The sequence below is a fragment of the Methanocorpusculum sp. GPch4 genome (assembly GCF_012062385.1).
GTDB lineage: Archaea > Halobacteriota > Methanomicrobia > Methanomicrobiales > Methanocorpusculaceae > Methanocorpusculum > Methanocorpusculum parvum.
Window position 1 is genome coordinate 1 of the sequence record NZ_SIJA01000028.1, and the last position, 115343, is coordinate 115343.

Genomic DNA, 115343 nt, shown 5'->3' on the forward strand with positions numbered 1-115343 from the left:
TGAACGTCGGTCACCAGGGAGAATACGCAGCCATCGCAGCATCCGCCCACTTCGGCCGCGGCGATGCATGGACCCTCTCCCCGCTGATCAAGATCTGTTTCGCAGACCCGGCCCTGAAGTTCGACTTCGCTCACCCGCGTGCAGAATTCGCCAAAGGAGCGATCCGCGAATTCATGCCCGCCGGCGAGAGATCTCTCATCATCCCGGCACAGTAAGTGGTTAAGTAACCACTCACTTTTTCTTTTTTAACCATTCACTAAAGGAAAACCTGCTCGGAGTGGAGCAGAAAAAAATGATCAGCATCTCAATCTTCTGCAGTATTGAGACGTTCTGTTCAAAAAGATTAGATGTTCACGAATGTGTCCAGTTCACCAATGAGTTCACCCATCCGCTTCAGGAGATGAGCGGCCGTATCATACGCCCCATCGGTCAATATGGAAAGCGACATCGTATTTTCCCAGGTAACGACCACAATAACGAACGGATTTCCTGTGGTGATATTTGGATAACTGAGAGCATCTTTCACCGAAACGCCGTTCCCGAAATCCACTACATCTTTTGGCAGGACTCCTGCATTCGATATGAACGGTGTCGAATAATACTCAGGCTCAAGATAGGGTCCCGCGGCTTTTGAATCAGGCTCTTCGATAGCAAACAGCTCCCCGATCCCCGGAGCAGTCATGCGGTTCCTTTCAGATAATGCGGTAACTTCATGAAGGATCGAAACAAGATCGCCCGATCCCGGGATAGGTACTCGTGACCAGTAAGACACTGAGTAGTTTTTGATCTCGTTTCGAAGATAGGGGGGGAGATATTTTCTGAGATCCGCCGCGCCGCGAATCGGCACGATCGACATCGAGGTATTGAACGTTTTCTGCACATACTCCTGTAATGCAGCCGCATACACCGTAAGCAGGACATCATTCAATGTTGCATGATGCAGATGTGCGAACGCCTTCATGTTTTTCAGCATCAGCGGTTCTATCTTATGGGTAAATAGCTTAGGCATTCCCCGTCTATCCTGCGGGACGACAAACAATTTTTTGTACTGTTGGACAGGGATCCGTTTTTCCGCTTCAGCACGGCATATTTCCGCGCAGGTCTCCAGAGAATAGGACGCAAGAAGCGGTCTCATCGACCGGTCGTCAGATTCTCGTAAGGGGACGGGTGAATAATCCGGATCCCAGCCAAGATTTCTATAACATGCCGAGATCATACCGACAATATCCCATAATCCGTGTGCGTCGGTCACCGTGTGATCTATCGAGAATACCAGCGTACATAATGACCCTTTCTGGTCAACGACAACGTGCAGAGGGGAATGTTCGGCCGGCAGGTTCTCCAGAATGGCCGTTACATTCGTAGGATCGGCACGGGTCTCCCTTACCCATTCTGGCTCCTCAGTCAGCATCACCCATCCGCTATCCTCTGACTCAGGACTGCCGTTATAATAACATCTGAGAATTCTGACAGCATCAGCAGTTTGTTTGACAGCCGTTTCCAGCCGGCCAACATCGATAGTGCCGCTCAGATCCAGCTGGAGGGAGATGAAATAAAATCTGTTATTATTAAAATTGCGTTGAAAGCGATCGAGTTTTGCGGAATGGATTATGATATCGGCCATAAGAATATATCCAGATGAGTATGTGTCGTCAGCCTATTTCTATCTCTCCAGAAAAAATCAGAGCCCGGTCGGGATCACACCCACGAAAGAAATAGAATTATTATCATCATGAAAGTACAACCAGTCTGGATACTTGAGTAGAGGTTCGGTAACAGAAGTATGGCAGTCTCCGCAAAAACACTCACATTTCGTCTCTCAAAAGACGCGGTAGGACAAATCAGTTCACTGACAGCGGAGGCGCTCAAAGAAGGAGACCTCGAGGTGTACGACGTCGAGCGTCTCCATCTTGCTGTCGAACAGGTCCTTTTGAAATGGCTCGACGTCCTCGGCGAAGGGACAGAAGGTACGTATCGGAGCGGAAAACGTCTGGGTCGTCAGTATATCAACCTCTCAGTATCGGGACCCAGAGTGAATCCCTTCGGAGAAGACGGGGGAGATTGTGTTTTAAACGGCGGCAACTCGGTCCAGACCTTGCTTGCAAATATCGGGCTCACTCCTTCCTACCATTACGTAAACGGTGAAAATCAGATCGCCCTCATGCCGAAGCGGAAAAAGATCAATCCGCTTATCTACCTGATCTGCTCGATTGTTGCCGGAGTATGCGCCGGCCTTCTCTGTCGGGAACTTCCGTATGATATCAGACATACCTTCTCTGAGGTCATCGTAACTCCTCTGTTCGACACCTTCATCGGACTATTGATCGCAACAGCGCTTCCCATGATGTTTTTATCCCTTATCTGGGGTATCTACAGTATTGGTGATACGGCCACTCTTGGAAACGTTGGAAAACGCGTCATTGGCCGATACCTCGGCAGGATCTACTTCACGCTGGTCATCTGCGCACTGGTCTGTATCCCGTTTTTTGAGTATGCAGCCAGCGGCAGTGCGGTAAGCGGGGGAGAGTTCACCGCGATATTTTCCATGATCCTGAATATCGTCCCCTCCAACCTCATCTCGCCGTTCGTCGAGGGAAACTCGCTCCAGATCATCTTTCTCGCAGTGGCATTCGGTCTTGCCATGCTGATCCTCAACAAAAAGATCCCGGTGATCGTACAGTTCGTCGGGCAGGCAAACAACATCATCCAGCTGATCATGGAATGGATCACCTCGCTTCTCCCGATCATCATCTTCATCAGCATTCTTCAGCTGATGCTCACAGATATGCTCTCCGACATGTCGGGTCTCGTAAAACTGTTTGTGATCATCCTCCTCTGTGTGAGCGCAAACCTTGTACTGATGATCATGAGTGTTTCGATCCGGAGAAAGATCTCCCCGATCCTGCTGATAAAAAAACTGCTGCCTACCTTTCTGGTCGCTCTTACGACCGCATCGTCTGCGGCGACCTTCTCGACAAACATGGAGTGCTGCGAGAAAAAGTTAGGCATCCATCATAAACTCGTGAACTTCGGCGTCCCTCTCGGGACCGCGTTCTCCCGGCCGGGACATGCGGCGATCTTCTTCTGTGTCTGTCTGTTTATGGCCGACACATATGGCGTGCCGATCACTATCTCATGGATATTTGCCGCGATACTGACTTCAGGACTCCTGGCTCTGGCAGTTCCGCCGGTTCCCGGAGGGGGTATCGCCTGCTACTCGATCTTGTTCCTGCAGCTTGGGATACCCGTCGAAGCGCTTGGTATCGCCGTTGTACTGGAGATCGTTTTGGACTTCGTAAGTACATCCCTGAACATGGTCGCCGTTCCCGTGGATATGGTCCACGTAGCAGGCGGACTGGATATGGTCGATGAAAAAGTGATGAGAGGATGACGGTCAGAATAGGAGTAGCGCGGTTTCATCCTCAATCCAATTCTGGAAGGAGTTTGTTAGGTGTGGAAGCATGAGAAAAAACCGCGAATCGACGCAAATCCGCCCTTCGGGCGAAGCGAATCGGATTTGCTTATCCTCACTTGAACACGGCGGGCCTTATCGTCCCGCCGGTTCATCCCTCATCGGGATCGTTCGGGCAAATCCTGTCGGCGCCCCGGCGCCTCCCAACTGGTCTATGTCTTCCTCATTATGGACCACACCGAGTAAGCCGTATTCAAAAATCACAAATAAAAAATTGAAGTGGAGAGATCAACTCTCATCATGTAATCCCTCTGCTCTTACTCTATCGGAAAGGGAACATCGGTTCATTACCGGATCCCAGAGTTCACAGGCATCTTTAAAACAGATTCCGGGAACCCGATCTAATGATGCACAGTAACCGAGGGTGAAAGGACACATTTTATGATTATTATCGGCTGAAACCATCCCATTTGAGATATGGTCATACAGCTGAAGCCTGCCGTGTTCATCAGTCCATGTACGCATATTTCACTCCTGTTTCTTCCCGCAACTTGGGCAGAAGACATCTCCGTTTGGCACATTCGCCGAACAGTATTTACATTGTGTACTTCCTTCAGGAGCGACATTCACCACAACCGGCGCCCCCATCCCCCCGGAAACAACAGTTGTCCCGGGATTTTGAGCAGTAGATCGGGCGGTCGCCGTATTTCCCATAGCATTCAGTGCAGAATTCATTACCTCCTTCATCTGCTCGGCATTCTCCTTATATTGACTCTGCATCATCATGTTGAAGGCCTGCTGATCCTTGATCCTAAGTTCGTTCAGCTGCTCAACTGATTCAAGTTTGGCACGAGATGCCAATGCTTCGGCGGCTGCCTTTGGATCTTTTGCATTCATTGCAAGGATCTGTTCCGGCGTGAGGCTGTTTGCTCTCTTCGCCAGTTCAAGCTGGACAAGGGCGCCGACCTTCTGATCATCGACCAGAGAAATAAGAACTTCGACCGATGCCTCGGAAAGATTTGCGATATGCTGCCTCTCATCCTCGCGTTTGATCGCCTTGTTCTGTTTTTTGAACTCCAGAAGCTGCTCGATCTCCTTGCGGTCTTTTTCCAGTTCGTGATCATGTTTTTTAGAATCCCTGGCTAGTTCATGACCTAAGTTAGCATCAACTCTCTGGTTCCCCAGTTCCTGATCAAGGGATTTTATGGTATGGTTTGCATTGATCTGACCAACGGCATCTTCCGTTCCTGCTTCACGCAGGTAAGCTTTCTTTTCGTACTCTGCTTTCGCTTTGCCTATTTCGATCTGCAGATCCTCACGCGCCCAAAGAACCTCTTTCCAGGCCCCTTCATCAAAGCCCACACAGTTCAGATGAGAGATCTCTATACCTTTGTTTCCAAAGTTCGCATTCAGATTATTCCTGAACTCGGAACTTAGTGCCTGGCTGAGAGCTGCATTTCCATACAGCTCTTCAACAGTATATTGGGATATTTTATTCTGGACAATATTTTTCAGCTCAGAGTGGATGCTTCTTTCAATGTCTGCAATACTCACGTGCTGTCCACGTTTCAAATAGTTTTCAAGGAAGGCAGCCGGGTCTTTGATCTGTGCAGTAACTTTTCCTGAAGCTCCGACAGATATGGCATTCTTTGAACGTAACTCCCCTTTTGGGATCATAAATGTAAGAGGGATTTCCCCGGCATCAACTAGAATGACAGTTGTCCGTTCATCAAGTCTCAACTGACCGATGGTATCAAAAATATTTCCAAGATTGTACACTCCTGCAGGAAGTGCTCCTTTGTAGATCCCTCCTTGAAGAAGAATGGCTTTTGTTCCCTGTTCTACAGTGAGTCGTTTTGCAAAGACACCGCGGAGATCCTGAATATCAAATCTCTGCGCGAAGTCGCCCGGCATTCTCATCCACTGACGATTTTTGCCTAATTCTTTGGAGGTGTCGGCAGTTTTGATCGTTTGCGGAGAATCCAGGAGTTTTGCTCCGCATTTCCCACAAAATGCAGCTCCCGGATCAAGTTTTGCACCACACGCGGGACATACGCCATTTGCCTGGCCTCCGAGTCTTTTACCGCACGATCCGCAAAACTGACTTCCTGCCGGGTTTTCATGACCGCAGGAACAGGTAATTTTTTTATTAAACAGCATTATAACTCCAATTGAATAAGTAATCTGTTATTATCTCCAGGACACTTAAATTATATGCCCCAGAATGAGCTTTTCCACCTCAATTCTAACAGAGGCAATACTTTCATCATCTACGCTGAGTGCTTTCATAAGACCCAGGATTTGCGCATAGTCACCAGATGATCCATCTTTTGTTGAGGCGAGAATTTCAGTGACCCGCATTTTTTCGATTTCTGCCGAAATCTCCGTATTCTCACGCTCTTCCAAAAGCTGATGTATATCGACCTGATCGAATATGTTGTGTTTCTGATGTGCCAGGTCTTTCTTTTCCTCTTTTATCCGCAGAAGGTTTGCGACTGCCAGCTGTTTGTTTTCGGTCGCAAGAATCTGTTGGAGGAGTTCTTTTTTTATGAGCATTTGATTCGCAACTTGCCGGGCTGCAAACTGCGTTTCGATTTCAGAAACTGCATCTTTTCCGGCATAGAGGTTTGCCTCAATTTTTTCGTCAGCTTCTTTCATCTGTTTCATAAGGATGGAATATTGGTATTCCAACCCGGCAGCCGTTCTCTGCAGATCACCTGAGGTGATCTTGTCAAGACCGGTTTTTCGTCCAAAGATCCCGCGGGCCATTTTCAGAACTCACTTTTTTCTAAGGATTTTTCGATGTCTTTTTCTATGGAGAGCATGCTTTCGGCTTCGGAAATATTCAGACTGCCTGCCTCGACACTATTCCAGATGTCAAACATCTGCTTTTCTGCTTCGTCAACATCGGAGTCAGAATCCGTGATGTCAAGTGCAAAGATGCGGTTGAGATCGTCGAGAATATTCTCGAAACCTTTTCCAGACAGGTTGACTTTGATGAGGGCCGACTCGAAGTTTTCAGGAGAGAGACTCTGGATTTTGTTCCAGACCTGGGTGGTTTCCAGATCCCGCTGATACTTTTTGATGATGATGAGGTTGGATACAAACATGTACTGTTTGTGTAAGGTCAGGAAGTTCTTGATTTTGAGTTTGCCGCTCATATCAAGCTGTTTCAACTCCTGAGCGATCATCTTTTTCTTGATCAGGTCAGCACCGATACCCTCATTAAAAAGGCACTTTTTGTCTTTTTCAATTGTATCGATCTCTTTTCTGAGACGGTTGATCCTGCTTTTGAGTCTGAGTTCTTCTTCCTGAAGTTCTGTGATCCTGAGTTTGTCGATCGCATTACTTTTTTTGAACAGATTTTTCAGTTCCATTTTTCTCACAAGGATTCCATTGGTTTTTTATCGATATAAATATTTCTCCAAAACGGAGAATAAATATAATTACCATAAAATACAATATCCAATGTGGTGATAGAAATATATAGTCTTAAAACATACTCCATATCTGAAATGGACTATCTTATAGTAGTGGATTATCAGTCCGATGCGGAGCGTAAACGGATAGATTACGCTATTGAACGCTGGAAGGATAAGGGGAAAATACATAAACCAAAGGGAACAGTGATCCATTATGCCGGAGATGATGTGGATGAATTTCTTGATGATCTGTATTCCCGTCTGAGTGTCGGAGCCGGATCAGTGCATATTTTCGCAGGAGATACCTATTCTCCTGATATCAATGAGCAGACAACACAGCTGAAATATACTACGACTATGGACTCTGCAGCAGTTGAGAATTTCCTGAAATATATTATGAATAAACTCGGGGCTTCGTTTGAAGGAACAAAACAGGGAATCAAATCATATACGGCATACACGAAGAAAGGACAGGCGGGGATCGATGTTGCTTTAACGGCGGGAGATAATACGGCTGTTTTGGTTATTGTGCGGGGATATGGGGAGGTTGTGTCATTTATTGCCGGAAGAATCGATAAAGAACTGAAGGTTTTCTTAGGAGATGATGAGTGATGAGTACCCACCATCATCGCGCAGCCCATACATCTGGTATCAATTACGAACAACTTGGCTGGAAATGCAAGCACCAGGGAAACTATGAAGCAGCGATCGATGCTTTCGATAAAGCAATTGTACGAAAGCAAAGAACCTACTTTGCTTTGCATGGAAAAGGTGAGTGCCTTCTTCATTTAGGTAAATATTCTGATGCCCTCAACTGTTTTGAGCATGCAATAAAAATCGATCGGCGTCATGCATGGGCATATCATGGGGCGGGACGTGTTTATCATTATCTGGAAAAATATGATCTGGCTATTGCGTATTATAACAAAAGTATTGAGATCACCAGACAGTCTGTTGTCGCCTGGCATTGGAAAGGGCGAACACTTATCGAAATGGGGGAATATGCACTCGCAGAAGAAGCTCTCAACATAGCTCTGCGAAACGCAATCGGGAGCAAACACGGCAGAGATTCGATTCCTCAGATCGAGGCGGATTTAGAACTGGCAAAGACACATAAAATGGATCCGAGTCCTCTGAGTAACGTAACACCCAACCCGAATATCATTATTTATGGTGATAATAATGCACCGGTCAATGTTGGCGGAATTCAGGCAACTGATGACGCAATACTGAATCGTTCCATAATTACGGGTGAACACGGCTCCGGGTGGAAAGACCCTGTCGAGCCGGCCATAGCTAAATCTGCAGAACAAAACCCCGGGAATACAAAACACTCAAGCATTTTTTCGCGCATTTTTCAGAAAAACACCTGCCCGGATTGCGGGACCACGATCCAAAACAATCAGAAGTATTGTAACAACTGCGGGAGGAAACTGGAATGAAAATCGATCTAAGCGGCCCTCTTTACGATGCACTGAAAAAAACAACTGCAGAGTATCATCAGCTCAAGAGTAAAAACGACATCCAAGGTTCCAGGGAAAAAGCTGGAGAGATCGCCATACTCAATCAGGAGCTTGCAAAGATCAATGTGTCCCGGAGAAAAGAACTCGAAGAACAGGCAAGAAGATGGGATGCCATTTCCAAGGGAAAGACACAGAAAACATCTGCCAAAAACACAATCACTCCCGGGATGACCAAAAACAATGGTGAGATCGAAGAAGAGCGTGATGACCTTCTGCAAAAAGCGAACTCCCTCATCACCTCTTCAAAAGTAACCTGGTCAGATATCGGCGGGCTTGATTCTGTAAAAAAACTGATGATGGAAACGGTGGTGATCGCCGGTCTGCAAAAACCCGAATCCATCAAACCCTGGAAAGGCATTCTTCTCTTTGGACCTCCTGGGACCGGGAAAACTCTTCTAGCGGCTGCGTCGGCAGGAAGTCTGGATGCAACATTCTATGATGTGAAATCGGAGAGTGTGCTCTCAAAATATTTCGGTGAATCTTCAAAACTCATCTCCGCTCTTTACACCTCGGCACGGAAATACGCACCCTCGATCGTTTTCATTGATGAGTTCGATGCTCTCAGTCAGTCCAGGGACGGGGAAACAAGTGAGGCGACGCGCAAAGTCCTCTCCAGTCTTCTTAGTGAGTTGGACGGTCTTTCCGACAAGAAAAGCGATCAGCTTCTCCTGACTCTTGCAGCGACAAATACCCCGTGGGATCTGGATACAGCAGTTTTGTCCCGTTTCCCACGGCGGATCTATGTCCCTCTTCCTGATCAGAAAGCGTGTAAGGAGATCATCAGGATCCAGACAAAGGGTATGGACATCTCAGAGGTTTCTCTGGACAGCATTTCCGCAAAGTGTGTGGAGATGCTCTATTCGGGACGTGATCTTTCCAACTTCTGTCAGCAGGCGATATGGACGATGATCCATACGGTGAATCCGGATCTCTATAAAATGGCTGAGTTGTCATTTGATGAACTGAAAAGAAGAAGTTTGGCAACGAGACCTCTTGCTGATGATGATTTTCGTGAGGCTTTTATGAAGATCCGCTCACCAATGACAAAAATTATGCTTGAGCGATACGAACAATGGAACAATCAGTGTGGTGAAGTGTAAAGATGGCATTTAGCTTTTTTAATAAGGAAAAAGAGGCAGTGGAGCGATACACGAAAGCAGCAGAGAAGGGAGATGCTACGGCACAATTCAATCTTGGAGCGAGTTATGAAGATGGAGAGGGGGTGGAGAAAGATCTGGATAAGGCGGCATATTGGTACACAAAAGCAGCAGAACAGGGAAACGCAGAAGCGCAAAACAATCTTGGGGTGTGTTATGAAAATGGAAAGGGAGTGGAGAAAGATCTGAACAAGGCGATATATTGGTACAAAAAAGCAACAGAGCAGGGAAACGCAGAAGCGCAAAACAATCTTGGGGTGTGTTATGAAAATGGAAAGGGAGTGGAGAAAGATCTGAACAAGGCGATATATTGGTACAAAAAAGCAACAGAGCAGGGAAACGCAACGGCACAATTCAATCTTGGGTTGTGTTATTCCAAAGGGGAGGGAGTGGAGAAAGATCTGAAAAAGGCAGTATATTGGTCCACAAAAGCAGCAGAACAGGGATATGCAGATGCACAAAACAATCTTGGTGTATGCTATTTCAATGGATTTGGAGTGGAAAAAGACCTGAAAAAAGCAGTGGAATGGTACACAAAGGCAGCAGAACAAGGGAATACACCTGCGCAATTCAATTTTGGTGTATGCTATGTCAAAGGGGAGGGAGTGGAAAAAGACCTGAAGAAAGCAGTTGAGTGGTTCACCAAAGCAGCCGAACAGGGTCATGCAGGTGCACAATTCGATCTTGGTGTATGCTATGCCAAAGGCCGAGGAGTGGAGAAAGACCTAAAGAAAGCAGTGGCGTGGTATCAAAAAGCTGCCGAACAGGGTCATTCTGATGCACAATTCGATTTTGGTGTATGCTATGCCACAGGTGGAGGAGTGGAAAAAGACCTGAAGAAAGCAGTTGAGTGGTATCAAAAAGCTGCTGAACAGGGTAATGCAGAGGCGCAATTCAATCTTGGTGTATACTATGAACAGGGTGATGGAATGGAAAAAAACCTGAAGAAAGCAGTTGAGTGGTATCAAAAAGCTGCCGAACAGGGCAATACAGATGCGCAATTCAATCTTGGTGTATGCTATCATATAGGTGCGGGAGTGGAAAAAGACCTGAAAAAAGCAATGGAATGGTACACCAAAGCTGCTGAACAGGGTGATGCAAAGGCGCAACACAATCTTAGTGTGTGCTATAAAAATGCCGAGGAAGTGGAGAGAGAATGTGCGGAAGTAGTAGAGTGTTACACAAAGGCAGCAGAACAGGGATCTGCAGAGGCGCAATTTAATCTTGGTATATACTATGTCAAAGGTGAAGGGGTGGAAAAAGACCTGATGAAGGCAGCGATGTGGTTTACCAACGCTGCCAACCAGGGTCATGCAAGAGCGCAATACAATCTTGGTCTGTTTTATTATAGGGGAGAGGGAGTGGAAAAAGATCAGAAAAAAGCAGTGGAATGGTTTATCAGAGCTGCTGAACAGGGTAATGCAGGTGCACAATACAATCTTGGTCTGTTTTATTATGGGGGAGAGGGAGTAGAAAAAAATCAGAAAAAAGCAGTGGAATGGTTTACTAGAGCTTCCAAACAGGGTAATGCAGAGGCGCAATTTAATCTTGGTGCATGCTATATCAATGGTTTTGGAGTGGAAAAAGACCTGAAGAAAGCACTGGAATGGTTTATCAGAGCTGCCGAACAGGGTGAGGCAGAGGCGCAAAACAATCTTGGTCTGTTTTATTATAGGGGAGAGGGAGTGGATAAAAATCTGAAAAAAGCACTGGAATGGTTTATCAGAGCTGCCGAACAGGGTGAGGCAGAGGCGCAAAACAATCTTGGTCTGTTTTATTATAGGGGAGAGGGAGTGGAAAAAGATTTGAAAAAAGCAGTTGAGTGGTATCGAAAAGCTGCTGAACAGGGTCATGCAGGTGCACAAAACAGCCTTGGTGTATGTTATGAACATGGGGATGGAGTAGAAAAAGACATGAAAAAAGCGGTTACGTGGTACACCAAAGCTGCTGAACAGGGTGATGTACTTGCACAAAACAATCTTGGTGTATGTTATTATAAGGGTGAGGAAATAGAAAAAGATCTGAAAAAAGCAGCGACTTGGTTCACCAAAGCTGCTGAACAGGGTGATGCAGAGGCGCAATCCAATCTTGGTGTATGCTATAAACAGGGTGGAGGAGTGGAAAAAGATTGGAAAAAAGCGGTTATGTGGTACACCAAAGCTGCTGAACAGGGTCATGCAGGTGCACAATTGAATCTTGCTTCATGCTATTATAAAGGAGAGGGAGTGGATAAAGACGTGGAAAAAGCAATGGAGTGGTATACAAAAGCAACAAAATGAATGGTCTCCGACAAATGAATGAGCCTGGCAAAACGTTAACGTGATTCTTGAAAACAGGATATCTCCACCGCGGGCCGCTCCGCGCCGGAGTCGCGTCCCCGCACCCCGAAATAAGAAAAGGGATTGACCCTCCTTTTTTACATATATTGGGAGATATTGAACATAAGAAAAACCCGCATGCAAGTGAGCGAAGCGAAACGGAGAGCAAACTGAAAGTTTGAGAACAAGCGAGGGCTGCAAGCCCGAACCGGAGAGCAAACTGAAAGTTTGCGAACGGGTTTTTCCTCAGCATTTGTCCAAGAGCCAAAGGCTCTTGAGACGTCTCACGAGCTTTTAGCTCGTGGACTTTTCCAGAGAGGGTGCGATTCCTGCGCAGGCGAAGCCCAAATGGGCAAAGCCAATTTGAGGCGGCACGCAAATCTTCGATTTGCACGCATCAGCCTGAGAGAGCACGACGGCGCAAGAAAAATGCGATTCAAGCGTGGGCCGAAAGCCCGAAGCGGAGAGCAAATCTTTGATTTGCGAACGAGTTAATTCGCGGAGGCGTGCAAGCCGAAGGCTTGCGTGCCGCCTCAAATGAGCAAAGCTCATTTGGGCTTATTCGCGATTTACTATTTCATGTTTCCACACCCAGCCAACTCCTTTTCAATACTATTCACGATGAAATAGCCTGCAGTCGCAAATCAAAGATTTGCTCAGCTAAGGGCGTCGACTTCGTCGCCACCCCGCGTTTGAAGGAGGGATAAGAACAGATACGACCCCCCTTGACCTTTTGGACTATTCAAAGTATTGAGCAGACCGGATTCCCGGTGTTGAACTCATCCGTCATCAATCATCAATCATCAATCATCCATCATCCTTCACTCCTGATTCCCTAAAAAAGAACTGCCTGGAAAAAATTGAGCCGCACTCTCCATGGAGAGATTTGCTGCCGATATACTCTTGTGTTATTTCTTTCTTTCTAAAAGTATATATAGTTAATTCATGGTCTCGAAAAAGTTAAAGGAAAAAAATCTCCGGGTCTTCCTCCTCCCTAAATAATATCTGAAGGATGATGGATGATTGATGATTGATGATTGATAGGAGGATAAGCGGCAACTGTCAAATTCTCTATTTCCCATTTTTCAATGGGTGAGGAGCGGGAGCGCTAATGGGGGTGGAATTGCCAACTGTCAAAGTTAGGTTATTATGTGATAAATATTAATAAATTGATTTTAATGTCATTAGCTAGATGTATTAGACGATATTGCCTAAAGAATTCTCCAAATAATATATGTGTAAAACATCACGCGATTATTGTTGCAATATCAACACGCAAATTGAGTCATAAAATTATTAGATATTTTCCATATTCGGGAGGAGCTAAGATTTTGGTGAAATGGTTCATAAATAAAAAAATCCCATTTAAAGTATATGAATGTTTAAACAAATCGGACTTAGAAAAAATAATTATTGATGATAATGCTACCGTATTGTGGATTTTTGGCCATGGACAAAAGAACGGTGTAAATCTTCAAAAAGAATTCTTTAAATATTCTTATTTTGACATAGATGTATATCGCAAACACCGTAAAAAAGAAATTAATCAATTTCATTGCAACAAAGACGAAGGAAAATCATTAACTGAAATATTAGCAGATGGAAACGGGATTGATTGGGGATATAAATACTGTTTTGGGATCTGTCCTAAACGAGATAAAAAAGGTGAGAGATATTCTGAATTAAATGAAAATGACATTAACGAATTGCTTGAGAAATATGATTATTCGATATTATAATAAGACTTCTGCAACGTAATCTCAACAGAGAGAGCACGAAGGCGCAAGAAAAATGCGATTCAAGCGTGGGCCGAAAGCCCGAAGCGGAGAGCAAATCTTTGATTTGCGAACGAGTTAATTCGCGGGGGCGTGCAAGCCTAAGGCTTGCGTGCCGCCTCAAATGGGCTTTGCCCATTTGGGCTTATTCGCGGTTAAATAAAATCTTGTTTTCCACCCAGCCTTACACTTTCCGAATCTCACCCCGATGAACTACGTTCAAACGTATAGGAACCAAAGCAAACAGGATATCCCCACCGCGGGCCCTCAGCGCCGAATCGCAAGTCCCTTTCGCTTCGCTCCGGGACTTGCTCCGCTGAGGGTGAGCCTGATGGCTCACCCCGCAGTCACCTCCCCGCACCCCAAATAAGAATCGGCGCACATCCCACAATTACTTCTGTTTTCCCGCTTGGGTTTACATCGCCGCGTATGTCCTGTCAGAAATCAAAAACACTCATCTGCTTTTGTTTCCCTTTTTCCTCAAAACGGCCCATATAATCAAACAGGGTATTGACATCAGATTCTATATCATGCTCCCGGCAGTATGTCTGAAACAGAGACTGAAGAGCAGGAGCTTGAAAACTATTCACCACATACGAACTGCCGTACGCTGAAATATACCTCTCCTTCATGCCCGGAAAATGTTCATCCAGTTTTGCATAAAAATAGTCTCTATTGCCTTCCCGCAACGTAACTCCCATCCCGAAGTTCACGATTCCCGCAACGCCCGCCTCATAACACAGGTCCAGGACGCCAAGCAGATTCTCTTCCGTATCATTGATGAACGGCAGGATGGGGCCGAGCCAGACGATCGCTGGAATATCATTGTCCCGCAGTTTTTTCAGGGCATCCGCCCGTTTGCTCGTTTCGGACACATGAGGTTCGAGGATCCTGCAGAGTTTGTCATCATAGGTCGTGAGAGTCATCTGAACGACACATTTTGTTTGAGAATGGATCTTGGTAAAAAGATCCAGATCACGCAGAACATTCGCAGATTTTGTCAGCACTCCGCACCCAAACCCATATTTCCCGATCAGCTCGAGTGCTCTTCTCGTATACTGAAGCTCCATTTCTAGGGGCAGATACGGATCTGACATCGATCCCATACCGATCATACACTTTTTGTGTTTTCTTTTCAGGGTGTTTTCCAAGAGAATGAGTGCATTTTCCTTCACTTCAACATCCTGAAAATCATGATCCATATGATAGCAGGAACTTCTTGAATCACAGTAAATACAGCCGTGAGTACAGCCCCGATACAGATTCATCCGGTTCTCTGCCGATAAAATACCTTTGGCCAAAACATAATGCATACTGTTATCCTCGCTTAGTCACTGAATTGAACACCATTCTGCCAGCGGATTAAGACTGCTCGCAAAACGCAAATGCCAGGTCAGCAGATATCTGCTGCGTCAAAGTACATATGCGTATATCCTCCAAGAACCGATCCGGCCACGATCCCGTCTTTTCCATCAATGATCCCGTCCCCGCGGGTCAGAGTAAATGCATATCTGACATCCGGATCAGGGGTCGTTTTCGAATAATGGAACTCATGACCCCGAAAGTTCATCCCCGGCGGAAAGAGAGAGGAGTCAGTTACTTTGCCGACAACATAATTCAAAGCCACGAACCGTTTTTCCATATGACAGTCCGCATCTAAAAGCCCGGTCATGGCATAGCTTTTTTCGTCCTGGGTAGTGATCGAACGGTTCAGCCACATCAGACCGCCGCACTCGCCAAACACCGGCTTGCCTGAATCGGCAGCCCGTTTCAGTTCTGTTTTACATCGGGAATTCGCCAAAGCCTCTGCATACAGTTCAGGGTATCCGCCCCCGAAGTAATATCCGTCCGCCTCCGGAAGGGGATCGTGGATCGGCGAGAAAAACACCAGTTCCGCTCCTTTTGTTCTGAGATGATCGAAGTTGTCCTGATAATAAAAACAGAATGCCTCATCGAGAGCGACCCCGACCCTGGTCTTCACCTCTGCGGGAGATGATCTCCTTTCTGCTGAGATCACTGAGGTACCTGCGGCGGCTGCCAGAAGAGAATCGAGTGAACAGTTTTCTTCGATGAATGCGCCGACATCCTTCATCCGTGCATCCTCATCCGCCATCATCAGACCCAGATGTCTGCTTTTGACCGAAAGTGAATCACTGCGCGGGATCCAGCCGAGAAGAGGAACGCAAAGATCGGTCGTCGTCATAGCTTTATGCTTTTCACTGCCCCCCTTCGTCATGATGACGCCGGCAAATCTGAGACGGGGATCGTACTCTGTATATCCTTTAACGAGAGCGGCGACACTTCTGCTCATCCCTTTGATATCCGTGACAAGGACGACCGGAGCGTCGAGAATGCGGGCGACATGCGCCGTGCTTGCACATTCTCCCCCGTCGACACCGTCATACAACCCCATCACCCCCTCGATAACGGCGATGTCTGCCCCCTCGCATGCAGAAACAAACGAACGGCGAACGGACTCCTCACCCATCATAAACGGATCGAGATTGCGCGAACTCCGGCCGCAGACAGCCGAATGATGGGAAGGATCAATGAAATCCGGGCCTACCTTAAACGGCTGGACCACCAGACCCCTTGCGCGAAGGGCCGCCATGATGCCTGATGAAGTGGTCGTTTTTCCGCATCCGCTGTGTGTTCCGGCGATCACGATACGGGGGATCCTGGTACTTGCTCTAATCATAATCGTTTACCTTATATCAGTTTAAGTTTAATTTTATAGAATTATATCTTATCATAGATAATTGGTGTTTCTTTCTTATGCATATTATGGAAGGGTTTCTGCCAGGCCCGTGGTGGCAGTTTTGGACGGTACTCGCTGCGGTCTGTGTTTTGGCAGGCATGTTCGCACTTGTCAGACTCGTCAGAAACAAACCTGCGTCGCTTCCTCTCTTAGGACTTGCCGGAGCTTTTGTCTTCATCCTTTCCTCCCTGAAACTCCCATCGATAGGCTCCTCGTCACATCCCACCGGAACAGGGTTCGGCTCGATACTCTTCGGACCTGCGGTCTGTTCAGTGTTTTGCACTATAGTACTGATATTTCAGGCACTTCTTCTCGGACACGGCGGGATCACCACGCTTGGCGCAAACATAATCTCCATGGGGGTCGCCGGTCCGCTCGCCGCGTGTATCATTTTTAAAATCGGCCATCTGATCCGGCATGAGTTTGGTATTCGGAGTTTTGCGGTGACCGTCTTTTTTGCCGCCGCTGCCGCCGATCTAAGTACCTATGTGATGACCTCGCTCCAGCTCGCTCTTGCGTATCCCGCACTCGAAGGCGGGATCCCTGCCGCCTTTCTTGTCTATCTGGGGATATTCAGCATAACCCAGGTTCCTCTCGCAGTAATCGAAGGGATCTTCATCGTTCTCGTGATGAGATTTGTGATCAGTATCCGGCCGGAGATCTTTATTTCGCTTGGCCTTCTTTCGAAAAAGGAGACGGAAATACTTATTTCAGTTTCTGAACCGGGTCACTCACCCGTATCAGGAAAGAAATGGATGACCATAGGCGTCATCATCGTTCTGCTTACGGCAGCTCTGGCGTTTTCGTTTGCGGTTTTCGGACCTCAGCCGGGCTCGGATGATCTGATCGCCGAAACACTGATCGATCTCGGGAACCTGCCGTTTTTCGATCCGCTCGGTCTTATCTCTGAAGAGATGCACGGCTGGTTCTTTGCCCTGCAGGCAGGGATCGGAGCGGCGGTCCTTGTCTTCTGCTTATATCTGCTGAAGACCAGGGCAGGGACCGGAGGTTCGGCAAAAAAACCTCACACGATATTTGATGAACATATCCTCGATGACGCTGCGATCAGCAGCCCGCTCCGGCATGTATCCGCATGGCTCAAATTAATTTTCTGTCTCTCTGCTATCGTGATCGGCGTGATCTCGCCTCTCCCGTATCTCCCGCTGTTTATCGCAGGGGTCATGATATGTGCGGCCCTCTTCATCGCAAAAGTCAGCCCCCGTCTCTATGCCTCGCTTCTGACGATCCCCCTTGTATTTGCGGGGACCGGAGCATTGGTGATCCTGTTCATCACCGGAGGGGGAGAGACGCTTGTGGACTTTTTCCGGATCGGAACATTGCATGTTCAGATCACGTCCGATTCCCTCGAACTTGCGGTCCTGGTCCTCTCGAGGACCTTTGCCGGTATGTGTTCTCTCTACTTCCTTACGCTTACGACACCGATGACCTCACTGTTCACGGTCCTGAAAAAACTCAGAGTGCCGCAGGCGTTCATCGATCTGTCCATGCTGATCTACCGGTACATCTTCGTTTTCATCGGCGAGGCGATCGCTATCCACAATGCCCAGATCATGCGGGGAGGATACGGAACATGGAAAAATTATCTCACCTCGTTTTCCATGCTGGCGTCGATGCTTTTTATCCGGACATGGGAGAAAGGAGAGGCGATATTTTTATCCATGGACGCCCGCTGTTATGACGGATGTATGGCTTTGCCTGATGAAGAGGGGAATATTACGCCGCTTTCTGTTACGTCAGTTGTTGTGTTTATAGCTTTGATTCTCGGTCTCCTGTTTGTGGAGATGACACTTATATGAATGAAAATGTACTTACCTTTGAAGATGTCCGGTTCTCATATCCGGGCCGCCCCGCATCGCTGAAAGGAATATCCTTTTCCATTAAAAAGGGCAAAAAAGTTGCCGTGGTGGGACCGAACGGAGCGGGAAAAACCACCCTTCTTCTGATGTGCAATGGGACGCTGGTGCCGGAAAATGGGAAGATCTTCGTGAACGGCGAGGAGATCGCCTATGACAGAGCGTCCCTGAGGGATGTTCGTACCAGGGTCGGTCTCGTGTTTCAGAACTCAGATTCGCAGCTGTTTGCCCCGAGTGTGTTTGCCGATGTGGCATTTGGGCCGATGAATCTGCATCTCCCGGAGGAGGAGATCCGGGAGCGGGTTTCTGATTCGCTGTTTGCGGTAGGTCTTGCGGGTTATGAAAAACGCCCCCCCCATCATCTGTCGGGAGGGGAGAAAAAGCGTGTCGCTATCGCAGGTATTCTTGCTATGCGGCCTGATATCCTGGTCGCCGATGAGCCGACAGCATCCCTCGATCCAGCGACCGCTGCCGAGATCATGGATCTTTTGGACGAACTCCATGAAGACGGGACGACGATCCTTCTCTCGACCCATGATGTTGAACTTGCCTACCGCTGGGCGGATGAGGTGATCCTTCTTGCAGACGGGAAGGTCCTGCATCAGGGTCAACCTGCCGAGGTCTTCACCGACTATGATCTGATGAAGACGGCGAGGATGACGCCGCCGATCCTGCTTGATCTGTATTTGGAACTGGTCAGAAGAAGTATTCTGGTGCCGGGCATTCCACCCAAAGGAATTCCGGAGATGACCCGGCTCGTTGAAGGATCGTGCCCTGTCATGACCGGGACGATCTATCTCGCAGATACGGATGATCTTACCCCGGAGTCGGCGAAAATGATCCTCGCAAAACATCCGCACCGGCATACAGGAGCGATGGGGACCCGGGCAAAAAAGTTCTGTTATCTCTCGGAGATCCCGCTCGAATACACACACGGCGTTGTGGACAAGTGTCTTCTTTCCGTCATGAGCGGGGAGGACACCATGATCCTCACCTGCGGAGGTATGCTTGACCGGGTCGAGCTTCGGGCTGCAGCGTTTGCAAAAGAAAGCGGGATCGATGTGAAGGTCATACGGGTCTGATCTGACATTCCACAGATGATATGCAAACTTTCATCCTGAAGGGGGTCATCTATGCAATATGCCGTCATACAAATATATTTCAGGCAAAAAATACATCATTAATTCATGATAGAGTGGATCATCAGGATAAATAGCTCCTTGATACCACGGAGCATGATTCTATGAGAAATGCAATGATCAATGCATGGATCAATCTTACGGCGTTCCTCGCCGCTTTGGCCTCGATCGTGACCGGGTATGTTCTCTGGATCTATTTCCCTCTGGGATCTAATAGGGGATCGATGGATTTTCTCAATATCAGTTACCAATCCTGGTATGACCTTCACTTCTATACGAGTACGCTGTTTGTGATCCTCGTTGCCATCCATCTTATTCTCCATTACCGCTGGATTCGGAATATGCGTTCAATGCTCATGAGCAAAAAATAGACCAGGAATCTTTTCCTCACTTTTTGTGTACAAAACGAGTGGGATGGTATAATATATAGAGATCATCACGACAGGGGTATTCTCATCCAAACCAGTTATTCTATATCTCCTTACAGCAAATACTTCACCAATACATTTTCATTACTGAAAATAGTTTTACTTAGGAGACCACAGAATGGATTTACCCGGAGGACCTACCCAGCCGGAAGTCATGGCCGTTTCTCTTGCAAAACTGGGCATCCGTTTGGGTGACACGGTCGTGGATATCGGCTGCGGGACCGGTACGGTCACGCTCGAGATGGCAAAACTCACCGGACCCGGCGGACAGGTTTACGCAGTTGACCGAAGGCAGGAGGCAATAGCCTGCACGCGGGAGACGTGTAAAGACAGGGAAGTTGAGATCTTCGCAGGCGAAGCACTTGATTTTCTTGCCTTACCGCATAAACCGATCGACTGCGCATTTCTTGGAGGAAGCCGAAACATGCATGAGATACTTGGCCGTCTTCAAAAGGAGGGGACCCGAAGCATCGTCGTGAATGCCGTACTGCTGGAGACCGCTGTCGAGACCATTCATGCTATGAAAGAGCTGGATATCTTCATCGAAGCCGTCCATCTGCAGGTCTCCAGATCCCATGATCTCGTGGAGCGTATCATGTTTCAACCAATCAATCCCGTTTATATCATACACGGGGGTAGAAAATGCTGACCGCAGTGGGCTTAGGCCCGGGCGACGCCGAACTTCTGACCCTCAAAGCGGTTCGCATATTAAAAGAAGCTGACACGGTTTTTGTGCCCGGCGGCATTGCTCTTGAATTAGTCAGACCCTATGCAAAAACCATCGTCACGCTGGAATTTCCAATGACCAGAAATGAAAAGGAAATCACGGCATGTATGATGAGAAATGCCGAAAAGATCCTGCCTGCCGCAAAAAGCGGCAACGCTGTGTTCGGACTGATCGGAGACCCGAATTATTACTCCACCTTCTCACGCCTTGCGGAGATGGTGAAAGCGCTGGTCCCTGACCTGATCGTCGAAACGATCCCGGGGATCAGCTCGATCACCGCCGTGGCATCCCATGCGAAAATCCCCGTCAACGGTGCATTTATGGTGACGGACGGACCCGTCATCCCCTCGACAAAGATCCTGATGAAGGTCACACGGCCGAGAACCGCGGCTGAACAGCTGAAAACTGCCGGCTACAATGATTTCATCGTTGTTGAACGGATGTATATGGAAGGAGAGAAGGTCTATCGGGGCGTTCTTCCCGAAAAAACCAACTACTTCAGCATCATGATCGCGAGGAAGGTATGAAGTATTATATCGTCGGTGCCGGATGCGGGGACCCGGGGCTCATCACTGTCAAAGGCATGGACCTTTTGAAACGTGCCGAGATCCTCATCTACGCAGGCTCGCTCGTAAATCCCGAGCTTGTCGCCGCATCGCCTGCAGAGGTAAAGCTTGATTCATGGGGAATGAAGCTCGAAGAGATCACCCGCGTGATCGAAGACGGGGTGCGGGCCGGCCGGTTCGTCGTCCGTCTCCACTCAGGCGACCCGGCGATCTACGGCTCGATCGTTGAACAGATCGCCCCTCTCGAGGCAAAAGGGATCCATGCCGAGATCATCCCGGGCGTTTCGTCGATGTTCGGCGCCGCAGCCGCACTGCAGGCCGAATACACGCTTCGCGGGGTTTCTGAATCCGTGATCGTGACCCGATCAGCGGGAGAGACGCTCGACGCAGATCAGATCGCCGAGCTCTCCGCTCACGGAACAACGATGGTCATCTTTTTATCGACCGGGCACATCGATTCTGTGATGAAAAAACTGCAGCGTCCCCCGGAAACACCGGTCGCCGTGGTCTATCATGCTTCGTGGCCGGATCAGATGATCATAAAAGGAACTATCGGGACAATCGCCGCAAAGGTGCACGATGCGGAGATAACCCGCTCGGCACTGATCATCGTCGGCGACATTGTTGCCGGGATCCACGCAGCATATACCAACTCCCACCTCTACGGATGAAGATCGTCGTTGTCACTCTGCCAAGATTCCGGGAAGCCGGAATGCGCATCGCAGCTTTTCTGGAAGCGGAGCTTGTCCCCTACGCGCCGGACATCTTCGCTGAACTGTATGGAAAATGCGATGTGATCGTCGGCGTGATGTCGGCAGGGATCGCGGTTCGCGGCTGTGCTCCGCTCCTGACCGATAAATGGCATGACCCGGCGGTCATCGTGGTCACCCCGGATCTGCGGTATGCCATCCCAGTTCTCGGCGGCCATCACGGCGGAAACGAAGTTGCAAAGCGGCTCGCTGAACTTGGGATCGAACCGGTTATTTCGACCGCGACAGAGGTGATGGGCAGACCCTCTGTCGAAGAGACTGCAAAAACCGGCGGGTTCACGATCGTCAACCGATCTTCGACGAGAGAGGTGAACGGCGCGATATTGGACGGCGATGTGCCGATCATTCGCGTGCAGGCTCCAAAGATCGTCGTCGCGGATCCGGGAGTTTCGGTTCTTGTGACCGATTCACCGTATGTGATCGGGATCGGGTGCCGGCTTGGAACGACAGCTGATGAGATCCGCTCAGCGATTTCTGCAGCATGCAAAGATGCGGATATCCCGGAGAATTCAGTAACATTATTCGCGACGACCCTGAAAAAGTTCCATGAAAAGGGACTTCACGAGGGGATCGCGGCACTCGCCGGAAACCTCATCTTTCTGGATGATGACACTATCAACAAACAGATACCGGCAACTCCATCCCGTGCGGAGATGCTCGGACTCTGCGGAGTTGCGGAGCCCTGTGCTCTCGCTCTCTCGAAAACCGGCTCCCTCATACTGAAAAAAACCGTATACGGGCGTGTAACTATTGCAATAGGAAGATAACATGAGTATTTTATGGATCGTAAGTTCAGGCCCGGGAAGCACACAGCAGCTTACCCCCGCCGCAATGAAGGCAATTGCCTTGGCTGATGTGATCATCGGCAATGCATTCTATCTGGATATGCTTGAACCGCTGTTGAAAAACAAACAGGTCATCCGAAGTGCGATGGGAAAAGAGGTCGACCGTGCCCGCGAGGCGTGCCGCCTTGCAAAAGACCACACTGTGGCAATGGTCTCGGGAGGAGATGCCGGCGTCTATGGTATGGCGAGCATCGTTCTTGAGATGGTCGAACGCGAGTTCCCGTCCCAGGAAGTCATCATGCTGCCCGGCGTTACTGCGGCCACCGCGGCGGCGAGCCGGCTCGGATCCCCGATCTCAGGGGACCATGTGACCCTGAGTCTCTCTGACCTCCTGACGCCCTGGGAGATCATCGAAAAACGCCTAGGTCTTGCCGCACAGATGGGCACGCCGATCGCTCTTTATAATCCGAAGAGCCGCGGACGCCCGCTGAACCTTGCCAAAGCTCTCAAGATCATTCTGACCTGCCGCGACCCGGAAACGCCGGTCGGCATTGTTAAGAATGTGTTCCGGGAAGGCGAAGAGACCCATATAACAACGCTTCGGGAGCTCGCCGAAAATGATGATATTGTGGATATGCACTCGATTTTGATCATCGGCGGCGAAGAAAGCAGAATCTGGAAGGAGGATGAAGATGTCAAAGGAATCATTACACCCCGTGGTTACCACAGAAAATACGTATACTGATATCGGCGCAGACACACCGGAAGGATTTTCCATCTCTTCACGGAGCCGGAGCCTTGCCCGGGAAGCTGTCGGGAATGAAACGCCTGAAGACCGTATCAGGCAGAGATGTTCGATCGCGGTTGGAGACTGGGCAATGGCAGACCTTCTCCGGTTTTCCCACGACCCGGTAACTGCCGGACTTCGAGCCCTCGAAGCCGGCGCCCCGATCTTCACCGATATCCGCATGGTCCTGACCGGGATCCAGAAGAAAGGCCATTCCTCAACGGTCGAGTGCGCCTTGGATTATGGCGCTGACATTTCGAAAGATTTGGGGATCACCCGCAGTTCCGCCGGGTTCATTGCCCTGAAAGAGCGGCTCGACGGCTCGATCATCGTGATCGGGAACGCCCCGAGTGCTCTTCTGACGGTCTGTTCATTTGTGGATGAGGGCATCCGTCCGGCTCTCGTGATCGGAACCCCGGTCGGGTTTGTCAATGCGGCTGAGTCGAAGGAAGTTCTTCGCACGAAGCCCGTTGCATCGGTTTCGAACGTCGGGACCCGGGGCGGGACGCCGATCGCGGTGGCTTCGCTGAATGAGATCATTACGATGTTTACTGAACTGAGAAAATGATCGATCCGGTCACTGGTTTTGCATATCCTGAGTCGTGGACGGAAAAATGCCGTGATGAAAAAGCATTGGCAGCCGCAAAAAGCGGTTTTGGCGTGCTGACCTCGACCGGCGCTGTTCTCCGACGGGGGTTCACCACCGGTTCAACGGCGGCGGCGGCGTGTTACGCTGCGGTCGCCTCGCTTGCTTTCCCCGTTGATTCTGCCCCGATCCTTCTCCCCTGCGGGATCCTCGCCGAGATCCCTGCTGTCGGAAAAGACGGGGAAGGCTCTGCCAGAAAATTTTCAGGAGACTATCCTAACGATATCACGGCAGGGATCCTTATCTGTGCGAAGGCTTCTCCTGCAGGTGAGATATCTCTCGAGACCGGTGAAGGGGTCGGCAGGTTCGTTCGGGAAACGCCCCGTTACCAAAAAGGCGCTGCCGCCGTAAGCCCGCCTGCGAAAAAAGAGATACTAGATGCGATCTCTTCAGCATGCCGTGCGGCAGGACTTCCCGGAGCCTCGGTCATACTCACGATCCCCGACGGCCGAAGGATCGGGGCACTGACCCTGAACCCGAAGGTCGGTATCGAAGGGGGCATTTCCGTTGTCGGAACGACCGGGTTTGTTGAACCCTGGGACGATCATCTCTCGGAAACGGTGAGTGAGCGGATCGCTGAAGCGAAAAATGTGGTCATCACCACCGGAAGGATCGGGCTTCGTTACTCAAGACTTCTTTTCCCTGATCACGAAGTGGTCCTTGCCGGATCGAAGCTCGCTGAAAGTGTGAAGGCAGCGGGAAACTGCGAAAAGGCTGTCATCTGCGGTCTGCCCGGCCTTATTCTGCGGTTTTTCCATCCTGAAGTCGCGACCTCCCGGGGTTTTCCGACCGTCGAAGAGCTGATCGCCGGACCTGACGGTATATCCGTTCTCGCAGAAGAGCTGGACGCAGCAAAGCAGAAATACCCCTGGCTTCGTATCGTTATTATGGATAGGAACGGTCAGGTCATCGGAGATACACAATGAAAATCGTAGGTGTCGGATGCGGCGAAGGAATGCTCACGAAGGAGGCAGAGACCGCGTTACGTGAAGCAAAAAGCGTGTACGGATCAAAACGTGCGATCGAACTGGTCAGAGCATCCATCCCAAAAGATGCGGATGTCGTCGAGATAACGGACTACAAAGCGCTTCGAACGCTTCCCGATGACGCGGTCGTTTTATCGACAGGAGACCCCCTGATGGCAGGGCTCGGGTATCTGCCGGGGGAGGTGATCCCGGGGATCTCGTCGATGCAGACAGCGTTTGCGAGGCTGCATGTCCCGTGGACAGATGTCGCGGTCGTCAATGCTCATGGAAAAGATCACAAAGCTGCCGTTTCACGCACGGTCCAGGATATCGCCGCCGGCCATACGGTTTTTCTTATAGCAGATCCGGATCTTTCGATCGATGAGCTGGCACGTTCGCTTTCTCCTTCGGTGAAGATCGCGGTCTGTGAGGATCTTGGATATCCAAACGAACGGATCACACAAGGAACTGCCGGCAATCCTCCAAAAGTTCTGAGCCGGTTGTTTTGTATAATCTGCGGGTATTAAAAATCCATTCCTGAAAAAAGACTGCTGGAAAAATATGTGATGGGAGGAGCCTCTCTCACTCCTCTTCCTGTTTTCCCCGTTTTGCTTTTGCCGAGGCATTCCAGTAGCCGAAGAAGTAGCCGATGATGATCGCCCCTATCGCAGCCTGGAGACAAAAGAAGAGAGACTCGATCTCGCCGCTCGGGGGTGCCCAGATGGACTCGAACCAGGGAGTATAGCCTGTTTCATCGATCATCTCGGCGGCGCCTCCGTCAGCACCTCCCCATCCTTCCTCTTCTCCGCTGCCGGACTGAACGAAGGCCAGGGTTGCGACCACAAGAAGTACAATGACGAGTATCCCGACAAGGATCTCGAGATGGGCTTTTTTCATGCTGCCTCTCCCTGGATTTTTGCGATCTCTTCATCCTGAATGATACCGAGCTTCTTTAAGATCTCAGGCTTCACACGGACGATATACTTTGCAACAAGCCCGCAGATGATTCCTTCTATCACTGCGAGCGGGATCTGAGTGACGGCAAAGATCCCGGCAAATGCGATAAAAGCCGTAAGGATGCTGCCCTCGACCGGAAACACTAATGCAAGCTGCAGTGAGGTCACGGTATAGGTAACCAGATTTGCGGCCGCCGCGGTGATGAAGACCGCAGTTCCAAGACCGACCTTTCCGGTTTTTCGAAGGCCGACAAAGATGAGCCAGGCAACAAACGGTCCCGCGATCGCCATGGAAAATACGTTTGCTCCTAGCGTTGTCAGTCCGCCGTGGGCAAGCAGCAGCGCCTGGAACAAGAGAACGATCGTTCCAAGAACCGAGGTGATGAACGGTCCGAAAAACGCAGCGGAAAGCCCGGTTCCGGTCGGGTGAGAACAGCTTCCCGTTACTGACGGGATCTTGAGTGCGGAAAGTACGAAGACAAAGGCGCCGGAAACCGCCATCAGCGGGAGAACGCGCCGGTCCTCCTGAATCATTTTGGTCATTTTCCAAATACCGTAGATGACAAACGGAGCTGAAAGAACAGCCCAGAATATACACCAGCCGATGGGTAAATACCCCTCCATAATGTGCATAATAAAAATTGTTTTAACTAATATTTAATTGTTTAGTACTCGCATTGATTTGCTCTAAAACCACTAATTATTGGAAGCAGGATCCGTCAAAAAAATAGGTGTGTGAAATCAGAGGTGGGCAGATATCGCAGCTCTCGCGTTATTGAGCATCATATCTGCAAGAAGAGGGTCTTTGCCTATCGGATCAGCATACACGAGAGGGATCTCTTTCCCGTTCTCAAGAGTGAAACTGCCGCGGCGTTCCCCGGTTTTCAAACCAAGAAGTTCCGGGATGTCATGCAGAACATGCACGCCTTTTGCAAGGAAAAGCGGAACGACAACAAGAAGATCGAGATCCTCTTTTTTCATAAAATCGAGCCCTTCAACAACATTCGGGCTGCTGTTTTCCATAAAACAGGACCGAAGAAGATACTCGTCGGTTTTTTCACCGATGAGTTCCGCTGTGGCGGTGACAAGTTCTTTATTGTAGTTGAGTCTGCTTCCATGACCTATCAGAAGTAAACCTTGTTTGCTCATAATTAATTTATGACACACACACTATAAAATAAATTGGATTTATATCCAGATAGTCTGACCTGAGACGCGCCTGGAATCAGCATGAGGAAAAACGTTCATGTCTCTGTCCCGCAGGGATATTTTTCTTCGAGAGACTTTGTTGAACAGGGCTTGATATCGATGACCGGCGTATTATCCAGAGCATCCAGACCGCGTACGGTGAGGATATTTTCCTGTATCTCCTCGAGGGTGACTGGAGTCAGAGACACCGGGTTTGGACGGTCCGGCGACCGGGTGTTGAACACCCCAGTGAGAGGATTTTTCCTGTCACCGCGCGGGTGGACACGCAGAACACTGCGGTCGGACCGGTCAAACCAGCAAAGAACAAACATCTCTTTTCCGGCAGAAAGTCCTTCAAGACCCTGAATATACGTTGGATCTATGATAATTTTGCTGATAAGGTCCGTGTCTCTTTCCGTAAACGGAGGGGAACTTCGCTCCTTGAACGATGAGACCACCGTGCCGATAGGTCTGCACACATACTCTTGCGTCATTGAATCTCCTGTTTGTCTGCAGAGATGATCATCTTTATTCACATGGCACCACAATAGGCAGTTCGTTATGCAGGATGACTTCGACTTTTATCCCGTACACATCCTCGATTATCTGCGGGGTCACGCCGTATTTATCGCATGACGCATAGATTTCTCCGTTTTTCATGAAAACGAACCGGTCTGCAAACCGCAAAGCAAGGTTGAGATCATGCATGGTCATGATCGTAGCACAGTTGTGACGGTCGACCACATGACGAATAAGCTTTAGGATCTCCATCTGCCGGGAAAGATCGAGAGCGCTGGTCGGTTCATCGAGCAGAAGAACGGAGGGTTCCTGAACGATAGCACGGCAGAGACAGACCCTCTGCAGTTCGCCGCCTGAGAGCTCATCGATATATCTGAGCTGCATCTCAGAAAGCCCGAACTTTTCAAGTGCATCATACACAAGTTCGTAATCATGTTCGGTTATCTTCCAACCGATGTGGGGTTTTCTTCCCAGAAGAACGGAATCAAAAACGGTCATACGGGCCGCCTCATTTCTCTGGGCAACGTATCCTGCTTTTTTGGCGATCTCGGAGCCTGACATTTTTGCCAGATCATGTTCATCGATCATGATCGTGCCGGTCTTTGGTCTAAGAATCATATTCATGCATTTGAGCAGTGTGGATTTTCCAACACCGTTTGGACCGAGGATAGCGAGGATCTCTCCCTGAGCCACACCGACATCAATTTTTTCCAGAACTTTCGAGGTGCGGTACTCAAAATCAACACCGTTTACGGTCAGGATCGCGGTCCCGTTGCCGCCATTGTGATGTTCGTGAGCATGTTCATGGGAGTGAGGGTGGGTATGGATCACACCATCCCCATGTCTGTGGGGATGGTTGTGAAGCTCTTCGTCTAAATGATCCCCGGTCACATCCGCCTCCCCCTGATAATAAGATAGATGAATACAGGAGCGCCTAAAAATGAAGTCAAGACCGCAACCGGGAGGACATGCGGAGCGATCATCGTCCGGGCAACCGTGTCTGAGACCAGAAGGAGAAGAGAACCGCAGACGATACTTGCCGGGATCAGAAACCGGTGATCATCTCCGACGATCCTGCGCATCATGTGCGGACAGACCAGGCCGACAAATCCGATAATGCCGAGAAAGGACACAATGACCGCACTGATCAGGGATGCGGCGATCATGCCGATCAGTCTGGTGCGTCCTACATTAACGCCCAATCCTTTGGCCGTTTCTTCTCCTGCATCGATCGCATTGTAATCCCAGCGTTTGTAAAAGATATACACCGCACAGATCAGAGCGATCAGAGAAATCAGGCCGAGTTCAAACCAGCTGGCACGCGATACATCCCCAAACTGCCAGAAAACGATGGAGGCAAGGCGCGTATCATCAACAAAATACTGTATCGCCATCAGGCCTGCAGTGAACAGAGAACTGATCGCCACGCCCGCAAGAACCATCGTCTCAGGGGTCGCCCCGCGGATCTTGGCGATGAAGAGGATGATCACGGTGGTCAGAATGGAAAAAACAAACGCCGATAATGTTGTCAGATACGGGTTGTTTATAACGACCGCGTCGGCGATGCTGCTTCCGGTCGTTCCGGCTCCGAAGAGAAGGATGCCGACCGCCGCACCGAATGCGGCCGCATTGGAAAGGCCGAGCGTGAAGGGGGATGCGAGCGGATTACGCAAAACAGACTGCATAGTTACGCCAGCGATCGCCAAACCCGCTCCCGCTATGATCGCAGTCAGCGCCTGGGGGATCCGGATGTTCCAGATGATCCGTTCATAAAGGCTTGTTCCCGCTCCGCCGAATATGGTCACGATGATATCCGGGATCGGGATACTGACAGCGCCGACCGACACCGAGATCAGAAACATGACTGCGGTCATAACGACCCCGATAAGAACGATGAAGACTTTTTTTCCAATATATTTCTGATAGTTTTCAGCAGATCTGACGATTTTTTCACTCATTATAATCACAGCCTATGAATGAGGATCACTGCGCCAATCTTTGATACGAGAGACCGTTCATATTCGCCTTCAGCTGCTCATAGACAGGAGCGCCGTCGATGAAGGTGTAGATCTCATCTGCCTTTGCTGCAGGATCGATATCCGCAAATCGACCGGGATAGAGGATCGTTCCTATGTAGTAGGCATTTGCCATACTCGTTTCGTGGTTCGTACCCATTGAGGTGTGAGGATTGACCGCATAGACTTCCCCTGTCCTGACCGCTGTCAGTTCCTGATAGGACGGATCGTTCTGCAGTTCAGAGATCCCGCCGCCGCCGGCAGCCGACATCGTGTTCAGATCGACAAAGATGATGGCCGGATCCCAGGCAAGGATCTGTTCCTTAGATACTGCCGCATATCCGGTGCTCGTTGCCGTGTTGACGCCGGAGGCGGCATTCTTTGCATGAAGAACGGTGAACGGATAATAGGTTGGGTCAGTCCCGTCGATCCCGTGGGCTCCGCTGTAGGAGATGCCGCCGACATACACGATCGGTTTATCAGCATCCGAGACGCCGGCAGTCCGGCTTTCGAGATCCGCACGGGTATCGTCGAAGTATTTGATCACTGCTTCGGCCCGGGGTTCTGCATGGAGGATCTTTCCGATCATTCGCAACGATTGAGCTACTTTATCACCGTTCGTAACATAATCTCCCGAGTAGAACAAAACGACCGGGATACCGGTCTTTTCCTGGATCTCATTTGCGGACTGGATAACGGTGTCGCTGTATCCTGCCATAAACAAAACATCAGGATCAGCAGATAAAAGCCGCTCGGCATCAACAACGCCTTTGGCGGTCCCAAGAACCGGGAGCTCTTTGATTGTCGGATTGGCGATCATGTAAGGACGGGATTCCCCGGTAGAAGCAAGAAAATTGCTGTCCTGATAATCTATTGCGATCATCCGGTCAGTCACATTAAGATAAGCAAAGTAGCGGGATGAACCCGAGCCGCTGACAGCGATCCGCTGCGGATCATCAGGCACGATCACAACACGGCCGGAAGAATCGGTGATGGTGATCGTACCGTCTCCCGATTCCTCCGGAGAGGTTACGCAGCCTGCAGACATACAGGCCAGAGCGATAACAAAGACTAAAAGTAGAGCAGACAGTTTTTTCATAGTATTATCATTTTTCAATTACGTCATACTACATATTATGTATTTCTATTTCATAGGTCTTGTTAGCACAAACACTTCAATTTCGTATGATTTATTATCCCATATAACCTCTATACTATTTATGAAAAGTTTTGATGATGCAGTGGAATTCCACGGACATACCTGCGGGGGACTTGCCCTGGGATACAAAGCCTGCGAACTTGCCGTCGAAAAACTCGGACTCTCCTTCTCCGAAGACGAAGAAGTAGTCTGTATCACGGAAACGGATTCCTGCACGGTCGACGCGATCCAGGTTGTTCTCGGCTGCACTGCAGGAAAAGGCAATCTGTTTATCAACAACTGGGGAAAGAATGCCTTCTCCTTTTATCGGCGCGACAATGACACCTCGATCCGTCTGGTCGCCAACCCTGAATCCAGGAATGAAGATCCAAAGATGACGGAACTTCGTCAAAAGGTATTCTCCGGAAAGGCGACCTATGAAGAAGATGAACAATACCATGCCCTCTCTCATGAATGGATCGACACGATCCTCGCCACGCCGGCGGAGAAATTATTCACCGTAAAAGAGGCGGTCGAACTTCTCCCGGGCCGCGCAAGGATCTATAATAATGTGATCTGTTCCGTCTGCGGCGAACAGGTCGCCGAGGGACTTGCCCCCGTCATCGACGGAAAACCGGTCTGTATCCCCTGTTTGAGAAAGTAAAACACCACCTCATCTTTTTTTGCGGAGTGCAGCCATAGGCCGCCCGTAATCATGATTCGCGCACGCAACTCATAAAATTATTTAGTAGTAAAGCAACATAATTTGTATCAAATCGCCGAAGAGTTAAAAGGAGACAGAAATGGCAAAAAAACTCATGATACAGGGAACCATGTCCAATGTGGGAAAAACCACCCTGACAGCCGGTCTTTGCCGGATCCTCGCTCAGGACGGGCACCGTGTCGCCCCATTCAAACCGCAGAACCTCGCTTCAGCGGCATATGTCACAAAATCCGGGGACAAAATCGGGATCGGCCAGGCGGTCCAGGCTGAAGCGGCAGGGATCGAACCTGACGGACGGATGAACCCTGTCCTCGTCAAACCGTGCGGATCAGGGACCGAGGTCTGTATCAGAGGAAAACCGGTTCCCGGGATCACGGAATACGGCAGCATGACCAAGCTCATGCCTGAAGTGCTTTCCGCATTCCAAAGTCTGGAGAAAGAGTATGATATCATCATCATCGAAGGGGCGGGAGCCGCTGCCGAACTCAACCTCATGGACCGTGACATCGCCAACATGGGTTTTGCGAAAAAAGTCAGCGCTCCGGTCATCATCGTCGGCGACATCGAACGCGGCGGAGTGTTTGCTTCGCTTTACGGGACATTTGGTCTCTTCGACGACGCGGCGAAAAAACTCGTCCGCGGTTTTGTTATCAACCGGCTCAGCGGCGACCCGAAGCATCTTGGGATCGGGCCGTCGCGTCTCACCGATCTGACCGGGGTCCCGGTCCTCGGCGTTGTCCCAAAACTCGACATCCATCTGCAGGAAGAGGATATCCCGGGACCGATACCCCGTGACGACAGCCTGCTTGAAAACAAAGCGTACCGTGAACATCAGCTGGATCTGCTCGCCGATGCTCTCCGCAAAGCGCTCGACATGGATGCGGTGTATAAAATACTGGAGGAAAATACATGAAGTTCGTTATATCATACAGCTGCGGAAAGGACAGCACCCTTTCACTTCACAAAATGATCGCCGCCGGGCATACGCCGGTCGGACTGCTCGTCATGGTGAACAGGGACGAAAAACTCTCCTGGTTCCACGGAGTCGATCTTGGTCTGCTTGAACAGATCTCAGCCTCGCTTGAGATCCCGCTGATCAAATGCGAATCAGGGGGAGAGGAGTACCATCTGGAACTCGAAGAAGGACTCCGCCGTGCAAAACAGCTCGGAGCCGAACTCTGTGTCTTCGGGGACATTGACATCGAAGAACACATGGAATGGGGCATGGCGAGATGCAAGGCCGCAGGACTTATTCCCTATTACCCGCTCTGGCATCGAAACAGAGAGGAAAATACGAAAGAACTCATCGATCTTGGGTATCAGTGCGTGATAAAGTGTGTCCGGAATGCTGATCTTCCAAAAGAGATCCTCGGAAAAGTTCTGGATCATGAGATGGTCGCATTCATGAAGGAGAAGGGGATCGATGTCTGCGGTGAAAACGGCGAGTATCATACCGTCACCGTAGGCGGACCGATCTTTCAGATGCCGGTTCCGTATGAATGCGGCGAGATCTTAGATCTCGGCAACACCTCTGTTATCAGCGTCACGCCAAAATCTCTTTGATCCGGCCGGATCACAATAACCAACTATTATTTTTTTCAGGGGTCCATGTATGCATATGGATACACTTGTTTGGAGTATTGAACTCCCGCCCGAGACCGGCTCATGGTACACTGCGGTCGATTATGTCGTCAACGATCTCGGGATCTTTGCAAAAACCGAAGAGCGGTCGAAAAAGAGCGGGGCGGCTGCCCAGTTATGGGGATTTCGGGCCGGAAAAAACAAAGTGAAAGGGACCGATTATCTCGCCCGGATACAAGGCAGGCAGGCTCTTCTCTGGGAAAAGATCACTGAGGTGATACCGGGTGATCGGCAGATAACCGTTTTTGGAAACAGACAGACGAAGATCGTGCTCTTCTGTTCACCGGAAAATTTTTCGGCTGTCAGGGATATGGTCGAACGGATGACCAAAACCCGCCCGATGGAGAGAGGACCAAGCCGCAAGGCCGCCGGCTGGCTGTGTTGGGAACAGGACGAGGACTGGGAAGCGGGCGAATCTCTGGAGGAGATGGTCGAAGCTGAACGAAACGGGGATCAGCGTTTCATCGAGGACGAGATCCTTGCCGAGACGGTTCTGCGATAGATATGCATATATCCCGCCTCGCGCAATAGGACATGAGTATGGGTGCATTTATCGACAGCCTGAAAACCAGTGCCAAAATCGGCGCTGATGAAGTAAAGAAGTCAATGAGGGTCAGCCAGCTTCAGACGGAGATCAGCCAGCTGGAGAAGAAGCAGACTGAAATCTATGCCAGTATTGGAAAGCTGGCAGTCGAGTCCGAAGGTTTAGAAAAGTTTGGGGATATTGGAACCGAACTTGCAGGACTGGAGGAGGAAACTGCCGCAAAGAGGGCTGAACTCAGCGGGATGAAAACCCCGGCAGACGGATCCGCTGCCTGCGGGGATGGTTTTTGTAAAAACTGCGGTACAAAATACACCGAAGGAACCAAGTTCTGCAGTTCCTGCGGTGCGAAACTTACCTGATCTTTTTTAGACGGATATGGGGATGCAGAAATACGTGCATACCCGCTCCTTTCCGCATATGTTTCTGCCAGGTGAGCGGGTGGTACTGGGGATAGGCAATACCGATGAACAGCAGAAGTATTCCTGCATACTGGATCCAGGAAACCGATTCGCCAAGAATAATGACCGCACAGATGATAGAAGCCGGCAATTCCGATGAACTGAGGATCGTGGTCATTCCGGTCGGGATCCTCGGTGCGGCGATCGCAAACAAAAACATCGGCACAACACATCCGATCGACCCCAGGATGACCCCATACTGCCAGATCCCGGAAGCGAATATTCCTTCCGTGAAATACCGGGGCGTAAAGAGAAATATCATCATGACAAGCGAGGAACTGATGATAAGATAACTTCTGTTCAGGGGATGCATCCCGATCTCGACCCTGCCGAGCAGGAACATATATAATGCGTAGAGAAGGGCGGAGAGAAGCCCGAATATCACACCGGCCGGATCAAGCGGCCCTTCCAGTCCGGCAAAACCTGCAGCCAGAAACGTTCCGATGACGAGAAGGATGACGGATATGACTATCTTCGGCTGAGGGAGTCTCCTCTCGGCGACCGCCTGGATCAGGACACCCATCCAGGTGAACTGGAAGAGGAGAATGACGGAGATGTACGCCGGCACGGTCTGGAGAGAAAGACAGTAGGTCACCGTAACAAGACCGATACAGGCTCCGGCAAGGAACACGCCGGGAATGCGGCGAAAGAGCGGTCTTGGATCACCCGTTTTGGGGAGAGGCTGATTTTTCACGCGGCGAAACAGATAAAAACCGGCTATAATAACGGAAAGGATCAGCCACCCGTAAAAGTACTGGCTCATAACCAGATCCTGCCATGAAAAACCGGCAGCATATGCAAGTTTTATCACGGGCGATGAAGGCCCGTAGCAGCATCCGCCGAGAAAAACAAGGAGGGGGAATATGAGCAAACGAAGGTCCATTTCTGTCCCTTATTATTTGCGTTCCATCTATTTTAAGCCGGCAGAGGAGCAAAAAATCTTATGAAAAACCCCGCTTCAGCATGTTTTTTTCGAGCTGTAAGAGGGATATTTTGATCTCCGGATCAGGGGAGAATCCGCCGGGACTTCCGTCGGCTGCGATGACACGATGACACGGCACGATCAGCGGCGTAGGATTTCGCGCCATAGCGTTTCCAACAACACGGGGATGCGTCCCGACCGCTTTGGCGATCTCGCCGTAACTTCGTGTTTCACCGTAGGGGATCTCTGATACGGCACGGTAGATCTTCGCATAAACGCTGTCGCCTGACACCGCGGATGAGATCAGCGGGGAAAAACCGGTCCCTTTTCCTGCAAGGAACATGGTGAACTGGACCGGGACTTGACCCTCCGGCGCTGTGCGGACGAATCTGACCCGGTGGACCGCCTGACCGTCATAATCGACCGCGACCTTCCAGAGCCCGAAACTACAGCCGCCCTGACGCATCACGCCCCCATTGTGCCAACGTTGTTTTCACCGTATCCACATCACACTCTTTCAGTTCGGCCTGCATCCAGGGAGAAAGACCGCCGAAGATCTCGCCTTCCAGGAATCTCTGGTCCCCGAGGATCAGAACGCCCCGGTCGGTCTCGGTTCGAAGCACCCGCCCGAGAGCCTGCATCGATTTGTTGATCGCGGGAAGCGTGTAGGCGATGAACTCGCCTTCCGCTCCGAACTTGCGCCGGTAATAACTGTTGACCATCCGCCTGACCGGCGTGAACGGAGCGAGCGGGAGCCCGATGACCATTGCCGCGGTCAGTTGATCTCCCCGGTAATCCAGTCCTTCGCTCCATTTTCCGCCGCAGACGGCGAAAAGTACACCGGATTTGTGTTTTCCCGGCAGGGAGATGAACTCTTTGAGCGCTTCGTTCGCCTCATCCGACTCACGCGGCTCGATGAACACCTGTTTATTTCGGATCCTGCTTATGCATGCTTCGGCGAATCTGCTCTGGAGCTGATAGGAGGGGAAGTATATCGCGATGTTTCCCGGAAGTTTGGCAAAGGCAAGGATGTATTCCTGAATAGCCTGCGTGTTTTCAGCGTTCTGCCGTTTGGAAAATGCAGTCGTGATGTCCCTTGTCCCAAGAACCATCCTGTTTTCTTTGGGAAAAGAGTTTGCAAGCGACAGGGTCTTCACCGGCATACTGCCGAAGTAATATTTTTTGTATGAACCGACCGGGGAGAGCGTTCCGCTGATCAAAACGGTCGCTGCATGTTTGGAGACGAGCTCCTGAAGTCTGTCGGCAGGGTCGATGTTTCGGACTTCGAGCGTGATGACCTCGGTGTCTTTGGTGTAGACAGTCAGAAATGCCGGGTCGGTCGAGGAGCGGTAGAGCCGGATCAGAAACTCGCAGAGTTTTTCGATCGCCGACTCGCGGTAGTCGCCCCGCTCGATGCCGCGTTCGCGCATGGCCTCTTTGATGGAAATGATGTCTTCCAGCATCGCCTCGGGTTTTTCGTAAAGGGAACCTTTGATGATGAACCGGTTGAAGATCTGGGGGTCGAACCAGTCTTCGGCCTCGTTCGATCGCTGAAGTCCGTCGATGAATTCGGCGATCCTGGGGAGGATATGGCGGATCGCCTCGGAGCCGCGGACCTTGTCCCGAAGCGAAGCGATCTCGTTTGCCGCGGCTTCGATGTCGGTGTCCCTTATCCTGATGCTCTGGATCGTCTGGATGACGTCGCCTAAGTTGTGGGCTTCATCTAAGAGGAGCATGACGTTGTGCTCCTCGCACTGGAGATTGACGTAGAGCTGTTCCCTGATATCATCGTTGAAGAGGTGATAGTAGTTGCAGATGATAACATCGGCCCCTTTGGCCGCTGAGAGCATGAGGTCGTAAGGGCAGACCTTTCCGGCAAAACTCAGAAGTTCATTCGGGCGGACGATCTGCTTCTGGGCGATCTCGGATTTCCGCCTGAGTTCGGGCGAGGGGATCATCCGGCGGCCGCCTTCTTCGCTTTGGATGAAGACCCGGCTGTTGACGAAGTAGGGGCAGATAAGGGGGTGTTCCCGGTCCTGTTTTCTGATCTGGTCGAGGATCACTTTGTCGGTCGCGGGGTCGAAGGAGCCGCGGTCGGCCCTCTGCTGCATAAGAGATGAGGTGAATGCTTTGACTCCTTCGCATCTCCGGTAGACATCGCCGAATCCCCCGAGGGGACACATGTTTCCTTTGCCGATCAGGTAGACGAATTTCAGGGTCGGCTGCTTTTTTTGTCTGATGAGATCGAGTTCACGGATAAAGATCTGGAGCTGCGAGATAGTCCGGACGGCGATGAGGATCTTTCGTCCGTTGGCTTTCGCGAGAAGGCTTGCAATGACGCTGGATTTTCCGCTACCGGTCGGTGCGTCGACTAAGAGGACGCCGTTTTGTTCGGCGGTTTTTTCAACCTCTTCGAGCATTTCCTTTTGGTTTTTCCGGTAGGTCTGGTAGGGAAAAAAATCAGCGGTGTCTGCCATGAGTAATGTATTATTTGTCTGGACCCATATCTATTAAGTATGCCTCTTTCGACCCAGACCAAAGATCAGATACTTACGCTTCTCAAAAAGGTGGAGACGTGTTCCCGGCAGGGGAGTTTTGCCGGGTCGGAAAAGATCATCGCGCCGGATGCGGTCCTGTTTGCACCGGGTATCGAACAACGCGGACGCGAGCAGTTTTCTCTTAAGCCTCTTGTGTTCGAACGGTCTGAGGTGAAGGGGGAGGGCGTGATCGCCTGGGTGTCGGGCGAGTGTACTTCTGACGGAAAACCCGGCCGGTTCTCGGCGGTCCTGCGGGGAACGGGACATGCCTGGGAGCTTGTTCTTCTGCATATCGCGTGAAAAAGTCCTCAATCCATACTATTAATATTGATATCGCGCTATGCTGGATCATGAGAGAAAGCGGGTTGGACGCGAAACGCGACCGACCTCAGCGGAGGCGGGGTGAGGCGACAGGCTCGCCCTCAGCCGAGCAAGTCGTCAGACTTGCGAGCAAATCTTTGATTAGCAACTGGGGGACGGGCCGTCAGAGAGCCGGATTGATATGTGCAGTGACCGGTACGGTTTTACTGTGGATCCCGATCGGTCTGATGATCGTGACCGCTTTTATCGGAACATTATCAGCCGGGAGGCTGCTGATGGATTATTTTATGCCGGCCGAGCTGTTTTTCCTTGTTCTGGCAGGATGGATCCTGCTCCTTATCGGGTCATTGGTCACGCAGAGGATGAGGATCCTGGTGGCGGCGCTTGGAGGCGCAGCTTTCGTGCTTCTTTTTGCAAGTCAGCTGACCGCGGTTCTGAGCGGGCTTGCTTCCGGCGCCATTCCTGCGGAAGGTTTTATCTGGTATCTTGTACTTGGGATGCTTATCTTGTATGATGTGCTGGTGATCGTTTTGGGCGTTGCCGGGATCCGTCTTTCGCATGCAGTGAAGACGGCGGCATGATCTCAAATGAAAAAACTGAGGTACTTATGATAGGCACTTCGATTTCGTGTACGGAGTTAGTGTGGGTTTATTCGCGGTTGGCTTTCTCATGCTTCCGCACCCAGCAAAATCCTTCCAAAATCTCACTTTCAGCCGACAAATCCTTTCGCCCCCTTTTTTTCGTGAAGCTCGTGTGATACCCGCAATCGCAAACCTTCGGTTTAGTCGCAAGTTTCCTTCGAAAACTTGCTCCGCTAAGGCCGAACCTTGCGGTTCACCCCGCCTCAGCTGAGGGACCTAAAGGTCCCCGCTATCCCTACAGCCCGCATACATCCCTGATCAGCGCCGCCGCTTCCTGGTCCCTTGCTCCCCCGCATTTCCGCACGATCCCCAGATGATACTCAATCAGTTCACGCAGTTTTGGATCATGATCCATCACATACCTTGTGGCATGGACCGTTGCATCGATCACTGAATTGAACCCCCTGTTCACCGGCCGGAGCTGATCACGGCAGTACTCTGACCCCACCGGTTCAAGTTCGACAAACAATGCCTCCTTCGTCTCATTCACCACCTCGGCGGTAAATGCCATCCAGGCATCCGCATCACAGAGAAGCTGCATCACCGTTCCGCCGACAAACACCTTCCGGAGATCCGGTTTTGCCACATCGGAAAATGCATACAGCGGATACAGATAGGAGTCGCTCACAAAGTTTGCGGTCACCCAGCCGTACTTCGCCACGTTCTCCGCGGTCTTTGACCCCTTATACAGGATCATCTTCGGATACTGACCTGCTCTGACGATGATCCCGATCGGCGCCGCATTATCTTTCGTGACCGCGATCACCTCAGTGATCCCTTCGCCTAACAGTCCCATTGCCACCCCTCCAGAAGCGCGGTGAAGATCCCGGCAATACAGATATCCGCAAGGGATCCCGGATTCACACCTCCCCTTATGCACTCCTCATCGAAACTGCTCAGCGAAAGTCCGCCGGCACGAACCGTCTGTGCCCGTTCCATCACTGAAACGGCCCTCGCATACCCGAACTTCTTCGCGATGAACGTATCGGGATGTGCGGCCATCAGACGCAGAAACATATCCTGGATCGAATCGGCCCCGTCCTTTTCCTTTAGGATATCAGCGGCTTTCCGGGTCAGTGAAAACCCGTTCGTCCATTCGCGGGCCACCATATCGGTCCCGCTCGAATACGCCATCACATCATACATCGTCATCTGTTTCTCCCGAAGCATAGCGATAGACGCGGGATCATTCACATCCATTTCATCCTCCTTGTTCATCCGGACCTGGGTCCTGCCGAAAGCCTGATAAAAAAGCACGGCGTCTTCGACCGTTGTCTGTTTCACGGCCTCACACGCCCCGGCGATACCATTGCCTTTGATCAGCGGAAGAAGAAGAATGAACGCCCCAAAATGGGTGTTCCCTCCCGCATGACCGTTCGTGTGAACGACTGCCGCATACATCGCCTCGCCAAGCGTCATCTGCGGAACTCGTTCAAAAACACCGCGGGCGAGCACTGCGGATGCCAGAAAATGCCGGAACTTCGTGTCCTCATAATCATGGAACCGGTCGATATTTCCCGGTTTGATACTGGCGCTCACCTCAAGGAGCATCGAAAGCTCAGCAGTTTCAGCCAGAGAAAGCTTAGACATCTTCAAAGATCTTCTTCACGATCTTCTCTGAAAGCGTGCGTTTCAGAGCCATATACTCATTCATCGGGAGATCGATCGACTTCAGCGTCATATCCCGGAACATACAGGGCGTCGAGGATTTGCAGCAGTAGGCAAGACTGCCAAAACAGGTATGGCTTCCTTGCGAAAGAGGGGTCCCGGCCGTCAGCTCCTTTTTCAGATTCAGATACCCCTCACGGCTCATCCCTAGCGACTCGAGGGAAGGCAGGAGAGGACACTGTTTCACCGGCATGCAGCAGAATGCAAGAGAGCGGAGATCGCCGCCCCGGCATAGCTGTTTTGGCGCATTATACCAGCCGATCTCTTCAGCGACTGCCCGGATATATCTATCCAGGGTCTGCAGGACACTGACGCTCGCGCTTCGGGCGACCGACACGAGATCCGCACCGTGAGCGAAGTAGTCCATCATCTTATCAGGACTCGTGACACTGTTGTTTGCGATGAGGATCAAAGGACAGCTGTTTCGAATCTGCCGGATCTTGGTGTGTCCCGTATCCATCAGATCGACATGCAGGATCGTTGCGCCGGCTTTCCAGAGCTTTTTTGCAAGTTCTCGGTCATCCGCGACACCCGCCCGGGTCTTCACCGAAACGGTCACCCCCTCGGCGGCAAGGGCTGAAACGATCGCACACAGCTTTTCAGGATTGTGAAGAAGATACTCCCCGCATCCCGCATCGATCATCGGCTGCTGACGGCAGTGGGCATCGATCTCGTATATGACCGAAGAGCCGAACCGTTTCGCCGCGGCAACGAATGCTTCCGGCGTCGCCCCCCTCAGGTTGAGACCGAGAATGATATCCGCCCCGTCTAAAATATCGATCTCGGTCGCTATTTCATCGAAACCGGCATCGAACTCCGTCCGGCCTGCCGCCTCCATTTCAGCCGATGCATTTCTGCTGGGTTCATCTGTATTGTATCCGCCGATAAAGGCGACACCGGCATGTTTACTGCGGGCAAGCACATACTCTGAGTCGGTTATCCCTGCCATAGACGCGAGTACGATCGGGGTTTTGACAGGTCTGCCGTTTATTGATATGAATCTTGATGCTGCCGTCATGAATTCTATATTATATGGTTTTCACTCCTAATTACTATAATGGATTGAGGCAGGGCAAACGGTAGCCTCCCGACACGCGTTCAAGCGGGATGCATCTTCGAAAATCTTCGATCGATATCCCGGCGGATGTCTCGAAAAACTCGAGCACCGTCGTCCAAGGCATAAGATATGCCTCGTTCTTTGAACCCTGACCCCGGAACTCGACGGCTAAAAACCCGCGCCTGCCGGTGTACTTCACGAATCCGGAGATGTTGTCGACCTGATGCACGCCGTCCTTATCTTTGTGAAAATTGCTGGTGAAGTAGAGCCGTTTTCCGTTCAGGGATTTGCACTCGATCGCAAGATAATACACAGGATCCAGCGAATCGACGATGATATCCACATACTGGGTGTTGAAGTGAGACTGTTTGAGCCGGTAGGCAAACCCCTTCTTTTTGTTTTCGGTGAAGAACCGGTTCATGCAGACGACCATCTCCCGCTCAAAGTCGTTACTCATCTGATGTATGATTTTGTACTCAAGAGTGATGAATCTGGCGACCGGATAAACGTCATTATTAATGTCTGTCAGAGCAAATGTACAATCACATATCTCAAAGGAACATATTATGGGAAATTACACGATTGTTCAGGCACGAGCCTTATCTGAGGCCGTATTCGAGATGTGGATCCATGCACCTCAGGTCGCACGCCATGCAAAGGCCGGCCAGTTCTGTATCATCCACGCCGATGGAGCCGGGGAACGGGTTCCTTTGACGATCTCCGGAACAAACGGAGACAATATCAGGATCGCTTTCATGGCTGTCGGAACGACGACGAAACTGCTTGCAACCCTGAAAACGGGCGATGAACTTCGCGATGTTGCCGGCCCCCTTGGGATGCCGAGCGATATCGCCGAAGGACCCGAGACCGTGGTCATCGTCGGCGGAGGGGTCGGTGTCGCATGCACCCCGATCCTTGCGCAGGCGGCAAAAGATGCAGGAAACTATGTCATCGGCATAATCGGTGCGAGAAACCGCGATCTTCTCATCTTCGAGGATGACATGCGGGCGATCTGCAATGAACTCTATGTAACGACGGATGACGGCTCGTACGGGATCAAAGGATTTGCGAGCGGACCCTTAAAGGAGTTGTGCGAATCCGGAAGAAAGATCGACAAGGTCTGGATCATCGGTCCCGGCATGATGATGAAGGTCACAAGCGAAGTGACCCGTCCTTTCGGCATCAGGACCTATGTCTCCTTAAACCCGGTGATGGTGGACGGGACAGGAATGTGCGGGAGCTGCAGGGTCACGGTCGGCGGCGAGATGAAATTCGCCTGCGTTGACGGACCCGAGTTCGATGCGCACGAAGTCGACTGGAACGATCTGATGACCAGACAGAGGATGTACCTCTCAGAGGAGAAGCAGTCGATGGAGTATCATGAGGAACATCACGTCTGCCGCTGCAGGAAGGTGGAGTAAATGGACCGAAATCCAAACCTCAGGATCACCGACTTCAATGAAGTGGATCTCGGACTGTCCAGAGAAGAGGTCATTGCCGAGGCAAAACGGTGTATCCAGTGTAAAAAACCCAGATGCATCAGCGGATGTCCGGTCGGGATCGATATCCCGGCATTCATCCAGGCGATCGCTGATGAAAAATTCCAGGACGCAGCGGATATCATAAAGAAAGACAATATGCTCCCGGCCGTCTGCGGACGCGTCTGCCCGCAGGAGACCCAGTGTCAGGGCGAGTGTATCCTCGGCAAGAAGGATCTGCCGATCTCGATTGGCCAGCTCGAGCGGTTCGTCGCCGACTTCGAGCGAAAGAAGGGAGCGAAGTGCCCGAAGTGTGCGCCTGCCACCGGCAAAAAAGTCGCGGTCGTCGGATCGGGACCAGCGGGTCTTGCCTGCGCCGCCGAGCTTGCACGCCGCGGTCATTCGGTCACGGTCTTTGAGTCCCTGCATGAGGCGGGAGGCGTGCTGATGTACGGTATCCCGGCATTCCGTATGCCTAAAGACATCGTCCAGTATGAGATCGATCAGGTGAAACGCCTCGGCGTCGTGATCAAAACGAACCATATCGTGGGACGTTCCGTCTCGGTCGACGAGCTTTTGTCCTATGATGCCGTGTTCCTCGGGACCGGGGCCGGTCTCCCGTACTTTATGGGCATCCCCGGAGAGAATCTTCCGGGCGTCTACTCGGCAAACGAGTTCCTGACCCGCGTGAATCTGATGGGAGCCAACAAGTTCCCTGAAAACGATACGCCGGTAAAGGTCGGCAAAAAGGTCGTGGTCGTCGGCGGCGGAAACGTGGCGATGGATGCGGCGCGGGTCGCCCGGCGGATGGGCGCTGAAGTAACGCTCATGTACCGCAGAGGCGAAGCCGATATGCCGGCACGACTCGATGAGGTCCGGCATGCAAAAGAGGAGGGCATCATCTTCATGACGGCCACCAATCCGATCGCGATCCTTGGCGGGAACAACACCGTCTGCGGTGTTCAGGCCGTCAAAATGGAACTCGGCACGGCCGGAGACGACGGACGGTGTTCCTTCTACCCGATCGAAGGAAGCGAGTTTGCGGTCGAAGCGGATGTCGTGATCGAGGCGATCGGTCAGGGACCAAACCCGCTTCTCCTCCGGATGCTGCCCGAACTTACCAGAAACAGAAACGGCAGTGTCGCCGTGAACTGTCTTGGGGAAACGAGTATTCCAAAGGTCTATGCCGGCGGCGATGTCGCAACAGGGGCTGCCACCGTGATTCTCGCGATGGGAACCGCGAAAGAAGCCGCGGTCGCGATAGACCATATGCTGAAAAAATAACCAAAATACTCCTTTTTTCTGGGCATGGCAGGCGAATACCTTTTGGGTACTTCAGTTCAACAGTAATACTGCAGTCTTGTCAGAAAATACCGCCAAACAAAACGTTGCGCGCCTTTCGATATTCTCAAACGCCTTTCTCACGATAGCGAAGCTGATCACCGGCCTTAGTATCGGCTCGGTCAGTATAATCTCCGAGGCCATCCATTCGGGGATGGACCTGGCCGCCTCCTTTATCGCCTACTTCTCTGTCAGAAGATCCGCAATGCCTCCGGACACCGATCACGCGTTCGGTCACGGAAAATATGAAGACGCATCCGGCCTCATCGAAGCACTGCTCATCGTCCTTGCCGCCGGGATCATCATCTGGGAAGCGGTGAACAAACTGATCCACGGAGGGGATACCTTGTCTGCGGACCTGCTCTTCATCGGTATGATCGTGATGGGGATCTCCGCCTGCATGAACCTCTTCGTGTCGCAAAAACTCATGAAAGTCGCCAAAGAGACGGATTCCATCGCGCTTGAAAGCGATGCCTGGCATCTGCGGACCGATGTGTTCACCTCGGCCGGGGTCCTTGCCGGACTTATCCTGATACAAATAACCGGACTCACCTTCCTTGACTCGGTCATCGCCATCATTGTCGCCCTCCTGATCCTGCGGGAGGCGGCCTCCCTCATCAGACGGTCGTTTGGTGATCTGATGGATGAAAGCCTGGATGAAAAAGAGATGGAAAAAATCTGTGAGATCATCTGCAGGCATCAGAACGCCTATACCAATTATCACAGTCTCAAAACACGAAAGGCCGGACCCGACAAATTTATCGAGTTCCATCTCATGATGCCGCATGCGACCCCGCTTTCACAAGCCCACAAAGTTTTACAGGAGGTCGAGGATGAACTCAAAGCAGAGATACCCCGGATCACCGTGATCGTGCACCTTGACCCCTGCGACGGCCGGTGTAATCAGGAGACATGCACGTTCTTCTGCCGCAGAAAAACGTGAGACCCCGGTTCACCGCAGAAACATATGCAGGAATCTTCCTGCCGCACTTCTTTTCATCTCGATCGCGTGATACTGGCACATCTCATGGCAGCAGTAACACCGTATGCATTTACTATGATCGAAGCCCGCTTTCCGGTCTTTCATCACTGCCGCCCCGACCGGACAGATCCTCACGCACTGGCCGCAGCCGACGCATATATCCTTTTTTACAACAGGCGCCGGAGCATAATACTTCCCCATCGTCTGGAACCGGCGCAGAACGTTTCTTCTAAACCAGGTGTTCCTGGAAGGAGCGGTGTACGTCGACGGCAAAACAAAATCGGTCAGGGGAATCACCAGGTCCCCGGCCGTTACGACGCGGGCCGGATCCACAAGACCGCGGGCGGCGGCCGCGGCGGTCGTCTGGATCCGCAGAGGATCCATAGAGATCAATTTCTGAGCGGTGACATCAAGAGCATACACCGACTTTGAAGCAAGAATATAGCCGACCCCCCTTGGCTCGCCGCCCATCGGCCCATTCCCTTCCATCCCGAAAACCGCGTCCATCACAACAAAATCAGGTTTGATCAGTTCGTTTAAGTCCACCAGCATCTCGGAAAAATCCGCAGGATCGGGAAACCGGGAATGGAACACCGGTTTGTCGAGACCCGGCACCACCCCGAAGGTATTCTTGACCGCACCGGAAAATCTGGTGAAGATATGGGTCTTCAGTTTGCAGACCGAGATTATGACATCCGCCTCGCACGCAGGATCGATGACCGTGAAATGCTTCATCACCTTCCCTTCCGGATAGGAACGATCCTTTGATCCGGTCTCTGGGTCCATCACGACCCCGAGATCGCCGGCCACCTGCGTGATCCCGCATTTCTGATACACGCGTTTCATCACGCGGGGCGTATATAATATTCCTGCCCCGGGACTGTCCGCGATCATAAGGATGCCGCCCGCGTCGATGATCAGTTTTCCGACCGCAAAGACGACCTCAGGATGCGTACTCACCGCTTTTTCGTATCCCGCATCCGAGAGGAGATTAGGTTTGAGCAGGACCTTTTTTCCTGCAAGGTCCGGGAGTCCGCCGGCTGCTTCAACTGCCCTTTCCACTGCCCGGCATACCTCTTCCCGGTCATATGAACTGCATTGTGCAGATCCGGTTATCTGGTTCATGGCTTATCAACTCTATTACACGGCAGCCGGGAAAAGAGTATTCAATGAGGTCAAAGCTCACTGATCTCTTCGAGAGGCACCCTTTTTCCGGTCTGCAGATAATACACCTTCTCCGCCATCCTGCAGGCATGATCCCCGCAGCGTTCCAGATACCGGTTCACCATATGGCAGGCGCTCCCAAACGGGATCGTCATCCGGCCAGATTCCATCGCCGCGACGATCTCTTTATAGAGAGAGGCATACAGCGTATCGATCTCCTCCTCGATCTTCACACATCCGTGAAGAAGTGAAACATCCCCCGACTCGAACGCAGTATACACCGTATTCAAAATCGAGACCGCGGCTTCGCCTTCTCTGTGAAGGGCTGGCGGGATATCTGCCGGCCGGCTCGCAACGACAAGTTCGGTGATGTCCTTTGCATAGCGGCCGATCCGCTCAGAAGAGGTCACGATGTCCATGCAGCTTGAGATCAAACGCAGATCCTTTGCCATCGGCTGGTTCAGCGCTATCAAAAGGATGCCCCGTTCATTCAGGATCTCATACTGATTATTCACATACTCCTTTTGCCGGATGATATCCGCGGCGATCATCAGATCCGTCGACTCAAACGCCATAAGCGAATTTTTCAGCAATGCAAGCGAAAAACGCCCATACCAGTTCACCTCGTTTTTGTAGGCATCGAGTTCGAGGTGGAAGTAGTCGTTCATCCAAACCTCCCGGTGATGTAGCGTTCGGTCAGTTCCTCTTTCGGATTGGAAAAGATCGTTCCGGTCGTTCCGGTCTCGATCAGTTTTCCAAGGTACATGAACCCGGTCGTATCGCTGATCCGGGCAGCCTGCTGCATGTTGTGGGTCACAATTATCACCGTGTACTTCTTTTTGAGGTCCATGATCAGATTCTCGATCTTGGAGGTGGCGATCGGATCGAGAGCCGAACACGGCTCATCCATCAGGATCACGTCAGGATTCACGGCCAGCGTCCGGGCGATGCAGAGTCTCTGCTGCTGACCGCCGGAGAGGCCGAGAGCCGATTCGTGCAGACGGTCCTTCACCTCATCCCAAAGGACCGCTCCTTTGAGACTGTTCTCGACGATATTGTCGAGGGTTTTTGCATCCTTCGTTCCGTGAGCACGCGGACCGTAGGCGATGTTGTCGTAGATGGATTTTGGAAACGGGTTCGGCCGCTGGAAGACCATGCCGATCTTCCGGCGCAGAAGGACCGGATCGCTGTTCATGATCTCCTCGCCGCGGTAGAGTATCTCGCCTGTCACTTTGCAGTCGGCGATCAGATCGTTCATCCGGTTCATACACCGGAGAAGGGTCGACTTTCCGCACCCGGACGGGCCGATCAGCGCGGTAACGGATTTTTCCTCGAACGGCAGATCGATGTCGTAGAGGACCTGTTTCGCTCCGTAGGAGAGGTTCAGGTTTCTGGTTGATAAGATAGGTGTCATGGTCAGGTCAGTTTATTTCGAAAGTGCGTGCGCAGAAGGATCGCGCCGAGATAGATCAGCAGGACCAGGCAGATGAGAACGACCGCCGTTCCATACTGCTGGGTCTGTGCTCCCGGCACGCTGGTCGAGAGAACATACAGATGGAAAGGAAGCGACATCACCGGCTCAAAGAGGTCCGGGCTGATGAACCGTTTGGAGAAGACCACCGCGGTGAACATGATCGGGGCGGTCTCTCCGGCGGCCCTCCCGATCGAAAGGATCGTGCCGGTCAGAATACCGGGCGCAGCGGAAGGAAGGACGACGTTTTTTATCGTCTGCCACCTGGTCGCCCCAAGACCGAACGATGCCTCACGAAGCGAGGGGGAAACGGACCTGAGCGCTTCTTCGGTCGTTTTGATGATCGTCGGCAGAATCATCAGGGCAAGACAGATCATACCGGCAAGGAGACAGACCCCCCATCCAAGGAAGATCACGAGGAAGGCAAACCCGAAGACGCCGAACACGATCGAAGGCGTGCCGGCGAGCAGATCATTTCCTGTCCGCAAAAGCCGGGTCAGGAACGTATCAGCCGAATACTCGTTCAGATAGACCGCGGCCCCTATCCCCACCGGCAGGGCGAGAAGGATCGCGCCGCCGACAAGCTGAAGGGTCCCGACGATCGCCGGGAAGATCCCGCCCTCGCGGCCGAGATCCCGGGGGGCAGTTGTCAGAAACTCCCATGATATCGCCGGAAGGCCGTGTATGAAGATGTCGGCGAGAATAATGATCAGCGTGGCGACAACAAGCGCCGTTCCTGCATAGATCACGCCAAACGCCGCACGTTCCGCAACTTTATGGGACGCGCGGTCCCGCAGAAGGAAATAGCCGGCGAGCAGCGCGGCCGCGAGAAGAGTCGGGCCGATCCCGAAGATCACGATGCCGGCCGTGAAGGCGATCAGCATGCCGCATATTATCAGGATCCGCCGGGCCGCTGCCGGCATCGAAACCAGCGGTCTGCCGGTTTTGATCCGTTTTGTGATCCAGACCGATATCAGGTTCACCCCGAGCGTGATCGCGAGCAGGACCGCGGCGACCCCGAAGAGGGCATAATAATGCATCGACCCGGACGCGACCTCAGCGAGTTCTATACCAAGGGTCGCGGTCAGCGTTCGGACCGGGGAGAGCACGTCCCAGATCGGGGACGGGATAACCGCCGCATTTCCTGCGACCATCATCACGGCCATCGTTTCGCCGATCGCCCGGCCCATACCGAGGATCACCGCCGCCGATATGCCGGACGCCGCCGCCGGAACAAGCACGCGGGAGATGGTCTGCCACCGGGTCGCCCCGAGACCTAAGGACGCCTCGTTATAATCCTTCGGGACCGCAAATAGAGCATCCTCCGAGACCGAAACGATCGTCGGAAGCGCCATGATGCCGAGAAGGATCGAGGCGGCCAGCCAGGAAAAACCGCTCGGCATATCCAGGGTCTGCTGAAGAAAACTGCACAGAACGATCATCCCGAAAAATCCGTACACCACAGACGGGATCCCGGCAAGCAGTTCTATTGCCGGCTTGACGATATCGCGGAGTTTTTGCGGCGCCAGATAAGCAAGAAACACCGCCGCCGTCAGACCAAGCGGGACGGCAAAAAGCATCGCGCCAAAGGTGACAAGCAGGGTGTCGATCAGAAGAGCGGCGATCCCAAACGAAGGAGTGCTCCCGGTCGGGTTCCAGTTGGTGCTGAAGAAAAATCCGGCAAAACCTGTTTCAAAAAAAATCGGGAGTGAGGTCAGGATAAGGTATCCGAGAATGAACACCACCGAAGAGGCGGCGACCAGAGCGGCTGCCAGCCATACTGATCGGATACCTTTCTCTCTCCATCCCGTTGTCAGCTGTGCGGTCATACGGTTACAGGAACAAATCCGTTGTCTGCGATGATCTTCTGACCTTCGGGCGATAGGATGAATGAAAGGAACTTCTTTGCAAGTCCGTCCGGTTCACCGTTCGTGATCATCAGAAGCGGGCGGTTAATCGTATAACTGCCGTTGATCACGTTATCGACCGTTGCCTGCACGCCAGAGATCGAGAAGGCTTTTACCGTCTGATCGACATATTCCAGGGAGACATAGCCGATCGCGCCCGGGGTCTGGGCGACTGCCTTCTGCACAGCGCCGTTGGAGCTGTACTCCTGCATCGTCTTTGCCGCATCCTCCTTTTTCAGCACGAACTCGGTGAAGAACTCGCGGGTGCCCGAAGCACTGTCGCGGCCGATCAGAACGATCGAAAGATCCTTGCCGCCGACCTCTTTCCAGTTGGTGATCTTCCCCTGATAGATGTCTTTGATCTGTGCTGCTGTCAGGTCTGAGACGGTGTTTGACGGGTGGGCGATAACCGCAATACCGTCTCTCCCGATAACATACTCTTTCAGGCTGCTTCCCTCTTTTTCCGAGGACTTCAGATCGCGTGACAGCATGCCGATGTCAGCAGTTCCTTCCTTTGCAGCGGTCACGCCGACGCCTGATCCGCCGCCGCTGATCTGGATGTCGGCCGTCGTGTGCTCATCCATATAGACATCGGCAACGATCTGGGCGACCGGCAGGACGGTCGTGGATCCGGCGATAGTGATGGTCTCCGGTTCTTCTCCCTGGCTCACACAGCCGGAAGCAAATACAAGGAACACAGCAAAAAGAAGGGCTGCGGCTCCAACAATACTCATGGTTTTTCTTTTCATAACCATAATCGGATTGAAGATTGGCAGATATAGTGATATTCGACATAGATTGAGTAAATCATGATGTGACTATATCCCCCCATGATTTCTATCGAACTATGATATCTCTATAGTTTTTCACAGAGATTAAATACCGGGCAGGTAAATATGTAATGAATGGAAATCCGGAAAGTTCAGATGACCGGCGGGTCATCGTATGTGCTGTCTCTCCCGAAAGCGTGGATACGTGAGAGAAATATTCAGAAAAACGACCCCCTCGGCGTGGTGTCCCAGGCCGACGGGACGCTCCTGATCACCCCGAATCTGCACAATGACAGCACTGCCCGGACAAAAGAGTTCGGACTCAAGGATTATCCCGACCCGACAACGCTTCTGCGTTCACTGATCGGCGCATACATCGCCGGATACACAACGATAAAGATAACATCCGCCGGCAGGATCCCGCCTAAAGTCCGGATGGTCGTTCGCAAGTTCACTCAGATGACGATCGGCCAGGAGGTCTCCGAGGAGACGGACAACAGTATCGTTCTCAAAGATATCCTCAATCCGACGGAGATGCCGTTTGAAAACACCATCCGCCGGATGTATGTGATCGTCAAAGGCATGCATGAGGACGCCCTCAACGCCCTCGAGCAGGGAAGACGCGATCTCGCCGAAGACGTCGTCGCCAGAGACACGGATGTCGACCGTCTTCACTGGCTGGTCCACCGGCAGTTTTCCCTGATCGTGGAAAATCCGTCCCTTTCTCTGAAGATGGGGATCACTCCCGCGATCGCCGCGACCTATTACCAGATCTCAAGGATAATCGAACGTGTCGGCGATCACACGGTCCTGATCGCCGAAGCGGCAGAGATCCTCATCGACAAAGGGGTCGACCGTATGCTGGTTGTGAAGCTGACGGAACTCAGCGAGTTTTCACTCGATATCTTCAATAAAAGCATCCAGGCCATCTACTCGGGCAGTATTCCCGGAGCAAATAAGATCATCACCGAAGTCGAGGAGATGGGACCGAAGTATCACGGCCTTGCTGATTCGATCCGCAAGATGCGGGTCCCCGAGGCGGTCGCCGTGACCCAGATAACGCAGAGTCTTCACCGGATCACGGAGTACAGCTCAGATATCGCCGAGATCCTGATCAACCGCATGGTGTCCCAGTAATTATGCTCGTCTCCGGTCTTCGGACCCGGTTTCGGGAAGAGGGGATCACCCCTTCGCTTGTTTTGGATTTTCAGCAGCATGTGATGGAGTTTTATGCGGCGAAGGGCCGGCATGATATGGAGTGGCGGCACACGGATGATCCGTATAAGATCCTGGTCTCCGAGGTCATGCTCCAGCAGACCCAGGTCCCGCGGGTCGCGGTGATCTATCCGAAGTTCATCGAGAAGTTTCCTGATATCTTCGCTCTCGCAAAGGCGGATCATGCGGATCTTCTCACGGTATGGCAGGGGATGGGGTACAACCGCCGGGCTTTGAATCTGCAGAAACTTGCCCGCGTTATCGCTGACGAATACGGCGGGAAGATCCCAAACGATCCGGCGGTCCTGCTGACCCTGCCGGGGATCGGGCCTGCCACTTCCTGTTCGATCGCGGCGTTCGCGTTCGACCGGCCGGTCGTGTTCATCGAGACGAATATCAGAAGAGTGTTCATCCATTATTTTTTCGAAGAGGACCAGGCAGTCGATGACCGCGAGCTTTTGCCCCTTGTCTCGGCCATGCTTCCGGCAAACTCCCGGGAGTGGTACTGGGCGCTGATGGATCTTGGAACAGCGCTGAAATCAGCGGTGAAAAATCCGAATCAGCGGAGCCGTCAGTATACTAAACAGAAGAGTTTCGAGGGGTCCGACCGGCAGATCCGGGGCGGGGTGCTGAAACGGATGCTTGATCAGAAAAGCGGGATGCCGGAGTTGTTTGCAGAAGAGATGGACGAGGATCCGGAGCGTGTCCGCCGGATAATGGATGCTATGGCCGGCGAAGGTTTTTTTGTCAGGGAAGAGGGGGAGATCTACCGGCTGAAGACCGGCCGGTGATCCCTGATCCTGATTTTTTACAGTGCACAAAACGGCGCGAGTTTTCGGATGAGGTTTTCCACCTGGACGGCCGCAAGACCGGCGTAGGTCTCGGGCTGGAGGAGTTTTTTGATCTCATCGGCGGAGACATACGCAGTGACTTCCGGTTTATCCGCAAGAAGGCCGGCGAGCGGTATTTTTGCGGCGAGGGCTTCCATACTTGCTTCGCGGATGATCTCGTGGGCTTCCTGGCGCTTCATTCCGCGTTTGGTGAGTTCGATCATCACGGATTCCGCGAGATTGATTCCGTGGAGGTAGCGAAGATTGCGGCTTACTGCTTCGGTGTTGATCGTCAGGTTTTCCACGACCCCGGTCATGACATGAAGACAGTGGTCGCAGAGGATGCTTGTCTCGGGGAAGGTGATCCGCTCGGCGGATGAGTTGGTGAGATCCCTTTCATCCCAGAGGGTGTTGTTCTGGAGGGCGGGTTCGACCATGCCGCGGACGATGCGGGCAAGACCGCAGACCTGTTCGCTTTTGATGGGGTTTCTTTTGTGGGGCATGGTGGATGAGCCGACCTGTTTTCTGGAGAAGTGTTCTTCGACTTCGCCGATCTCGGTTCTCTGGAGGGATCTGACTTCGATGCCGATCTTGTCCAGGGTGGTCGCGATGTTGGCGAGGAGGAAGATGTACTCGGCGTATCTGTCGCGGGAAATGACCTGGGAGGAGACGTCGACTGAGCCGATCCCAAGATACTTCATCATCTCGGCCTGTACTTCGATGCCGTGTTCGCCCATCGCCGCCATGGTTCCGACAGCGCCGGTCATCTGGCCGACGACGATCCGGGACCGGCTTTCCCGGAGCCGCTGGAGGTGCCGGGAGACTTCGGATGCCCAGATGGCGAACCGCAGTCCGTAGGTGGTAGGAACGCCGTGCTGACCATGGGTCCGGGCTATGCAGATGAGATTTTTGGTTTCCCCTGCGCGTTTCAACAGCACGCTCATCAGGGTGGCAAGTTTCTTTTCGAGCAGGTCAGAGGCTTCTTTGAGCTGGAGGCCGGTCGCGGTGTCGAGGATGTCGTTGGAGGTGGCGCCGTAATGGATCCAGCGTCCGGCATCCCCGCAGACTTCGGCGATGGCCCGGGTGATGGCCATAGTGTCGTGGCTGATCTCTGCTTCTATTTCTTTTGCACGGATGCGTGAGGCGGATCCGGCGTTTTTTTCGATGACCGCGGCATCTTCAGCGGGGATCATGCCTACGATGCTTTGGGCATGGGCAAGGGCGACCTCGGCCCGGACGATGCAGGCAAACCGGTTGTCCTCACTCCATACACGTTTCATTTCGGGAGTTCCGTACCGGAAGTCTATCGGATGTATTGCCATAGTTGATGTAGTATTGGTTTTCTTTGGTTATGAGTTTGTGTGGCGAATCGAGGGCGCAGCCGGCGATCTTAGCTGAGGCGGGGACCTTTAGGCCCCTTAGCGAAGCAAGTCGATAGACTTGCGACCAAATCTTTGATTTGCGAGTTTTCTCGCAGACCAGAGGTGAACGCACCTCTGCCGGCGAATTTTCTTTTCGTTAACACCTCTTTTTGTGAAATCAATATAATATGAAACAACAGAAAAACCCGCATGCTGGTGAGCGAAGCGAAATGGAGAGCAAACTGAAAGTTTGCGACGGGTTTTTCTCATGTGTCCACACCCAACCTTACCCTTCCTGAGTTGGATTAAGGATAAAACCGCGTAACTACTCTAAAAGAAAAAAAAGATTTATTCCATGTGGAGTGCGCTTTCCGGGCACTCATCCACACAGGTTTCACAGTCGACACATTCATCTGCGTTGATGACTGCTTTTTCATCGACAATTTCGATTGCTGCTGACGGGCAGATGTCCACACAGGTCGCGCATCCGGTACATTTTTCTTTATTTACTACTGCTGGCATGTTTGAATTTACCTCGTATAATTACCATATCTCTTATTCGAAGGGGAAATACATTTCGAGTTGCCGGGCATTAGAGCCCGAGGACCTCTTTCATAGTGTATAAACCAGGCGCCGCTGTCGGGGCCCATGCCGCAGCACGGATGGCCCCTCGTGCGAATACTGCCCTGTCATAGGCACGGTGGCTCAGCTCGATCGTCTCATAATTCTGATGGAACTGAACCGTGTGGTCCCCGACCACATCGCCGCCGCGGATCACATGCACGCCGATCTCGTTTTTCCGCTCGGTCATACCCTCGCGTCCGTACATCTCCTCGCGTTTGCCGACCTCCTCCTGGATCACCTTCAGGATCGTCTTCGCCGTTCCGCTTGGAGCGTCCTTCTTGTGCCGGTGGTGCGCCTCGATCACCTCGATATCGTAATCGCCCAGGCGGGAAGCCGCATCGCGGACAAGTTCCCAGAAAATGTTCACGCCGACACTGAAGTTCGTCGTTTTAACGACCGGGACATTCTTTATCGCGTCAAGCAGTTCTGCATCCTGCTCCGGCGTGAAACCCGTCGTGCCGATCACTAACGCCACGCCTTTTTTTGCGGCGATCTTTGCATTGACCATCGTCGCGGCTGCAATGGTGAAATCGATCATCACATCAGGTCTGATCTGATCGATGAATGCGGCAAGATTCTCGGAGGAAACAACCGGCTTTCCAAGCACCGTCCCTTCCCGGATATCCACGCCGCCGACAAACTCCAGATCCGGGTTCTCGATGACCATGTTTGCGATCATGGTCCCCATTCTGCCGAATGCCCCGCAGATGATGACCTTAGTCATACCGGGAAAGCACCTCGCGAAGTACTGCTGAATTTGCCTCGCCAAGTGAATCCAGGGGGAGACGGACGTTGCCTGACTTGATAAGACCGCGGATCTCTGCCGCACGCTTGACCGGTACCGGGTTCACTTCCATGAAAAGAGCCTTCGAAAGATCCATGAGCTCATAATGCTTCTGCATTGCTGACTTCACGTCAGAGCGCTTGAACATCTCATACATCTCGACCATGCGCTTTGGTTCGATGTTGGCCGTGACCGAGATACATCCGTGACCGCCGACCGAAAGCACCGGAAGCGTCAGGGAGTCGTCACCTGAGGTGAGGATGAACGGATAATCGCGTTCAAGATCCTTGGTCCCCTGGATGATCGCCATCATCTGATCAAGATTTCCGCTTGCTTCCTTTACCGCGACGATATTTGGAATGGTCTTGACCATCTCAATGATCAGATCGGCGGGCAGGTTCTGACCCGTCCGTCCGGGGATGTTGTACACAATCACCGGCAGACCGATATCTGCGACCTTTCGATAATGCTTCAGCAGGCCGGATCTGTTCGGCTTGTTGTAATACGGGCTGATAAGAAGTACGCCGTCTGCGCCGGACATCTTGGCAGCGCGGGTCATCAGAAGAGCTTCCTCAGTGTTGTTGGACCCGGTTCCTGCGATGGCAGGAATACGGTTGCCGGCTGCAGAAACGGTTTCCTCAATGACACGGATATGCTCGGCATGTGTCATCGTTGCCGATTCACCGGTCGAACCGCATGCAAGCAGCCCGTGAACACCTCCGCGGATGACATGCTCGATGCAGTTTCTCAAACCGTCAATGTCGAGCGACTGGGACGCATCTTCATTGAACGGTGTGATGAGTGCAGGAATTACACCTTCAAACATAGTACATTACCTTTTGGTTGAACGAGATGATGTATTTTGCGCAGTCCGGACATCCGGATCAGGGAGAAGCCGGCCGATCGCGTATTCGTCTGCACGAAAACATATCTTGTTGAACGGTCAAAGTATCATGAATGGAAGATGTCTATATTGCCCGTGCCGGAGCGCAGTCAAAGAGCAGAAACACCGGGAATAAGATAAAAGCTCTCTGCACGGCCGCCGGCCTTGCAAATATGGTGAACCCGGGAGATCTGACCGCGGTCAAAGTCCACTTCGGTGAAGAGGGAAACGACGCGTTTGTAAACCCGATCCATGTCGCTTCGGTCGTAAAAGAGATCGAAGCGATCGGAGCAGGCCCTTTTCTGACCGATACCAATACCCTGTACCTCGGCGGCAGGAGAAACGCCGTCGATCATGCAAAGACCGCGGCGCTCCACGGATTCTGCTATCCGGTCTTCGACTGCCCGGTCATCATCGCCGACGGACTCCGCGGACAGAGCTTCACGCCCGTAGATGTCTACGGAAAACATTTTGACTCAGTCAAGATCGCCTCCGATATCGTCTCTGCAGACAGTATGGTCGTCGTGTCCCACTTCAAAGGCCATGAGGCCGCGGGATTTGGGGGAGCATTGAAAAATCTCGGGATGGGCTGCGCCTCAAACGAGGGAAAACGCGAGCAGCACACCACACGGCCAATGGTCCTCGAGGACCGGTGCATCCTCTGCGGAGCCTGTATGAATGCCTGCCCGGAATTTTGCATCAGCGTTGCAGGCAGTTCGATTTCCATCGATCTTGAGCACTGTATCGGCTGTCTGATGTGCATGAACACCTGTCCGGAACATGCGATCGACCTCGACTGGCAGGATGACGGGGTCGTATTCGTCGAGCGGATGATCGAGTATGCCTCCGGAGCTGTTGGAAATAAGACCGGCAAGGCGTTTTACATCAACTTCTTAACCAACATCACCCCGCATTGTGACTGTACGCCGTGGAACGACATCCCGTTCGTTCCGGATATAGGGATCCTTGCCTCGATCGATCCGGTCGCTTTGGACAAGGCCTGTTATGACCTCGTGAACGCCGAAGAGGGCGTGTTCGGCAGCCTTCTCCCTGATCATCACCGACCGGGCGAGGAGAAGTTCACCCGGGTCTGGCCGGGAACCAGCCCGGAGCTGCAGATCTCGTATGCCGAAGAGATGGGTCTTGGCCGGGGCGAGTATCATCTGGTCGAGATCTGAGTCATTTTCAAGCGGGTTTTGTCCGGATCGATCCTACACATAATCTTATCAGTTTCAAAAATAAATTATGAAAACATCTATGGAAACACGGATCCGCCGAATCATTTTTGCTCTTGTCGTGACAGCGCTGATGCTCGGATCCCCCTATATTCCGTATTTGGGGGTTGTGGTCCTCGCTTTTGCCGCCGTCCTCTACTTCGCGGACAAAAGCCGGTATTTTGCGATCGGCGTCGGAGTGCTCGCCATCTTGTATCAGACCGGGCTCGTTCCCGTTTCCGCGCTGATCGGACCGCTGATGATGATCGTCTGGGGGGAGTATCTCCTCAAGATCTTCAGACATTTCAGTCATCCGCTGTTTCTTTACACGATCGGTTCTTCCGCGGCTCTTTTAGCGACGATGCTCTATACAAACGAGTTTCAGCCGCTTGTGGGCATCATCGCCGTGATCGTTCTTTTGATGCTTAGGAGCATCTTGAAAGACCGCGAGGACGGGTCGATGATAGGCCTTCTCGGGGTCGCGATGACCATCACGCTGTTTGAGGATCTGGAGTTCTTCGTTGATTACCAGACACTCGCTTTCGCGGTCGTTTTGTGTGCGGCGTTCGGCTACTTTGCCTACCGGGCGAAGACGATCGATATGAGCGGGGTCTTCACTGCGGTTTTGTTCGGCGTGATCCTCATCACCTTCGCCGGCGTGAACTGGTTCTTCGTTGTGATGCTGTTTTTCATTCTCGGGTCCCTGTTCACCAGGTTCCGGTATGCGGAAAAAGAGTTTCTGGGCGTTGCCGAGGGGAAAAAAGGCCGCCGCGGATATATGAACGCATTTGCGAATGCGGGAGTAGGGGTCTGCGGCGCCATACTTTACGGGATCACCGGAGACGTTATTTTTATCGCTCTGTTCCTTGGTTCTATTGCTACGGCCACGGCAGACACGCTTGCAAGCGAGATCGGTGTGACCGGAGGAACTCCGCGGATGATCACGACGCTGCGCCCGGTCCCGCCGGGAACAAACGGGGGGATCACTCTGAAAGGCGAACTTGCCTGCCTGTTCGGGGCGGCCCTCATCAGCATCCTCGCATTCATCCTCGGGGTGGCTCCCTGGTATGTCTGTCTGATCGGCGCGGCGGCAGGATTTATCGGCACGAATCTTGACAGTCTCTACGGTGCTCTGATCGAAAACAAGGGTTTTATCGGGAACTCCGGGACCAATCTCCTCGCCACGCTTTCGGGCGGGATTTTAGCCATGCTTGTCTGCCTGGCTTTGGTCGCGGCAGGTCTCGTCTGAGTTATCTGACGAAAAGATCGCCGCCGTGGGCATCGATCCCGACGACGACCGGAAGATCGGTCAGTTTGATCTCCCAGATTCCTTCTGCCATGCCGAGTTCCGAATAATGACAGCCGGCAAGCTCCATGCACGAAGCGGCAAGGGCGGCGCATCCTCCCGTGAAGGCAAAATAGACTGCTCTTCCCCGGAGTTCTTCACGAACGTTTGCGGACATCCCGCCTTTGCCGATCAGACCGCGGACACCTGCATCCAGCATGTGCTTTGTGAGATCGTTCATCCGTGCGGATGTGGTCGGGCCGGCGGCGACGACTTTATTCTGTGCTTCGTCGATGACCGGACCGCAGTGATAGATGACCGCTCCTTTCGGATCAAAGGGAAAGCCCTCTTCTCTGATTTTGAGGTGGGCTTCATCCCGTGCGGTGTAGATGATCCCGGAAAGGAGGACCCGGTCGCCGGCGCGGAGATCGAGCACCTCGTCGCCAAGGGGGGTCGTAAGCCGGATCATAGTTCCACCTCGACGACGCCGCGTCTTGAACACCAGCACTGGATATTTACGGCGATTGGGAGCGAAGCGGTGTGGCATGCCCCTTCTTTTACCTTGACGGCAAGACAGGTCGTGTCGCCGCCAAGTCCCATAACGCCGATGCCGAGCTGATTGATCGAATCGCATATCTTCTGTTCGAAGGCGGTCATGCTGTTTATCGGCGAGAGGAGCGCCTCTTTTGCAAAGGACGCGGCCGAGTCGAAGGTCCCGCCGATCCCGACCCCCACAACTATCGGAGGACACGGACGTGAGCCCGCATCTCTGACGACGGATCTCACAAACTCCGGGATCTTTTCAACCTCAGAGGGGAGCATCATTCTGATCTGGGACATGTTTTCCGAACCTGCTCCTTTGGGGAATACGGTGACCCGAAGTGTATCTCCCGGAATTATATGTATTGTCGGGATCCCAATCCCGGTATTGTCGCCTGAATTTTTCCGGGTGAGGGGATGGACCGCGTTTGGCCGGAGAGGAACGGATTTTGTTGCGAGACGGATCCCTTCGCTTACGGCATCATAGAGCTTCGTTGAAAGCGGGACCGTTTCGGGAATGGTCAGGTAGATGACGAAGACCCCGGTGTCCTGACAGATGGGGATGTTTTTTTCCCGGGCGATCTGGAGATTGGCGAAGATATTTTCAAACTCGCCGCGTGCGGTCGGGTTGGTTTCTTTATTGTATGCAGTATGCAGCGCTTCCTCCACATCGGGCGGAAGGATCGTCTCGGCCTGGCGGATCGCCTGTTCCACGGCGGATGCAAGACGGTTGTAGAGGGGGTCCATGGTATATCTGTTTAGATGAGATAAGGATTAATGGTTTTCATTAAAAAAAGAGGCAGGACGTCGGATTCGTGTATGGGGTTTTGCGGGGAACACGCGTTTACAAACCATTAGTTTGCTCCGCTGGGTTTGGACGGATCCAACGTCCGGACCGCACTAGAAATTCTTATCCTCTTTTGACAACCATATTTATCCACTCATGCATCCGGCCGTCCAAACACTCAGAAATCACATCCGTGTTGAACATGTGATTTTTGCGACCCTGCTTCTCGCGATCGTTCTTCGATTCGCATTTCTGGATCTCAAACTCTTCCATCACGATGAGGCGATCCATGCCTGGTTCTCATATCAGCTCCTGACCACCGGCAATTATCTGTACGACCCGGTGTATCACGGGCCCTTCTTATACTATATCACCGCATCCATGTTCGCCGTCTTCGGCGACGCCGATTTTGTCGGCAGGATCCTTCCGGCGATCGCCGGATGTGCTCTGATCCCTCTCGTCTACTGGTTATACCGGCTCCGATATCTCACCGGCAAAGTCGCCGCAGCCTCCGCCCTCTTCCTTGCAGTAGCGCCGGAACTGGTGTATTTCTCCCGATTTTTACGAAACGATATCTTCGTAGTTTTCTTCTCCCTCCTGCTGGTCGCTGCCTTCCTTGCCTGGCTTGATAAAAGCAAATGGTATTATTTAGCCCTCGCGGCCGCCGCCGGAGCTCTCGGCATGTGTTCCAAGGAAAATATGCCGCTCATCCTCGTCACCTTCGCCATATTCTTCCTCTATCTTCTCTGGACCAGAAAGATCACCCTTCCGGAAAAATGGATCCGTGATCTGATCATCGCGGCGGTCATCTTCTTCGGGATCATCTTCACGATGTATTCTTCACTCTGGACCCATCCGGAAATGATCCTGCAGGCAGGTCCCCTTGCTATAGAACACTGGCTCGCGATGCACAACGAACAGCGGATCGCCGGGCCGCCGGTCTTTTATCTCCTGATGTTCATCCTCTATGAACTGCCGATCCTTCTCCTCGCTTTGGCAGGCGTCGTCCTCTTCCTTGTGACCGGCAAAAAACGGCCGTCGGCAAAAAACGAGGAACAAGAGCAGGAAATACAGGAACACGATGATCCGGAACAAAAAGAGACAAAGAAGACGTTCTCCTTTGTGTCTTTGTTCCGCCGGCCGGCCGTTCCCGCATCCATCGACAAAAAGACCGAGTTCATGCGGTTTGCCGTCTACTGGACCCTCATCGCATGCCTGACCTACGCTTACATCGGTGAAAAAGTCCCCTGGCTCTCCCTCCATCAGCTGGTTCCGATGATCTTCGTCGCGGCGTTCGCCCTCACTTTCACCGGAAAATACTGGAAGATCCTGCTTGCAGTCTGCGCTGTTCTCCTGTTTGCGATGACCTGCTATGTGGCATACACACCGGCAGATATCGCCGAGCCGATCATTCAGGTCCAGAACTCCGAAGATCTCGTCCCGCTCATGGCCGCGATCGATGCTTCAGAGAGGGTCGCTCTTGCAACCGATCAGGCCTGGCCGTTCATGTGGTATTACCGCGGGGATGCCTGGGATATATTCTCCTATTACGGAGGAAAGAAGGATGCTTCCACCCTTCTGTCCGGAAACTTTGACATCATCATTACCCATGATGATGAAAGTTACGACTCTCTGGCCGGGTACACGAAAGAAACGATCCGGCTGAACTACTGGTTTGATCATTCGGGGACGGGAGAGGATCCAGGCTGGATCCCCTACTACTTCACCCGTGCAGGCAAGATCGGCAGTTACAACTTCGACATCTTCACCAGAAGTCCGGTCTGACCGGACAAATCACGTAACTACTAAGACTCTCCCCGCCAATATAGATACATCTATAGGGAAATGTACATGGAACAGGGCATCGTGGAACTGGAAGAACTGCGCAGCAGATTACTGGATCTGACACTCCGCAACAATCTGCTGAACTATAAACCGTCTCCCGGCAGATCGATCGAGGTCATCGAATGTGATCCGGCAGAGATCTACCGCATCCTTGTTCTCGACGAAAAGGGGATGAAGTTTTATCCGGCAGGCAAGGCGGCAAAAAGCGACCCGGAAGATAAACGCATCTGGAAGTATCCGACATTTTCCAAAACGGCGAAGTATGCCGATCTTATTCTCAATACCCCCTATACCGACATCGAACTCCGTAAAAAACTGTACAGTCTCCAGACCAAAAGCAGAACGGTCTTCGAGGAGCAGGGATATCCGGTGCTTTATCTATCGCTCGGATTCGTTGAGTGGACCGAGCGTGACTGCCCGGCAAAACCGTTCAGGGCCCCGCTGCTTCTGATCCCGGTGGAACTGGAACGCCAGAAGATCAAAGAGAATTATACGCTTCGCTGGACCGGGGAGGATCCTACGCTTTCCTTATCCCTGATCGCAAAACTTGCCGAACAGGGAGTTATCCTGCCGGACATGGGTCATCCGGAAACGATTGAGGAGGTCACTGCCTACTTTACCCTGATCCGTGAGACGGTCGCAGAAAAAAGCTGGGTTTTTATGCCGGGCGTCACGCTGGATCTTTTCAGTTTCCGCAAATTTGTGATGTTCAAGGATCTGGATCCGGCAAGCTGGGCAGGGGTCTCTCCTCTTGAAACGAATCCGCTGATCAAACGGATCTTCCATCCCCAGACGGATGATGATCCTTCCCCGCCGTTTTTGGAGAATGAGATGGATCTGCGTCTTCCAAGTGAACGCAGTTTCAATATTCTGGACGCGGACTCTTCGCAAATCGCGGTGATCGAGGAGGCAAAGGCCGGGAAAAATCTCGTGGTCGAAGGGCCGCCCGGCACCGGTAAAAGTCAGACGATCGCAAACATGATCGCCGAGATGCTGGCTGCCGGAAAAACCGTACTCTTTGTCAGTGAAAAGATGGCGGCACTTGAGGTGGTAAAAAGACGGCTGGATACGGCAGGCCTTTCTCCGTACTGTCTCGAACTTCACAGCCAGAAAGCAAAGAAGTCTGAGTTCATCCGTGAGCTGGAGAAGAGTGTGTGTCATCCTTCGCCGGAAACGTCAGGTTCGGATCCTGGACACAGCCAAATCGATTCGCTGCGGACAGAGCTGAGCGGCTATTGTGATGAGTTGAAGACCCCGATCGGCGCGTGCGGATTCACGCCGTATGATCTGTTCGGGATCCGCGAACAATACCGGTACGAGTTCGAAAACAGCCCTCACCGGAAAAACTACCGGCTCCTAAAGATCCCGGTCGAGGATCCAGTTGAGATGACCCCGGATGAATACAAAAACGCTATCTCTGCTTTGCAGGAGATTGCGGCATATCTTCCGGTGATTCAGCAAGACGGCGGAGCCATTACTGATCATCCGTGGGCAATGACCAGCCCAGGACTGATCCTGCCGAGTGATCAGGATGAGATCCGTGATCTGGTGATTCAGTATCAGGAAAGGATCCAGGATCTTCAGACAGTGATGCGGGCAATCGCCGATCTGACAGACGTTCCAGTTCCCCGCAGTGAGACCGAGGTTCCCCGCCTGATCGAGACCTGCCGGTTTCTCCTGATAGGGTATCCGGTGACGCTGGATGTTTTGAAAAATCCGTTGTGGGGAAATCAGGCTGAGCTGAAACGGCTTATCGCGACCATGCAGGATCTCTATAATCACAGTACCCGGATCCTGACTAATCTGAGTCCGGAGATCTTTTTGCGAAATCCTGCTCGTTTGTACTCCGAGTTTCTCGCATATGACGGGAAGGGGATGATCGGAAAAATGTTCTCCGGGGCGTATAAGAAGCTGAAGTCCGAGATTGCCGGCTATTATGTCGGACCGATGCCGGATGACGCCGGAATACTTGCCGATCTGAAGGATGCCAGGAATTATCTGACGGCACGGGACGAGTGGGAGCAGGAAAAAGCAGTGTATCTTTCGCTTTTTGCACCGGTCTGGAAGGATGAATACACCGATCCTGCATCTCTTCGTGCATATACGGAATGGATCCAGGCGGTTTTGACGATGGTGCAGGAAGGACTGATCACTCCGCATACCATCGATCTGCTTTGTTCCGGGGAGATCGCACGCGATTCACTGACACAGCTGTTTCAAGATCTTGAGGCAACGGTGATTGCGCAAAGCGAGGCGAGGGATCAGCTCTTTGCCCGTCTTTGTGTGACCGACCTCGGAACAGAGCAGACATTTGCGTCGATGCGCAAACTCACCGACATCTGGATCACGGAGATCGACCGGCTGAGTGAGTGGAGCACCCTGCTGACCTATGCGGAGACCTGTGATAAGACGAAGGCATCTGGCGTGCTGCCTTTGCTTTTTACCGACAAGATCTCGGCAGAAGCTCTCATCCCTGCATTTCTTACCGGCTATGCGGACGCTCTTTTGAAAGAGGCATACCGTGTTCGTCCGCTTCTTGCGAGGTTTGCTCAGGCACCTCATGAACAGAAGATCGCGACCTTTGCCGAGTATGACCGGGCTGCGATCTCTGCAAATGCGGCGAGGATCATTCAGAAGCTGGACAAGTCCGTTCCCGAGATGTACACCGGTGCCTCCCGTGACTCGGAGATGGGCGTTCTGACCGGCGAGTTCAACAGAAAACGCGGTCACATGTCGATTCGGACCCTGATGACGAAGGCCGGCGGACTTATCCAGCAGATCAAACCCTGTTTTATGATGAGTCCTCTTTCGGTAGCCCAGTATCTGGATCCTAGGTCCGTTCAGTTCGATATCATCATCTTTGACGAGGCCAGTCAGGTAAGACCGGAGGACGCTCTTGGAGCTTTGATGCGCGGTCGTCAGCTCGTCGTGATGGGGGATTCCCGTCAGCTTCCCCCGACGACGTTCTTTGATCAGATCGCCGGTCAGGATGAGGATGCGGAGGAGTCGGTCGCCGGAGTAAAGGATATGGAGAGTCTTCTGCATGTCTGCAAACAGTCGTATCCAACAAAAAGGCTCCGCTGGCATTACCGTTCGAGGCACGAATCGCTTATCGCAATATCCAATCAGGAATTTTACGACGGGAGTCTGCTGGTTTTCCCCTCACCGCGTCACGAAACGCCGGATCTGGGTCTTTCCTTTGTCCATCTGCCGGATACGATCTACGAACGCGGCAGGTCTGGTGTCAACAAAGGCGAAGCCCAGGAAGTAGCCCGGGCCGTGATTTCGTATTATCAGAAGTTCCCGGAAAAAACTCTCGGTGTTGCAACCTTCTCCACCCGTCAACAGGAGGTTATCCGTCACGAGGTGGATATTCTGCTCCGCGATCATCCGGAGGTCGAGATGCTGATGAGGCCGGCAAACGGGGAGCATTTCTTTGTCAAGAATCTGGAAACGGTCCAGGGTGATGAACGCGACACGATGCTTATCAGCATCGGGTACGGATTCGATGAGAATCACCGGCTTTCCCGGAACTTCGGACCGCTGAATCAGGCGGGAGGCGAAAGACGCCTGAACGTTCTGATTACCCGGGCGCGGGAACGCTGTGTGGTGTTCTCAAATTTCCGCGGGGCCGATCTGCAGATCGATGCCGAGTCTTCATCCGGTATCGCTGCACTTTCCCGATTCCTCACATATGCGGAGGATCACTCATCTCTGACTGGCGGTGCACCGGCTGATGTTTTGGATGATGCCGGCTACTTCCCGGATTCTGTCGCAGTAATGCTTGAGGATTATGGGTATACGGTCACCCGAAATCTCGGGTGTGCCGGGTTCAGGATCGACATTGCCGTTTCCGATCCAAAGGATCCCGGAGTTTATATGGCAGGGATCCTTTGCGACGGGCCGAACTACTTCTCCTCCGAGGTAACGCGTGATCGCGATCGTTTGCGCAGCCAGGTCCTTGAAGGACTCGGCTGGCATCTCATCCGCATCTGGTCTGCAGAGTGGTTCCAGCATCCGGTATCCTGCACCAAAATCCTTCTGGATTTCCTTCTCGAGGTGCAGAAACCGGTGGAGCCTGTTGTTGAAAAAGTGGAGAAGCCGGCAAAGAAGATGAAGACTGCAGCATCTCCGGCTTTGACCGAGGAAAAACCAAAACCATCTGTAGTTAAGGCACCCGTGTATGCGAAGGTGAAAGTCGAGCCGTATGTTTTCTGTACCGAGTGTGATCTGGAGAAGTATCACCAGTTTGCTTCAGTGACTGATCCTGTACTTGCGACCGCGATCGTCCAGATTGTCTCCGTAGAAGGCCCGATCTCTATGAGCGTGCTGCATGCCCGGATCAAGGAGCTTGGCCGCGTCCCGAAGATGACGCCGGCGATCAAGAATAAGATCACGGCTCTTCTGACAGAAGAGGTGCAGGCCGATCGTCTGACGGTGGATGAAGAGGGATTTTATTCCGTCCCTCTCAAAGAGATCGCAGCACGCGAGCGGCCGGCAAAGTGGTCCTGCGATGACGTGCCGCTTTCAGAGATCGGCCGTGCGGCTGAGGTCATTCTTGGGAAACAGTTTGCCACGCCAAAATCGGATCTGATCCGTCAGACAGCTCTCGTCCTCGGATTCAAACTGACTGCGCAGGTAAAATCCAGGGTGGAAAACGGGATCGATGCTGCGATCACCGCGGGGACGATTCTAATCGAGGGAGATAAACTCGTCCAGGCATCTGCAGAATAGTTCCACACCTTTTTTCTGATGGCAGGTTCAATAAAATACGTAACAGTCTTTTAAATTTTTAGATACTATGTTTGAATCGATTTCCGCAGTAACGAACTCCGCAGGGTATCTCCTGGAAGGAGTGGGGGTGACCCTTCTTTTAGTGGGCCTCTCCCTATTTATCGGGTTCATCTGCGGGATCGTTCTGACTCTCGGCCAGGTCTACGGTCCGGCTCTGGTCCGCAGGTTCGTCGGCGTCTATGTCTGGTTTTTCCGCGGGCTGCCAAATATCGTCCTGCTGTTTCTGTTTTACTTCGCGCTCTTCCCGTTCATGGGCTTTGATATGCCGGCATTCGGCGTTGCCGTGACCGTGTTAGGTCTCAGAAGTGCGGCCTATCAGTCGCAGATCTTCCGGGGAGCGATCCAGTCATTATCCGAAGGACAGATGCTTGCCGCACGTTCGCTTGGCATGACCCGCTGGCAGGCGATCCGCTCGATCGTTCTGCCTCAGTCTCTTCGTCTTTCCCTTCCCGGCTGGTCGAACGAGTATCCGGTTCTGCTGACGGACTCTTCGGTTGCCTATGTGATCGGGGTGGCTGAACTTCTTACACGGACGAGTCAGGTGATCTCCCGGACAGGCGAGCCGATGATCCTGTATCTCTCCTGCGCGGTAATATTTATATTGCTGAATTACGGTGGCATGATGATCATTCAATATGTGGAAAAGAAAGTCCGGATCCCGGGATTCGGCAACAATGAGGCTGAGTGTTTATGAGTGACATTCCCATTCTCAAAGTCGAGAACCTCTGTAAATCGTACGGCGATCTTGATGTTCTGAAATCCGTCTCGTTCGAGGTGCACAAAGGAGAAAAAAAGGTTTTCGTCGGCCCGTCGGGAACCGGAAAATCCACGCTTCTCCGGTGCATCAACCAGCTGACCGCTCCGGACAGCGGTTTTGTGTATCTGAACGGCGAGGAGATCGTTCACTCCGGAAAAAAGATCAATGCATACCGGCAGAAGATGGGCATGGTCTTTCAGAACTTCAACCTTTTCGATCATCTGACGGCCGTCAGAAACGTGGAACTTGCCCTCCTGAAAGTGAAAAAGATGGACAGAAAGTCTGCACGCGAGAAGGCGATGTATGAGTTGGAACAGGTCGGTATGGCCGACCGTGCGGACTTTTATCCAGCTCAGCTGTCAGGAGGCCAGGCCCAGCGGGTTTCTATCGCCCGGGCACTTGCCATGGATCCTGAGGTCATGCTTTTTGATGAACCCACCTCGGCTCTTGATCCGGAACTGAAGCGTGAGGTGATGGAGGTCATGCGGACCCTTGCAGCGCAGGGAATGACCTGTATCGTCGTTACGCATGAGATGAAGTTTGCAACCTCGTTTGCGACCGAGATCTACCTGATGGAGAAGGGCGAGATCGTTGAACACGGACCGCCGTCGGAGATCCCGACAAGCCCGAATTTTGTAAAGACGCGTGCGTTTATGGGCAGTTACGCAGACGAGTGATATGGATAATCTGACCAGTACCCCGGTGCCTTCTGACGGGCCGATCGGATTTTTCCAGAGTATGCTGGACTCGATCATCTCCCAGATCCCGTTCTGGCAGGACATTCTGCTCCCTGCTCTCTGGGATGGGTTATGGGTGACGATGCAGCTTGTGATCATGACGGCTCCCCTCGGATTTCTGCTTGGTCTTCTCGTGGCCGTATCCAGAGTCTACGGGCCCGCCCCGGTCAAATGGCTGGCTCAGCTGTATGTGATATTTTTCCGCGGATGTCCGCTTTTGGTTCTGCTGTTCATTCTGTACTTTGGTCTGCCGTCTATAGGAATTGTTTTAGGATCGTTTATGTCGGCCCTTGTCGGATTTATTTTATGTAACTCGGCTTATAACTCCGAGTATCTCCGGGGAGCGCTTCAGTCGATCAAGCGCGGTCAGCTGCTCGCGGCAAGATCTCTTGGCATGACGAAGGCACAGGGTGTTCTGTATGTGGTGGTCCCGCAGGCACTCCGCCGTGCCCTTCCCGGCGTCTCAAATGAGTTCATCTATCTGATTAAATACTCGTCACTTGCGTACGTGGTCGCGGTTATCGAGCTTACCGGTGCGGCAAAAATCATTGCCAGCAAGTATTTTATGTACTTCGAGGCGTTTGCAGCAGTCGGCATCTTCTATCTGGTCCTTGTGACGATCACAACATTCGGGGTCACCTGGCTTGAGAAAAAATATGCGATACCGGGTGTGTCGGGCGCTGCTGTGAAAACTGAAAAAGGGCAGTAAATCCACTTTACAATTATTTAAATACTTTTTATGCCAATTCTCTTTCATGGCATTATCAGTTGATGTTATAGATAAGCTTGCTGCGCTGATCACAGCTGCTTTTGGACTGGTCGCGGCTCTTGCATGGAATACCGCGATTCAGGCAGTTTTTAAGGAAATTTTTGGAGACCAGAGCAGTATCCCGGCAATGCTCGGTTATGCAGGTTTTGTGACGATCATTGCGGTCGTCTTTACGATCTGGATCGGGTATGTCGCGAATAAGACAAAGGATAAGGTCGTGAAAGACAAGAAGGAGTAATTTTACCCAATTCTTTTTTTGTCAGGCATGCGTTACTAGTAGTATGCGTGTTTGTTGTGCTCAGCTGACCCAGGTTTGGGATGATGTGGATGCGGCTTTTTTGAAGGCTGATGCTTTTCTTAGCGGAAAAGCAGGTATAGCGGATATGGCGATGTTTTCCGAGCAGTATGCAACCGGATGGCGGCCCGTGCCCGCTCAGGTCTCAGGTGAGGATGTGAAAAACCGCTGGCTTGCCCTTGCAGAAAAGCATAATGTGTGCGTTGTCGGTTCGTATCAGAAAACCGTGGCGGGAGGTTTGCCGCAAAATACGATGCTCGTGTGCGGACCCTCGGGGGAGATCATTGCCGAGTATTCGAAGATGTATTTATTCGTTCCCGGAAAAGAGGATCGGTGTTTTTCACCCGGTGATGAGCCGGTGACATTTACTTACGGCGGTGTGAAGTTCGGGTGTGCGATCTGTTTTGATCTGCGGTTTCCTGAGTTGTTTCGCGCATATCTGAAGATGGGGTGCGAGTGTGTTCTGGTCCAGGCGGCCTGGCCTGCGGCCCGTGTTTCAGACTGGGAACTTCTGCTTCGGGCGAGGGCGCTCGAGAATCGCGGGTTTGTTGTCGGGGCTGCATGTATGGGGTATGATCCCGTTTCGGGTACGGATTACTGCGGGCGGAGTATGGTGTGTGATTATGAGGGGCGTGTGATCAGTGACGGGGGCGTGTTTGAAGGGGGATGTGGGGGGGACGTGGATGTGGAGGGGGTGAGGGAGATGAGGAGGGTGTGGGGGATGATATGAAGCTACGTATTTTTTGAGCAGGAGGATTGCTGGACAAAGTTATGTGATTGCGGCGTCTTTTTGATGCTTAACAAAAATGTATCCCACATAGCCTGTTATATAGGATATATTTCCCGGGATGAAAATGCGGGTTATTTCCCCGTATATCTACCCTAATTTGACTCAAGTATGAATTGATACAGTTCAGCATATTGTTTTGCTACATTTTCCCAAGACATTGTTTCTTTTGCTGCTCTAAAACTATTTTCAGCACACTGTCTACGTTTATCTGAATTGGAAAGCAAGTCAATTATCGCCTCGGAGATTGCATCCGGGGATTTGAAGGGAATGATATACCCGTTTTTCCAAGTGGTGATTATTTCCGGTGCAATACTGACCGGAGTCGAGATAACAGGAAGGCCACAAGCCATTGCCTCTAACAGAGTTAAGGGAAGACCTTCATAGAGACTTGGAAGTAAAAAGAGATCAGCATTGCGAAGATAAACTGGAACCTCACTGTTTGGGATTAAGCCGGTAAACTCAACTGTTGCTGAGAGCATATTCATCTCTACCAGCTTCTCAAGTTCTGACCGATATTCTCCATCGCCGACGATCATAAGTTTTGCAGTTGGAAACTTAGCATGGACCTTTTTCATACTCTCAATTGCATACTCCAGTCCCTTTTTGTTATCTATTCGGGATAGGGTGAGGATAACTGGTGATACAGATTTTTTCATCTCATTGTTTTCAGCAGGATAAAATCTATCAAGATCAACACCGTTTGGAATAACAACTGGTTTTGTTCCAAGTTCTTTTTCGAATTGGGTTGCCATTTCATTTGTGAGAGTGATAATCTGTGCTGCTTCTTTGATATGCGGGAGTTGGGGCCAGAATCTTTTGAGAGATGCGGGGAGAAATGGACCCATAAGTTCCAGATTTCCATGTATGCAGATTGTATATGGGATGTGGTATTTTTTCCAGGCGATGTATGCAGGGATTGAATTTGTAATATTTTGTGCGTGGATGATATCCGGTTTTATTTCTTTGATTGTTTTCACCGTCTTTTTGAAAAAGGTCAAACCATCAATGAATGCTCGAATGGGATGCTCATCTGGGTAGGTATGAATCGGGTACCTGTGCATATGGATGGGAGTTGTGTTTTTATTGGGGTCGGGAGATGGAGTGATGATATGAACTTCGTTATGCTGTTTGTCAAGTTCCTTCGCCAGATGGTAGGTTGCGAGTTCAAGTCCGCCGACGTGGGGAAGGTAGTGGGTTGCGATGATAACAAGTATCATAGAGGCTATCCTGACATCCAAATTCTTATTCTATCCAATGTTTTTTGCTTTATTAATGGTATCTTTTTGACAATTTGACTCGGGAGATAAAGGAGGAGCTCTAACAGTAATTTTCTTTTAAGAAAATACTTTGACTGAACTATTTTGAGATTTTCTTTAACATATTGCTTATTTCCTGCTATGAGGTTGATGTAAGCCATATTAAGTTCCTCCATCTCCAAATAAAGTTGTAACCCATCTGTATTATTAATTACCTCCTCTTGTTCCGGAAGGGATAAGATATATTTATAAAACGGATGGTGATCTATCGGCATTCTGATATTCGTCATCTTGTTATTGGAAATCCAATGATATTTTGCTCCTTCGGTGGAAGAATAAGCAATGGGTAAACATAGGGCAATTCTACCCCACATTTCTGTATCCTCTCCAATATTAAGACTCGGATTGAAAAGTCCAACTCTATCATAAGTTGATTTTGGAATAGTTACACAACATGGTGAAAAAGGTGGTTGCATGGCTAAGGCTGTTGAACGGAAATAAGAGTCTAAGATTCCGTTCCACGGTTTTTTGGGGATTTCACACAATGGCAACTTTTGGGTTTGATTACCATACGTTGGGATATAAGCCGTTGCATATAAACCTGCAGATGGATAGTCCGCATTTAATTTCAATATTTGCTCAATATATGTTGGCAACCACTCATCATCAGCATCTAGAAAAGCAATAAGATCGGCACCGGCTGCCGCAATTCCTTCATTTCTCCCTGCCGGCAATCCTTTAGAAAGCTGATGAATCAGATGATATCGCGAATCGGATTCGTATTTTTTTATCACATCCAAACTGCCGTCGGTTGATCCTCCGTCCACAATGATCAATTCAAAATTCTGTATTGTCTGTGCAAATATTGAATCAATGGCACGCTGAACTTCGTTGACTTTGTTATACAGCGGGACAATTATGGATATTCGTGGAGGTGTCATACTGTTTTCCTATGGAAATCATCCTCGCATCTGATAATATCATCTTCGGTTAGGATGTCACCATTTTGCACTTCGATTACTTCCAGCGGGCTATCCCCAGGATTAGCAAGCCGATGAATGGTGCCTGAAGGAACAAAGGTACTCTCACCTGTTTTGACAAGGAAGGTATTCTCTCCGTTCGTAACTTCCGCAACTCCGCTAACCACTACCCAGTGTTCACTTCGGTGATTATGATATTGAAGAGAGATGCGGTTATGCGGGTTCAGAATCAGCCTTTTAACAAGATACGTGCCGCATTTTAGAATCGTGGTATAACGTCCCCAAGGCCGATGAACAGTAGTATGTGTAACAACTCGCCCATCATTATTCTGGCGAAGTAATTCTGTGATCGCACCGATCTTCTGGGTTTGATTCGTTGGACAAACAACTAAAACATCAGCTGTATCAATGACTGCGGTATCAGAGATCCCAATGGTTGAAACCAGTCTCTCAGAGATAATAAGATTGTTTTTTCCATCTGGAGTAATATATTCTCCGGACACGGCGTTTCCCACCTTATCTTTCCCGCTTACCGCATATAATGCCTCAAAACTCCCGAGGTCATTCCAAGCTCCTGACAGGGGAACCACGGCAACTTTGGATGTTTTTTCCAGCACACCATAATCTATCGAGATTTTAGGTGTCAGTTCATATGCATTTAATACATCGTGACTGAATGCATAGAAGACCTCTGGAGCATATTTCCTGCACTCTTCGAGAAACATATCTGCTGAAAAACAAAATATACCTGCATTCCAGAGGTATCCGTCTTTCAAATATTTTTCTGCAGTATGCTTGTCGGGTTTTTCGACAAAGGATGATACCTTGTAACCCCCCTCAAGTTCGTCTCCTGGTTTGATATAGCCATATCCTGTATGAGGCATTGTAGGGATGATGCCAAATGTTACTATATAGTCATTCGTAAGTTTTTCGGCTGCTTTGACGGCCGAAATGTATGCATCCCCCACTTCTAGAATCTGATCTGAAGAGAGAACAAGGATCGAAGCAGCTTTATCCTTCTCATAAATTTTTAGAGAAGCGTAGGTGATAGCCGGAAGGGTGTTTTTTCCGCAGGGTTCTTGCAGCACGTTACAGGAGATATTGATTTGACTGAGCTGATCATTTACAAGGAATTTGTGGGTGTCGTTTGTTACAACAAAAATTTCTTCCGGTTTTGAAAATATTGCAGCACGCAAAACTGCCTTTTGGAAAAGTGACAGATCTCCAAAGAGGGGAATAAACTGCTTGGGGTAGTTGCTTCTGCTCAAAGGGAAGAGGCGTGTGCCAAAGCCGCCGGCAAGAATTATTGTGTACATAAAATATTACCTATTTGAATATCTATACTATCCTTGGGTAAGTAGTTGTAAATAGTTTTCTCACTCATATACTATTTATCAAGGTGATTCACATATCAAAAACGGCTTTCATTACCGGCATCACTGGTCAGGACGGCTCCTATCTTGCTGAACTTCTTCTCCATAAAGGATACCAGGTCCACGGCCTTATCCGCCGGGCATCTACGTTTAACACATCACGTCTTGATCACATCTATCAGGATCCACATGATGAACCCAAGTTGATTCTTCATTATGGTGATCTTTCAGATACGGAACAGATCTCTAATATAATTTACAATATCAAACCCTCAGAAGTTTACCACCTCGGCGCCCAGAGCCATGTAAGAGTGAGCTTTGACACGCCTGAATACACTGGAAATGTCACCGGGCTTGGAACTGCAAGATTACTCGAAACCATCCGAAAAAGTGGGCAGGACATCAGATTTTATCAGGCATCCAGTTCCGAGATGTTTGGTGCGACCCCGCCGCCGCAGAATGAAGATACCAAATTCTGGCCGAGAAGTCCGTATGCATGTGCAAAAGTCTATGCATATTATATGTCCAGAAACTACCGTGACGGGTACAATATGTTTGTTTGTAATGGCATTCTTTTCAATCACGAATCTCCCCGTCGCGGCGAAACGTTTGTGACACGAAAAATCACCCGCGGTCTTGCAAACATTGTTGCCGGCAAACAGAAATATCTCTATATGGGCAATCTCGATGCACGCCGTGACTGGGGATTCTCGCCAGAATATGTCGAAGCGATGTGGATGATGCTTCAGCAGGACAAACCGGATGACTATGTCGTAAGCACCGGGCAGACCAACTCGGTAAAAGAATTCCTTGAAGAGGCATTCAGCTACGCGGGTCTGAACTGGGAGGATCACGTCAGGATCGATCCGAAATACTTCCGCCCGACCGAGGTGGAAAATCTGATCGGTGATTCTACAAAGGCAAAGAAGATTCTTGGCTGGAAACCAAAGGTAACCTTTGGTGATCTTACAAGGATCATGGTCGATTCGGATTTCCGAGCAGCAGGACTTAAGCCGATTGGTGAAGGAGATGCGGCACTTGCAAAGCTGTATCCGGATAAATGGTGGGGCGTGGATTAATTGAGTAAGATACATTTTGAAGACAATATCATTTTAGTGACCGGCGGTGCCGGTTTTCTTGGTTCAAACGTGGTAAAACATCTTCTCGCGTCCGGTGCGAAACAGGAAAATATCATCATTCCCCGAAGTCGGGATATCGATCTGCGTGTATGGGAAAACTGCCTTTCCATTACGAAAGGGGTCGATCTGATCATTCATCTTGCAGCAAGTGTTGGAGGGATCGGGTATAATATGCATAATCCGGGTTCGCTTTTTTATGATAATGCGATCATGGGGATCCAGCTGATGGAAGCGGCACGGCAGAATAATGTGGGCAAGTTTGTCGCTGTCGGCACGATCTGCGCATACCCGAAGTTTACACCGATCCCGTTCCGGGAAGAGGAGTTATGGAATGGGTATCCTGAGGAGACGAATGCACCTTATGGTCTTGCGAAGAAGATGATGCTTGTTCAGGCTCAGGCATACCGTCAGCAGTATGGGTTCAATGCGATCTATCTTCTGCCGGTGAATCTGTATGGTCCGGGGGACAATTTTAATCCGGATAGTTCCCACGTAATCCCGGCACTGATCAAGAAGTTTATCGATGCGAAGGAGAGCGGATCAGACAGGGTCGAAGTCTGGGGAACCGGTGCAGCTTCACGGGAGTTTTTGTATGTGGATGATGCGGCACGCGGCATCGTTCGCGCGGCTGAAAGCTATGATAAGCCGGATCCGGTGAATCTTGGTTCCTGCATGGAGATTACTATTAAGGAGCTCGTTGATCTGATTGCTGAACTGACAGGTTTTGAGGGTGAGATCATGTGGGATACGAGTAAGCCGGATGGTCAGCCGAGAAGGATGCTGGATGTGAGCGCGGCAGAAAGGGAGTTTGGGTTTAGGGCTACGGTGGAGTTCAGGGAAGGGCTGAAGAAAACGATTGAGTGGTACGTAACGCAGAAATAACATAGGTATAGCTGATGATAATAAGGAAAATTGCAGTATGGAGTTATAATACCCTCCATTCGCTAGCGGGTTTTATCCCCTATCTGTTAGATTATTTTCGCTTTCAAAGTAATCGGAAGACTCAAGCAGATACGCGGTTCAATGTGAAATTGTCAGAATTATACCCATGTCTTAATGATAATACAGGTAAAACTCCCTTTGATGCTCACTACATATATCATCCGGCATGGGCAGCAAGAATTCTTGCCAAAACAGGCCCAGAGGAGCATGTCGATATTTCCTCATCACTTTCATTTGTAACTCTTGTCTCATCGTTTATTATGGTGCGTTTCTATGATTATCGCCCGGCAGAATTGAATCTCACGAATCTTTCCAGTGGTGCCGTTGATATCGTCGCACTCCCATTTGCTGATGGATCGATCTCTTCTCTTTCTTGTATGCATGTTGTTGAACATATAGGACTCGGAAGGTACGGCGATCCCATTAACTCCAAGGGAGATCTTTTAGCGGTGATGGAATTAAAAAGAGTGCTAAAACCTGGTGGTGATCTGTTATTTGTAGTTCCGGTTGGCGGCGATGCTAAAATTATGTATAATGCTCATAGAATTTACACATATGATCTCGTTATGAAGATGTTTCACGGCTTTGAATTAATGGATTTTTCTTTAGTATCTGATACCAAAGGACATGTGAATGATTTTATATCGCCTGCTTCAAAGGAAAATTCTGATGAGTGTACATATGGGTGCGGTTGTTTCGGGTTCAGGAAAATAGTGTGAGGTACATATGGTTACGGTTAAATTAATGGGCGGTCTTGGAAATCAGATGTTTCAGTATGCTATTGGGAGATCATTGGCTCATGATCTGGGTGAAGAATTATATCTGGATGTGTCATTTTATGACAGAAGACATTCTTTGGATACAACACCCCGGCATTATGAATTGTTTCATTTGAATGTGAAAGGGAATGTAGTTAGGAGAGGAATTATTTCCAGAATGTTGATGTTATTTTTAGAAAATTTAGTGAAGAAATGCCCATTTATTTATCATAAATATATTCTGGAGAAGAAACTTGACTATAATCCCTCAATTATAAATAAAGAACATAATCTGTATCTGGATGGATATTGGCAATGCGAGAAATATTTTCTGCATAATGAAGCGATTATTCGTCAGGATTTACAGGTCATTACTCTACAGAGTAATGCAAATATGCGATGGAGTGAGTTAATTTCACGTACCACATCGATTTGCCTTCATGTAAGAAGAGGTGATTACGTAACGAATGCAGCGGCAAACTCGACGCATGGCCTTTGCAGTTTGGCATATTATTATGAATCTATAAAATATATCTCTGAAATGGTTCAAAATCCAGTATTTTTTGTGTTTTCTGACGATCTGGAGTGGACAAAAACAAACATCTCTATTCCTTATGAAGTTCACTATATGGATCAGAATGGTCCGGATGAAGATTATGAGGATCTTCGTTTAATGATGCAGTGCAAACATTTTATTATTGCAAACAGTTCATTCAGTTGGTGGGGGGCATGGCTTGGAAATTATAAGGACAAGATCGTGGTTTGTCCTAAGCATTGGTTTAATGATCCAGATATGAAGACAGATATTATTTCAGATTCATGGGTGAGAGTGTAGTGTGGGCCTTTCAAATATATTGTGCAATCTAATATCTATGTTGATTAGATATCCATAATTTTCAAAAATTTTTTAGCACAAATCTCATCATTCATGTTTTCCATGACCCACTTTCTTGGTTCAAATTGATTTATGATCCCAGGTATTTTTTGTATAATTTTCTCCAATCCAGATAGTATTTCATATTTACTCTAATTCCTAATAACAAATTTTTTTGTATAATAAATCTTCACCCTCGATTGTTATGTCATCAGAGCAGATTCACAACAGAGATTCAGTTAATATAGGACTTACGCGGTGTGATCTCAACCGAAAAAAACTGAAGTCCTTATGAGATGTACTTCGATTTCGTGTACGGCATTCATCTAGACACAAAAGAAAAATCAACCGCGAATCTCCGCAAATTAGCGCGAATCGCATTTTCCTTACGTTCGGGTGCTCTGCTTCGGCTGATCGCCTACGCAGAATCGCACCCTCTCTTGATAAATGCTATAAGAAAAGCCCGCGTGCGGGTTTTTCTGTTGTTTCATGATATATTGATTTCACAAAAAGAGAAGTTAAAGGAGAGAAAAACCGGCACGCCGGTTTTTCCCCAGCATTTTTCCAAACGGCGTGCGATTCTGCGTAGGCGATCGGCCGGAGCAGAGCACGGCGGTGCAGAGCGCGGCGGCGCAAGAAAAATGCGATTCGCGAGGATTCGCGGAGGCGTGCAAGCCGAAGGCTTGCGTGCCGCCTCAAATGAGTAAAGCTCATTTGGGCTTATTGGCGGTTAAATAAGCTCATATGTCCGCATCCAACCATACCCTTTCCGAATTGAATCCACACCAACACCGCGTAACTCCTATTAATAGTATACTTATTTCATCTTCATGGACATATAAAAATAGGATTAGGCAACCTATCTCAGATGTCAAAACCCATCATCTCCAATATCATGCGTATCCCGGCAATACAGCGCCAGAGTACCCTCTCTCTTCTATCGACAATAACCATCACCTTTTTCGGATTTATCTCCACCATGCTCTTTTCCCACCTCCTTGGCAAAGATCTGATGGGTGTCTACTACCTTTTCCTTGCGTATTACGGCGTATTCAACATGATCGGGGACGGAGGATTTGGACAAGCCGCAGTGAAAAGGATATCCGAAGGAAATGATCAGAATGCATATATTACCGCGTATGCAAGTCTGCGTGCTCTACTCATCATCGTTTCGACATTGCTCCTTCTTCTGCTGAGTCCCTACTTTATCGATCTGCAGTCATATGATCTTGTTCTCTGGATCATCATCGCACTTACGGCTTCATTTTTTGGCCACACGGTAACCTATGGAATTTATGGCCTGGGCCATGTTGGCATATACAGCATAGCCAACGGCATAAGTGAGTTTGTCAGAATAGTATTCCAGATCATAGCGGTTCTCCTTGGATTTTCCGTATTTGGATTATTCGGCGGAGTTATCATGGGTATCATCATTTCCGGAATCATCTGCTTAAAATATTTCACCTTCAAACCTGCAAAATTCAGTTTCCGTCACATCAGCAGCCTTGCGGTGTACGGATTCTGGATATTTCTGATAGGGACCGGATCCATCGTTTTTGCCTATGCTGATACGATTTTCATAGGTTATTTTATGACCAACGGGGATGTCGGCGTCTATCGTACTGCCTATCAGTTTACCTCACTTGCCGGATTTCTTGCACTTGCGATCGCCACAACACTCACACCGAAAATCAGTCACTGGAGTTCAAACGGTCAGATGGATCGGATCTCTCCCGCGGTGACCCGCGGGATAACTATGTCACTTATCCTCGCAATTCCTGTTGCTTTTGGTGGAATCCTTCTTTCAGAACGATTGCTATACTTCTTCTACGGCGCTGATTTCGCCGCGGGTTCTACAGTATGTTGGATTCTTCTTGTCATGCAGATCATCGCGGTGTTCACCCTGCTTCTTGGCGTCGGGCTTACCGCCTCCGATCACGCCCGCCAGGCATTCTATGCCGCCGGTATTGCCGCCCTGCTTAATATTGTTCTCAATGTAACCTTGATCCCGATCTTTGGGATAAACGGCGCCGCGGTCGCGACACTGATAAGTTACACCCTGAACGCCATTCTGATCTCGCATTTCCTGAAACGCTACATCACCATCCGTCTTGAACTCCTCCCGATTGCCCACATCGTCATCGCCTCCCTTGTCATGGCACTCTTCGTATTCATATACATCCGGTTCATCCCTCTTGACAATGTTCTCGTGACTCTGATTCCGGTCATCGTCGGCGCCCTCATCTACATCCTCGTATTGCTGAAACTTGATCACGGCATCCGTGATGAAATCGCCGGCATGGTAACAACTTTCGGCCTGCCCTGGCCGAAATGGCTGTGACCCCTTCCCTTATTTCCCTATAAAAGAAATACTTCTCCAACAAATGAAAGGTATCACTCACATCACCCTCACTCTGGCAACGATGCTTGTTATCCTTGCGCCGTTAACTCCGTCTCTCCTCACATGGGAATCGATTCCGGCGGTGCTTCTTCTCCTCCTTGGCGCTTTCTTCGGCTCGCTCACCCCCGATATTGATAAAGGAAAGGAAGCTGCGATATATCATGCAGAAATTCCCGGTGCCCGGGGCAGAAAATTTCATCTCACGCCGGTATTCGGTTATGCCCTCTACTATGCCTGCTACAAACCGCTTCAGTTTATTTTCCGGATAATCTTCGGTAAAAAAATATATGCAATAAACGGACATCGTGAACTTCCCCACTCGCCAATCGGGATAGTGCTCATCTCAGTTCTCGTAACGGCCTATATCTGGCTCATCTGCTTTGTGCTTTCATTCGTTCCGTATCTGAATTTTCTGTATAATAACCTCCTCATCTATGTGTTCGGCTCGGCATTTCTTCTGGGATGTTTCCTTCATTTACTCGAAGATACCTGCGATAATTCCGGGATCCATTACTTTTATCCGTTCAGTTTCAGCCGCCTTCGCGGCAGGATCAAAGGAGACGGGACTGATGTCCAGCCAAAGATCTTTGTCGTCATTCTGCTGACAGCTGCCGTTGTTCTTATTCCTCTCTCTATGACCCGCATTATTCCTCCGGAATTCGCTTATCCAACAGCACTTATGGTCCCGATCGTGCTCTGGGTCATCTTCCTGAAAGCGTCCGGCGTTCCTGCAAAAAAAGAGATCCGGGAATAAGCTTCTAATCCTGAAGAACCAAATATATATCCATGTATAAACTCGTCTGTGTACACTGCGGCGCCGAGTATCCCCCCGACGCGATAGTGTATAATTGTGAGAAATGCGGCCATCTGCTTGCAGTAAAATATGATCTGAGCAAGATCACGATCACCCACGAAGAGATTTTACAGCGCCCGATCTCCCTTTGGCGCTACAAAGAGTTCCTGCCGGTGAAAATCGAACCCGTCACCCTTCAGGAGGGAGGCACACCTCTGTATCATCTGAAAAAACTTGGTGAGGAGATGGGACTGACCAATCTATATGCAAAGCACGAGGGAATGAATCCGTCGGGATCGTTCAAAGACCGCGGCATGACGCTTGGCGTTTCCATGGCAAAACAGCTCGGCAAAAATATCGTTGCCTGTGCATCCACCGGAAATACGTCAGCATCTATGGCGGTTTATGCAGCAAAAGCAGGAATGCCGGCTGTTGTTTTACTTCCTGCAGGTCACGTTGCTCTTGGAAAAGTTGCCCAGGCACTTATGCATGGAGCAAAGGTCATCTCGATTCGCGGCAACTTTGACCGCGCGCTTGAGATGGTGCATGAACTCTGTCTTTCCCACGGCATCTATCTGCTGAACTCCATCAACCCTTATCGTCTTGAAGGACAGAAGACCATTGGATTCGAGGTAGTCGATCAGCTTGGCTGCGTTCCGGATAGGATCGTTCTGCCGGTAGGAAATGCCGGAAATATTTCTGCAGTCTACAAAGGACTTTGCGAGTGGAAGGAGATCGGATACATTGACCGCCTTCCAAAAATGACCGCGATCCAGGCAGAAGGCGCAGCTCCGGTCGTTGCTGCGATCAAAGGTCAGCTTCCGGAAGTTATTGTTGAGCAGAACCCTGAGACGGTTGCCTCGGCGATCCGTATCGGTGCTCCGGTCAACGCTGAGAAGGCTCTCCGTGCGATACGCGAGACCGGCGGAACTGCAGAGTCCGTGACCGATGCCGAGATCCTTGCTATGCAGCGTGATCTTGCCAGATACGAAGGTATTGGTGTAGAACCCGCATCTGCAGCTTCAGTTGCAGGTATTCGCAAGATGGCAGAGATGGGACTTCTCGACAAGGACGAAAAGATCGTCTGTGTCGTGACCGGCCACCTGCTGAAAGATCCAGAAACTGTAATCAAACAATGCGCTCCGCCAATCGAGATCGATCCAACCATCGAAGCACTGCTTGCTGTATTGTAAGCATCTTTGTGATTCTGCTTGCTTTGTTTGCAGTCCCTGCGGCTGCAAACTCAGCAGAGTATTTTGTATCTGAGGACGGGACCGTTCTTACGGCGAATGCTACTCTTATCAACCAGAGTACATTTCTGCTGGTGAAACCCGGATTTTTAGGTGAGGAGATCGCCCTTCCGGTAGACAATCTGACGATCCAAAACGAGAGCGGTGTTGTCGAGTTTACCCAGAATGGAAAAACCGTCTCATTTCCAGCAGGGAACTATACGCTGAATTACTCTGCGAAGATCGAGAACGGGCTGATCTATCTGAGATATGCCGAGCCGTACAATGTATCCATCTATCTGCCGGAGAAGTTTCAGACAGGACATCTGATCTTAGGCACGGTTGGGAACGGAGGGGTCGTATCTTCATCGGACAACTCGTCCTATGGTTCGATGGTAACGTTTGAGAATACAAATACTGCCTCTCTCACGTTTTATGATGACGTGCGCGAACCTCTGCTCTATCTTTTCCTCGGGATATGGGGAGTTGTGTTTGTCATTGCCGGTGTCAGGTATTTCAGACTGAAAAGAAAGCCGATCAGGGATTTCTAAAAAAAACGAACCCACCTCCTTTTCTTTTTGTTTTTTATTTACTCACGACTTCATTGATTTGTGTAAGCGTCGGCAAATGTATTTGGGTCAGGTGAACTGATTAAAAAAAGAGATTGGAAGTATTTTCTGATACTGATCTTATTCAATATCAATGCCGTATTTCTTGGCATTTTTATCCGCGATGGCCTGGATCTTTGCGATCTCGGCATCGTTCCTTACGGGTTTGAAGAGATGACGGAAACGTTTCTGGGCTTTGAGATAATCATCGACCGGCACTCTCTTGACTTTCTTAACAGTCGCAAGCTCTCCGTCAATAACTTCGTAGTTGACCCAGAGTCCGCATTCGACTGCCATTCTGCCGATCTCCATCGTCTTGGCGCCGTCGAATCCCCATCCGGTGCAGCAGGGTGTGTGAACCTGGATATAGCAGGGGCCTTTTGTATTTCGTGCCTTTTCGACCTTTTTCATCAGATCCGCAGGGTAAGCCATTGATGCAGTGGCAACATAAGGCGACCCGTGCGCGACGAGGATCTGCGGGTAATCCTTCTTAGGGAGGTTGTTTCCGGTCGAGCAGACACCTGCGGGCGATGTGGTCGTGTCAGCGTCGTAGGGTGTTGCCCCTGAACGCTGGATTCCCGTGTTCATGTATGCTTCATTGTCGTAACAGATGTACGTGAAGTCATGTCCGCGTTCAAATGCACCGGAGATACAGAGCGTTCCGATATCCACCGTGGCGCCGTCCCCGCCGAAGACGAGGATCTTTTCGGTGTCCAGGCGTCCCTGCTTTTTGAGGGATGCTTCGATACCCGATGCTACTGCGGAAGCGTTTTCGAAGAGTGAGTGGATCCAGGGAGTTTTCCATGCGGTTTCCGGGTAAGGAGTGGAAAAGACTTCCAGACATCCCGTCGAGTTGACGACGATCGTGTTTTCGCCGTAGCCTTTCAGGATCATACGGACTGCAGATGATGCTCCGCATCCGCCGCAGGCTCTGTGCCCGCACTCAAAGTTTTCAATTGATCTGTCTACCATTTTAGAGCACCTCCTCGCGTAATCCGTAGAACATGTCGCCTTCACCTTTCTCAGCGAGTTCGACAATCTTTTTGATGTCTTTCTTTCTCACATCGCGGCCGCCGAGACCAAGGATGTAGTCGTAGACCGGTATGTTCGAACCATAACATGCCTCCTTGATTTCAATTGCGACGGCTCCTTTTGCGCCCAGACTGACGTTTTTATCGAGAACTGCGATGGTGTTGACATGAGCAAGAGCTTTTGCAACATCGGTCGACGGGAATGGACGGAAGCAGCGGAGATTTAAGAGTCCGACCTTCTTTCCTTCAGCACGCATCTCATCGATCGCGTCTTTAACGGTCCCGCAGATCGAACCCATTGCTACGATCGCGGTTTCAGCATCCTCGAGTTTGTAACCGACGACGAGTTCAGAATAGTCACGGCCGAACAGTTCGCCAAACTCTTTGCCGTATTTTTTGATTGCTTCGGCCGCACGGTGGACCGCCTGATCGTGTTCGTATCTGAACTCAAGGTAGTATTCCGGTGTGGCATACATACCAAAGGAGATCGGATCCTTTGCATCCAGTTTCTGATAGGGGTTGAACGGTCCGAGGAATGAGTCAACAAGTTCCTGTGCCGGAAGATCGACCGGCTCATACACATGGGACAGGATAAATCCGTCAAAGCAGACGAATGCCGGAAGCAGAATGTTATGATCTTCGCAGACTTTGTATGCGAGGATGTGCATGTCGATTGCTTCCTGGTTGTCTTCTGCATACAGCTGGATCCAGCCCGAGTCTCTCATCATGATGGAGTCCTGCTGATCGTTCCAGATCGAGAGAGGAGCGGAGATCGCGCGGTTTGCGATACCCATAACGATCGGGAGTCTCATACCAGCTGAGTTGAACACGACCTCGGCCATCAGGGCGAGACCCTGTGAAGTTGTGGCCGAGTAGACTCTGCTTCCTGCGGCCGATGCGCCGATACAGGCAGAGAGCGCTGAAAATTCAGACTCCACGCAGATGTATTCGGCATCAAGTCTTCCGTCCGCAACGATCGATGCGAGTCCTTCGACGATGTGGGTCTGGGGGGTGATCGGATATGCGGATATGACCTGCGGTCTGCAGAGACGGACGGTCTCCGCGATGGCGATCGAGCCCTCCATAATTTCCATCGTCATTTATTTTTCCTCCTTAATCATAGTGATCGCCTTCGCTTTGTCAGGACATTCTTCGGCACACATGCCGCATCCTTTACAGAAGTCAAGATCGATAGAATAGGTTTTGTCAGGATTCTGATTGATGCAGCCCTCCGGACAGATCAGCTGACATGTTCCGCATTTTGTACATTTTTCCGTGTCCATTACGGGGTAGAATACTCTCCATGAACCGGTTTTGTTGTTTCTGCTGTTTCCGGGACGTGCCGTACAGCCAATTCCAAGAGCCATTATACGCGTCCCTCCTTTACCATAGCATATGCACGTTTTGCTGCGGCGATATTGGTGTCTGCAAGTTTCTTGTCGAATCTCTCTTTGATTGCACCTTCAAGAGCTTCGAGAGTGATCTCTCCGCTTGCGGCGGCAAATGCTCCCATCAGAGTTGTATTGGTGATCGGGAGTCCTATTTCTTCAAGAGCGATCTTTGTCGCGTCAATGACGATCAGTTTGACACCTTTTGGGAGATTGTAGCCTGACCCGTCTTTCTCGGTGTTGATAATGGCGATACCGCCATCAGACATGCCTGCAAATACATTCACATCGCGAATAAGCGTGCTGTCCTGAACGATGATGTAGTCCGGCTCATAGATCTGACTTCGAAGGCGGATTTTTTCATCGCTGAACCGCACAAATGCCTGCACGGGAGCTCCGCGGCGTTCGACACCAAACGCCGGAAATGCCTGTGAATAGACGCCTGCGGTGAATGCTGCTGTTGCTATTAATTCTGCAGCAGTCACCGAGCCCTGTCCACCTCTTCCGTGGATGCGTAGTTCTCTCATAACACTTATATTTATCACGATTAATCAATATGAATTTACTGTTTGCAAATTTTTCCAAAAAAGACCGAACGTACGAAAAACAGATGCGGAGTGGGGGTGAATAATTATTTGCAGGGTTGTACAGCCGATATTCCCAATATCTCCTTTGCTCCGCCGAAAATATCTCTTGCCATAAGCGCGAGACCTTCGGATGCTGCCCATTCGTCATACACTATGACCGGCTTTTGGAGTAAAGCGGAGATCTCCTCTGCCAATTCAGGAGCAAGACTTCCAGCCAGGGCAATCGGAGCCTCGCGGGCAAGAAGAAGAAGTGAGGCGCATTCCATTGCAGCCCACATTGCGATAGCCGGCTTTTGATACTTCGCCTCAAGATGGTAGGAGGCACCCGCCGTAGTAAACGCCTCGTTGGCCGTACACGTTCCCTCATCGATTCGTCTGATCGCATCCACATCCAGGGCCCCATGCTGGGTTCCCGGCGCGAAGACGCATGCATCGAATGCTCCTGCGATCTTTCCGTTGATGACAAGAAGTGAAACGGTGTTCGAACTGATGTCGGATACGATAAAAGTGTCATGAAGCGTCTGTTTTGCAAGATAGGCGATCCCGAGTTTTTCCGGGCTTGTCTGATGGGAATACACTTTGAATCTGGGATCCGTATCAGACCCCCGGTGAATTCCCGGGATGACTACTGCGGGAATTCCTGATTCTTTTATGACATCGAATACCCGCGTCCCGCCGCCGATATGTTCACCGGCTCCGTCACGGGTGATGACCCCGCGGTTTTTCAACTGAGCAATCGGTGTTATTTTCGAAAAATTATCGCCCATAGAGTAGCATACGGCAAACCCATCTATCTCTTCAACGGGACAGAGTTTTTCGAGAGATGACAGTTCAAATTTTTTTGCCGCTTCTCTGGATATTTTGAGATGCCTGCCGTTTTCTGTTGCGAACCGAAGAGACGTTGTCCCATGGTCGACTCCGATATACATACTGGTATTGTATAGCTCGAATATGAGATAAGTTCTATCCTTTATAACGTCAATAGAATAAGCAAATGGGCGATTCCCACTATGATACGCTCGGCGTAGCCGAAAATGCTGCGCCGGAGATGATAAAAAAAGCCTATGTTTCTCTCGTAAAAGAGTTCCACCCGGATCATGCGGGTTCAAACGAGGACAAACAGCAGGAGTACAACGAGCGGCTGCTCAAAATAATGGCGGCCTATGAGATCCTCAGCAATCCGGAATCCAAAGCGGCGTACGATCAGGAGCGTGCCGGCATACCTGCGGCCCCTTCACCCCGCGGTAAAAAAATGTCAGGGATGCCCACAAAAAGCGGCGACATTGAAACGGAGTATCCTGTGTCCATGACGATTGCCGCGTATGGAAAAGGCAAGATCCCGATGAAGGTCGCCGGAGAAAAAGTCGTTATCAAAGTATACCCCGGAGTCAGGAGATACCGGATCGAGAACAAAGGCGTACCTGTCGAAGGAAAACCGCGCGGAGATCTGTATGTTAATCTCAAAGTGATACCGGAAGAAAACTGGGAGATCGATGACGCTGCAAACGATCTGATATGCCGTCTGCAGATCCCGCCAAAAACCGCAGAACAGGGAGGGACGATTCCCCTCACTCTTCTCTTCAAGAAAACCATCAAAATCACTGTGCCTGCCGGTGTAAAAACAGGAGACCGTTTCGCCCCGCCGGAGGGAAAAGGTCTCGGAGTTCAGTCTCCGAAGAAAAAAGGCAACATCATCATCGAGGTTGAGGTTGCAAAGAAAAAAGGGCTCTTTGGGCTTTTTGGATAAAACATGACAGAAAAAAACGGAAATCTTACAGCGGCTGACTTTCATCACGAATTATACCGCAGATTTGATGCGGCAGCCGCCCGCGGAGAAGCACAACTCGAAGTCACGGCAGGAGAACTGCATAAAACACTCAAAGCTTCAAACAGGCTCTCGATGTGCAGCAACGCCCTGTACGATATGCAAAACATCGGCGATGCGATCCTCTCCGTCCCATCAGGCGGCGTCGGATCATCGCTTCTGATTCGGTATTCTCTGCCGAGAGAACGAGGCATCGATCTGGAAAAAAGCATCTATGAACGCTCAGCTGTCCTATCCGGTTATGAAATGCGGATGAAACGGTTTGCCGAAATCGCCGCGGTCCATCCGGTGTTCCGCGATCTTGAACCGATCTCCCGCCAGAAAAAATCCGAGACTGCGACCAGAAAACTCTGCGATATCACGGCCCAGGCTGCAGAACTTATCTGCAAACACCAGAAGATCCGTGCAGACAACACAAAGTTCGGGACACTCTGCGGTGCGATCGGCCGATCGGGCATTCTGAGTGATGATGCGTTATATGCTCTTGATTTTGTCAGGATCATTGGCAATTCCAATGCCCGCAAGATCCCTGATGAACATCTGCTGGTGCCGGCCGTATTTTCCTATGCCTCACATGCATTTCTGATCTTTGCAGAAGAGGTCGTAGAGAAGCGGCTGATCTGGAAAAAAGAAAAAGCTGAATAAAATATTATGTGCCGTGATTCCACGAGCACATGTACTCTTTTTGACTGCCGGACAACGAATCGATCGTTGCGCCGACTGCGGCAAGTTTCAGACGGGCAATATATTCATCGATCTCCGAGGGGATATCGTGGACTCCGGGCGACATGTTTTTCCCATTCTTTGCTATGTATTCAACCCCAAGCGCCTGGACAGCAAAGCTCAGATCCATGACTTCGACCGGGTGCCCCATGCCTTTCGGCGTAGCAAGATTGACCAGTCTTCCTTCCGCAAGCAGATGGATCTTTTTGTCTCCGACAACGTAGGTGTCGATCCCGTCACGGTGTTCGACTGATGATGCATGTTCCTCAAGCCAGGGAATGGATATCTCATTATTGAAATGACCTGCGTTTGCCAGGATCGCTCCGGATTTTAACAGAGGGAAGTGACGGTCGGTGATGATGTCGCAGTTTCCTGTCGTCGTGATGAACAGATCGCCAAGTTTTGCGGCCTCATCCATGCACATCACATCAAACCCGTCAAAGTGTGCCTGAAGGGCGCGGCGCGGGTCGACCTCTGTTACGATGACCCGTGCTCCAAGAGCGCGTGCTTTGGTGGCGACGCCTCTCCCGCAGTATCCGTATCCGGCAACGACCACGTGTTTTCCGGCAATCAGGACATTTGTTGTAAGCATAATGGAGGCGAGAGCACTTTCGCCGGTCCCGTGAACATTGTCAAAATAATGTTTCATCGGCGTGTCGTTTACCGACAATACGGGGAACTCAAGCTTTCCTTCAGCCTGCATCGCCTTCAGCCGGTGGATTCCTGTCGTCGTCTCCTCACATGCTCCAATGATCTGCGGGAGAGCATCCCTTCTGTCGAGATGGACCCGGTTGATCAGATCCATGCCGTCATCAATGGTCAGAGTAGGTTTTGCATCAAGTACTTTATCGATCGCTGCGTAATACTCCTCGGTATTACAGCCTCTTTTTGCATAACAGGCGATGCCGCCTTCTGAAAGCGCTTCTGCCACATCATCCTGGGTGGAAAGCGGATTGCATCCGGTGATATACACCTCAGCTCCCCCTGCCTGCAGTGTTCGAACAAGACATGCGGTCTTCGCTTCAACATGCAGAGCCATCCCTATTCTCTGCCCTTTGAGAGGTTTTTCCTCTTCAAAGCGCTTTTTGATCGCCGATAATACCGGCATATACTGTGAAGCCCACTGTATTTTCAGTTCGCCTGAATGTGTCATGCCATAACAATTAGCTTTCCGGAGTATTATTCGTTGCTTGCGGGATTAGGTACCTTCGGAAAATATACTATTCATAAGAGAGCACATTACTAACCAGATGTATTCTGCAGGACTGATTTTTGAAGGGGGCGGGATGCGCGGAGCATATACGGCCGGGGTCATCGATGCATTGATCGAAAACAAACTGGAATTTTCCTCCTGCTACGGGGTCTCTTCCGGGGCATGTCATGCTGCCAGTTATCTCTCCAAACAGCATGGCAGGGCATACAGGACGATGACCGAGCATATGGGGGACAAACGGTACTTCAGCTACTGGAATTTATTAACCAAAGGGGATCTTTTAGGTCCTGAAATGGTCTTCCATATAATCCCGGAACAACTTGACCCCTTTGATTATGATGAATATAATAAATATCCCGGCAAGTTTTACTCTGTTGCGACAAACTGTGAGACGGGCGAGGCTGAATATTTCCATCCGAAAATCATGGAAGAGGATGTAGAGATGATCCATGCATCAAGTGCTCTCCCGATCCTTGCCAAAAAAGTGAAAATCGGTGAGAACTATTATTTTGATGGAGGAATATCCGATTCTATCCCTATCAAACGTTCAATTGCCGATGGAAATACAAAGAATGTTCTTGTTTTGACGCAGGATGCGGATTATCAGAAGAAATATGACAAGTCGGTGCCCATTTTGAACATCTTCTACCCGAAGTATCCGAAGATGGTTGAGATGGTTGCTACCCGCCATATCAGATATAACGAGGCTCTGGAACTTGTTGCCGAAGAAGAAGCTGCCGGAAGAGCATTTGTCATCCGTCCAAAAAACCCGGTCGGTGTTTCCCGAATTAAGTTCAACAAGGAAAAAATTGCCCAACTCTATCACGACGGATATCATGATACGATAGATAAAATGGATGATCTGATCGCATTTCTGGAGAAGTAACCGTTTATGCGGATGTATTCTGCCGGACTGATCTTTGAAGGCGGGGGTATGCGCGGAGTATATACAGCCGGAGTCATCGATGCATTTCTGGACAATGATCTGGCGTTTTCCAGTTGTTACGGCGTATCCGCCGGGGCATGCAATGCTGCATCCTTCATCGCCAGACAGCGCGGGCGGGCATACCGGGTAACGACTGAGTATATCGGAGATAAACGATACTGCAGTATCCAAAATCTTCTGAAGACCGGGAATTTGTTCGGCCCCGATATGCTTTATCATATCATTCCCGAAGAGCTCGATCCGTATGATTATGAGGCTTTTACCCGATATACTGGTAAATTATCTGTCGTTGCCACGAACTGTGAAACAGGGAAAGCTGAATATTTCCATCTGAAAAATATGCGTGAAGAGGTGGACATGCTTCAGGCCTCAAGTTCACTCCCGCTCCTTGCAGAAATCGTCAGGATCGATGGGAAAGGATACCTTGACGGCGGCGTATCTGATTCTATCCCTCTTCAGCGTTCCATTGCAGACGGAAATTTCAAAAACGTCATCGTTCTGACTCAGGACGCTTCCTATAGGAAGGAGCCGATGAAGATCATACCGATTCTGAATCTTGTTTACAGAAAATATCCGAACTTCGTTCAGCAGCTTGCCACCCGCCATCTCCGGTATAATCAGACCCTGGATCTTCTTGCAAAGGAGGAGTCTGCAGACCGGGCGTTTGTGCTCCGTCCGAAAAAACCGGTGAAGATCGGAAGGATCGAGACAAACAAAGCGAAACTTGCCGCCCTCTATGATGACGGATACCGTGAAACGATGGAAAGAATGAATGACCTGATCGCGTTTCTGGAAAAGTGATCCATTCTCTTTTTTTCAAACAGACTTTTCTCCAAAAAACGCCAACAGTATTCTATGGGACTTACCCGGCGAATCATCCCCTGTCTTGATCTGAAAGCTGGACGGGTGGTAAAGGGCGTAAATTTTGAAGGACTCCGCGATGCAGGCGATCCTGTCGAGCTTGCCGCACGATATAATGAGCAGGGAGCCGATGAAGTCGTATTTCTGGATATAGCTGCCTCCAGGGATAATCGTGACACCATGGTCGATGTGATAGGGCGCGCAGCCGACCAGCTTTTTCTCCCGTTAACGGTCGGCGGAGGCATACGCACGGTCAAAGATATCCAGGAGATCCTGCGTGCCGGTGCCGACAAGGTGAGTCTGAACACCTCTGCAGTAAAAACGCCGGAAGTAATCACGGAAGGTTCCCGGTTATTTGGAAATCAGTGTATTGTACTTGCCGAAGATGTCAGGAGAAATTATGAGATGCGTGAGGGGGTGACCCCTATCCGTCTTGCAGACGGGAGGGAATGCTGGTATGAAGTCGTTATCTACGGCGGGAGTAAGAGGACCGGGATCGATGCCGTTTCCTGGGCGCAGGACGCGGTGAAAAGAGGAGCGGGAGAGATACTGCTCACTTCCATGGAAACTGACGGCGTGAAGACCGGTTTCGATCTGGAGATCACTTCAGCCGTCTCGGAAAATGTCGATGTCCCGGTGATCGCATCCGGCGGGGTAGGAACTCTGGAGCATTTTTATGACGGGTTTGTCAAAGGAAAAGCCGATGCCTGCCTTGCGGCGAGCGTGTTTCATTACGGCGAGCTGACGATCCAGTCCGTAAAGGAGTATCTTGCATCACGGGGCGTTTTGGTCCGGCTGTAATGAGCTGGCAGACTGATTATCAGACGCGGGGTGCGAGGTGGGGAGGAGCTTCCTATCTTCTCCCGGAGATGCCTGCCGACGCTCTCATTCTTGAGACTGGGTGCGGGAATGGAAAGACACTTCGTTCACTTAGGCAAGGCGCGATCGGGATCGACATTTCCCCGGCAGCAGTGAGACTTGCCGGACCCTCGGCGATTGTCGGAGACATTCGCTCTCTTCCGTTCAAAGATTCGGTATTCGACATCATATTCTGCTGGCATGTTCTGGGGCATCTTTCATCTCTGGATCGCAATACCGCGGCCAGGGAGATGCTTCGGATCCTGAAGCCTGAGGGTGTTTTATATTTCAAAGATTTTTCCAGAAACGATTTTCGCTATGGAAAAGGAACTGAAGTGGAATCGTCTTCATTTTTGCGGGGTGACGGAATCATCACGCATTACTTTGAGCCTGAAGAACTCACAGATCTTTTCGGTCCGTCGGCTATCTCGACCGCATCCTGGGTCCTTCGGATAAAGGGCGTGGACAACCATAGAGAAGAGATCCTCTTATCTCATAAAAAAACCAATACTGAATAATTATGCCGGATCTTGTTCCTTCACTCACCTTTACGGACGGGCTCATTCCAGTAATTGTCCAGGATGCAAAAACACTTCAGGTCCTGATGTTTGCATTTGCCAATCAGGAAGCGGTATCCCTGACGCTTTCAACAGGGTATGCCCACTACTTCAGCCGTTCACGCGGTAAGATCTGGAAAAAAGGCGAGGAGTCAGGCCACCTCCAGAAGATCGTCCGGGTTTGTGTTGACTGTGATGAGGATTGTCTGTTATATCAGGTCGAGCAGACCGGGTGTGCCTGTCATGAAGGATATGTCAGCTGTTTTTTCCGGACGATCGACGGCGAGGTCATCCTTCCAAGATTTAAGGACCCGGCAGATATCTACTCCCGGTGAATCATTTACTGCGCCTTTTGGAACACTATACTAATATCCTATTGAAACCCCATAAATATTGGTTGAATATTTTATGATACTCGTACCTGATACCAGCGTCGTTATCGACGGCCGCGTTACCGCCCTGATCGAGAAAGGGGAATACCGTGACGCAACGATAATAATACCTGAAGCAGTCTTTGCCGAACTCGAGGCACAGGCGAATCAGGGCAGAGAAATAGGTTTTTCCGGCCTCGCCGAGCTGCAGAAACTTTGCGTTCTTGCCAAACAGGGCAGGATCACCCTACAATATGTCGGTGAACGACCCCGACTCGAGCAGGTGAAATTGGCAGGAGGGGGTGAGATCGACTCAATGATCCGGGCAGTTGCCATCGAACATGGAGCCACGTTCCTTACAAGCGACTATGTGCAGGCAGAAGTTGCCCGCGCAAAAGGACTTGACGTCATTTATCTGAAGTCTGAAACGACCGACAATTTTGCTCCGCTCCAGATCGATGAATTCTTTGATGAAAACACCTTTGCCGTCTATCTCAAGGAGCGTGTGGCTCCCTGCGCCCGGAAAGGAACGATCAAAGAATCCCGGCTTGTGCAGATCAGGGAGGCGCCCGCTACTGAGTATGAGCTTCGTGCTATCGCTCAGGAATGCCTTGAACGCGCAAAACGTCACCCTGACGGATTTGTCGAAGTTGAGATGCCGGGAGTTACGGTTTCCCAGATCGGTTCTATGCGGATCACCACCACGCGTCCGCCGTTCTCAGACGGGATCGAGGTTACAGTCGTCAGGCCGACGCGTGAGGTCTCCTTCGAATCATACAACTTTGCAGCTGCCTTAAAAGACCGGTTAAAGGAGGGGGCAGGAGGGATGCTCATCGTCGGCACCCCGGGTTCAGGGAAATCCACGCTTGAGCAGAACATAGCGATCTATCTTGGAAGTCAGAACTTCATCGTCAAGACGATCGAGTCCCCGCGTGATCTGATGGTCCCGGACAATATCACTCAGTATACAGCTCTTGACGGCAGTATCGCAGCGACCGGCGAAGTGCTGACCCTGCTGCGTCCCGATTACGTCATCTTTGATGAAATGCGGAGAAGTGAGGAGCTTTCGGTCTTTGCAGACCTCCGTCTGTCCGGCATCAAAGTGATCGGCGGACTCCACGCGAAGTCGGCTCTTGATGCAATGATCCGCCTTGCAAGCCTCGTCGACCTTAATCTGATCCCGCAGATCGTCGCCACGATGGTTTTTGTGAAAACCGGCGACATCTCAGAAATATATAACGTGTCATCAGGATTCGGCGTGCCAAAAGCGCTTGAGCAGATCGGTGATCCGCAGATCCGGCCCATTGTCAGACTGACCAACATCATTACTCAGGAAACTGCCGCCGAAGCCTTCAGATATGAAGGCGAGGTCATGGTCACGCCGGCAGCAGGACTTCCCAAAGCAACGCCGGTCGTTGTTCCAAAATCAGCTCCAGCCCCGGTCTCTGCGCCGGCTCCGGCACCAAAAGCTCCAGCTCCGGCGCCGGTCACATCTGAACCGACGGCTCAGGAAGAGCGCTCCGCTCCTCCGGTCCACAGCATGCCAACCTACGAAGTCACCGATGACAATCCTGCATGGGTCGTTTTGGAAAAAGAGATCCAGAATGAGATCCGCCGGTTCACCGAAGGAGATATCGTTGTCCGCATGATCACCGACACCAAAGCCGCCGTCTATATCGAGGATGCGGATGTACCTGCCGCCATTGGAAAAGCAGGGAAAAACATCGCGGCGGTCGTCAGCAAAGTCGGCGTTGGAATCGATGTCCGCCCACTAAGCGACCTTCCGGGACGGGAGGTCCTCATCAATGATGTCCCGGCGCCCGTTAGCGGATCAGCCGGATTTAAGATCAAGAGCGAGAAAAAACAGCTGTCCATCATATGTCCGGATTATGCAGGTAAAATCGTAGACCTTTTCTCAGGAAAAGAGTACCTGTTTACCGCAACTGTTGATGATTACGGTGAAATCCATCTCGCACGAAACTCAAGTATCGCTATGGAAATGATACGGCGCTACGGTGCCGATGAGGAACTGAAGATCCGTCCCGTCGATTAACACAATAGGTGAAAACAACAATGGCAAATACCCTGGCAATGACCGAAATTGAACCGGAGATCCGCAACGAGTGGATACCGGCATTCGAATCAAATCCTGATGAAACGAAAGACAAGCTGTACGTAAACGTGGCATTCCCCTATCCGAGCGGCGCAATGCATGTGGGTCACGGGAGGACATACATCATCCCCGACGTGGTTGCCCGCTTCTGGAGAATGCAGGGAAAACAGGTGCTTTTCCCGATGGCGTTCCATGTTACCGGGGCTCCGGTTCTCGGCATCGCAAAACGCATCGCGAATAAAGATCAAAAAACGCTCAAGCTCTACGGCGAACTCTACCGGGTCCCAAAGGAAACTCTTGCGAACTTCACCGACCCGATCACGATCGTGAATTACTTCGCTGATGAATATGAACGGGTGATGAAACAGCTCGGCCTTTCCATCGACTGGAGACGCCGGTTCACGACCATCATCCCCCAATACAGCAAATTCATCGAATGGCAGTACACGCATATCTACGGGCAGGGAAAAGTGCAGAAGGGAGAGTATCCGGTCAGATACTGTCCTGCATGTGATCAGCCTGTCGGTGATCATGATCTTCTTGAGGGCGAATCCGCTGAGATCATGCACTTTGTGTTTGTGATGTATCAGTTCGGCGAGTTCCAGATCCCGTGCGCCACCCTTCGTCCGGAGACCATCTTCGGCGTAACAAATCTCTGGGCAAATCCGGAAACCACGTATGTAAAAGCTGAAGTCGACGGTCAGAAATGGATCATCAGCACGGAAGCAGCGGAAAAACTCCGGATGCAGAAACACATCGTTGTAGAACTCTCGACGCTTCAGGGAACCGAACTCATCGACAAGACCGCAAAGAATCCCTATACCGGTGCCGATGTTCCGATCCTTCCCGCTTCCTTCGTAGACCCGGACATGGGATCCGGTCTTGTAATGAGCGTTCCGGCCCACGCGCCGTTCGATTATATCGCTCTTCGTGATCTTCAGGAAAAAGGAAAGTATACAGATATCAAAGCGATCCCTCTGGTCACCGTTCCAAACTTTGGAACGGTCCCGGCACAGGACATCGTCGAAAAGAACAAGATCCCCAACCAGGATGATCCGCGGATGGACGATCTCACGCAGGAGCTTTACACCGCCGAGTTCTCGAAAGGAAAACTCAACGATAACTGCGGTATCCATGCAGGAAAATCCGTTCGTCAGGCGCGTGAAGATGTGACCCGCGAGTTTACTGAAGAGCGCGGTTCGATCATTTTCCATGAGATGAGTCAAAAACGCGTGATCTGCCGCTGCGGCGGGCGCGTGTATGTCAAGATCCTGGATGATCAGTGGTTCCTGAACTACGGCGATCAGACCTGGAAAGCTCAGGTCCACGAACAGCTGCCGAAGGTTGAACTTGTTCCGGCCGAAGTTCGCGCCGAGTTCGAGCGGACGATCGACTGGCTCAAAGAGTGGCCGTGTTCCCGCCGTGTCGGTCTCGGGACGCATGTTCCGTGGGATCCGAAGTGGCTGTTTGAACCCCTCTCGGACTCGACCGTCTATATGGCGTATTACACCATCGCCCATAAGATTTCGACAATACCGTCCGAAAAACTGACGCCGGCCGTCTTTGATTTCATCTTCCTTGGAATAGGCGATCCGACAACCATGCCGGTCGATCAGTCTACGCTGCATGAACTCCGTTCCGAGTTCCTGTACTGGTATCCGTATGATTACCGGTTCAGTGCAAAGGATCTGATCTCCAATCACCTGACCTTCCAGCTCTTCCATCACAAGGCGATCTTCCCTGACAACCTCCAGCCAAAAGGCATGGTCGTTTTCGGGATGGGCCTTTTAAACGGGATGAAGATGTCCTCCTCAAAAGGAAACGTCTTCCTCTTGGAGGATGCGGCAAACGAGTTCGGAGCAGATACGGTTCGTATGTTCCTTGTCGGCTCTGCCGAACCCTGGCAGGACTTTGACTGGAGAAATGAACTTGTTCTCTCGGTCAAGAAACAGATCGAACGGATGTGGCAGATCATTCTGGATTCCTCCGATGCATCCGGGACCACGCCGATCGATGCATGGCTCGTATCCCGTATGCAGCAGAGGATCGCAGCGGCTACCAAATGTCTGTGCGCCTTCCAGACCAGACAGGCCCTCCAGGAAGCCTATAACGGCGTTGTTTCGGATCTGGCATGGTACCGCAGACGGCTGCCGGAGGGTTCATCGGGCGGCGCAGTCCAGAAGGAGATCATGTCCGCATGGATCCGTCTGATGGCCCCGGTCATCCCGTACACTGCCGAGAAACTCTGGAGAGAGACCGGTCATCCAGGTCTTGTCTCATTTGCAGAATGGCCGGTCGCTGATGAGTCAAAGATCAACAAATCCGTGGAGATCTCCGAGTCACTTATTCAAAGAACGCTGGAAGACATCCAGTCGATCTTAAAACTTGTGCAGATCGAGGCGGTCAAAGTTACCCTCTTCATCGCTCCGCAGTGGAAGCGTCATCTCTTCTCCATCGTCGCCGGTGCCGAAGACAAGAGAAATGTGATAAAAACCGTCATGGCTGACGAGTCACTCCGTGCAAAAGGAAAAGAGGCAACTGAAGCTTCTCTCCAGACAGTAAAGCTGATCCACTCCCTGTCCCCGGAACTGGTTTCTGCTATTGCAGACGGTGTTGATGAGACCGCTATCTTCCAGGCAGCTTCCGCATTCATCGAAAAGGAATGCAGACTCGCAGTTGAGATCGTTTCAGCAGAGGGAAGCGCCCACCCGAAAGCAAAATCGGCGTTGCCGTTCAAACCGGCACTTGTTATTGATTGAGTATTCACTCAAATATTTCTTTTTTTAAAAAATATGGGTAAGGAGCCGGGCTCCTGAAAAGAGATGGATTATAGGTTCTTACTCTTCCTTCTCAGCCGCTTTCTTTGCCCGTTTGACCCGTTCCTTTGTGGTGAAACAGGTGACGAAATCAAGATACAGCCTGAATTTCTTATTTGTATCCAGAATGATAGGATCTGCCTGTTCATCCGGCATTGAAAGAACTGCAGCATCCGTTTCTGTATCGACCATTAATGTCTTGTTCTTCTCGCCCGCCCAGACCTCAAGACGTGACATGCTTCCGTAGGAGATCGTATAATGCCCGTCTTTTACTATCGGTTTGACGCCGAAAATATCCGAGAATCCGGCTTTGATCCTTTCTTCGAGGGTGCTTGTGTTTCCTCGCTTGACTTCATACTCCTGCATACCATATAGTATGGTCGGCCATTCTAAAATTAGTTGCTTTCCAGTACGGTTTTGTTTTGGATCATCTGCGGACAACCGATATCTGATCTTCGGCTCTATCCGAAGTATTATCCCTCTAAAAAGAGACTAAATTGTATGGAAAAAAGTTCACAAGCCAGTGACGGCGGCACAAGATGTGCGGTTAACGCCTTTCAGGCAGGTGATGCCCCGCTCGTCCGTGTATCGGCGGAGATCCCCTCGTCCAAAGAGACCGTCCTCGTCGCAGGATTTCCCGGATCCGGTCTTGTCGGGAGCATAGCAGTTCAATATCTTGTGGAATCCTTAGCCTTCACCCATATAGGCAATATTGTCAGCCCTCTCCTTCCAGCCGGTTCCCTTGCGACATCGGGACTTGCCCAGGCTCCTTTTCGTCTCTATGAAAAAGGGAATATGCTTGTTGTCCTCTCAGACGTGCCGATATCGGATGAAGGGTCCTGTGTGATACCCGCCAAACTGCTTGAGTGGCTTTGCGCCCGTACAGTTGTTACCGAGATCATTCTCGTCGGCGGCGTGGTCACGGGAGGCGACGGTGAACGCGTGTTTGGTGTTGCAACAACGACGGACGGTGTTGAAAAAATCAAATCACACTGTCTGATCCTTCCTGCTCTCAATATCACCGGGATCACCGGCGGGTTTTTGACGGAAGCCTGTATGCGAAAGATACCGGCCACAGGTTTTCTTGTTGAAACGAACTTTGATGTCGATCCCCGCGCCTCGGCGGCAGGTCTTTCCGTGATCAGCGGGATTTACGGACTTGGACTAGACACCGCGCCGCTTATTGCACAAGCCGACTCAATCGAACCCATGCTTCAGAAGCTGGCTGAGGACGTGAAAAAAAGTGATGTGCCGCCAACTTCATATGATGAAGATGTAATGTACGGATAATCCGAATTCTCTTCATCTTTTCTCTCATGGCTGAATTTTGAGAATGAAAGGAGGAGGTTCTCACCCCGGCATCTAAGGAAGAGTTTATCTTGATGAAAAACGAATAGGTTAAGGCGTTACAAACGTGGGCTTGTGGCTTAGCCAGGATATAGCGTCGGGCTTCTAACCCGAATGTCGGGGGTTCGAATCCCTCCAGGCCCGTATAACGCTTTTTTTGGAGATTTTGACCAACATCTTTATATCATTATAAAACTATTTATTTTTGTAAGACAGTTTACGGAGGTGAACTGCCAAAAAACGTGAAAAAGCTGCAAGGGTTGTGCTCAACTTCATAGAATATGTGAAGTGAAAGGATGTTGTTCGAATAAATCTGTTTTGTTCCCGCTGGGAATTCTTTATCACGTTAATCCGCGTACATTACTGTATCCATGTCTTTAGAGGATACGTCCCGGAATCACTTTGCATCAATCGAATCTCTGCTGGATGAGGCAGAAAGATATTGTGATCAAGGAAATACCCCTGCTGCACTTTCCTCTCTTGAGACGGCCGTATCAAAGCTTTGCAGCACAGGATCGGGCATACTGTCCGACATACCGGAAACGGATGTGGCGGCGCTTGACGGACATCTGGCGACTGTTCTGCGGCGGCTTGCAGAAAGAGCGGACCTTCTTCCGGAGAATTTTGCGACAATACTAAGTATTACCGGGATTCCTGCATCTCTTGGTGATGAGTTCGCGGACAAGTCTGCTGATCCGCTTTCGGCCGAGGAGATCGTGGAAGCCCTTAAGCTGATCTATACTGCGCCGGATGAAATGCCAAAGGATCCGGAAAATGACATCTCTCTTCTGAAAACCCTGATAGATCTCCTGAATGGACAAAAAACAGTATCAGAAGTGATATTTTCGGATAACGGAGCGTATGATATGCTTGCGGATGCCGCATCGCCGTATCTTGTCACCGGAGCAGTTTATCTCTCAGGTGACGGGGAAGACACCGGGGAGAAGATCCAAAAGATGATGGAAGGACCGATCAAGCGCCTGGTCAGGCTGCTGTTCTCCCTGCTGACCTCTGCATTCATCTCGGGCCTTCTGCTTCTAATCGTCCGGCGGATCCTTGCTGTGAGAAAGATGAGACCCGGTTTTGTAGAGAACGCAGCTTTTGCCGCCTCCGTTTTTTCGCTTACAGCAGTCAACATTCCGGTGATGCTGGAAGGATTACGGGCAGCGGCACATGAACTGAAGGAACTGAGTGCGCTGATCACAACTTCGTAACGATCGTTACGACATCATTATCCTCGACCACATGCTTCAGACCGACTTTGGCTGCGTCATGCTTGACTGAGGTCCCCCATATTTTTGCATATCTGAACTGGTCGACGAAATCACGGTGGAGCCGGTGGCAGATATCTTCGATGGTACTTCCTCTACGCATGATCATCGGCTCTTCCATGTCCGCATCTTCGCCGTAGGGCTTCATGTAGATCCTGACGAACCCAAGGTGTTCATAGATCGCATCCTGCAACTCCGGGATATGATACCCTTTATGTGCGGAGATCATGATGGGGTCGACACCATATTTCTCCCGCATATGCTCTTCGACTTCTTTGCGCTGTTCCTCACTGATCAGATCAACTTTGTTGATGGCAATGAATGCAGGAATGTAGAGCCTGTTTCCCTGCATCGCATCCACGAGATCGTCCTGGGTGACGTTGCTGCCGCGAATAAGAACGTCAGCATTCATGATTTTATTCTCGGCAAGAATGGCGCGGACCTCTTCAAGCCCAAGTTTTACGGCGCCCACCCTGTTCAGCCGGATACCCCCTCCGCCGGTCTTTTTGATCGTGATATCCGGTTTGGGTCTGTTGATCCTGATACCTGAATCGTAAAGTTCCTGCATCAGAACATCCACATGGACTGCGTTGAACACATCCCCTAAGATCACGATCAGATCGGCCGTTCGAACGACTGCGATGACTTCCTTTCCCCTGCCTTTTCCCATCGCGGCGCCGGCGATCAGTCCGGGAATATCAAGAATCTGGATTTTTGCGCCTTTGTATTCCATCAATCCGGGAACTACGGTAAGTGTGGTGAAAGCATAGGCCGCGGTTTCACTCTGCGCTCCGGTAAGCTTATTCAGGAGGGTCGATTTACCAACGGATGGAAACCCGACCAGAACGATGGTCCCGTCCCCTGATTTTTTAACCGCGAACCCTTCTCCCCCGCCTACGGACTTAATTGCCCGCATGATCATGTCGTCTTTAATTTTTGCGAGTTTCGCTTTCAGACGCCCAATGTGCTGCGAGGTTGCTTTGTTGTATTTGGTATTTTTTATTTCGTCCTCAATTGCACGAATTTCTTCTTCGAGTCCCATAGTGTCTATATTTATTGGTACTCGGATATGATGAAGATATGCAGACGTATAAGTGCAGAATCTCTCAGGATGGCGCCTCACACTTCGTCAGCTATAAATATTCATGATGTCTATCTTATTACGCACTTTTGTCTGCTGATATAGTGTAGTGGCCAATCATGCCGGCCTCTCACGCCGGCGACTGGGGTTCGAATCCCCATATCAGCACTGTTTATTTAACACCAAAAATCATTTTCCGCAATATTTTATCCTCGCAGGATCTTTCCGCGCATCTATCGATCGTCTCCCCCCAAACCTCTGCCCGAAGTCCCTCGTATTTTTATTTTTGTATGACCTACAGAATCATACGTGTCTGATGTCATCGTCATAGGGGGAGGGCCGGCCGGATCGGCGGCTGCACGGATATGTGCCAAAGCCGGCTTGTCCACGCGGATCCTTGAAGAGCATGCTTCTTTAGGGTATCCTGTCCAGTGTGCCGGTCTCCTTTCGAATAATGCCTTTGCCGAGTGCGAAGTGTCGGACCGATCCGTGTATAATACGGTCCGCGGAGCGAAAATCTGCGGCTCGGAGGGACATTCCCTCTCCTTCGATGCAAAAATGACGAAGGCCTATGTTGTTGACAGGGGGCGACTTGATCATGAGATGGGGATCTCAGCAGCAGAGGCCGGCGCGGAATTCTCTCTCAAGACCTGTGTGACCAGGATCAATCCGGGAAAAAAAATCATTCATACTGCCGGCGGGGAGGAGCTTCCGTATAACATTCTGATTGCAGCAGACGGTCCGAGAAGTGTTATTGCCCGGGGTCTTGGAATCCCGCCGTCACCCTTCATTTACTCAGGGATCCAGGCTGAAGTTCCATGGAACGGCGATCCTTCGCTCGTCGAACTTCATCCAAACGCTGCTCCTGAATTTTTTGCCTGGGTCATCCCTATGTCTGAAAAAAGAGCACGGGCAGGTCTATGCGGAACAAAGAATGTACCGGAACTTTTTACAAAATTCCTTTCACGTTTTCCCGGGAGCACCATCCACTCGGTAACGGGTACGATCCCAATCGGGATCAGACGCAAGACGTTTGGATCAGGATGCATGCTGATCGGGGATGCTGCCGGTTTTCCAAAACCGACATCAGGCGGCGGGGTATATACAGGCATCCGCTCTGCCCGGTTCGCAGCACAAACGGCGATAGAATCCTTCGAAGCGGGAGATACATCGGATGCTTTCCTTTCCAGATATGAATCACTCTGGCGTCAGGACTTCGGCAGAGAACTGGATATGGGGCTGAAAGCTCTTGAATTCCGCCGGAATCTGGATCCTCAGGACATCGATGCGCTGATCGATGCGCTGAACACCCCCGACAACCTTGATTTGATCACACGTTTCGGAGATATGGACAGACCTTCGGATCTTCTGAAACGTCTGGCGGCAAAACCATCCCTTTACGGAACATTTGGCAGACTCGGATTCAAAGGGATAGTGCGGTCATTCTTCGGGTAATGCGGATAGGAGTATTCGGGTGAATTGCCTGATGTGCTAATCACCCTCTCTCTGTAACACCAATGCTACCATCTTTATGTCCTTAAAGCATACATAATTCATTACAATGCACCTCATTGAAACCCGGGACCTCTGTTACTCATACAGCACATCCAAAGATCCGGTTCTGAGCAATATCAACTTCATTGCCGGCAGAAAACAGCGGATCGCCGTTCTTGGGCCGAACGGTGCAGGAAAAAGCACACTTTTTCGTCATTTCAACGGCATTCTCAAACCGAAATCCGGGTCAGTTCTCATTAGGGGGGAGCCCATTACCAAAGCAAACATCCATGAGGTGCGGAAGTTTGTCGGGCTCGTCTTTCAGAACCCGGATGACCAGGTCTTTTCAACAACGGTCGAACAGGATATTGCATTTGGTCCCTGCAATCTGGGATTGGACGAGGAGACCGTGGCACACCGTGTGGATTCTGTGGTTCAGATGCTCGGTCTTGAGGATCTGCGGAACAGGGCTCCCCATCACCTCTCAGGCGGCGAAAAAAAACGCGTAGCTATCGCCGGCGTTCTGGCAATGGAACCCCAGGTCCTTATTCTCGACGAACCGACAGCCGGTCTCGACCCCCAGGGTGTCAAAGAACTTTTCAGTTTCCTGAACACCCTTCCGGAGAAGTACGGGTTCACGGTTATCTACTCAACGCATCAGGTCGAGCTGGTTCCGGAGATGGCGGACTGTGTCTACGTCATGGAGAAAGGCGCGATCACCGGATACGGCACCCCTCAGGAGATATTTCTTCAGGACGCGCTGATCGAACGCGCCCATCTCGACCTTCCGGCACTTCCCAAACTCATCCGCGCGCTGCAGGCGCAGGGAGTCAGTATTGAATCAGCCTACACATATCAGGATGCTGAAGATTCCTTCATGAAAGCATTTGGGAAAGATCCGGTCCAAAGACCAAAGAAGGATCCCTCGCCTCTTTCTGAATTTGAATCCGTCTGCGGTCATCAGCACGTTCACCCCCACCCCCATCCGCACCAAAAATGACGCTCATCGATGAACTGTTTGATATTGAACATGAGGCTTACCGAAAAAGCCCGGTCCATTCCCTGGATTCACGAGTCAAACTTATTCTTTGTCTGCTGGGCCTTCTGGTAACGGTTCTCCTGCCCTATGTCAGGATCGGTGATCAGATCATTCCCTGGCCTTTAGTGTTTGCCTTTGCTGTAATATATATGCTCTTTGCCGGGCTCTATCTCCTGTCAGGGGCTTCGGTCAGATATTATATCGTCCGGCTTGTTCTGATCATGCCGTTTGGGTTATTTTTTATCCTTCTCCAGCCGTTCTTCGCAAATCCTTACTATGACGTCTACCACGTCATATTCTCTCTTCCGTTTGGCGTGAATATATACTGGGAATCGCTGATCTTCGGCCTCTCACTCTTTGCCAAATTCGTCATCTCATTATCATTCATAATTCTTCTTTCAGCCACTACAACCATGCAGAGCATGCTTGAGGCGGCTTCACGTCTTCATGTTCCCCGACTCTTCATCACAGTAATGAGTTTGACTGTTCGATACATTTTTGTCTTCGCGTTGATTTTTCAGAAGATCCAGTCCGCATTTGCCTGCAAATGTTTCCGCTGGTCCGACCACCGTCTCCCTCTGGGATACCGGCTGAACGTGATCGGAAATGCTGCCGGATCCTTGTTTCTTCGCGCAATGGATCAGGGCGAACGAACCTATGTTTCGATGTGCTGCCGCGGATATGCGGCCAACTCGGCCATGCACTTTCCAAGAAAACCTCTGGTTATTGCCGAGTGGATTTTTCTTCTGTTCGGGGCAGGATATATCGTTTTTTTCCCGGTGCTGGTATATCTCGTGTTTTAACGTGTGGATAACGTCTTGCAGAAGATTTCAAGCCCAATAACAGCACTGCCGCACGCGCATGCAATTTGACTGTCTTCATGTCCGCGCTCTTCCGTTTTTCATTCCAAACTTCCCAAATAAGGCGCTATTGAACGTATTTTGCAGAGAGTTTCCAAGCCCCTCACAAAACTATTTACAGTGACAAATCAACTAGAAAAATAGGAAGTTCCACAGGATTGAGGCGACGTGGGTTAACTTACACCGGGGAGCCGGATAGGGGGTCTGACCAGCCCCTGAATGCTGCAGTCACTGCGATAAACGAGGTGCCGGGAAGACGGAAAATCGTTTCGCCATGGAAACTTATCCATTGACAGGTAGCCAGACTATTTGCGTAATCACTCATTAAAAACCGAGGTGAAAACCACATGCAGAACAAACCTATGGCAGGCAAAAAGGACGCAGCACCTGTTAAATCAGACGCAGCCCCGAAAGCAGCCCCAGCACGCGACGCACCTTCAAAGAAAGGAAACCGCAAGTAATGCGGCCTCGTTTCTGAAGGAAAAAATAGTTGAACATACCCTTATGTGGAGCGGGCACCCCGTTTCACATAAGCTCGCCTGAATTAAGATCGTTTTCTGTCTGCTCTTTTTTGATTCTTCTGACTTCAGAGAGAATACGCTCTAGTATCTCCTTATCTGACGGGACAGATGAGTCGAGAATTTTTCTTACGTGAATGGGGATCCCGTCCATCCGGTATGCAGTACCTTCTGCATCGACTCCGATAACAGAGCCGGGAAGCTGGATCTTTGCAAAGGGCGTGGTCAAAGACACGTACGGATCAAGAACGATAGTATGTATTTTCCCCAGCCGTTCGATGCTTGTTCGCGGAAAGTGTGCGCCGATATCTGTAGAAACGACAAGACAGCAGTCAACTTCATTGCGTTCCAGGAGATCGATCCCGCTCGTTTCACCGGGATTGTAATACGCAATACCGCGTGAGTAGTCGATGGCAAACGGATATCCGGTTGTCAGTGAGAAGATATGGCAGGTTCCGTCAACATTCCAGTGACCTTTGAGTGGAGACAGGGCATATTTGGTGTGACGGCTCAGTTCATCGATGAGTTCTATACCGGCACGGACATTTTTGTATTTGCCTCTTGAATGAGTGAGACCGACACCGGTGAAGAAGATCCCAAACTGCGCATTTAGAAGGATGTCGCCAAGTCTGAGAAGCTGGCCCTTCTCGACCCCGCCGATTTCATCCGGAAGAATATCACCTTTTCCAGAAACGATTGCCCGAAGAGCGTTGAATATGGCAAAGTCGCTGCCCGGTTTTATTTTGAGAAAAACATCCGCCAGTTTTGCCGTCTCTGATTCGCGTATATCCACAACGATTATGGTCCGGTCCTCTCTCCCCTCTTTTCTGAAGTAGCCGGTCGTATAGGTAGTATAACGCGACATATGCCGCGGATGGGCTACCTGCGGATTGCACGCCCAGTAGACCACTACATCAGCTCTGTTTTTGACCTGACCAAGGGTGCATCCCGGATGACCCACCTCCTGGATCGCAAGGACCGTGGGTCCGTGGCACTCGGAAGAACAGTTGTCTATCACCCCGCCCACCTCTTCTGCAAGTTCGATCCCTACCTGCATTGCTTCGGCCGAGGTGCTGCTCCAGCCGTATAAAAGCGGCCTCTTTGCGCGGGCAAGGCAGAGAGCGGTTTTAGTTATCGCTTCATCATAATCAGTGTACCGCCAGGTATCCCCCTCACGGACAGCAGGGGACAGCAGCCGGCCGGCTGCTTTGAACTTCTCAGCAGAAAGCGTACATCCGTTTACGACTTCAGTCACCTTGCCGTTGGAAAAATGAATCTCCAGATCATCACATACGCATCCGCACATCGGACAGACAGCATGCTGGACGACGACCTCTCCGTCAGGACAGCCGGGAACTTTATCGGCAGTTGGAAGATCGAAGGGCACTCCGCCAAGCTCGGTCATAAGATCCGTAGCAGAGACAGAAGTATCTGTCGTGGATGAAACATCGACAGTTATCCCTTTAAAATCAGGCGCCCCGGTTGAATGGGTGTTTCCCGTCAGCAGCGCATTACAGTAAGGACCAAGCGGCATATAGATGATCCCTCTTGGCGTTTCAGGCGATTGGATAGCGGTAAAAACGACGGATGAGACCGGAGAAGACACGAGGACCGTCTCGCCATTTTCGATGTCAAGGTCCATCATGTCCATAGGATGCAGATAACAGACCGACGTACTCCTTGAGTAACACTCCGCCTCTTTGTGGTAGAGGGCTTTTCCTTGTTCGATCGTTCGGCCGCTGCTCATCAGCATTTTCATGACATTGTACCTCTCGTCTCTCTACTTTAAGTAGTCCCCTCTAGTTAATATATTCATTTGTGATTACCCGGATTTCGCGTTAGCCAGCATCAGTTTGATCCGGTTCTCCTGATTGATCCGTGTTGCCCCCGGATCATAATCGACAGCAACAATATTAGAATCCGGAAAATCGACTTTCAGTCTTCTCATCATGCCCTTCCCGACCACATGGTTCGGCAGACAGCCAAAAGGCTGCGTGCAGACAATGTTCGGAGTTCCCGAGTGGATCAGTTCCAGCATTTCGGCAGTGAGAAGCCAGCCCTCCCCCATTTTGTTTCCGTATCCGAGATATCCTTTGATGACGTTTTGCAAATCAGCAAACGTTCCCATCGCACGAAACGTACCTTCCTCTCTGATCACGCCGATCATGATCTTCTGACAGCTCTCGATGTATCTCTGGGCAACACCGATCGCGAATTTTTTCAGTCTGCTGCCGCCGTACAGATCCACGTCAACAGACCGGTTGTTGAATTTGAACAGCATGAAGTCAGTAATGCCCGGAACGATGACTTCCACTCCTTCGTTGAGAAGGAAATCCTCCAGATTATTGTTTCCAAGCGGAGCATACTTGATATAGATCTCCCCGACGATCCCGACCCTGATCTTCTTTTCCGTGCTGCGCGGGATCGCTGCAAAGTCGCGGGTTATTTTTTCCATATATCGTTTCATCTGCCCGCGGCTCATACCCTTTCCATGAACGAAAAGGTCCACGAGATCATCGGTCCATCGTGAGATCAGGGTGTCGGTCGCTCCCTTCTCCAGCTCATAGGGTCTGCACTGATTTCCGAGATGGACCAGGAGATCCCCATACATCATACCATAGATCATCCGGCGGCCGACCGATACAGGGATCTTAAATCCGGGATTTTCCTCCAGACCGGAAAGATTGATGGAGATCACCGGAATGTACTCGAGACCTGCTTTCTTCAGAGCTTTTCTGAGAAGATGAATATAGTTTGAGGCCCGGCATCCTCCTCCGGTCTGACTGATAAGGAGAGCCACTTTGTGGGGATCATATCTTCCGCTTTGGACCGCTTCGATCAGCTGACCAATGACAAGAAGGGCCGGATAACAGGTGTCATTGTGGACATACTTTAATCCGGTCTCCACGATTTTCCGGTCAGTTGAGGTGAGGATCTCGATCGTATATCCTTCGAGTTCGATGATCCTCTTCAAAAGATGGAACATCACCGGAAGCATCTGGGGCATGAGGATCGTGTATTCGCGCTTCATTTCCTCGGTGAAGAGGAGACGCCCGGTCTCATCATACATCAGTTCTGCCATGTTATTTCCTCTCCCGCGCTTCTACTGCCGCGATCAGACTGCGGAGCCGGATCTTGACAGCGCCGAGATTCGTGATCTCGTCGATTTTGATCTGGGTATAGAGTTTTCCGCCGGCTTCAAGTATATCTCTGGTCTCATCCGTCGTGATCGCATCGATCCCGCATCCGAATGAAACCAGCTGGATAAGTTCCATATCTGCCTGCGTGCAGACATATCTGGCGGCAGAGTAGAGTCTTGACTGATAGGTCCACTGATTCAGTACTTTTCTGGGTTGTTTTTCCACAAGATGGGAGATTGAGTCCTCGCTTATGAGCACAAATCCGTAGGAAACGGCCAGTTCATCTATTCCGTGTCCGATCTCCGGATCTATATGATAGGGCCTGCCCGCCATAACAAGGATTTTATGGCCGTTAACTCTCGCGAACCTGATATATTCCTCGCCTTTTGCACGGATCTCGTCTTTATATTTCTCATAAGCCTCATACGCAGCAAGCGCCGCCGCCCGTGTTTCACGTTCCGGGATCCCGAACTCTTTTTTGAAGTAGGCGGCGGCCCGCTTGGCAAAATCTTTGGGTCTGTGCAGACCGAAGTAAGGATCCAAAAATCTGACGTTTGCTAACTCGGAGATGTTTGCTGCGAGAAGTTCCGGGTAGTAGGCGACGACCGGGCAGTTGAAGTGGTTGTCTCCCGCTCCTTCATCGAAGTTGTAAGGCAGACAGGGGTAGAAGATCGTGTCGACACCGTCATTTATCAGGGAGATAACATGGCCGTGCATCAGTTTTGCCGGATAGCAGACCGTATCCGAAGGGATAGTGTGCTGCCCGAGCCGGTAGACGGCGCGGGATGATTCCGGCGACAGGATCACTTCAAATCCGAGTTTTGTAAAGAACGCATGCCAGAACGCAAGGTTCTCGAACATATTGAGTCCAAACGGCAGCCCGATCTTTCCGCGCGGTCCGGGAACACCGGTCAGAGAACGAAGCTTGTCATACTTCCACTTCGCCAGATTCGGCAGATCGTTTTTCTGTTTTCCAAGAGGTCTGCTGCATCTGTTTCCTGAGACGAACCTGCGTCCGTTATCGAAGGTGTTCACAGTAAGACTGCAGTGATTCGTACAAAGACCGCAGGTTATGGGGCGGGCTTTGTGAGTGAAACTTTCGAGCTGTTCCCGGGTAAGGAGGGCTGAATTTTTCAGCTCAGCATCCTTTGCAAACAGCGCTGCGCCATACGCTCCCGATATCCCGGCAATGACCGGCCGGGTGACCTCACGCTCGAGTTCCTGTTCAAAACTCCGGAGAACAGCATCGTTCTTGAACGTCCCTCCCTGAACGACGATATGTTTGCCCAGATCATCGGCGCTGGCTGCGCGGATAACTTTGTAGACGGCATTTTTCACGATAGAGATGGACAGTCCGGCCGATATCTCAGCGACCGTGGCTCCGTCACGCTGTGACTGTTTGACCGATGAATTCATGAAAACCGTGCATCGCGACCCGAGATTCACCGGATGCTGGACAAACAGACCGAGTCTGGAAAACTCCTCGATCTCGTAGCCGAGAGCGCGGGCAAACGTTTCGATAAACGAGCCGCATCCTGACGAACATGCTTCGTTGAGAAAAATACTGTCGACAGCCCCGTTTCGGATCTTGAAACACTTCATGTCCTGACCGCCGATATCAATGATGAAGTCCACGTCCGGGTTGAAGTGCCTGGCCGCACGGTAATGAGCTATCGTCTCAACAAGCCCGATGTCCATATCGAATGCGTTCCTGATGAGATCTTCGCCATATCCTGTTACAGCGCTTCCCCGTATTTTGATCCTGTCTTCTGCAAGACCATAGATCTTCTTCAGCTCTGCAAGCACGATACCGACAGGATTTCCCTGATTCGAGCCGTAGTACGAGTAGAGGATCCCGCAGTTTTCATCGATCAGAACGAGTTTGGTGGTAGTGCTCCCCGCATCCACCCCAAGCCATGCATCCCCTGAATACCGGGTTATGTCTGTCTTTGGCGGCTCATTGCTGTTGTGCCGTCTTACGAATACGTCATACTCTTCCTGCGTGGTAAACAGCGGGGGCATGGGATTTGTGTGCGTCGTGTCATCGACGCTTTCTTCGATCCTCTTCTGGATGTCGGAAAGTTCGAAGATATCGTATCCGTCAGTCGAGAGGGCTGCTCCAAGGGCTGCGAAACAGTCGCCGTTTTCCGGAAAGACGGCATGGTTCTCGTCCAGATGCAGGGTCTCGGTGAATCGTGTTCTCAGTCCTTTAAAATAATACAGCGGTCCGCCGAGGAACACGACCGTCTCGCCCAGACTTCTTCCCTGCGTGAGGCCGGCGATCGTCTGGTCGACGACCGCCTGATAGATGGATGCCGCCACATCCTCTTTTCGTCCGCCCTGATTGAGGATCGGCTGGATGTCAGTTTTTGCAAAAACACCGCAGCGCGAAGCGATCGGATAGATCTTTTCGAAATGCTGTGAGAGTTCATCGAGTTCTTCGACGGTCACGTTCAGCAGTGTTGCCATCTGATCGATGAAGGCTCCCGTTCCGCCTGCGCAGCTCCCGTTCATCCGCTCTTCAAGGCTGCCCTTAAAGAAAATAATTTTTGCATCTTCTCCGCCGAGTTCGATGACGGAATCGGTTTTTGGAAAGTAGGTTTTAACCGCCTTTGCTGTGGCAAAAACCTCCTGGATAAACGGCAGCTCTGCTGATTTAGCAACACCAAGACCCGCGGAGCCCGTGATCAGGATCCTCGCCTTTCTTTCATCCAGAACATTTGCTGCTCTCTTCAGCAGTTCACCGGTTTTTTCCCTGACTTTGGAGAAGTGACGTTCATAAGCCCGATAACGTATGGTATCTGTTTCGTCCAGCACGATGACTTTGACGGTGGTCGAGCCGATGTCGATGCCGATTTTTACTATCGAGATGTTTACAGGCTCCGTCATTTATGGAAACAGTATTGGTCCGGCTTTTCAATATATCTTGCGGGATACATCCGCAGACTCCCGCCCTGCGCGTGTGGAACGTGGGATTAATACTCTCACGGACCTAATACTAACTACTTCAGGTGAATATATGGCAGAAGAAACCGGGGCACTCCCCTCCCGCAGCGATTTTAGCGCATGGTACAACGAAGTTATCCGTCGAGCGGACATTATGGACGTCAGATATCCGGTCAAAGGACTGTATGTCTGGTATCCGTTTGGGTTTGCGCTTCGCAATCATACCTACACGCTTCTTCGCAGTTTGCTGAACAGAGATCATGAAGAGACGCTCTTCCCCCTCCTGATCCCGGAAACCGAGTTCATGAAGGAGGCGGAACACATCAAAGGATTTGAGGACGAAGTCTACTGGGTCACCCACGGCGGTCTCTCGCCTCTTGATGTGAAGCTTGCTCTGCGCCCGACCAGTGAAACGGCCATCTACCCGATGTATGCTCTCTGGGTCCGTTCCCACGCCGATCTGCCGTTAAAGCTCTATCAGGTCGTCAATACCTTCCGCTATGAAACAAAACACACCCGCCCTCTGATCCGCCTTCGGGAGATCACCTCTTTCATGGAGTCGCACACGGTCCATACCGACTGGGACGATGCGAATAAGCAGGTCGAGTATGAACTGGGTCTCGCGTCAGAGTTCTACCGTGAGCTCGGCGTTCCGATCATCATCTCCCGCCGCCCGGACTGGGACAAGTTCCCCGGAGCTGACTTTACGATGGCAATCGACGCCGTCATGCCCGACGGCCGGACTCTCCAGATCGGTACCGTTCACCATCTCGGAGACCACTTCTCCAAGACCTACAACATCACCTACGAGGACGTGAACGGCGAACAGAAACTCGCCTCGCAGACCTGCTTCGGCATCTCCGAGCGATGCATCGCCGCTATCATCGCAGTTCACGGTGACGACAAAGGCCTGGTCCTTCCGGCAACCGTTGCCCCGACCCAGGTCGTTATCATTCCGATCATCGTTGGAAAACGCGGAGAAGAGATCATGGCCGCGGTGGAAAAACTCGAGAGCGAACTGAAAGCTGCCGGTCTCCGCGTGAAAACGGATGCACGCGACATGCGCCCGGGCGCCAAGTATTATCACTGGGAACTTCACGGCGTTCCGCTCAGAGTCGAGCTCGGTCCGCGCGATCTTGACAACAGCCAGCTTGTCTGTGCGAACAGACTGGGCATCAAGACCACGATCCCCCGGGAGAATGCCGCTGAATCCGTGAAACGCCTGCTTGACGAGGCACATGATCAGATCCTTGACAAAGCCGAAGAACACCTGAGCAGTCACCTTAAGACGGTCACTACCGTTGAAGCGTGTAATGAGATGCTTGAAGAGAACATCGTCGTTGTCCACTGGTGCGGTGAGAAAGCCTGCGCTGATAAGCTCGAAGAACTCACCAACTCCTCCCTTCTCGGGACCGGGGTTCGCAGCAAATATGTCGTTGATGACGACGGCCCGTGTATCATCTGCGGAAAAGCAGGCAAAACCGCTCTCGTCGGCAGATCATACTAAACATATCATACATCAGTATCAAAAACATCCATATAAAAACAGAGGATATCATGCAAAACAACGATACATATTCCAAATCAAAAACAGAAAAACCGGGGTCCGCCATGCCGATAGATGAAATGCATGAACTTGACCGGACCCTCGGATTCAAAGAACGACGATATATCGAAGAGCTCCGCATCCTGACGAAATCGACCGCGATCGACTGTATCATCGATGACCGGTTCGAGCGGATCATCTATGTCATCCGTCAGGGTGATATGGGGATAGCGATCGGAAAAGGCGGCGACAACATTAAAAAGATGTCGCGTGTTCTCGGCAAAAGGATCGAGATGGTCGAGTTCGATGAGGACCGCGAGGTTTTCATAGCAAATATGTTCAAACCGGCTGAGGTCGCTTCCGTTTCATTCGGTGAGCGTGACGAGCCGGTCATGGTCACGGTTCCCGAACGGGGAGATTTCGGCCTTGCTATTGGAAAAGGCGGTTCAACGATCGAAAAAGCCCGTATCCTGGTCAGAAGGTTTTATGGGAAAGAGGTTGGAGATATCCTTATACCAAACAGAGGAAACGTATGACCGATGCAAAAGTGTTTGATGAGTTATGGCAGGTGATCTGTGAACGGGCAGATTCCGCCAGTACAGAGAAGTCATATGTCCGCCATCTCCTGTTCCATGAGAAGGGAATCGACAAGTCTCTCGAGAAAGTCGGCGAAGAGGCCGTTGAATTCATTCTCGCCGCAAAAAACGGTGTTTCGGAAAAAACCGTCGGAGAAGCGGCCGATCTGATCTTCCATCTGATGGTTGCCCTGAAAGCAGCTGATGTTGATTTCAGCATGGTCGAAGAAGAACTCGCGGTTCGTCGCGCCGGCATGCATCTTCACGATTAATCCGGTGAATCTGAGGGTTCTGCGCCGACTCAGACGCAACCCCTATTAACCCGAACCTCCACATAATATACATGAAACTCTTAGTCAGCCCAAGCTCAATAGACGAGGCAAAGTACTGCCTTGATGCTGACATTATTGATGTCAAGCGTCCTGCTGAAGGATCGCTTGGCGCTAATTTTCCGTGGGTCATCCGCGAGATCAAACGTATGGCCGGTTCAACTCCCGTTTCTGCGGCGATCGGCGATTACCGCCCGACTCCGGGAAACGCTTCACTTGCTGCATACGGCGCTGCATGCGCCGGAGCTGATTTTGTCAAGATCGGTCTGATGTTCAGTGATAAACAGGCCGCAAAGGAAGTCATTGAAGGGGTCGTCCGTGCTGTCAAAGAGCCGTTCCCGGAAAAGACCGTCGTCATCGCCGGTTACTCAGACTTTGAACGACTCGGCGCGATCAGTCCTTTTGACATCTCACCGCTCGCAGCAGAGTGCGGCGCTGATTTTTCCATGATCGACACCGGTATGAAAGACGGCAAAAGCACGTTCGAGTTTATGGACAGGACAGTTCTTTCTGAATTCACCGATCTGAACAGATCTCTGGGCATCGGGACTGCCCTTGCAGGATCTCTGAAGTTTGCTGACATTCCGGTTCTCAAAGAGATCGATCCGGAGATCATCGGCGTCCGCGGGATGGTCTGCGGCGGAGACAGATCGACGATGGTTCAGGAAGAACTCGTGAAAAAAGCGATTCAGATGGTTAGGTAAACAACATGTTTGGAGAAAAACTCAACATCCCTACAGCACTCACCTTCGATGATGTGCTGATTGAACCGGCAGAATCCTGGATAGAGCCAAATGATGTGGACGTTCGATCCAGATTTTCTAAAAATATTTCCCTCTCCATCCCTCTGGTGAGTGCGGCGATGGATACAGTCACCGAAGCAGAAATGGCAATAGCGATGGCACGCGCCGGAGGTATCGGCGTTCTGCATAGAAACTGTACGCCGGAAGAAGAGGTCGCCTTCGTCACCCGCGTTAAATCAGCTGACAATGTCATCGAACGTGATGTCAGATACGTGACCCCTGACACGACCATTGCTCTAGTTGCAAATCTCATGGACCGTTACTCGATCGGCGGCGTGCCGGTCGTCGGTCCGCATGGAAAACTGCTCGGTATCGTCTCACGCCGTGATGTTCGCGGTCTGGTCAATAAAATCGGAACCGAAACGGTTGAGACAATCATGACGCGTAAACCGATCACGGTGAAAGACGATGTCACAGCAGACGACGCCATCAACATGATGTACACGAAAAAGGTCGAGCGTCTTCCGGTCGTCGATGACAAAGGCAGACTGACCGGGATCATCACGATGCAGGATCTTCTGGAAAAACAGCAGTATCCGAAAGCCAACCGTGACAGGAACGGAAAACTCCGGGTAGCTGCCGCCGTCGGACCTTTCGATATGAACCGTGCACTTCAGCTCTCTGACGCTGGCGTCGATGCGATCGTTGTGGACTGTGCGCACGGACATAATATGCATGTGGTCCAGGGAGTGAAAGATATCAAAGGTTCCGTCTCCTGTGATGTAGTCGCCGGAAATATCGCGACCTC

General features: G+C 50.8%; 111 protein-coding genes, 2 tRNA genes and 1 pseudogene (1 of these 114 running past the window's edge). 69 read left to right on the forward strand and 45 right to left on the reverse strand.

The window, feature by feature from the left end; genetic code table 11:
• Positions 1-215, forward strand: a pseudogene (locus tag EYA77_RS02000) (coenzyme-B sulfoethylthiotransferase subunit alpha); the annotation flags it as partial.
• 128 nt (positions 216-343) lie between these two features.
• Here EYA77_RS02000 and EYA77_RS02005 read toward each other — a convergent pair.
• Complete coding sequence (locus EYA77_RS02005; protein ID WP_167815712.1) at positions 344-1624, reverse strand: hypothetical protein; 1281 nt, start codon at positions 1622-1624, stop codon at positions 344-346.
• A gap of 159 nt (positions 1625-1783) precedes the next feature.
• Between EYA77_RS02005 and EYA77_RS02010 the strand changes: the two genes are divergently transcribed.
• Positions 1784-3391 (forward strand): dicarboxylate/amino acid:cation symporter, encoded by a 1608-nt coding sequence (locus EYA77_RS02010; RefSeq protein WP_167815713.1) that lies wholly within the window; start codon positions 1784-1786, stop codon positions 3389-3391.
• A 549-nt stretch (positions 3392-3940) separates the two neighbouring features.
• Here EYA77_RS02010 and EYA77_RS02015 read toward each other — a convergent pair.
• Genes EYA77_RS02015 through EYA77_RS02025 form a run of 3 tightly spaced genes read right to left on the reverse strand, consistent with a single transcriptional unit; the run spans position 3941 to position 6789 of the window.
• A complete protein-coding gene (locus EYA77_RS02015) occupies positions 3941-5572 on the reverse strand; it encodes a zinc-ribbon domain-containing protein (RefSeq protein ID WP_167815714.1) in 1632 nt (543 codons plus the stop codon).
• 45 nt (positions 5573-5617) lie between these two features.
• Positions 5618-6181 (reverse strand): hypothetical protein, encoded by a 564-nt coding sequence (locus tag EYA77_RS02020; protein ID WP_167815715.1) that lies wholly within the window; start codon positions 6179-6181, stop codon positions 5618-5620.
• A 2-nt stretch (positions 6182-6183) separates the two neighbouring features.
• On the reverse strand, positions 6184-6789 hold the full coding sequence (locus EYA77_RS02025) for a hypothetical protein (protein ID WP_042699366.1): 606 nt from the start codon (positions 6787-6789) through the stop codon (positions 6184-6186).
• 93 nt (positions 6790-6882) lie between these two features.
• Here EYA77_RS02025 and EYA77_RS02030 point away from each other — a divergent pair, with 93 nt between their 5' ends.
• The 5 genes from EYA77_RS02030 to EYA77_RS02050 all read left to right on the forward strand — a co-directional run bounded on the left by EYA77_RS02030 (position 6883) and on the right by EYA77_RS02050 (position 13571).
• Positions 6883-7446: a hypothetical protein gene (locus EYA77_RS02030; RefSeq protein ID WP_143745008.1), complete on the forward strand. Its 564-nt coding sequence runs from the start codon at positions 6883-6885 to the stop codon at positions 7444-7446.
• Positions 7446-8276 (forward strand): tetratricopeptide repeat protein, encoded by an 831-nt coding sequence (locus EYA77_RS02035; protein ID WP_209314990.1) that lies wholly within the window; start codon positions 7446-7448, stop codon positions 8274-8276. Before EYA77_RS02030 ends, EYA77_RS02035 begins: the two co-directional genes overlap by 1 nt.
• Complete coding sequence (locus EYA77_RS02040; RefSeq protein ID WP_167815717.1) at positions 8273-9457, forward strand: 26S protease regulatory subunit; 1185 nt, start codon at positions 8273-8275, stop codon at positions 9455-9457. The genes EYA77_RS02035 and EYA77_RS02040 overlap by 4 nt, the downstream gene beginning before the upstream one ends.
• 2 nt (positions 9458-9459) lie before the next feature.
• Positions 9460-11793: a tetratricopeptide repeat protein gene (locus tag EYA77_RS02045; protein ID WP_167815718.1), complete on the forward strand. Its 2334-nt coding sequence runs from the start codon at positions 9460-9462 to the stop codon at positions 11791-11793.
• A gap of 1217 nt (positions 11794-13010) precedes the next feature.
• The gene (locus tag EYA77_RS02050) at positions 13011-13571 is read left to right on the forward strand and encodes a hypothetical protein (protein ID WP_155897874.1); all 561 of its coding nucleotides are present in this window, start codon (positions 13011-13013) and stop codon (positions 13569-13571) included.
• Positions 13572-14044: 473 nt separating this feature from the next.
• Here EYA77_RS02050 and EYA77_RS02055 read toward each other — a convergent pair whose 3' ends face one another.
• Positions 14045-14920 carry a radical SAM protein gene (locus EYA77_RS02055; RefSeq protein ID WP_167815720.1) on the reverse strand — a complete coding sequence of 292 codons (876 nt, stop codon included), beginning with the start codon at positions 14918-14920 and terminating at the stop codon, positions 14045-14047.
• Between the two features lie 80 nt (positions 14921-15000).
• A complete protein-coding gene (locus EYA77_RS02060; RefSeq protein ID WP_167815721.1) occupies positions 15001-16305 on the reverse strand; it encodes a cobyrinate a,c-diamide synthase in 1305 nt (434 codons plus the stop codon).
• 86 nt (positions 16306-16391) lie between these two features.
• Between EYA77_RS02060 and EYA77_RS09940 the strand changes: the two genes are divergently transcribed.
• The 11 genes from EYA77_RS09940 to EYA77_RS02115 all read left to right on the forward strand — a co-directional run bounded on the left by EYA77_RS09940 (position 16392) and on the right by EYA77_RS02115 (position 25579).
• A complete protein-coding gene (locus tag EYA77_RS09940) occupies positions 16392-18182 on the forward strand; it encodes an energy-coupling factor ABC transporter permease (RefSeq protein WP_306463685.1) in 1791 nt (596 codons plus the stop codon).
• Positions 18179-19321, forward strand: coding sequence for an energy-coupling factor ABC transporter ATP-binding protein (locus EYA77_RS02070; protein WP_167815723.1), 1143 nt, complete (start codon positions 18179-18181; stop codon positions 19319-19321). Before EYA77_RS09940 ends, EYA77_RS02070 begins: the two co-directional genes overlap by 4 nt.
• 161 nt (positions 19322-19482) lie before the next feature.
• A complete protein-coding gene (locus tag EYA77_RS02075) occupies positions 19483-19749 on the forward strand; it encodes a DUF4405 domain-containing protein (protein WP_042700485.1) in 267 nt (88 codons plus the stop codon).
• Between the two features lie 175 nt (positions 19750-19924).
• Positions 19925-20455, forward strand: coding sequence for a precorrin-6Y C5,15-methyltransferase (decarboxylating) subunit CbiT (gene cbiT, locus EYA77_RS02080; RefSeq protein ID WP_042700487.1), 531 nt, complete (start codon positions 19925-19927; stop codon positions 20453-20455).
• Complete coding sequence (locus tag EYA77_RS02085) at positions 20449-21060, forward strand: cobalt-factor II C(20)-methyltransferase (protein WP_167815724.1); 612 nt, start codon at positions 20449-20451, stop codon at positions 21058-21060. The genes cbiT and EYA77_RS02085 overlap by 7 nt, the downstream gene beginning before the upstream one ends.
• Positions 21057-21770: a cobalt-precorrin-4/precorrin-4 C(11)-methyltransferase gene (locus EYA77_RS02090; RefSeq protein WP_167815725.1), complete on the forward strand. Its 714-nt coding sequence runs from the start codon at positions 21057-21059 to the stop codon at positions 21768-21770. Before EYA77_RS02085 ends, EYA77_RS02090 begins: the two co-directional genes overlap by 4 nt.
• Positions 21767-22636: a cobalt-precorrin 5A hydrolase gene (gene cbiG / locus EYA77_RS02095; protein WP_167815726.1), complete on the forward strand. Its 870-nt coding sequence runs from the start codon at positions 21767-21769 to the stop codon at positions 22634-22636. Before EYA77_RS02090 ends, cbiG begins: the two co-directional genes overlap by 4 nt.
• Position 22637: 1 nt before the next feature.
• Positions 22638-23399 (forward strand): precorrin-3B C(17)-methyltransferase, encoded by a 762-nt coding sequence (cobJ, locus tag EYA77_RS02100; RefSeq protein ID WP_167815727.1) that lies wholly within the window; start codon positions 22638-22640, stop codon positions 23397-23399.
• Complete coding sequence (locus EYA77_RS02105) at positions 23347-24009, forward strand: precorrin-8X methylmutase (RefSeq protein ID WP_167815728.1); 663 nt, start codon at positions 23347-23349, stop codon at positions 24007-24009. Before cobJ ends, EYA77_RS02105 begins: the two co-directional genes overlap by 53 nt.
• Positions 24006-25013 (forward strand): cobalt-precorrin-5B (C(1))-methyltransferase, encoded by a 1008-nt coding sequence (locus tag EYA77_RS02110; protein WP_167815729.1) that lies wholly within the window; start codon positions 24006-24008, stop codon positions 25011-25013. The genes EYA77_RS02105 and EYA77_RS02110 overlap by 4 nt, the downstream gene beginning before the upstream one ends.
• A complete protein-coding gene (locus EYA77_RS02115; RefSeq protein WP_167815730.1) occupies positions 25010-25579 on the forward strand; it encodes a cobalt-precorrin-7 (C(5))-methyltransferase in 570 nt (189 codons plus the stop codon). The genes EYA77_RS02110 and EYA77_RS02115 overlap by 4 nt, the downstream gene beginning before the upstream one ends.
• Positions 25580-25634: 55 nt before the next feature.
• Here the strand turns inward: EYA77_RS02115 and EYA77_RS02120 are convergent, their stop codons facing one another.
• From EYA77_RS02120 to EYA77_RS02150, 7 genes are all read right to left on the reverse strand, one after another.
• Positions 25635-25949 (reverse strand): energy-coupling factor ABC transporter substrate-binding protein, encoded by a 315-nt coding sequence (locus tag EYA77_RS02120; protein WP_095641956.1) that lies wholly within the window; start codon positions 25947-25949, stop codon positions 25635-25637.
• Positions 25946-26641 (reverse strand): energy-coupling factor ABC transporter permease, encoded by a 696-nt coding sequence (locus tag EYA77_RS02125; protein ID WP_095641955.1) that lies wholly within the window; start codon positions 26639-26641, stop codon positions 25946-25948. The genes EYA77_RS02120 and EYA77_RS02125 overlap by 4 nt, the downstream gene beginning before the upstream one ends.
• A gap of 108 nt (positions 26642-26749) precedes the next feature.
• Positions 26750-27157 (reverse strand): sirohydrochlorin nickelochelatase, encoded by a 408-nt coding sequence (gene cfbA, locus EYA77_RS02130; protein ID WP_042700516.1) that lies wholly within the window; start codon positions 27155-27157, stop codon positions 26750-26752.
• Positions 27158-27252: 95 nt separating this feature from the next.
• Positions 27253-27690: a tRNA (N6-threonylcarbamoyladenosine(37)-N6)-methyltransferase TrmO gene (gene tsaA, locus EYA77_RS02135; protein WP_167815731.1), complete on the reverse strand. Its 438-nt coding sequence runs from the start codon at positions 27688-27690 to the stop codon at positions 27253-27255.
• 34 nt (positions 27691-27724) lie between these two features.
• Positions 27725-28606 (reverse strand): ABC transporter ATP-binding protein, encoded by an 882-nt coding sequence (locus EYA77_RS02140; RefSeq protein ID WP_209314985.1) that lies wholly within the window; start codon positions 28604-28606, stop codon positions 27725-27727.
• Positions 28603-29673, reverse strand: a complete 1071-nt coding sequence (locus EYA77_RS02145) for an iron ABC transporter permease (protein WP_167815732.1) — start codon at positions 29671-29673, stop codon at positions 28603-28605. Before EYA77_RS02145 ends, EYA77_RS02140 begins: the two co-directional genes overlap by 4 nt.
• 25 nt (positions 29674-29698) lie before the next feature.
• Positions 29699-30829 carry an iron ABC transporter substrate-binding protein gene (locus tag EYA77_RS02150; RefSeq protein WP_042700525.1) on the reverse strand — a complete coding sequence of 377 codons (1131 nt, stop codon included), beginning with the start codon at positions 30827-30829 and terminating at the stop codon, positions 29699-29701.
• Positions 30830-30950: 121 nt separating this feature from the next.
• Here EYA77_RS02150 and EYA77_RS02155 point away from each other — a divergent pair, with 121 nt between their 5' ends.
• From EYA77_RS02155 to EYA77_RS02175, 5 genes are all read left to right on the forward strand, one after another.
• Positions 30951-31532 (forward strand): FmdE family protein, encoded by a 582-nt coding sequence (locus tag EYA77_RS02155; protein WP_167815733.1) that lies wholly within the window; start codon positions 30951-30953, stop codon positions 31530-31532.
• A gap of 139 nt (positions 31533-31671) precedes the next feature.
• Entirely contained in the window at positions 31672-32505 is an 834-nt protein-coding gene (locus tag EYA77_RS02160) for a cobyric acid synthase (RefSeq protein WP_167815734.1), read from the forward strand.
• Complete coding sequence (locus tag EYA77_RS02165) at positions 32502-33155, forward strand: diphthine--ammonia ligase (RefSeq protein WP_167815735.1); 654 nt, start codon at positions 32502-32504, stop codon at positions 33153-33155. The genes EYA77_RS02160 and EYA77_RS02165 overlap by 4 nt, the downstream gene beginning before the upstream one ends.
• A gap of 55 nt (positions 33156-33210) precedes the next feature.
• Complete coding sequence (locus EYA77_RS02170; RefSeq protein WP_167815736.1) at positions 33211-33735, forward strand: hypothetical protein; 525 nt, start codon at positions 33211-33213, stop codon at positions 33733-33735.
• A gap of 38 nt (positions 33736-33773) precedes the next feature.
• A complete protein-coding gene (locus EYA77_RS02175; RefSeq protein ID WP_167815737.1) occupies positions 33774-34136 on the forward strand; it encodes a zinc ribbon domain-containing protein in 363 nt (120 codons plus the stop codon).
• On the opposite strand, the gene EYA77_RS02180 is transcribed toward EYA77_RS02175, so the two are convergent.
• Genes EYA77_RS02180 through EYA77_RS02190 form a run of 3 tightly spaced genes read right to left on the reverse strand, consistent with a single transcriptional unit; the run spans position 34129 to position 37634 of the window.
• Complete coding sequence (locus EYA77_RS02180; protein WP_095641946.1) at positions 34129-35118, reverse strand: EamA family transporter; 990 nt, start codon at positions 35116-35118, stop codon at positions 34129-34131. The genes EYA77_RS02175 and EYA77_RS02180 overlap by 8 nt on opposite strands.
• Positions 35119-35176: 58 nt before the next feature.
• On the reverse strand, positions 35177-35623 hold the full coding sequence (locus EYA77_RS02185) for a methylated-DNA--[protein]-cysteine S-methyltransferase (protein WP_095641945.1): 447 nt from the start codon (positions 35621-35623) through the stop codon (positions 35177-35179).
• The gene (locus EYA77_RS02190) at positions 35604-37634 is read right to left on the reverse strand and encodes an ATP-dependent DNA helicase (RefSeq protein WP_095641944.1); all 2031 of its coding nucleotides are present in this window, start codon (positions 37632-37634) and stop codon (positions 35604-35606) included. The genes EYA77_RS02185 and EYA77_RS02190 overlap by 20 nt, the downstream gene beginning before the upstream one ends.
• A gap of 39 nt (positions 37635-37673) precedes the next feature.
• Here EYA77_RS02190 and EYA77_RS02195 point away from each other — a divergent pair, with 39 nt between their 5' ends.
• Both EYA77_RS02195 and EYA77_RS02200 read left to right on the forward strand, forming a co-directional pair.
• Positions 37674-37994, forward strand: coding sequence for a nuclear transport factor 2 family protein (locus tag EYA77_RS02195; RefSeq protein ID WP_167815738.1), 321 nt, complete (start codon positions 37674-37676; stop codon positions 37992-37994).
• 209 nt (positions 37995-38203) lie between these two features.
• Positions 38204-38596 carry a hypothetical protein gene (locus tag EYA77_RS02200; RefSeq protein ID WP_095641943.1) on the forward strand — a complete coding sequence of 131 codons (393 nt, stop codon included), beginning with the start codon at positions 38204-38206 and terminating at the stop codon, positions 38594-38596.
• 295 nt (positions 38597-38891) lie between these two features.
• Here the strand turns inward: EYA77_RS02200 and EYA77_RS02205 are convergent, their stop codons facing one another.
• Genes EYA77_RS02205 through EYA77_RS02220 form a run of 4 tightly spaced genes read right to left on the reverse strand, consistent with a single transcriptional unit; the run spans position 38892 to position 41838 of the window.
• Positions 38892-39452, reverse strand: a complete 561-nt coding sequence (locus EYA77_RS02205) for a DUF447 domain-containing protein (RefSeq protein ID WP_042700544.1) — start codon at positions 39450-39452, stop codon at positions 38892-38894.
• The gene (locus tag EYA77_RS02210; protein WP_042700547.1) at positions 39440-40246 is read right to left on the reverse strand and encodes a triphosphoribosyl-dephospho-CoA synthase; all 807 of its coding nucleotides are present in this window, start codon (positions 40244-40246) and stop codon (positions 39440-39442) included. Before EYA77_RS02210 ends, EYA77_RS02205 begins: the two co-directional genes overlap by 13 nt.
• Positions 40239-41342: a methanogenesis marker 9 domain-containing protein gene (locus tag EYA77_RS02215; RefSeq protein ID WP_042700549.1), complete on the reverse strand. Its 1104-nt coding sequence runs from the start codon at positions 41340-41342 to the stop codon at positions 40239-40241. Before EYA77_RS02215 ends, EYA77_RS02210 begins: the two co-directional genes overlap by 8 nt.
• Before the next feature lie 34 nt (positions 41343-41376).
• The gene (locus EYA77_RS02220; RefSeq protein WP_042700553.1) at positions 41377-41838 is read right to left on the reverse strand and encodes a Holliday junction DNA helicase; all 462 of its coding nucleotides are present in this window, start codon (positions 41836-41838) and stop codon (positions 41377-41379) included.
• A gap of 109 nt (positions 41839-41947) precedes the next feature.
• Between EYA77_RS02220 and EYA77_RS02225 the strand changes: the two genes are divergently transcribed.
• The 3 genes from EYA77_RS02225 (at position 41948) to EYA77_RS02235 (ending at position 45143) form a co-directional block, all read left to right on the forward strand.
• On the forward strand, positions 41948-42802 hold the full coding sequence (locus tag EYA77_RS02225; protein ID WP_167815739.1) for a sulfide/dihydroorotate dehydrogenase-like FAD/NAD-binding protein: 855 nt from the start codon (positions 41948-41950) through the stop codon (positions 42800-42802).
• The gene (gltA, locus tag EYA77_RS02230) at positions 42803-44143 is read left to right on the forward strand and encodes an NADPH-dependent glutamate synthase (RefSeq protein WP_167815740.1); all 1341 of its coding nucleotides are present in this window, start codon (positions 42803-42805) and stop codon (positions 44141-44143) included.
• Positions 44144-44219: 76 nt separating this feature from the next.
• Entirely contained in the window at positions 44220-45143 is a 924-nt protein-coding gene (locus tag EYA77_RS02235) for a cation diffusion facilitator family transporter (RefSeq protein WP_042700560.1), read from the forward strand.
• A gap of 9 nt (positions 45144-45152) precedes the next feature.
• Here the strand turns inward: EYA77_RS02235 and EYA77_RS02240 are convergent, their stop codons facing one another.
• From EYA77_RS02240 to EYA77_RS02260, 5 genes are read right to left on the reverse strand one after another with little or no spacing between them, the layout of a single operon-like run.
• The gene (locus EYA77_RS02240; RefSeq protein WP_167815741.1) at positions 45153-46307 is read right to left on the reverse strand and encodes a DUF362 domain-containing protein; all 1155 of its coding nucleotides are present in this window, start codon (positions 46305-46307) and stop codon (positions 45153-45155) included.
• Between the two features lie 50 nt (positions 46308-46357).
• Positions 46358-47014, reverse strand: a complete 657-nt coding sequence (phoU, locus tag EYA77_RS02245; RefSeq protein WP_167815742.1) for a phosphate signaling complex protein PhoU — start codon at positions 47012-47014, stop codon at positions 46358-46360.
• A complete protein-coding gene (gene pstB, locus EYA77_RS02250) occupies positions 47011-47760 on the reverse strand; it encodes a phosphate ABC transporter ATP-binding protein PstB (RefSeq protein ID WP_167815743.1) in 750 nt (249 codons plus the stop codon). Before pstB ends, phoU begins: the two co-directional genes overlap by 4 nt.
• Before the next feature lie 2 nt (positions 47761-47762).
• Entirely contained in the window at positions 47763-49646 is a 1884-nt protein-coding gene (pstA, locus tag EYA77_RS02255; RefSeq protein WP_167815744.1) for a phosphate ABC transporter permease PstA, read from the reverse strand.
• The gene (locus tag EYA77_RS02260; RefSeq protein WP_167815745.1) at positions 49643-50479 is read right to left on the reverse strand and encodes a phosphate ABC transporter substrate-binding protein; all 837 of its coding nucleotides are present in this window, start codon (positions 50477-50479) and stop codon (positions 49643-49645) included. Before EYA77_RS02260 ends, pstA begins: the two co-directional genes overlap by 4 nt.
• A 150-nt stretch (positions 50480-50629) precedes the next feature.
• Between EYA77_RS02260 and EYA77_RS02265 the strand changes: the two genes are divergently transcribed.
• Positions 50630-51631, forward strand: coding sequence for a phosphate uptake regulator PhoU (locus EYA77_RS02265; RefSeq protein WP_042700578.1), 1002 nt, complete (start codon positions 50630-50632; stop codon positions 51629-51631).
• Positions 51632-51633: 2 nt separating this feature from the next.
• A complete protein-coding gene (locus tag EYA77_RS02270; protein ID WP_167815746.1) occupies positions 51634-52500 on the forward strand; it encodes an A/G-specific adenine glycosylase in 867 nt (288 codons plus the stop codon).
• Positions 52501-52517: 17 nt separating this feature from the next.
• Here EYA77_RS02270 and purB read toward each other — a convergent pair whose 3' ends face one another.
• The 4 genes from purB to dapA form a co-directional block, all read right to left on the reverse strand.
• Complete coding sequence (gene purB, locus EYA77_RS02275) at positions 52518-53861, reverse strand: adenylosuccinate lyase (RefSeq protein ID WP_095641931.1); 1344 nt, start codon at positions 53859-53861, stop codon at positions 52518-52520.
• A gap of 387 nt (positions 53862-54248) precedes the next feature.
• On the reverse strand, positions 54249-54422 hold the full coding sequence (locus EYA77_RS02280) for a 4Fe-4S binding protein (RefSeq protein ID WP_042700585.1): 174 nt from the start codon (positions 54420-54422) through the stop codon (positions 54249-54251).
• 70 nt (positions 54423-54492) lie between these two features.
• Positions 54493-55248: a 4-hydroxy-tetrahydrodipicolinate reductase gene (gene dapB / locus EYA77_RS02285; RefSeq protein ID WP_095641930.1), complete on the reverse strand. Its 756-nt coding sequence runs from the start codon at positions 55246-55248 to the stop codon at positions 54493-54495.
• Positions 55241-56134, reverse strand: a complete 894-nt coding sequence (gene dapA / locus EYA77_RS02290) for a 4-hydroxy-tetrahydrodipicolinate synthase (RefSeq protein WP_042700590.1) — start codon at positions 56132-56134, stop codon at positions 55241-55243. The genes dapB and dapA overlap by 8 nt, the downstream gene beginning before the upstream one ends.
• 131 nt (positions 56135-56265) lie before the next feature.
• Here dapA and EYA77_RS02295 point away from each other — a divergent pair, with 131 nt between their 5' ends.
• Both EYA77_RS02295 and EYA77_RS02300 read left to right on the forward strand, forming a co-directional pair.
• Positions 56266-57369: a DUF362 domain-containing protein gene (locus EYA77_RS02295; RefSeq protein ID WP_042700593.1), complete on the forward strand. Its 1104-nt coding sequence runs from the start codon at positions 56266-56268 to the stop codon at positions 57367-57369.
• Between the two features lie 67 nt (positions 57370-57436).
• The gene (locus EYA77_RS02300; RefSeq protein WP_209314986.1) at positions 57437-58654 is read left to right on the forward strand and encodes a TIGR00297 family protein; all 1218 of its coding nucleotides are present in this window, start codon (positions 57437-57439) and stop codon (positions 58652-58654) included.
• Between the two features lies 1 nt (position 58655).
• Here EYA77_RS02300 and EYA77_RS02305 read toward each other — a convergent pair whose 3' ends face one another.
• Together EYA77_RS02305 and EYA77_RS02310 are read right to left on the reverse strand one after the other, a co-directional pair.
• Positions 58656-59159 carry a FumA C-terminus/TtdB family hydratase beta subunit gene (locus EYA77_RS02305; RefSeq protein ID WP_167815748.1) on the reverse strand — a complete coding sequence of 168 codons (504 nt, stop codon included), beginning with the start codon at positions 59157-59159 and terminating at the stop codon, positions 58656-58658.
• Positions 59156-59977, reverse strand: coding sequence for a fumarate hydratase (locus tag EYA77_RS02310; RefSeq protein ID WP_167815749.1), 822 nt, complete (start codon positions 59975-59977; stop codon positions 59156-59158). Before EYA77_RS02310 ends, EYA77_RS02305 begins: the two co-directional genes overlap by 4 nt.
• A gap of 196 nt (positions 59978-60173) precedes the next feature.
• Here EYA77_RS02310 and EYA77_RS02315 point away from each other — a divergent pair, with 196 nt between their 5' ends.
• From EYA77_RS02315 to EYA77_RS02345, 7 genes are all read left to right on the forward strand, one after another.
• On the forward strand, positions 60174-61802 hold the full coding sequence (locus EYA77_RS02315) for a flippase activity-associated protein Agl23 (protein WP_167815750.1): 1629 nt from the start codon (positions 60174-60176) through the stop codon (positions 61800-61802).
• A 60-nt stretch (positions 61803-61862) separates the two neighbouring features.
• A complete protein-coding gene (locus EYA77_RS02320; protein WP_209314987.1) occupies positions 61863-66596 on the forward strand; it encodes a DUF3320 domain-containing protein in 4734 nt (1577 codons plus the stop codon).
• A gap of 67 nt (positions 66597-66663) precedes the next feature.
• Positions 66664-67350, forward strand: coding sequence for an amino acid ABC transporter permease (locus tag EYA77_RS02325; RefSeq protein WP_042700604.1), 687 nt, complete (start codon positions 66664-66666; stop codon positions 67348-67350).
• A complete protein-coding gene (locus EYA77_RS02330; protein WP_042700605.1) occupies positions 67347-68090 on the forward strand; it encodes an amino acid ABC transporter ATP-binding protein in 744 nt (247 codons plus the stop codon). Before EYA77_RS02325 ends, EYA77_RS02330 begins: the two co-directional genes overlap by 4 nt.
• A 1-nt stretch (position 68091) precedes the next feature.
• A complete protein-coding gene (locus EYA77_RS02335) occupies positions 68092-68859 on the forward strand; it encodes an amino acid ABC transporter permease (protein ID WP_081406715.1) in 768 nt (255 codons plus the stop codon).
• Between the two features lie 46 nt (positions 68860-68905).
• Positions 68906-69157: a DUF5654 family protein gene (locus EYA77_RS02340; RefSeq protein WP_167815752.1), complete on the forward strand. Its 252-nt coding sequence runs from the start codon at positions 68906-68908 to the stop codon at positions 69155-69157.
• Positions 69158-69200: 43 nt separating this feature from the next.
• A complete protein-coding gene (locus EYA77_RS02345) occupies positions 69201-69944 on the forward strand; it encodes a nitrilase-related carbon-nitrogen hydrolase (RefSeq protein WP_167815753.1) in 744 nt (247 codons plus the stop codon).
• Between the two features lie 152 nt (positions 69945-70096).
• Here the strand turns inward: EYA77_RS02345 and EYA77_RS02350 are convergent, their stop codons facing one another.
• The 3 genes from EYA77_RS02350 to EYA77_RS02360 are packed head-to-tail and all read right to left on the reverse strand — an operon-like array spanning position 70097 to position 73556.
• The gene (locus EYA77_RS02350) at positions 70097-71221 is read right to left on the reverse strand and encodes a glycosyltransferase family 4 protein (protein WP_167815754.1); all 1125 of its coding nucleotides are present in this window, start codon (positions 71219-71221) and stop codon (positions 70097-70099) included.
• A gap of 5 nt (positions 71222-71226) precedes the next feature.
• Positions 71227-72201: a glycosyltransferase family 2 protein gene (locus EYA77_RS02355; protein WP_167815755.1), complete on the reverse strand. Its 975-nt coding sequence runs from the start codon at positions 72199-72201 to the stop codon at positions 71227-71229.
• Positions 72198-73556, reverse strand: a complete 1359-nt coding sequence (locus EYA77_RS02360) for a mannose-1-phosphate guanylyltransferase/mannose-6-phosphate isomerase (RefSeq protein WP_167815756.1) — start codon at positions 73554-73556, stop codon at positions 72198-72200. The genes EYA77_RS02355 and EYA77_RS02360 overlap by 4 nt, the downstream gene beginning before the upstream one ends.
• Positions 73557-73639: 83 nt before the next feature.
• Here EYA77_RS02360 and gmd point away from each other — a divergent pair, with 83 nt between their 5' ends.
• The 9 genes from gmd to EYA77_RS02405 all read left to right on the forward strand — a co-directional run bounded on the left by gmd (position 73640) and on the right by EYA77_RS02405 (position 82300).
• Complete coding sequence (gmd, locus tag EYA77_RS02365; RefSeq protein WP_245241117.1) at positions 73640-74692, forward strand: GDP-mannose 4,6-dehydratase; 1053 nt, start codon at positions 73640-73642, stop codon at positions 74690-74692.
• Positions 74693-75634 (forward strand): GDP-L-fucose synthase, encoded by a 942-nt coding sequence (locus EYA77_RS02370; RefSeq protein ID WP_167815757.1) that lies wholly within the window; start codon positions 74693-74695, stop codon positions 75632-75634. It begins immediately after the preceding gene.
• Positions 75635-75783: 149 nt separating this feature from the next.
• A complete protein-coding gene (locus EYA77_RS02375) occupies positions 75784-76413 on the forward strand; it encodes a DUF268 domain-containing protein (protein WP_209314988.1) in 630 nt (209 codons plus the stop codon).
• 7 nt (positions 76414-76420) lie between these two features.
• The gene (locus EYA77_RS02380; protein ID WP_167815759.1) at positions 76421-77287 is read left to right on the forward strand and encodes an alpha-1,2-fucosyltransferase; all 867 of its coding nucleotides are present in this window, start codon (positions 76421-76423) and stop codon (positions 77285-77287) included.
• Positions 77288-77622: 335 nt separating this feature from the next.
• The gene (locus EYA77_RS02385) at positions 77623-78033 is read left to right on the forward strand and encodes a hypothetical protein (RefSeq protein ID WP_209314989.1); all 411 of its coding nucleotides are present in this window, start codon (positions 77623-77625) and stop codon (positions 78031-78033) included.
• A gap of 161 nt (positions 78034-78194) precedes the next feature.
• On the forward strand, positions 78195-79667 hold the full coding sequence (locus EYA77_RS02390; protein ID WP_167815760.1) for a flippase: 1473 nt from the start codon (positions 78195-78197) through the stop codon (positions 79665-79667).
• A gap of 43 nt (positions 79668-79710) precedes the next feature.
• Positions 79711-80481, forward strand: a complete 771-nt coding sequence (locus EYA77_RS02395; RefSeq protein WP_167815761.1) for a metal-dependent hydrolase — start codon at positions 79711-79713, stop codon at positions 80479-80481.
• 32 nt (positions 80482-80513) lie between these two features.
• Complete coding sequence (gene thrC, locus EYA77_RS02400) at positions 80514-81713, forward strand: threonine synthase (RefSeq protein WP_042699115.1); 1200 nt, start codon at positions 80514-80516, stop codon at positions 81711-81713.
• A gap of 8 nt (positions 81714-81721) precedes the next feature.
• On the forward strand, positions 81722-82300 hold the full coding sequence (locus EYA77_RS02405; protein WP_167815762.1) for a DUF5803 family protein: 579 nt from the start codon (positions 81722-81724) through the stop codon (positions 82298-82300).
• Positions 82301-82438: 138 nt separating this feature from the next.
• Here EYA77_RS02405 and EYA77_RS02410 read toward each other — a convergent pair whose 3' ends face one another.
• From EYA77_RS02410 to EYA77_RS02430, 5 genes are all read right to left on the reverse strand, one after another.
• The gene (locus EYA77_RS02410) at positions 82439-83329 is read right to left on the reverse strand and encodes a thiamine pyrophosphate-dependent enzyme (protein WP_042699121.1); all 891 of its coding nucleotides are present in this window, start codon (positions 83327-83329) and stop codon (positions 82439-82441) included.
• A gap of 1 nt (position 83330) precedes the next feature.
• Positions 83331-84488: a transketolase C-terminal domain-containing protein gene (locus EYA77_RS02415; RefSeq protein WP_167815763.1), complete on the reverse strand. Its 1158-nt coding sequence runs from the start codon at positions 84486-84488 to the stop codon at positions 83331-83333.
• Positions 84489-84755, reverse strand: a complete 267-nt coding sequence (locus EYA77_RS02420) for a 4Fe-4S binding protein (RefSeq protein WP_042699127.1) — start codon at positions 84753-84755, stop codon at positions 84489-84491. It abuts the gene before it with no gap.
• On the reverse strand, positions 84755-85303 hold the full coding sequence (locus EYA77_RS02425) for a pyruvate ferredoxin oxidoreductase subunit gamma (protein WP_042699131.1): 549 nt from the start codon (positions 85301-85303) through the stop codon (positions 84755-84757). The genes EYA77_RS02420 and EYA77_RS02425 overlap by 1 nt, the downstream gene beginning before the upstream one ends.
• Positions 85304-85407: 104 nt before the next feature.
• Positions 85408-86292, reverse strand: coding sequence for a methanogenesis marker 12 protein (locus EYA77_RS02430; RefSeq protein WP_167815764.1), 885 nt, complete (start codon positions 86290-86292; stop codon positions 85408-85410).
• Positions 86293-86357: 65 nt separating this feature from the next.
• On the opposite strand from EYA77_RS02430, the gene EYA77_RS02435 reads away from it, so the two are divergent.
• Both EYA77_RS02435 and EYA77_RS02440 read left to right on the forward strand, forming a co-directional pair.
• Positions 86358-87110, forward strand: coding sequence for a DnaJ C-terminal domain-containing protein (locus tag EYA77_RS02435; protein ID WP_167815765.1), 753 nt, complete (start codon positions 86358-86360; stop codon positions 87108-87110).
• A 3-nt stretch (positions 87111-87113) separates the two neighbouring features.
• A complete protein-coding gene (locus EYA77_RS02440) occupies positions 87114-87833 on the forward strand; it encodes a hypothetical protein (RefSeq protein WP_167815766.1) in 720 nt (239 codons plus the stop codon).
• Positions 87834-87837: 4 nt separating this feature from the next.
• Here the strand turns inward: EYA77_RS02440 and EYA77_RS02445 are convergent, their stop codons facing one another.
• Complete coding sequence (locus tag EYA77_RS02445) at positions 87838-89064, reverse strand: adenosylhomocysteinase (protein WP_042699138.1); 1227 nt, start codon at positions 89062-89064, stop codon at positions 87838-87840.
• A gap of 97 nt (positions 89065-89161) precedes the next feature.
• Here EYA77_RS02445 and EYA77_RS02450 point away from each other — a divergent pair, with 97 nt between their 5' ends.
• The 7 genes from EYA77_RS02450 (at position 89162) to leuS (ending at position 97589) form a co-directional block, all read left to right on the forward strand.
• On the forward strand, positions 89162-90010 hold the full coding sequence (locus tag EYA77_RS02450; protein WP_042699140.1) for a patatin family protein: 849 nt from the start codon (positions 89162-89164) through the stop codon (positions 90008-90010).
• A gap of 6 nt (positions 90011-90016) precedes the next feature.
• A complete protein-coding gene (locus EYA77_RS02455) occupies positions 90017-90871 on the forward strand; it encodes a patatin family protein (protein ID WP_245241119.1) in 855 nt (284 codons plus the stop codon).
• A gap of 54 nt (positions 90872-90925) precedes the next feature.
• Positions 90926-91732, forward strand: a complete 807-nt coding sequence (gene hisF / locus EYA77_RS02460; RefSeq protein ID WP_042699143.1) for an imidazole glycerol phosphate synthase subunit HisF — start codon at positions 90926-90928, stop codon at positions 91730-91732.
• Positions 91732-92307 carry a class I SAM-dependent methyltransferase gene (locus tag EYA77_RS02465; protein ID WP_167815767.1) on the forward strand — a complete coding sequence of 192 codons (576 nt, stop codon included), beginning with the start codon at positions 91732-91734 and terminating at the stop codon, positions 92305-92307. The genes hisF and EYA77_RS02465 overlap by 1 nt, the downstream gene beginning before the upstream one ends.
• A 2-nt stretch (positions 92308-92309) precedes the next feature.
• Positions 92310-92681: a phosphoribosyl-AMP cyclohydrolase gene (gene hisI, locus EYA77_RS02470; RefSeq protein WP_042699149.1), complete on the forward strand. Its 372-nt coding sequence runs from the start codon at positions 92310-92312 to the stop codon at positions 92679-92681.
• A 73-nt stretch (positions 92682-92754) separates the two neighbouring features.
• Positions 92755-94770 (forward strand): PINc/VapC family ATPase, encoded by a 2016-nt coding sequence (locus tag EYA77_RS02475; protein WP_095641761.1) that lies wholly within the window; start codon positions 92755-92757, stop codon positions 94768-94770.
• Positions 94771-94808: 38 nt separating this feature from the next.
• Positions 94809-97589, forward strand: a complete 2781-nt coding sequence (leuS, locus tag EYA77_RS02480; RefSeq protein WP_245241121.1) for a leucine--tRNA ligase — start codon at positions 94809-94811, stop codon at positions 97587-97589.
• Between the two features lie 78 nt (positions 97590-97667).
• Here the strand turns inward: leuS and EYA77_RS02485 are convergent, their stop codons facing one another.
• The gene (locus EYA77_RS02485) at positions 97668-98012 is read right to left on the reverse strand and encodes a DUF5611 family protein (RefSeq protein ID WP_042699155.1); all 345 of its coding nucleotides are present in this window, start codon (positions 98010-98012) and stop codon (positions 97668-97670) included.
• 135 nt (positions 98013-98147) lie between these two features.
• Here EYA77_RS02485 and EYA77_RS02490 point away from each other — a divergent pair, with 135 nt between their 5' ends.
• The 3 genes from EYA77_RS02490 (at position 98148) to EYA77_RS02500 (ending at position 100207) form a co-directional block, all read left to right on the forward strand.
• Positions 98148-98936 carry a proteasome assembly chaperone family protein gene (locus EYA77_RS02490; protein WP_167815769.1) on the forward strand — a complete coding sequence of 263 codons (789 nt, stop codon included), beginning with the start codon at positions 98148-98150 and terminating at the stop codon, positions 98934-98936.
• Between the two features lie 126 nt (positions 98937-99062).
• Positions 99063-99137: transfer RNA gene (locus EYA77_RS02495), tRNA-Arg, on the forward strand.
• 227 nt (positions 99138-99364) lie between these two features.
• Positions 99365-100207: a hypothetical protein gene (locus EYA77_RS02500; protein ID WP_167815770.1), complete on the forward strand. Its 843-nt coding sequence runs from the start codon at positions 99365-99367 to the stop codon at positions 100205-100207.
• Here EYA77_RS02500 and EYA77_RS02505 read toward each other — a convergent pair.
• Positions 100194-101306 carry a GTP-binding protein gene (locus tag EYA77_RS02505; protein WP_095641765.1) on the reverse strand — a complete coding sequence of 371 codons (1113 nt, stop codon included), beginning with the start codon at positions 101304-101306 and terminating at the stop codon, positions 100194-100196. The genes EYA77_RS02500 and EYA77_RS02505 overlap by 14 nt on opposite strands.
• Positions 101307-101440: 134 nt before the next feature.
• Here EYA77_RS02505 and EYA77_RS02510 point away from each other — a divergent pair.
• The 4 genes from EYA77_RS02510 (at position 101441) to cbiQ (ending at position 104681) form a co-directional block, all read left to right on the forward strand.
• A tRNA-Glu gene (locus EYA77_RS02510) sits at positions 101441-101513 on the forward strand.
• A gap of 141 nt (positions 101514-101654) precedes the next feature.
• A complete protein-coding gene (locus EYA77_RS02515) occupies positions 101655-102800 on the forward strand; it encodes an NAD(P)/FAD-dependent oxidoreductase (RefSeq protein WP_167815771.1) in 1146 nt (381 codons plus the stop codon).
• Between the two features lie 106 nt (positions 102801-102906).
• Positions 102907-103839, forward strand: coding sequence for an ATP-binding cassette domain-containing protein (locus tag EYA77_RS02520; protein ID WP_042699168.1), 933 nt, complete (start codon positions 102907-102909; stop codon positions 103837-103839).
• Positions 103836-104681, forward strand: coding sequence for a cobalt ECF transporter T component CbiQ (cbiQ, locus tag EYA77_RS02525; RefSeq protein WP_167815772.1), 846 nt, complete (start codon positions 103836-103838; stop codon positions 104679-104681). Before EYA77_RS02520 ends, cbiQ begins: the two co-directional genes overlap by 4 nt.
• A 582-nt stretch (positions 104682-105263) precedes the next feature.
• On the opposite strand, the gene EYA77_RS02530 is transcribed toward cbiQ, so the two are convergent.
• The 3 genes from EYA77_RS02530 to EYA77_RS02540 form a co-directional block, all read right to left on the reverse strand.
• Entirely contained in the window at positions 105264-107015 is a 1752-nt protein-coding gene (locus EYA77_RS02530; protein WP_167815773.1) for a formylmethanofuran dehydrogenase subunit B, read from the reverse strand.
• A 63-nt stretch (positions 107016-107078) separates the two neighbouring features.
• Complete coding sequence (locus EYA77_RS09925) at positions 107079-108338, reverse strand: 2-hydroxyacyl-CoA dehydratase (protein ID WP_042699177.1); 1260 nt, start codon at positions 108336-108338, stop codon at positions 107079-107081.
• 1 nt (position 108339) lies between these two features.
• The gene (locus EYA77_RS02540; protein ID WP_167815774.1) at positions 108340-111285 is read right to left on the reverse strand and encodes an acyl-CoA dehydratase activase; all 2946 of its coding nucleotides are present in this window, start codon (positions 111283-111285) and stop codon (positions 108340-108342) included.
• Between the two features lie 130 nt (positions 111286-111415).
• Between EYA77_RS02540 and proS the strand changes: the two genes are divergently transcribed.
• The 5 genes from proS to guaB all read left to right on the forward strand — a co-directional run.
• Positions 111416-112849 carry a proline--tRNA ligase gene (gene proS / locus EYA77_RS02545; protein ID WP_167815775.1) on the forward strand — a complete coding sequence of 478 codons (1434 nt, stop codon included), beginning with the start codon at positions 111416-111418 and terminating at the stop codon, positions 112847-112849.
• A gap of 104 nt (positions 112850-112953) precedes the next feature.
• On the forward strand, positions 112954-113424 hold the full coding sequence (locus tag EYA77_RS02550) for a NusA-like transcription termination signal-binding factor (RefSeq protein ID WP_245241123.1): 471 nt from the start codon (positions 112954-112956) through the stop codon (positions 113422-113424).
• Positions 113421-113735 (forward strand): phosphoribosyl-ATP diphosphatase, encoded by a 315-nt coding sequence (gene hisE / locus EYA77_RS02555; RefSeq protein WP_167815776.1) that lies wholly within the window; start codon positions 113421-113423, stop codon positions 113733-113735. The genes EYA77_RS02550 and hisE overlap by 4 nt, the downstream gene beginning before the upstream one ends.
• 71 nt (positions 113736-113806) lie before the next feature.
• Positions 113807-114496 (forward strand): (5-formylfuran-3-yl)methyl phosphate synthase, encoded by a 690-nt coding sequence (locus EYA77_RS02560; RefSeq protein ID WP_167815777.1) that lies wholly within the window; start codon positions 113807-113809, stop codon positions 114494-114496.
• A 5-nt stretch (positions 114497-114501) separates the two neighbouring features.
• Positions 114502-115343, forward strand: the 5' portion of a protein-coding gene (guaB, locus tag EYA77_RS02565; protein WP_042699190.1) for an IMP dehydrogenase. It continues 628 nt past the right edge of the window; only the first 842 of its 1470 coding nucleotides appear in the window; it begins with the start codon at positions 114502-114504; its stop codon lies off the right edge, out of view.

Excerpts from the sequence above, each read along its gene's own strand:
- hisI (WP_042699149.1), top strand. The coding sequence starts at position 92,310 with ATGCCGGATCTTGTTCCTTCACTCACCTTTACGGACGGGCTCATTCCA.
- EYA77_RS02310 (WP_167815749.1), bottom strand. The coding sequence starts at position 59,977 with ATGGACCCCCTCTACAACCGTCTTGCATCCGCCGTGGAACAGGCGATC.
- EYA77_RS02485 (WP_042699155.1), bottom strand. The coding sequence starts at position 98,012 with ATGCAGGAGTATGAAGTCAAGCGAGGAAACACAAGCACCCTCGAAGAA.
- EYA77_RS02090 (WP_167815725.1), top strand. The coding sequence starts at position 21,057 with ATGAAGTATTATATCGTCGGTGCCGGATGCGGGGACCCGGGGCTCATC.
- tsaA (WP_167815731.1), bottom strand. The coding sequence starts at position 27,690 with ATGACGCAAGAGTATGTGTGCAGACCTATCGGCACGGTGGTCTCATCG.
- EYA77_RS09940 (WP_306463685.1), top strand. The coding sequence starts at position 16,392 with ATGGAAGGGTTTCTGCCAGGCCCGTGGTGGCAGTTTTGGACGGTACTC.
- EYA77_RS02350 (WP_167815754.1), bottom strand. The coding sequence starts at position 71,221 with ATGATACTTGTTATCATCGCAACCCACTACCTTCCCCACGTCGGCGGA.
- EYA77_RS02260 (WP_167815745.1), bottom strand. The coding sequence starts at position 50,479 with ATGGTTATGAAAAGAAAAACCATGAGTATTGTTGGAGCCGCAGCCCTT.
- EYA77_RS02215 (WP_042700549.1), bottom strand. The coding sequence starts at position 41,342 with ATGACGGCAGCATCAAGATTCATATCAATAAACGGCAGACCTGTCAAA.
- EYA77_RS02220 (WP_042700553.1), bottom strand. The coding sequence starts at position 41,838 with ATGAGTAACGACTTTGAGCGGGAGATGGTCGTCTGCATGAACCGGTTC.
- dapA (WP_042700590.1), bottom strand. The coding sequence starts at position 56,134 with ATGTTTGAAGGTGTAATTCCTGCACTCATCACACCGTTCAATGAAGAT.
- EYA77_RS02105 (WP_167815728.1), top strand. The coding sequence starts at position 23,347 with ATGTCAAAGGAATCATTACACCCCGTGGTTACCACAGAAAATACGTAT.
- EYA77_RS02055 (WP_167815720.1), bottom strand. The coding sequence starts at position 14,920 with ATGCATTATGTTTTGGCCAAAGGTATTTTATCGGCAGAGAACCGGATG.
- hisE (WP_167815776.1), top strand. The coding sequence starts at position 113,421 with ATGACCGATGCAAAAGTGTTTGATGAGTTATGGCAGGTGATCTGTGAA.
- EYA77_RS02465 (WP_167815767.1), top strand. The coding sequence starts at position 91,732 with ATGAGCTGGCAGACTGATTATCAGACGCGGGGTGCGAGGTGGGGAGGA.
- cobJ (WP_167815727.1), top strand. The coding sequence starts at position 22,638 with ATGAGTATTTTATGGATCGTAAGTTCAGGCCCGGGAAGCACACAGCAG.
- EYA77_RS02195 (WP_167815738.1), top strand. The coding sequence starts at position 37,674 with ATGCCTCTTTCGACCCAGACCAAAGATCAGATACTTACGCTTCTCAAA.
- EYA77_RS02175 (WP_167815737.1), top strand. The coding sequence starts at position 33,774 with ATGGGTGCATTTATCGACAGCCTGAAAACCAGTGCCAAAATCGGCGCT.
- EYA77_RS02205 (WP_042700544.1), bottom strand. The coding sequence starts at position 39,452 with ATGGGACTGTTAGGCGAAGGGATCACTGAGGTGATCGCGGTCACGAAA.
- EYA77_RS02385 (WP_209314989.1), top strand. The coding sequence starts at position 77,623 with ATGTACTTCGATTTCGTGTACGGCATTCATCTAGACACAAAAGAAAAA.
- EYA77_RS02120 (WP_095641956.1), bottom strand. The coding sequence starts at position 25,949 with ATGAAAAAAGCCCATCTCGAGATCCTTGTCGGGATACTCGTCATTGTA.
- EYA77_RS02340 (WP_167815752.1), top strand. The coding sequence starts at position 68,906 with ATGGCATTATCAGTTGATGTTATAGATAAGCTTGCTGCGCTGATCACA.
- EYA77_RS02550 (WP_245241123.1), top strand. The coding sequence starts at position 112,954 with ATGCCGATAGATGAAATGCATGAACTTGACCGGACCCTCGGATTCAAA.
- EYA77_RS02085 (WP_167815724.1), top strand. The coding sequence starts at position 20,449 with ATGCTGACCGCAGTGGGCTTAGGCCCGGGCGACGCCGAACTTCTGACC.
- EYA77_RS02420 (WP_042699127.1), bottom strand. The coding sequence starts at position 84,755 with ATGGCTCTTGGAATTGGCTGTACGGCACGTCCCGGAAACAGCAGAAAC.
- pstB (WP_167815743.1), bottom strand. The coding sequence starts at position 47,760 with ATGACACCTATCTTATCAACCAGAAACCTGAACCTCTCCTACGGAGCG.
- EYA77_RS02445 (WP_042699138.1), bottom strand. The coding sequence starts at position 89,064 with ATGACACATTCAGGCGAACTGAAAATACAGTGGGCTTCACAGTATATG.
- EYA77_RS02115 (WP_167815730.1), top strand. The coding sequence starts at position 25,010 with ATGAAAATCGTAGGTGTCGGATGCGGCGAAGGAATGCTCACGAAGGAG.
- purB (WP_095641931.1), bottom strand. The coding sequence starts at position 53,861 with ATGGCAATACATCCGATAGACTTCCGGTACGGAACTCCCGAAATGAAA.
- EYA77_RS02155 (WP_167815733.1), top strand. The coding sequence starts at position 30,951 with ATGAAAAGTTTTGATGATGCAGTGGAATTCCACGGACATACCTGCGGG.
- EYA77_RS02320 (WP_209314987.1), top strand. The coding sequence starts at position 61,863 with ATGTACATGGAACAGGGCATCGTGGAACTGGAAGAACTGCGCAGCAGA.
- EYA77_RS02475 (WP_095641761.1), top strand. The coding sequence starts at position 92,755 with ATGATACTCGTACCTGATACCAGCGTCGTTATCGACGGCCGCGTTACC.
- EYA77_RS02070 (WP_167815723.1), top strand. The coding sequence starts at position 18,179 with ATGAATGAAAATGTACTTACCTTTGAAGATGTCCGGTTCTCATATCCG.
- hisF (WP_042699143.1), top strand. The coding sequence starts at position 90,926 with ATGGGACTTACCCGGCGAATCATCCCCTGTCTTGATCTGAAAGCTGGA.
- EYA77_RS02180 (WP_095641946.1), bottom strand. The coding sequence starts at position 35,118 with ATGGACCTTCGTTTGCTCATATTCCCCCTCCTTGTTTTTCTCGGCGGA.
- EYA77_RS02380 (WP_167815759.1), top strand. The coding sequence starts at position 76,421 with ATGGTTACGGTTAAATTAATGGGCGGTCTTGGAAATCAGATGTTTCAG.
- EYA77_RS02300 (WP_209314986.1), top strand. The coding sequence starts at position 57,437 with ATGAAAACATCTATGGAAACACGGATCCGCCGAATCATTTTTGCTCTT.
- cbiT (WP_042700487.1), top strand. The coding sequence starts at position 19,925 with ATGGATTTACCCGGAGGACCTACCCAGCCGGAAGTCATGGCCGTTTCT.
- EYA77_RS02345 (WP_167815753.1), top strand. The coding sequence starts at position 69,201 with ATGCGTGTTTGTTGTGCTCAGCTGACCCAGGTTTGGGATGATGTGGAT.
- EYA77_RS02020 (WP_167815715.1), bottom strand. The coding sequence starts at position 6,181 with ATGGCCCGCGGGATCTTTGGACGAAAAACCGGTCTTGACAAGATCACC.
- EYA77_RS02450 (WP_042699140.1), top strand. The coding sequence starts at position 89,162 with ATGTATTCTGCAGGACTGATTTTTGAAGGGGGCGGGATGCGCGGAGCA.
- cfbA (WP_042700516.1), bottom strand. The coding sequence starts at position 27,157 with ATGAGCAAACAAGGTTTACTTCTGATAGGTCATGGAAGCAGACTCAAC.
- EYA77_RS02505 (WP_095641765.1), bottom strand. The coding sequence starts at position 101,306 with ATGGGACTCGAAGAAGAAATTCGTGCAATTGAGGACGAAATAAAAAAT.
- cbiG (WP_167815726.1), top strand. The coding sequence starts at position 21,767 with ATGAAGATCGTCGTTGTCACTCTGCCAAGATTCCGGGAAGCCGGAATG.
- EYA77_RS02295 (WP_042700593.1), top strand. The coding sequence starts at position 56,266 with ATGGAAGATGTCTATATTGCCCGTGCCGGAGCGCAGTCAAAGAGCAGA.
- EYA77_RS02040 (WP_167815717.1), top strand. The coding sequence starts at position 8,273 with ATGAAAATCGATCTAAGCGGCCCTCTTTACGATGCACTGAAAAAAACA.
- EYA77_RS02035 (WP_209314990.1), top strand. The coding sequence starts at position 7,446 with ATGAGTACCCACCATCATCGCGCAGCCCATACATCTGGTATCAATTAC.
- EYA77_RS02265 (WP_042700578.1), top strand. The coding sequence starts at position 50,630 with ATGGAAATCCGGAAAGTTCAGATGACCGGCGGGTCATCGTATGTGCTG.
- EYA77_RS02210 (WP_042700547.1), bottom strand. The coding sequence starts at position 40,246 with ATGTCTAAGCTTTCTCTGGCTGAAACTGCTGAGCTTTCGATGCTCCTT.
- EYA77_RS02455 (WP_245241119.1), top strand. The coding sequence starts at position 90,017 with ATGCGGATGTATTCTGCCGGACTGATCTTTGAAGGCGGGGGTATGCGC.
- EYA77_RS02145 (WP_167815732.1), bottom strand. The coding sequence starts at position 29,673 with ATGAGTGAAAAAATCGTCAGATCTGCTGAAAACTATCAGAAATATATT.
- EYA77_RS02110 (WP_167815729.1), top strand. The coding sequence starts at position 24,006 with ATGATCGATCCGGTCACTGGTTTTGCATATCCTGAGTCGTGGACGGAA.
- EYA77_RS02190 (WP_095641944.1), bottom strand. The coding sequence starts at position 37,634 with ATGGCAGACACCGCTGATTTTTTTCCCTACCAGACCTACCGGAAAAAC.
- EYA77_RS02160 (WP_167815734.1), top strand. The coding sequence starts at position 31,672 with ATGGCAAAAAAACTCATGATACAGGGAACCATGTCCAATGTGGGAAAA.
- phoU (WP_167815742.1), bottom strand. The coding sequence starts at position 47,014 with ATGAACGACTACTTCCACCTCGAACTCGATGCCTACAAAAACGAGGTG.
- EYA77_RS02390 (WP_167815760.1), top strand. The coding sequence starts at position 78,195 with ATGTCAAAACCCATCATCTCCAATATCATGCGTATCCCGGCAATACAG.
- EYA77_RS02490 (WP_167815769.1), top strand. The coding sequence starts at position 98,148 with ATGGAAAAAAGTTCACAAGCCAGTGACGGCGGCACAAGATGTGCGGTT.
- EYA77_RS02305 (WP_167815748.1), bottom strand. The coding sequence starts at position 59,159 with ATGATCCGGCTTACGACCCCCCTTGGCGACGAGGTGCTCGATCTCCGC.
- EYA77_RS02150 (WP_042700525.1), bottom strand. The coding sequence starts at position 30,829 with ATGAAAAAACTGTCTGCTCTACTTTTAGTCTTTGTTATCGCTCTGGCC.
- EYA77_RS02430 (WP_167815764.1), bottom strand. The coding sequence starts at position 86,292 with ATGTATATCGGAGTCGACCATGGGACAACGTCTCTTCGGTTCGCAACA.
- EYA77_RS02075 (WP_042700485.1), top strand. The coding sequence starts at position 19,483 with ATGAGAAATGCAATGATCAATGCATGGATCAATCTTACGGCGTTCCTC.
- EYA77_RS02185 (WP_095641945.1), bottom strand. The coding sequence starts at position 35,623 with ATGCGTCAGGGCGGCTGTAGTTTCGGGCTCTGGAAGGTCGCGGTCGAT.
- EYA77_RS02530 (WP_167815773.1), bottom strand. The coding sequence starts at position 107,015 with ATGAAAATGCTGATGAGCAGCGGCCGAACGATCGAACAAGGAAAAGCC.
- EYA77_RS02315 (WP_167815750.1), top strand. The coding sequence starts at position 60,174 with ATGCATCCGGCCGTCCAAACACTCAGAAATCACATCCGTGTTGAACAT.
- EYA77_RS02335 (WP_081406715.1), top strand. The coding sequence starts at position 68,092 with ATGGATAATCTGACCAGTACCCCGGTGCCTTCTGACGGGCCGATCGGA.
- cbiQ (WP_167815772.1), top strand. The coding sequence starts at position 103,836 with ATGACGCTCATCGATGAACTGTTTGATATTGAACATGAGGCTTACCGA.
- EYA77_RS02520 (WP_042699168.1), top strand. The coding sequence starts at position 102,907 with ATGCACCTCATTGAAACCCGGGACCTCTGTTACTCATACAGCACATCC.
- EYA77_RS02360 (WP_167815756.1), bottom strand. The coding sequence starts at position 73,556 with ATGTACACAATAATTCTTGCCGGCGGCTTTGGCACACGCCTCTTCCCT.
- proS (WP_167815775.1), top strand. The coding sequence starts at position 111,416 with ATGGCAGAAGAAACCGGGGCACTCCCCTCCCGCAGCGATTTTAGCGCA.
- thrC (WP_042699115.1), top strand. The coding sequence starts at position 80,514 with ATGTATAAACTCGTCTGTGTACACTGCGGCGCCGAGTATCCCCCCGAC.
- EYA77_RS02440 (WP_167815766.1), top strand. The coding sequence starts at position 87,114 with ATGACAGAAAAAAACGGAAATCTTACAGCGGCTGACTTTCATCACGAA.
- EYA77_RS02240 (WP_167815741.1), bottom strand. The coding sequence starts at position 46,307 with ATGAACCAGATAACCGGATCTGCACAATGCAGTTCATATGACCGGGAA.
- EYA77_RS02045 (WP_167815718.1), top strand. The coding sequence starts at position 9,460 with ATGGCATTTAGCTTTTTTAATAAGGAAAAAGAGGCAGTGGAGCGATAC.
- EYA77_RS02540 (WP_167815774.1), bottom strand. The coding sequence starts at position 111,285 with ATGACGGAGCCTGTAAACATCTCGATAGTAAAAATCGGCATCGACATC.
- pstA (WP_167815744.1), bottom strand. The coding sequence starts at position 49,646 with ATGACCGCACAGCTGACAACGGGATGGAGAGAGAAAGGTATCCGATCA.
- EYA77_RS02010 (WP_167815713.1), top strand. The coding sequence starts at position 1,784 with ATGGCAGTCTCCGCAAAAACACTCACATTTCGTCTCTCAAAAGACGCG.
- EYA77_RS02560 (WP_167815777.1), top strand. The coding sequence starts at position 113,807 with ATGAAACTCTTAGTCAGCCCAAGCTCAATAGACGAGGCAAAGTACTGC.
- EYA77_RS02330 (WP_042700605.1), top strand. The coding sequence starts at position 67,347 with ATGAGTGACATTCCCATTCTCAAAGTCGAGAACCTCTGTAAATCGTAC.
- EYA77_RS02060 (WP_167815721.1), bottom strand. The coding sequence starts at position 16,305 with ATGATTAGAGCAAGTACCAGGATCCCCCGTATCGTGATCGCCGGAACA.
- gltA (WP_167815740.1), top strand. The coding sequence starts at position 42,803 with ATGGACCGAAATCCAAACCTCAGGATCACCGACTTCAATGAAGTGGAT.
- EYA77_RS02435 (WP_167815765.1), top strand. The coding sequence starts at position 86,358 with ATGGGCGATTCCCACTATGATACGCTCGGCGTAGCCGAAAATGCTGCG.
- EYA77_RS02500 (WP_167815770.1), top strand. The coding sequence starts at position 99,365 with ATGTCTTTAGAGGATACGTCCCGGAATCACTTTGCATCAATCGAATCT.
- EYA77_RS02050 (WP_155897874.1), top strand. The coding sequence starts at position 13,011 with ATGTCATTAGCTAGATGTATTAGACGATATTGCCTAAAGAATTCTCCA.
- EYA77_RS09925 (WP_042699177.1), bottom strand. The coding sequence starts at position 108,338 with ATGGCAGAACTGATGTATGATGAGACCGGGCGTCTCCTCTTCACCGAG.
- EYA77_RS02005 (WP_167815712.1), bottom strand. The coding sequence starts at position 1,624 with ATGGCCGATATCATAATCCATTCCGCAAAACTCGATCGCTTTCAACGC.
- EYA77_RS02325 (WP_042700604.1), top strand. The coding sequence starts at position 66,664 with ATGTTTGAATCGATTTCCGCAGTAACGAACTCCGCAGGGTATCTCCTG.
- leuS (WP_245241121.1), top strand. The coding sequence starts at position 94,809 with ATGACCGAAATTGAACCGGAGATCCGCAACGAGTGGATACCGGCATTC.
- EYA77_RS02425 (WP_042699131.1), bottom strand. The coding sequence starts at position 85,303 with ATGAGAGAACTACGCATCCACGGAAGAGGTGGACAGGGCTCGGTGACT.
- dapB (WP_095641930.1), bottom strand. The coding sequence starts at position 55,248 with ATGACTAAGGTCATCATCTGCGGGGCATTCGGCAGAATGGGGACCATG.
- EYA77_RS02125 (WP_095641955.1), bottom strand. The coding sequence starts at position 26,641 with ATGCACATTATGGAGGGGTATTTACCCATCGGCTGGTGTATATTCTGG.
- EYA77_RS02395 (WP_167815761.1), top strand. The coding sequence starts at position 79,711 with ATGAAAGGTATCACTCACATCACCCTCACTCTGGCAACGATGCTTGTT.
- EYA77_RS02170 (WP_167815736.1), top strand. The coding sequence starts at position 33,211 with ATGGATACACTTGTTTGGAGTATTGAACTCCCGCCCGAGACCGGCTCA.
- EYA77_RS02015 (WP_167815714.1), bottom strand. The coding sequence starts at position 5,572 with ATGCTGTTTAATAAAAAAATTACCTGTTCCTGCGGTCATGAAAACCCG.
- EYA77_RS02165 (WP_167815735.1), top strand. The coding sequence starts at position 32,502 with ATGAAGTTCGTTATATCATACAGCTGCGGAAAGGACAGCACCCTTTCA.
- EYA77_RS02280 (WP_042700585.1), bottom strand. The coding sequence starts at position 54,422 with ATGCCAGCAGTAGTAAATAAAGAAAAATGTACCGGATGCGCGACCTGT.
- EYA77_RS02025 (WP_042699366.1), bottom strand. The coding sequence starts at position 6,789 with ATGGAACTGAAAAATCTGTTCAAAAAAAGTAATGCGATCGACAAACTC.
- EYA77_RS02410 (WP_042699121.1), bottom strand. The coding sequence starts at position 83,329 with ATGGTAGACAGATCAATTGAAAACTTTGAGTGCGGGCACAGAGCCTGC.
- EYA77_RS02415 (WP_167815763.1), bottom strand. The coding sequence starts at position 84,488 with ATGACGATGGAAATTATGGAGGGCTCGATCGCCATCGCGGAGACCGTC.
- EYA77_RS02355 (WP_167815755.1), bottom strand. The coding sequence starts at position 72,201 with ATGACACCTCCACGAATATCCATAATTGTCCCGCTGTATAACAAAGTC.
- EYA77_RS02270 (WP_167815746.1), top strand. The coding sequence starts at position 51,634 with ATGCTCGTCTCCGGTCTTCGGACCCGGTTTCGGGAAGAGGGGATCACC.
- EYA77_RS02225 (WP_167815739.1), top strand. The coding sequence starts at position 41,948 with ATGGGAAATTACACGATTGTTCAGGCACGAGCCTTATCTGAGGCCGTA.